Below are 115,343 nucleotides of genomic sequence, written 5' to 3'. Positions count from 1 at the left end.
CTTCATACGCCTGAATCACCGCATCGTAATCCTCCAATCCCGATAGTCTGCCCAACACATAAGGATTTCCAAAAACACAAATCACACTTCCTTTTTTCTTACTCACTTTTTCAATCATCGAGAGCATTTGAGGTGTCAAACCAAAATTTTTGGCAGCATTGATACTTGTATTGTGCACGCTGATGATGACTCTGTCGTATTCACTGAGCTGATTTAAAACACTCTCTATTCTCTCCTCTGATGCATCTTTAGAAAGCTGGAAAGGGTCCACCTTTGCATAACAGGCCAATTGCTTTTGAAATGGATTATTAATCGAATCGTTCAAAACAATTGAAGCAATGCAATCTCTGTAATAAGGATTCAAAGGAATTCTATCGTGCTTATTCTGTAACAAAGTTGGAGCGGATTTATATAGAGAAAAATTCAACCATTTCGCTGGTGAGGAATTAAGATCCTCTATCAACGCCACTTCATTCACCGGCGAATACTTATTGAGTCCCGCCCAATATTTTGCCATCAGGATTTTCTTCACTTTCCTGTCGATAACCTCCTGCTCAATTTCACAATTCTGAATGGCGAGATGAATCCTTTCAAAGGCTTTAGCAACATTTCCGGGATAGAGCAGTACATCATTTCCTGCGAGCAAAGCTTTCAATTCCAGCTCACCGGAGGGGTAATAATCCGCGACACCTTTCATATTGAGGGCATCTGTAAAAATCAACCCTTTAAAGCCAAGGCTATCAATTAATAAATCATTCACCACTTTCGGAGAAAGTGTTCCAGCCATTCCTTGAGTGGTATCGATTGATGGGATGGATAAATGAGCCACCATCACAGAAGCCACACCATTATCAATGAGTTTCCGGAAGGGAAATAATTCGAGAGAGTCAATTCTTGCGCGGCTTGCGGAGACGATAGGCAAGGCATGGTGAGAGTCGGTATTGGTATCTCCGTGTCCGGGAAAATGTTTCGCACAAGCCAGGACTTTCATTTCCTGCATCCCTTTCATATAGGCCAGGCTGAAATCGGCTACTTTATTTTTATCTTCTCCGAATGAGCGGCTATTGATGATCGGATTTTCAGGATTATTATTGATATCCACATCGGGAGCAAAATTGATATGGATTCCCATTCTTTGGCATTGCCGTCCAATTTCGCGACCCATCTCCAGCACTTGGCCTTCTTTCGCTCCTGCAGCAAGTGTCATTTGACGAGGGAAACGAATCGTACTATCCAGTCGCATATTCAACCCCCACTCCCCATCAATCCCGATCATCAAAGGGTAGCGGGAGCGTTGCTGATACGCATTGGTGAGTCTCGCCTGACGCAGAGGACCACCCTGGAAAAAAATCAAACCACCAATATGGAAAGAATCAATCAATTGATTAATAAATGCCACATGCAATGAGTCCTTATTTGAAAAAGCATCAATCATGAATAGCTGACCGATTCTATCTCTGTAATCCATCGTATTAAAAATACTATCTGCCCATGCTTCGGCAGACTTACTGTTGAAACAGGGAATTTGTTGCTGGGCATTGGCATTGGATATCCATAAGGACAAAACCATGCTCATCAATTGTATCTTCTTCATCATAGACTGGTGCAATAGTACGCAGCAGACCTATTAAAATTGTGAGCAATTAAAATCGTATTTCACATAATGATTGTGGATAATAAAAAAGACCGGGTAAGGTTTCCTTTAAAGGAGCTTACCCGGTCTGTCTAAATTTTTCAGATTAGTGACCAGCCACAGTGATCCTCACGGAAGGATTATTAGATCCATTCATCAACTGAACCATATAAATACCACTCTCCAGTTCTTCTACCGGAACAACAAAAACCTGTTCCATTTCGGAAGTAAATGAGATGTTTTGAGCGTTAACTATTCTACCACTGATATCAACGATTTTTAATACAGCATTACCGGGCAGAGCATTTTTGATAGTAATCATCGCTTTAGTCAACACCGGATTGGGTGCTACTGAAATGCTGATATTTGCCACTTGAGCCATATCTTTCAAACGACAGGGAGTCGTTACCGTAAACTTCGACGAAAAGCGGCTGCATCCCAATACGGTATCCGTTACCACAACATAATACTTTCCTGCTGTCTTTGCTGAATAGGTTCGACCTGTCGCACCTGCTATAATTACACCTCCCTTGTACCATTGATACGCATAGCGGTTAGAGGCTACTGCAGAAAACACTACAGAATCCCCAATACAGAATGAAAGCGGTCCGCTGGTGGTAAGATCAACATTTGGAGATCTTGAGACATTAGCAATTTTCGACATTTTAGAACAACCGGAAGCATCGGTTACCTTCACTTTATAGTTTCCATTTTTGTTTGCTGACAGAGAACTTAAAATGGCTCCATTTACAACAGATCCATTTCGATACCAGGTATAAGTCGGATTGGCCGCATTAGAATTTACATCCAAAGTCACTGAACTGTTGTTACAGAAATAGACAGCTGCATTTGGAGTTAATGAAGCAGTCGGAATACTGTAAACCGTTATATATCCCGGCAGGAGCAAGGTATCAGTGGTGACACCATTTGAAGAAATCAAAGTCACGTCATAAACACCGGGCAAAGCATATGTAACCAGCGGATCATCCGCGGTACTTGAAGCCGGAGAACCGCCCGGGAATGACCATAAGTAATCCACACTCTGATCAGAGAGATTAGTGAACTGTACCGATTGATTCTTACATATAGCAACATTATTCGCGCTGAAATTTGCTAATGCAGGACCACATGCAGGATAAACTAATTGTCGAACCGTAGTTGACAACCCTCGGGATCAGTGACAATCAGGATAATTTCAAAATAGAAGGTCTCCGTACATGTTTCGGGTGTAATATACGTTTGAGTGACGCGATTCGTGTCAATGGCTTCAAAATGCTCATGGAAGTTATGGTGCAAAATAGTTTGCCACTTATACTTTAAACTTGGTTCCGCATGTTCAGCATCGGTCACGGAAGCCTGTAAGGGAAGATTAAACGGCGATAGAATGGAATAAAAATCACCATCATTAAAGCTGGTTATTTGCACTTGTGGAGGAGTATTATTCAGAAATATTCGCACCGAGTCTTTATCTGTTTGACCGATATCATCAGTTACTGTCAACTTCACCCACATGGACTGAGGGTTAGCATTGAGAGATGTAAATACATGCGAAGGATTTGCCTGAGTAGAAGTTGTACCATCTCCGAAATCCCAGAAATAAGTGAGAGGCAGATTATCCGGATCAGAAGATAAATTACTATTCAGGTTCACGGTCAGAGGAGAACTGCCATATGCAGTGTCCGTTTGAATAACAGCTCTTGGCGGGTTATTTATTGACGCTGTATAACGAATTCTTCTGATCTGCGACGGGAAAACCACATACATCAAGGTACCATTGGAAGGGTGCATGTTCAAATAAATTACCGGACCCATATTGGTGCCAAAATTCCGGACACTCACCGGCTTATCGTTTCCATCGAAGGAGAAATTACGGATCCAGCTTCCACCGTAGTCGGCATGAAAATAGGTGTTCTGATAAGTAGTAGGGAAGCGATCAGAAGTATACCAAACTCCACCACAAGAAGCATTGCCACCAAATCGAGGTCCGGGAACAGGACTGGCAACATTATCCAGATCAATCGCGGTGGAATTAAATCCTGAAAAAGCCGGAGTTCGGGATTGATTTCCGTGTTTCCAATCAATATCCGGACGTTCATGAAAGAAAGTCGGAATAGAGGATGGAATTAAAACTGAACTGTTGCATGGATTGGTGAATTGCACGGCCGGATTCAAAGTAGCTTGCTTTAATAGTTCCTTAAAATAAAAATACTGTCGTGTGCATCCTCCTACACCAAAAAGTGGATTTGGAGCATCAAGATTTTGAGTATTGGGAGATTGGTAACCGGAATTTGCATCTATACCTTCATACAGTGGCCAGCCAAAATTTTGACCGGGTGCATCAGCAGTATGCAAATCCTCCCATAGGGTCCAACCCACATCACCTATATAGAGTGTTCCCGGATCAACTGCTGAAGGATCAGCATTGCCCGAGCCACGAAGAATAGTCATACGAAACGGATTCCTTAATCCAAGGCTCCAAACTCTTGATTTAGCTTCAAAAGGATCAGCAGGATTGTAGAATGGATTTCCGGGAATTCCGGCTCCGGTCATGGGATCAATACGAAGAATTTTTCCGGCCAGACAATTGACCAACTGTGAACGCAATGCCCCTACATTTTCTGCAGGACGAATAATAGTATCCGCTAAACCTTGCACCCAATACGTATCATTATTACTTCCTACATCCACTACATTATAGCTGGCTCCATCACCGGTTGAAATCAGCAAGGTACCATCGTCACCAAATGCAGAGTTGCCCTCCGCTGTGTGATTCATGCAAGAGTGGAATTCCGTTTTTCTTTGTCGAGCCAATTAAAACGAAACGGCTTCCCGGAACAATGGTATTAAAATTATTATTTGCAACATCAACCTGATAGCGTGTTACCCTTATTATTGTTGCATTAAAATATTCATCTGTATTGGCATTGTATTGAGGCGTACCAAATTTCATCAAATGATGACGATCAACAGTATAATGCAAATAGATATAACCATTCACCATAAAATTCGGATCAAGGGCAAAACCATTTAAACCATGATCCCGCCATCCTCCAACTTCAGCTCTGATATCTAAGAGTGGGGTTGCCGCCTTAGTACCATTAGAATCCACTTTCCATACATAGCCGTTCTTTTCCCATACGTACATGTTCTTATTCGCATCGAATACAAATCCTTCAATCTGATCCCAGGTATTACTTACCAGTTCAGATACAAACATAGGAGGCAAAGTTTGTGCGACGGCCGTGTTTTTTGAAGCCATCAAACCAACAAACATTAATGCTAAGCAGCATAAATTTCTTTTCATTTCTCAGAGGTTTTAAAATTTGAATCGTAAAATAAATCATAAGGCAATTCTATCCCTAAAACTTAGGTGTATTCAACAAAAAAATGGGTAAACTCTCCAGAATAAATGGTAAAAAAACTCTCGAAATGTTGAAATTTGAAAATTATGCAAGTTAAAAATCCGGTTTATACGCCCTCATTCTTACTTGTTTCAACACCTAAACAGAAACGAACACCATTCAATTACCACCGTCATTCTTAAAGGTTTGCATCACTTTAAATGAACGCAGTAATTCAATCATAAAAATACTCAAACGAAGAGGTTTCTAAACATAAAACATATTTCATAGTTTACATTCAATTCCCATTTCCTTTGACAAGTGTCATTTTAAAAAGTGACTTTACTCATACGAAAAAAATTAAAGAGCAGATAGCTTTGAAAAAATAAGTTAGGATAGAAAACTCCCGGCTAAATATACCTGCTCTTCATAACCCCACGCATTCATATCCACAATAGTGATGGAAAATACTCAACTAAACATACTCGTCCCAACAGACTTTTCAGAACCTGCAAATGCTGCTCTTGAATATGCATCGAAACTTGCCAGTGATTCAGGAGGATGTATTACCATTTTTCACGGTATCAGTATTCACGTAGCAAATTCAACAGAAGAAGCGGAGTTTATCACTACCAGCGAACTGGAACGCATCGAAAACGAACAACTCGTTCAATTGCGACATCAGATTAGCAAACGCTATCCAAAAGTACAATACGATATCGTATCGAAAATGGGTTTTCCTGTAGAGTTGATTTCTGAAATCGTCAGAGAACGAAAAACCGATTTAATTGTGATGGGTACTCGCGGTGCAAGCGGGATGAAGGAAATACTTGTTGGAAGCAATACTGCAAGTTTAATTCATCAGACAGAATGTCCGGTTTTAGCCGTACCTGAGCAAACCACTTTTACCGGGATCAAGAAAATAGTTTTCGCTACAAATATGCAGCAAGATGATGTGAATTGCCTGATAAAACTGATTCAACTATTTGGTCGCAATGAAGAGACATCCATCACTTTATTGCATATTGAAGACGGACATGCCAGAGATCCGGAGGCCGCTTTACAAAGTTGGTTTCATGGAGCAATTCTTCCCGTAATCACATACAAGAATATCAAAGCTGAAAGCATCAGTGAAACTGAAATCGTTAAAACGTTGCATGAATATCTCAGCGTCAATAAAATTGATTTGCTGGTCACCGCTACGAGAAAGCGGAATTTCATTGAAAGAATATTTGACCGTAGCATTACGAAGCGATTGATTTTCCACACACATATTCCATTACTAGCTTTTCATTCACATGGTTCCAAAGGAGAAATGGTGATCTGATTGATTTCTCAGACCGCCACCTGAAATTCACGCAATGCATTATTAAGGGAAGTTTTTGGTCTGTGCTTTCCTTTCGTTTTCCTATTATCAACGCACAGGGTACCTGATATTCTCCTGCATTGAATTGCTTTGGGATAGAACCCGGAATTACAACTGATCTCGCGGGAACAAATCCTTTAAATTCGACAGGTTTCTCCCCGGTAACATCAATAATTTTTGTTGATTGGGTTAACACCACATTAGCACCCAAAACCACTTCTTTTTCCAAATGAACACCTTCTACAACAATGCATCTTGATCCGATAAAGCAACCATCTTCCACAATTACGGGAGCAGCTTGAACCGGCTCGAGGACACCACCAATACCTACCCCACCACTCAGATGTACATGTTTACCAATTTGTGCACATGAGCCAACAGTGGCCCAAGTATCTACCATCGTGCCTTCGTCCACATAAGCACCTATATTGACATAAGATGGCATTAGAATCACACCTTTTGCCAAAAATGAGCCGTATCTTGCCAATCCATGAGGAACAACCCGAACACCTAAATCCTTAAAACCCTTTTTGAGCGGAATCTTATCATAAAATTCAAAAGGTCCTACTTCAATCGTATTCATTTGTTTTAAAGGAAAATATAAAATCACTGCTTTTTTAATCCATTCATGTACAATCCATTGATTATTGGCAAATGAAGCCACTCTTAAAACTCCTTTATCAAGGTCATTTATAACCTCTTCAATGGCATTTTGTACGTCCGATTCAGCAAGAAGAGCACGGTTCTCCCAGGCCTTATTTATTATTGATTCCATACCAGATAGTTAATATTCAAGTGGGCAAAACTACTAAACATTGGAGAAGCTGTGTATTTTTGCAAGAAATGGGAAGAATAATAGCTGTTGATTATGGCTCCAAGAGATGTGGTCTGGCGGTTACTGACCCTACGCAAACCATTGCTACAGCTCTTGAAAGTCTTCCAACTACGCAATTAGTCACCTTTCTTCTGAATTATTTAAAAAGCGAAGTGGTAGACACTATCGTGCTGGGTGAACCGAAGCGTTTAAACAACACCAACTCTTCAACAACCCTTCTTGTTCATGAATTTGCAGAGCGCTTACGAAAAGACATTCCCAATATCCCTATTGTATTATACGATGAACGTTTTACGTCTAAAATCGCATTCAACAGCCTAATTGAAAGTGGCCAATCCAGAAAAGTCCGTAAAGACAAAACGGTCTTAGACAGGATTAGTGCCACCCTCCTATTGCAAGATTTTCTCAACTCACTCCTATCAAAAAAATGATCTATCCAATTGTAGCCTATGGCGATCCTGTACTTAGAAAAAAGTCTGTTGCTATTTCACCAGACTATCCCAAGCTGACTGAATTAGTGGATAATATGTTTAAAACCATGTATCATAGTATGGGAGTGGGGTTAGCTGCTCCTCAGGTAGGCTTAGCCATACGTCTATTTATAGTAGATGCTACACCCTTCAGTGAGGATGACCCCGGTGCAGATGGTTTTAAGCGCATATTTATTAATCCTGTAATTCTAAATGAAACGGGAGATAAATGGAAGTTCAACGAAGGGTGTTTGAGTATTCCGGGAGTACGTGAAGATGTGGAACGACATCCCAATTTAGTGATCAAATATCAGGATTTGAATTTCGATACACATACGGAAGAATACGAAGGAATAAAAGCCAGGATTATTCAGCACGAATACGATCATATTGAAGGGATCTTATTCACCGACCATTTAAGTCCACTTAAGAAAACACTTTTAAAGGGAAGGTTGGGAGATATTTCCAAAGGAAAAGTAGATGCGGATTATAAAATGCGTTTTTACTCAAAGCGCTAGTAATTTATATGAACAATGCCCCTCTGTTTCTTGTCGGTTATATGGGTGCCGGGAAAAGCACCATCGGAAAGATACTTGCAACACGCCTGGGACGAACATGCCTTGATCTGGATGACCTCATTGAGCTTATCAACGACACCTCTATCACCAATTTATTTAGTCAATACGGTGAAGAATATTTCAGGGAAAAGGAAAAGGAAGCATTGCATCAATTAAAAGGAAAGGAAAACCTGGTGATCGCTACGGGAGGAGGTTGTGCTGCATCCGGTGATAATATGCAATGGATGAACAAACATGGCTCTACGATCTATTTACGTTGCCATCCGGGTGTACTTTTTCACCGGATAGCTCCTGCAAAAAGCAAGCGACCGCTCCTTTCCGGCATGGAGGATGTGGATATCATGGAATACATGGTGGAGAGCCTGAAAAAACGACTCCCTTTTTATATTCAGGCCAGGCATACTGTCAATGGGGATAATGATCCGGAACAAGTGGTTGAATCCATTTTAAAAACCATCACCGGAGTACCTACCAATTTTTCTCAGGATTAGATCCTGAAGCAGAGAATTTCTTTGCTTTCTCTTTCTGCAAATCCTTCTCATCATTTTTTAAAGCCCTTAACATTCTTTCCGCTTCCTCCTTCGTCAATTTAGGCCGCTGTTGTTGTTTCTGTTGCTGCTGTTCTTCTTTCTGCTGCTGATCTTTCTGCTCTTGCTGCTGGTCCTTCTGTTGTTGTTGCTGATCCTTCTTTTGCTGTTGGTCCTTGTTTTCATTTTTATTTTGCTGTTGCTGCTGCTGTTGCTTCAACTTCTGCAGAGCATAGGAAAGATTATAGCGGGCATCTTCATCATCAGGATTCAGCTTCAACGCCTTTTTATAGGCTTCTATACTTTCATTGTATTTTTCAGCTTTTAAAAATGAGTTGCCAAGATTATACAAAGATTTATTCTGAGCTTCAGGAGTTTGCTTATATACAGAAGCGTTCATATATTGCTGTGAAGCTTCTTCAAACTTATTCTGCTTATACAATGCATTTCCCAGATTATAATTTCCTTCGTACATACGCTGGTCCTTTTCAAGTGCTTTACGATAAGAAGATTCTGCATTAAAATACCTGCCCTTTTCATATTCACTGTTACCTTCAGCGATAGAAGTACTTTGTGCAAGAGCAGACATTGACCAAATACTGCACAGCACTATACAAAATACATTTTATATGTTTTCATATTTCTTCCTTTTTAGCCACGTGAAAAAGATTCAATTTTGCAAACCATTTACTTTTCATTTCACCGAGGAGGAACTCTATAAAAAAGAGAAACAATGCAAATCCAATGAAATACTGAAATTGATTTTCATATTCTGTATACATCTTCGCTTTAAACTCTTTTTTATCCAATGCATTCAATTCTTTCAAGACAACAGGAATTCCATCATCGGAAGTAGATGCACGTATAAACCGACCATTTCCTGCTTCAGCAATTTCCGTTAACATTTCAGGATTCAACTTCGTGACGACAGTTTGTCCGCTGTTGTCCTGTTTAAAACCAACAACAGCACCATTGCTGTATATAGGAATTGGAGCGCCTTCCGCAGAACCCATTCCAATGGTATACACTTTAATTCCTGCTTCTGCTGCGTTTCGTGCTGATTCAACGGCATCGTCTTCATGATTTTCTCCATCCGTAATGATGACGATGGCACTATGCTTCCGCGTAGTATCGGTAAAGGAATCTTTGGCGAGATCAATAGCAGCACCAATAGCGGTACCCTGCGTTGGAACGATATCCGGATTTATGGATGAGATAAACATTTTAGCAGCATTGTAATCTGTCGTTACCGGTAACTGCACATAGGCTTCTCCGGCAAAAACGATAATACCGATCCGATCGCCTTCCAGTCTGTCAATTAACCGGTTCAAGGATTGCTTTGCTCTTTCAAGGCGACTGGGTTTAATGTCAGTGGCCAACATACTATTTGATACATCCAGTGCTATAATTACATCTGCACCTTTACGCTTGACTTCCTCCAGTTTAGAACCTATCAGTGGCCCACAAAGACCGGCAATCAGAAACATAAAAGCAGTGATTAACAAGAAGAATTTTATTCCTGGTCTGGACAGGGACACATCAGCATAAAGCCTCCGTGTCAAATAAATATCCCCAAATTGCGCCAGCGCTGTCTTCTTCCATCGTTTCAACATATAATACAGTATAAACAACACCGGAATCAGTGCAAAGTAATATACCATATATGGATTCTCAAGTCTGAACATAATATCAATTTAAGGTATGCTTTTCAGCCAGGTGTAACGCAATACTATTTCAAGGGTTAACAGGAGGCAGGCCATTAAAGCAAGCGGTAAATACTCTTCCTTGTACTTTTTAAATTCAGTAATTTCAATCTTCGATTTTTCTAACTTGTCAATTTCAGCAAAGATGGCTTCCAGTCTTTTGTTATTGACGGCTCTGTAATATTTGCCATCGGTAGCATCTGCTACTTTCGTTAGAAGCTCTTCATCGATTTGCACTTCCACATTTTGATACTGAACACCGAACAATGTTTTAGTCGGATAAGGCGCCATTCCCTTTGTTCCTACTCCAATTGAATATACTCTAACACCGAAGGTACTTGCAATATCTCCGGCTGTCAATGGAGGAATAGAGCCGGCATTATTCACTCCATCTGTAATGAGCACAACCACCTTGCTTTTGGTTGGAGCATCTTTTAAACGATCCACTGCGGTAGCCAGTCCTTCTCCGATAGCCGTTCCGTCCACCAGCAATCCTGATTTAACATCTTTCATTAGATTACGGATCACGCTATGATCAGAAGTGATCGGACATTGTGTAAAACTCTGACCACTAAAAATCACCAGCCCGATCAGATCATTGGGTCTGCCATTTATAAACTCCAAAGCCACTTTCTTGGCCGCTTCAATTCTGTTCGGACGAAAATCCTCCGCGAGCATACTCGATGAAATATCGAGTGCCAGCACAATAGATATTCCTTCCGTTTTCACATTAGATGCGCTGGAAGAGGATTGAGGTCTGGCCAGCGCAAGGACTAAAAACACGACCGCCATCATCCTTAAAAAGAACGGCAAATTAATCATTCGCTGTTTCATCGTAGGTCTATAATATCTAAAAGCTTCTACACTACTGATTCTTATTCGAGGTCGTTTATTTCTCTTTATTTTCCAGAAATAGAATATCATAAACGGAACCAGCACCAAAAGCCAGAGTAATTCCGGATTTTTAAAGTGGAAGGCGGAGAGTTCAGGCCAGTTCATGATTCTTTCAGCATTTCAGTTTTCTCCGGTTTCCCTAAAGCGGTCTCAGCGACAAACTTTATCGAGAGTTGCATTGCATTTTCATTTTCGCCGGCACCCGGTAATAATTTAGCGAACTTCACTAAATCAGATAAGCGCAACACTCTTTCCAGTTCCTCTGCATGTTGCTTTTCCAAGGTCATAACAAAACTATTATTCACTATTTCATCTGTAGTCAATTCAAGTGCACCTACTCCCCATCTGTCCTCAATGTAAACACGCAAGATATCCGTCAATCGCGTATAATATGCTTTATGTTTCCCTTGTTGCCAGATACGTTCTTCTTCGAGTGCAGAGAGGGCTTCCAGCGCAAGAATATGGGCAGGTGCTTTCTCACTCTGCAGGATCTCCTGTGGGACTTCCTTCTTGTTTTTCTTTCTGATCCACCAGACAACAAGCGCCATCAGCAATAAAACACCATGATAAATCAAAAGTATCCAAAGGAAGATCATTGGATCAAAAGGAGGCTCTTCCACATTGCGGATATCTCTTATGTCCGCCGATGTATCTACAGGAACGGTAAAAACTTCAATCATCAATGGATCTGTTGTCGACGATAACAATTTATCACCTGAAGGAAGTCGATAGTTAAATATGATTTCCGGAATCACGAATGCACCTGAATCAAAAGAGGTAATAGTAATCGTTTGGGAACGTAATAAGATTCCGTCATCATCGAGCTCAAGGGTATCTACCGGCAACACCTGCAAAATTTCCATCTGACCCATCGAATCCGTAAACAATGGCCAGTTTATAGATACCGACTTCGGTTGACTCAGTTGCAACAATACAGCAACCGGTTTGCCGATTAAAATTTTGTTGGTATCCACTGCAATACGGGCAACCACCTCCTGAGCATTCACATGATGCCCAACAAAAAGAAATATAACGGCAAGGGCCAGCCTTCTCCCGAACTTCTTCATCTCCTCCGCTCCCTTTTCTTAAATAAATTAATTAATGCTTGCACATAAGGTTGATCGGTCCGGAAAGTGGCATGATCAATTCCACTCCGGCTCAACGTTTCAGTTGTTTGGGCCTGCGTTTGCTTCCACCAGAGATGATAATCTCTTCGAACAGACAGGTTGCCGGAATCGAGCAAACTGACCTGACCGGTTTCTGCATCTACAAAACGGACTAAACCCACATCGGGCATATCCGCTTCCCGCGCATCAAAGACCCGAATAGCAGCGAGGTCATGCTTTTTAGATGAAATCTTTATGGCATCCTCATATCCGGACGTCATAAAATCAGAAATAACAAAAGCTATACAGCGTTTCTTAATCATATTATTAAAATACCGCAGCGCCAAGTTGAGATCAGTCCCCTTTCCTTTGGGTTCCATATTTATCAATTCACGAATAATACGGAGGATATGCGTTTTTCCTTTTTTAGGAGGAATAAAAAGTTCAATTTTATCTGAAAACAAAATCATTCCAGCCTTATCATTATTCTCGATGGCTGAAAAAGCAAGTATCGCAGATAACTCGGTGATTAAATCTCGTTTAAACTGATTCTTTGTCCCGAAATTTCCCGAAGCGCTGATGTCTACCAAAAGCATCACTGTCAATTCTCTTTCCTCTTCAAAAATCTTTACATAAGGACTGTTAAAACGCGCGGTAACATTCCAGTCAATAGTGCGGATATCATCACCGGGAATATACTCTCTCACCTCACTAAAAGCCATCCCTCTGCCTTTAAAAGCAGAATGATATTCACCCGAGAAAACCTGAGAGGATAATCCTCTGGTTTTAATCTCGATTTTTCTGACTTTCTTTAATAGCTCGGAAGATTCCATTTACAAGCGATTTGCGTTTATGGTACCTCGACAATATTTAATACTTCCGTAATGACATCATCCGTCGTAATATTTTCCGCTTCTGCCTCGTAGGAGAGTCCAATTCTATGGCGTAAGACATCATGACTCACTGCACGAACATCTTCAGGAATAACATAGCCCCTGCGCTTTATAAATGCATAAGCTTTTGAAGCCAATGCCAGATTTATACTTGCCCGGGGAGATCCACCGTAACTGATCAGATTCTCCAGCTTACGCAAATTACTTTCCTTAGGATAACGTGTGGCAAAAACAATATCGAGGATATACTTTTCGATTTTCTCATCCATGTAGACCTGACGAACAGCATTTCTGGCCTTCACCACCGTTTCTTTATCGAGAATCGGATTAATTTTAGGAAAATCCTGAGCCAGATTCTGCCTTACGATCATTCGCTCTTCCTCCTTGGTGGGATAACCAATGACAACTTTTAACATAAAGCGGTCGAGCTGTGCTTCCGGAAGCGGGTATGTTCCCTCCTGTTCGATAGGATTTTGAGTAGCGAGTACAAGAAAAGGTTCATCCAGTTTAAACGTTTCGTCCCCAATCGTCACCTGACGTTCCTGCATGGCTTCTAGCAAGGCACTCTGTACTTTTGCCGGAGCCCTGTTGATTTCATCAGCAAGAATGAAATTTGCAAACAAAGGTCCTTTACGAACGGTGAACTGCTCCTGCTTTTGATTGTAAATCATGGTGCCCACCAAATCGGCAGGGAGCAAGTCGGGTGTAAATTGCAACCTGCTGAATTTAGCATGAATAGCCGAAGAAAGCGACTTGATAGCTAAGGTCTTCGCAAGACCGGGAACTCCTTCCAACAGCAAATGTCCGTTTGAAAGCAAGCCGATCAGTAACCTGTCGAGCATGTATTTTTGTCCAACTATTACCTTACCAAGTTCCAGATTCAGCAATTCAATAAAGGCTGATTCCTGCTGAATTTTCTCATTAATTTCACGAATGTCTATCATAATTTGAATGCTTGTTGAAACTGTGCAAGTATAAATGAATTAACGTGAAAAGAATCTGAATAGGGGTGTTACTTTTCGTTAAACTCTTGTTAATAATTATTGGGGGGAAAGGAATGTTGAAAGGGTTACGAAATACGAATTATTACGAATATACGAAATACGAAAACGCGAAAACGCGAAAAACCGAAAGTACGAATGGGCGAAAGTACGAAAGGGCGAAAGGGCGAAAGGGCGACAAAGGGCGAGTTAATTTCTATTGAATGCGGACGCGGGGATCGAGTTTGGCGTAGAGGATATCTACTAAAATATTGATGATGACAAAGAAAACAGAGACCATTAAAACGGCACCCATCACCACTGGAAAATCATAGTGTTCGAGTGCATCAACGGTGACTTTTCCTACTCCTTTCCATCCAAAAATGTACTCGATAAATACCGCACCTGCCAGTAAAGATCCCAACCAACCCGACAGGGCCGTCAATACCGGATTTAATGCATTCCGTAAAGCATGTTTCATGATTACGGCTAGCGATGAAAGTCCTTTTGCTTTTGCTGTTCGTACATAATCCAGAGAAAGTACTTCAAGCATGGAGGAACGGGTAAGTTGAACAATCACGGAAAGAGGTCGGATGCCTAATGTAAATGCAGGTAGTATAAGATTTTTCCATTGAATTTTTAAACCTTCAAAAGGATCTACAATGTATAAACTACCCGTCATTTCAAGCCCGGTATAATCATTCCAAACAAAGCCAAATAGCCAGGCGATGAGTATTCCGGCAAAAAACGAAGGCAAGGACATTCCCAACACACTAATAATCATTGAAATATGATCTGCCAGAGTTTGATAATGCAGCGCCGACCACACACCAATGAGAATACCTGTTACGGCTGCAAATAATAATGCGGCAAATGACAAGATCACTGTACCCGGAAGGGCATCTAATAAGATAGTCGTCACACGTTCCTGTGTCTGATAAGATCGCCGCAAAAAGGGCTGTTTTAGTACAAGAGCATATCGTCCAAAGGAACACAATGAATAAATAGTTCCGTATTTGTTTTCGTCAATAAAAATCCGGGAATCAGTGTTCTCTTTATTAAGCACAGAAATAAATGAAAGATCATTCACATATAATACAAACTGAGTAGTAATGGGGAGGTCACGGCCTAACTCCTTGTTAATAGCTTCCACGGAAGATATATCCGCTCTTTGACCAAGCATCATTCGGGCAGGATCACCGGGTAATACGGTAAAGAGAAAAAACACAACGCAGACCACTCCGGCTGTTACTAACAGTCCATAAAATATTTTATTGAGGAAAAGCTTTAGCACTCTTTAGAGGTTAAGTACCGTATGTTACTCAATTCCCTCATTTTATTTTTTAATGAACTGTTGATTTACCTCGTCAAAAGTCGGGAAGTCATTGTGATGCCACATCCCGAGGACCGTTCCACCTTTGATCAATACGAGTCCCGGGTTTGATCGTATGATCGTTTTCAAGGCTGTACCATCACAGAAATAATATGGGAACATATTCTGATGATCATGACGGAACTTATCCGTTTCTGATGGTATGGTCGCAGTCAACCCAAAAAACTCAATGTCTTTCTTTTGACAATTTGCTGCGAATTCATTGATCTTTGCCTGCACATCGGTATCCGATTTTGAAAGATCATAAGCAACCAGCATAAAAATATAATCCGGACGACTGAGAAAATCCGGAGCTAAATCATTATCCTCAGCATCACGAATCGCAAAATCATGGATAGGCGCTTTATCACCTTCCCGCACTACTTTATCTATTCTATCTACGAACTCATAAACCTCACTATTTCCGGAATATTTCGAAAGTGAATCCATCCCCACTTCATACTGGACACCTGACTTTTTATCCTTGTAGATAAAGACCATTACAACGCTATCGGTTACAGCTCCTTCAGGCAGCTTCATGCCCTCTGAAATATTATTTCCAATAGCATAGGGACGAAAATCTTTCACCGGAAGATGGGCATAACAATGCCAGGTGAACCAGGTAGTAAGTATTAAACCGGCAAAGGAAATTATACCTGCTGTGGCTGCGCTTCCAAGTGGTTTTATTGATTTTCTTTTCGCAAATATCAACAGAATAAACACCAGCAGGATAACATCTTTATAAAACGATTCCCAGGGTTTCAGCTTGAGGGCATCTCCAAAACAACCACAATCCTTCACCACATCAAAGTAGGCGGAATAAAAAGTCAAAAACGTAAAAAACAGGATCATTAACAACATTAGCCAACTGACCAGCACCATACGGTAGCCTACCAACAATGCCACACCCAAACCGACTTCAAAAATACAGATGATCATCGCCAAAAACAGCGAAGTACCTGAAAGGAAGGACATATTGAAGACCGTAAAATATTCGTCCAGTTTATAGGAGAAGCCTAAGGCATCATTGGCCTTAATTAAGCCGGAAATAATAAACAATACACCTACGAGGATTCTGGAAATGGTAACCAATGCTTTCATAATGAGGATAAATTATATGTTTTATTGATCTTTCAGTTTAATCAAAGCGAAGATAGCATAGTTGATAATGTCAGCATAGTTGGCATCTACCCCTTCGCTGATTAAGGTAGAGCCGCTGTTGTCTTCAATTTGTTTAATCCTTAATAATTTCATCAGGATAAGGTCGGTCATTGAACTTACCCGCATATCTCTCCAGGCCTCCCCATAATCATGATTTTTATCCATCATCAGGGATTTCACTTCATGGACCCTTTGCTCATAGTTTTTAAGTGCCTCATCGGGGTTAAGTTCCAGGGGAGCATCTGAATGCAATCCCAATTGAATCAACGCCATGACCGCATAATTCACGATTCCGATAAATTCATTGTCAATTCCATCAATTACTTTCTGCTTTCCTTTTTCCTCGATGCTCCTGATTCGCTGCGCTTTAATAAAGATCTGATCGGTGAGCGAACTGGGTCTTAGAATCCGCCATGCCGATCCATAGTCCTTCATCTTCTTTAGGTAGATATCTTTGCAGCGGGCGATGGCCTCGTCATATTGTGTAGAAGTCAGTGAAGACATGTGCAATGTTCGTATTAATTAGGTGAAAATAGTATGAGTTATAACCGGCATTCATTCCATCTCCATTCTCCGCGGACCTATTCTCTGAATTGCCGCGGGAAACTCCTGCAACTCCGGCAGCCGGTAGTCATGGGAATATTGAATGTGAGTCCGGAATCTTTCTATGATGGCGGCAAATTTATTGAAGAAAACAGCATCCTTGAAAAAGCAAGTGAATTAGTGTCTAATGGTGCGCAAATCATTGATATAGGGGGGGCTTCTTCCAGGCCGGGGGCTACAATCATACCCTTTGAGGAGGAAAGACAGCGACTTATTCCCGCCATTAAATTAGTTTCTGCCCATTTTCCTTCTGTTTTCATTTCTGCAGATACCTGGAGGGCCAGGCTGGCAGATGAAGCCATACATGCAGGAGCACATATTATAAATGACATATCAGGTGGTGAACTGGATAAGGAAATGTTTAATACAGTTGCCCGGCTGAAGGTTCCTTATATTCTGATGCATATGAAGGGCATTCCGGAAAACATGCAAAATGATCCGGTCTATCTGGACGTAATGGAGGAGCTGCTTTTCTATTTTCAAAAGAAAATCTATGCCTTACGACAAGCGGGTGTTCAAGATATTATTGCAGATCCCGGCTTTGGGTTTGGAAAAAGTGTGGCAGATAATTATCGCATCCTCGCCTATATCGAACTCTTACACCAATTGGATTGTCCTGTCCTGGCCGGATTCTCGCGTAAATCGATGATCAATAAAGTTCTTGGAACTTCACCGGAAACAGCATTAAACGGAACCAGCGTGTTAAATACTATAGCACTCATGAACGGTGTTCAAATCCTGAGAGTACATGATGCTAAGGAGGCACTGGAATGTATAAAAATAGTCGAAGCTTTCCAAGCTCAACAATCATGACCAAACCCTTATTTTCTAAAACAGGATATATAAAAGGAAGACAATGTCTGAAAGCATTATATCTTTCCAAGAAACACCCTTCTTTGAGGGATCCATTGCCCCCTGAAAGAAAAACCCGCTTTGACATTGGACATGAGATCGGAAAAAGAGCAAGGGCTTTGTTTCCCGGCGGAACCTTTGCCTCTTCAAAAAAAGTTAATGCGTATAAAGAAAGTCTGGAAATCACCCAACAGCTTCTACAACAAGGATGCCCGACACTTTATGAAGCAGCTTTTCTTCATGAACGGATAATCGTATACTGTGATATCCTAATAAAGGATGATCAGAAATGGAAAATTGCTGAAGTAAAAAGCAGCAATTATATTTCTGAAACCTATAAAGAAGATTTAGCGCTACAACATTTTGTAATTTCAGGCTCCGGAATTCCAGTTTCTTCAGCCGTCTTGATTACACTTAAATCTAAGGCAGCAGAAACTGATTTCTCAAGAGTCCCATCTGACATTTTTACAGAAACGAATCTCACCGACTATTGCAAGGAAGAAAAAAATCATATTCAGGAAGAATTTCAAAAAATGAAATGGATGCTCACCTCTTCCACTCCACCCACGATAGAAATGGGAGAACACTGTGACCAACCCTACCCCTGTGATTTCAAAAGTTTCTGTCGTTCAAAAAACGAGTATCCTGCAGGAGGACTCTTTCTAAACCTTTCCGGCAATGATTGAGAAAACAAACAGATCTACTCCATATCCATGAAGACATCATCGTACTACATATTCAGATTGCTTTTCATGTGGATGCTCTTTTTTCTGCTTGCACGTATTGGATTTATAGTGCTGCTTTTTTCTAAGGGGAATCATCCCGACCTTAGTGAATGGCCCTACACATTTGTTTATGGTCTGCGACTTGACCTTTCCACATGTGCCTATCTTCTAATATTGCCAACATTAATTTGGATGTCCTTTCTGCTCAGCGGTAAAGTATGGCTTCGACGATTTCTGCATATTCTTAACAACCTTCTACTCTTTATTGTCACTTTAATTATCATTGCCAACTATGCCGTTTATACTGCATGGGGAACACTCATCAACGCCAGAGCGCTCGATTTTCTCGAAGACACAGAAGGAATTGTTGCATCCTTAACTACATTGCAGCTTCTGACAAGAACAGGATTCACTCTGCTGTGGTTTTTCATATTTAATCGCATTTACTTGAAGTGGGTAGTTCGTAAAGAACCTGACAAGGCTCCAATAAAATCTGTAATTCCCACTTTATTGGCAGCATTAATTCTTCCCATCCTTTTACGGGGAGGAATTCAGGAAATCCCTATTAACGAAAGTTCTTCTTATTTCTCGGAAGTTTCATCTATCAATGATGCTGCTAATAATCCGGTGTGGAATCTGATGAATAATATCGCCAAGAGAGGCAAAAGCAACAAAAATCCATATACGTTTTACAGTGAAGAAGAGGCTGAAACTTTCTTCAGTTCTTTTTTCACTCCGGGAGATGATTCATTAATCATCATCGAAAGTACACGCCCGAATATAGTATTGATAGTACTGGAAAGCTGGACGGCTGATATTATTGAACCTTTGGGAGGAGAGAAAAATACTACTCCATTTTTCAGCAGTCTATGCGATTCAGGTATACTCTTTACCAACATCTACTCGAGTGGCAGAAGGACAGATCAGATGTTTCCTTCAGTGCTCAGTGGATTTCCTTCATTGCCCAACTATAGTATCTCCAGGTTCTCTGATAAAATCAGGAAATTACCAATGCTCAGCGAAGATCTCAGGAATGCCGGTTATCATACTTCTTTTTATTATGGTGGAGAACTGGGATTTGCAAATATGAAGAGTTATTTATTAGAGGGGAAGTTTCAGGAAATACATGGAAAGGAAGATTTTGAAAGTAACCAGATGAACAGCAAATGGGGTGCGCATGACCAATATGTATTCGAGAAAATGATAGGGGATTTTAAGAAAAGAAAAGAGCCCTTTTTCAGTATGGTACTAACATTAAGTACACATGAACCGTTTGAAGTCCCCGGAAAACAGTTGAATGATGGCAAAAGCGAGCCGGATAAATTTCGCAACTCCGCCTTTTATACTGACCAATGTCTGGAGAATTTCATTAATATGGCGAAAAAGGAATCATGGTACAACAATACGCTCTTCCTTTTTGTTGCAGATCACGGTCATATTCTGCCAAAACAACGCGACTATTATGATCCCGCTTGCTATCATATACCACTACTTTGGTATGGAAATGTCATAACGGACAGTTTAAGAGGGAGCAGAATTCCAATACAAGGAGGTCAGCATGAAATTGCCACCACTCTCTTGCAGCAACTGCAGTTACAGCATACCCATTATACCTTCAGCAGAGATTTATTGGGCCGGCATTCCACTTTAGCCAGTTATTTAAACTATGATAGGGGATTTGGCTGGCTGGAAGAAGATAACCGTTTTGTCTATTTATTCGGAGAAAAGCAATACATTAAGCAGTATTCGGTGCAGAAAGTTGAATCCGACAGTAGCCATTATCTGCATGGAAAAGTTTTTCTCCAAAAGCTCTATTCTACCTTTCTTAAGTTATAATCATTTGTAATTTTGAAGCGCATGGAAAACAGTAAAAATTTCAAGGAGTTATTGCCTCAAGTCAGATGCTTTGTTTTTGATGTGGATGGTGTTTTAACGGACGGAAGTCTGTTTATTCAAACAGATGGCAGCATGTTACGCAAAATGAATATTAAGGATGGCTATGCCTTACAACTAGCCGCAAGGAGTGGATATTTTATTTTTGTCATCAGCGGTAGTACTCCGGAGGGCGTTGCCAAGAGACTGGACGATTAGGTATAGATGAGGTTCATATAGGGATTGAGAACAAACTTTTACTGCTTGAAAACTTGCTTGTAAAACATAAAGTTAAATTCTCGGAAGTTCTTTATATGGGTGACGATATGCCGGATCTCCATGTGCTCCAACACTGCGAGGTTCGTACTTGTCCTGCTGATGCAGTGTACCAGATAAAATCTGCATGTCAATACACCTCTCCTTATAAGGGAGGAGAAGGTTGTGTCAGAGATGTCATCGAACAGGTACTTTCATTAAAAGGTGAGTGGAAATAATACCCTAAAATCAAATTTCACTTCCTATATGGCTGTACATATCTTCAAATTAATCCGGTGGCCCAACCTCATCATCATCGGGCTATTGCAATATCTACTTCGCTATTCTTTAATGGAGCCCATTCTGGAGACGGAAGGTCTTGGCTTGCTAATGACGGATTTTGAATTCGCGCTTCTATCGTTTTCGTGTATTTTAATTGCAGCGGGCGGATATGTAATCAATGATATTGAAGATGAAAAAATAGACAGGATCAATAAGCCGGATCAATTAATCGTTGGAAATCATATTACAAAGGACAGTGCCTTAAACTTATATTTGCTTTTAAGTTTCTTAGGGATTCTTTGCGGATTTTATCTCAGTTATATTAAGGGATATTCATATCTCGGCATCATCAACCTGATCATTTCAGGAATGCTATACTTCTACTCTACTTCATACAAGTGCATTCCTGTATTAGGAAACATCATCATTTCTTTACTTTCAGCGGCTGTAGTATTCATTGTAGTCATTCCGGAACCTTTTGTAAAAGAGCATCCCGGCATCATGTTAATCGTAGGCGCTTTTATGTTTTTCTCTTTTTTACTGACGTTGGTACGGGAAATCATTAAAGACATCGAGGATAGTGATGGTGACCGCAAGGCGGGCTGTGCTACTCTTGCAAATAAAATCGGGCAAACACCCGGTAAATGGATTGCCACATTAATCACTTTACTCGTTTTAATAGTTCTAATTAGTGCTCAAGTGCTTAGCCAACAGTGGGAAAGTTTCATTCCATTCATATACATTGTACTGTTTATTGATTTACCATTATTAAGAATAATTTATTTACTGATAAAAGCAGAGAATAAATCCGATTTTTCATTAGCCAGTTTTTGGCTTAAAATCACTATGTTTACAGGCACAATATCACTTGCTGTATTTAATTACAGTTTCAATTAGTTAAGACAATGAATCCACTTACAAAAAAGTTTGAAGGTACCCGAATAATCCTTGGGACAGCATCTCCAAGAAGAGAAGAATTATTTAGACAGCTCGGACTGACTTTCGAAATTATTAAGAAAGATTTTGATGAAACCTATCCCGAGCAATTCAGGAGAGAAGATATTTCTATGTTTTTAGCAAGAAAAAAAGCATTGGCTTATAAGGCCGATGTTGCAGATGGAGGTATTGTTATCACATCGGACACCATTGTAGCTGTTGACGAACTTATCTTAGGAAAACCAACTGACATCAAAGATGCTGAACGTATGTTGCGTTTACTATCAGGCAGGAAGCATTCTGTAGTTACAGGTGTTTGCATCATGTCATCCAAAAAATCAGAATCATTTTTTGTAAAAACCGATGTATCCTTTAAGACGTTAAAAGATAATGAAATTGAGTATTATCTGGAAAACTTCTCTCCGCTTGATAAGGCCGGTGCTTATGGCATTCAGGATTGGATTGGGATGATAGGTGTAGAATATATTCTCGGTTCTTTTTACAATGTAGTGGGTTTACCGACAAAGGAGCTATACGATAATCTGATGCGTTTCTAAAATGCAGAAAGCTTATCTCCAGATGCACATTGCTATTGTGCTTTGGGGATTTACAGCCATATTAGGAAAAGTCATTCTACTAGACGAGGGATTACTGGTTTGGTATAGAATGTTGCTGAGTACTATTGCCACGGGAATATTTTTATTTGCTACCTCAAAAATGCGGTTTCTCCCAAAAAAGCAAATTTTACAAATTGTCACAATCGGGTTATTAATAACGTTGCACTGGATCACCTTTTATGGAGCGATTAAAGCATCGAATGTATCCATTGCCATTTCCTGCTTTTCAAGTGTGGCATTGTTCACAGCCATCCTTGATCCACTGCTACATGGCAAAAGACCTAAGGTACCGGAAATACTCACCGGGTTAGCTGTCATCGTTGGCATCTATATTATATTTTCTGTGCAGCAATTTTATCTGAAAGGGATTCTACTATCCATTGCCAGTGCCTTCCTCGCCTCTTTGTTTACTATACTTAATAAAAGAATCAGTAATACTATACCTCCGGAAATCATTACATTTTATGAGCTGGGGACCGGATTTTTATTGCTCACCTTAATGCTTCCGGTTTGGTTTATCATCAACGAAAGTCAATTTGAATTACCCGGCTTTATGGACCTTATATATCTGCTATTATTGAGCGTGGTTTGTACCACTTTTGCCTTCACCATTTCGCTTTATGCGCTTCAGAAAATTGATGCTTTCACCATGAACCTGAGTGTGAACCTGGAACCACTGTACAGCATCATATTGGCCATACTTCTATTCAACGAACATCAATCGATGGGAATAGAATTTTATATCGGTAGCGGTATCATCTTGCTATCCGTCGCGACGCACGGATATTTTACCTTAAGAAGGACCCGACTTGCTCTTAAAAACACTACTCCTGCGAACTAATTCACTTTACGACCTTTTGCCACCTTTTCATTTACTCTTAACTTCTTTATACTCTTCATTTTAAAAAGAAGGATGGCCTGATCACTGCCGGGGCTTGCATACCAGGTTTGGCCGGCGTAACTCACTTTGCCCCTGCCATTCTCCCAATTCAAAGCCTGCAAAGAGTAAAATCCGTTCCTGCTTTTTATACTACTAAAGACCAGGTATTTTTCGGCTCCCTCTTCAAAAGAAACTGTCAGACTTTTTAAGTCCGGAACACTTTCCACGGCACCTTCAGTATTTGATTTTATTGTCACCTGATCAATGGTTTTACCACTTTCAATGATCAATTTCCCATCCTCGGTAGATTTTTGATTTTCATTTGCTTCTCCTTTTCGTAAAGCAACGGGATCGGATAGATAAAACTGGATTCCCTTTAATTCTTCAGGCGTTAATTTATACTGATCGCGAACCGCCTGAGTAAATGGTATTTTGGGTGAGCAAGCTGAAGCGAACAGGAGAATTCCTGCCGCACAGCACCATTTTAGCATTTGCATATGGATAGTGTTTTAAAAATGGCAGTCAAAGATTATTCCAAACTATAAAATGAAATTAATAATGACATAGAAAAGTGCCCCATTCTTATCAATCGATAAGAAAAACATAAAAAAGAGAGGTTGCATAAATCAATATGCAACCTCTCTTTAAAGGAATTATTACTAATGCTGGATAATCAAACGCTGCATTCCAAGATATTTACCATCCTGTTCAACCCGAACAATATAGGCTCCTTTTGCAAGATTAAGATTATTCACTTGAATTACATTTAATCCTGAAACGATTTGATCTTTTGTAAATCCTTGAGCCACTTTACCATCAATAGAGGTGATGTCTACTTTAACCGGTGAATTAGAAGTGGAATTAAATTGAATAGCAAAATTTCCGGTTGAAGGATTTGGAGACACGCTAATTGCCGAACTCAAAGCATTCTCTACGATGCCGGTAGTACCGAATCCTACTCTCAGCGAAATAGATATATCACTTTGGAATACGTAGTTGCTATAAATTTCTGAAATTCGAAGTCCCATTATGTAGGGTGCCGTTCTTTCCTGTGCTGCAGAAGGAGTCCAGGATAAAATGGCAGAGGCAGAACCAACACCATTCGTCACAGCTAATTGAGCCTGATTTGATGTTAATAAGAAAGGTTCCCCATTTCCAAGAATAGAAATCGCCTGAGCATCCATATCAAACACAGTTACGTTCAAACTAAAGGCAGTACCCGGAGTAATCGAATACACTTTGCCGTTGAATGGTGCTGTATTCGCAACAATCATTACTGTTGCAGGTGTATTTGGACTTGGTACAACAATAATCTGCATATCACGTGTAATCTCACCAATTTGCACTCCATTTCGATATTCCTTCACTCTAACTGAAACCTGGAAATTACCTAGTGTATTAGGAAGGAAGGTGATCTCACCTGTGATCGGATCCATATTAAAAGGAACCAGTGAATCTGACGGAGGCAAAGTATAACCTGCAACCGGAACACCATTACCGGAAAGAGGAACATCTAATGACCATGCGATTGAATCACCATCCGCATCAAATGGCAGGGGATTGTAATAGAAGGGAACACTATCCTGAGCTAAAACTATAGGGGGATTCAAAAACACAGGACTGGAATTGGAGGAATCGATTTGAATTATAGTGTAAAAATGATGGAACTCACCTCCAGGCTGTGTCATATTTAGAATTGCTGCATTTCTGCAACATTCTTCATAAGAAATATACCATTCACCCACAGAAGGAAAAGTAATAACGGTGTCATAAACATATTCTTCAACACCGGGAACAAGGACATTTATTATGGTATCATAAGAAACGGCCACTTGAAAATTTGCTCCTGATAATGAATCAACAAAATTAATACTTGATACCATTGCAATGGGAATACCTGTCATATCTCTGTAAGCCGTATACACAAGGTGATAATCCATTCCGCTTATGTGCTCGATGGTTATCTGTCCTCCCATCATATGAGAAGCCCTTGCGTTGGAAGATATTCCTATCCATAGCAAACAAATGAGTAATAATTTTTTCATGGTTTTAAGTTTAAGTGTATTCCAAAGTAACTCAAATAATTGAAACTAAGGCCAGAAAATATTCGATAAATCCAAGTAATTCATTAAAAACCACAGGAATTTCTTAATAAATGCTATTTACTCTTCTAAAATATACACTGTGTCTTACTAAACGTTATTTCAAATTCATGAATGGCAGGACTCCTAAAATGCTTTAAATATCTAACTTTACGAGTGAAATAATAATACAGGAACAATGCAGCAATGTATGAACTTAAGTATAATCCGATGGAGGGTCGCATTAGTTTTGGTGTTTTTCACATGTTATTCTCCGGCACAAATCAGCACTTTTCCCTACTTTCAAAACTTTGATTCAGGAATTGGTAACCGGACCGTTACCACCATTAACGGTACTGCATGGGAGTTAGGTGTACCAACTGTTGCCGGATCACCGGTTCCCTATAGTTTTCCAAATTGCTGGGGTACTGATCTTGATTCCGGGTATCGGGCGGGGTCAGTTTCCTATTTAACTTCTCCATGGTTCATTACCGGGTCAATGCAACATCCTTATTTTTCTTTTCTGCAATTCCGATACATGTCAGTTGGATTAGATGGGATGCATGTAGAATATACAGACAACGGGACACAATGGAATGTATTAGGAAGTACAGGTTCGCCCTGGAGTAGTAACTGGTATAACTCCACCTCCATTTTTGCAACAGGATTAGCCGGATTTACAGGTAATTCAAATGGATGGCTGAATTCCGGAATTCAACTTGATTTTTTAGGTGCAATAGACAGTATTCGATTTCGGTTTAAATTTAGTAGCAACACTTCTTTCGGGAGTGCGCAGCCCGGAATATTCCTAGACAATGTCACATTTAAAGATAGTTCCTCTATTTCTACCGATATAAGTTTAACAGGTATTTCTTCTCCCCTGACTACTGTAGCGGCCGGCATCTCTCAGCCAATTAAAATAATTCTGAGCAATGTTTCGTTCCAAAGCATCGACACCTTTTTCTGTGGATATATCCTCAACGGGATTCCATCCACCCCCACTCAGATAGTAAACACACTTGCACCGGGACAAACAGATACCATCACTGTAGGGAATATTACGTTGATTTCACCATTAAATACATTATGTACGTACATCAATGTTCCCGGCGATAACAATAATAGCAATGACACCAATTGTATAAATATAAATGCTCTTTCGTTGGTTCAATTGCCCTACTTTGAAAATTTTGATTCCGGTCCCGGAGCATGGACCCAGGTTTCAAATCCAAATACACTTTGGGAACACGGTACACCCAACTATCTCACCACTTCATCAGCGCACTCCGGTGTATATTGTTGGGATATCAATCTCAACACCGGTTACGGCCCAAGTGCTTTTTCTATTTTAAGTAGTCCGGTATTCGATCTTTCTACCGCGGGTTTGTGCAGATTAAGTTTCTGGAGAAATAATGATTCTGAAGCTTCCTGGGACGGGACAAGAATGGAATACACCATTAACAATGGAATCACATGGAATTTACTTGGCAGTGTGAGCGATCCCAATGCAACAAACTGGTATAATTTTGCAAGTATTAATTCGTCCGGACAACCTGCATGGGCAGGAACATCCAACGGTTGGGTAAAGAGCACTTACTTACTTCAACAGGTATTAGGGCAAAACAATGTTCAGTTTCGTTACATTTTTACGAGTGATGTTAGCGTGCAAACACAAGGTGTCAGCATTGATGATTTCAGCATCCAGGAGTTGCCGGATTTTGATGCAGAACTAATATATTCCTACACTAACAGTCCTTCTTTTCCAGCCGGCGGAATGAGCGACTCTATATTTTTTTTAATAAAAAACAACGGATCACAGATCATTAACACCTTCACCTATCAATACGCTGTCAACGGCATCATCAATACAAGCGCCTTGAATTTCGGTAATCTTTTACCCGGTGATTCTCTTCTTATTTCATTGCCCGGGTTCCTGGTCAATCCCCTTAATCAATCCATTTGCAGCAAAATCATTCTCCAAAATGATGCGGACACAAGTAATAATTTATTTTGTTTTCCTATATTGGGTTTACCCACCTACACACCCACCTTTGAAGATAATTTTGACAATGGAAATACGGGCTGGTATAGTGAAAACGCAGGAGTACCAGGAACTTCATGGGAATTTGGAGTTCCCGCATTTGGCGCAACATCGGGCACTTATTCTCCCCCCTATTGCTGGGATATTAATTTAACTTCAGGGTATGCTTCTTCAGCCAATTGCAGACTCAATTCTCCTATTTTCGATTTAAGTGCGGCGGTTCACCCCACGCTTAGCTTTTGGCAAAATCGAAATGCAGAAATGGGATGGGACGGATTAAAACTCGAGTATAGAAATATAGGTGATACACTTTGGCAGGTTATGGGAATTTTAAATGATACCAATGCCATCAATTGGTACAATGATGCACAATTAATTTCATCGCAAAGTCCGGGATGGACAGGCAGTTCTTCAGGCTGGACACCCTCCATTTATAATCTTGATGTTTTAAATCTCTCTAACCTCGTACAGTTTCGATTTGTCTTTAACTCAGATTTCTCGACCAATACAGATGGTGTGTCAATTGACAATTTTAAATTGACAACCATTTACAGCAATGATGCGGCATTGCTTACTATTATATCACCGGGATCTAATGCTATTCAAGGCACTTCTACACCTGTTGAAGTATTACTTAGAAACATGGGATCTTCAACTTTAACCAACTTAGACATTACTTATCGCCATAATAGTGGAATTCCGGTCACATTTAACTGGACCGGAAATCTTGCAACAGATTCCACTCAATTGGTTGCTCTTCCTCCAATTTTTCCTGTTGGTGGTCCGAATACTTTAGAAGTGTTTATTAATTGGTCCGGAGATTTATATCAAGGAAACGATACTGTACAAACGAGTTTCTTTGGAATTGTAACTGCGGGTCTCCCTTACAGTTATGACTTCGAAAGTGGATCGAACGGATGGGGTGCAAATACAGGACCGGGCAATACTAACTGGGAACTGGGAACACCCAATTTCGGACCTTTAAACACTACACACTCCGGAAATGCTTGCTGGGATATTAACCTCACTATGCCCTATTTTAATCTCGCGCAGGCAGTACTCACTTCTCCTATCTTTGATATCAACCCCTATAATATCATCACCATTCAGTTTTGGATAAATTATTCTGCCGAGAGCAATGCAGATGGAATGTTTGTAGAATATTCTACGAATGGGAATACCTGGCAGCGATTGGGATCAATAAACGATCCTTTGGGTACCAACTGGTACAATTCCAATTTATATCAAAGCAATGAGGGTTGGAGTGGGATTTCGAATGGTTGGCAATCGGTGAGTTATGAGTATACAAGTCCGTGGGGAAACAACTATTTGCAGTTGCGATTTAAATTTATCAGCGATTTTAACTTAGTTGATGCCGGGTTTTCATTGGATGATATTAACATTACAGGAGTAACCGGAGTTTCGGAAAACAGTAGTGAAGATCATATCACTATTTATCCAAACCCTGCCCATACATTTTCAAAAATCAATATTCAATCGAAGCAGCGCAGAAATTTTCAACTTCAATTATTAAATAGTGAAGGGCGAATTCTTAGCCACTTCAAAATTGGGGAAAACCCTTTTGAAATTGATACACGTTCTATACCGGAGGGGCTTTATTTGCTACGATTCACGGATGAAAATGCTAAACAAATTGTTAAACCATTGTTGATTATTCACCGGTGAATCAGGTTTTTCAAGGGGGAGGATGATTGAATTAATTCAGAATTCAGAATTCAGAATTCAGAATTCAGAATTTAGAATTTAGAATTTAGAATTTAGAATTTAGAGTTTAGAGTTTAGAGTTTAGAGTTTGGAATTTAGAGTTTGGAATTTGGAGTTTGGAGTTGGGAATTTAGAGTTTGGAGTTTGGAGTTTGGAATTTAGAGTTTGGGGTAAGAATTGTTAAGGACTGATTATTATTATGGGAAGAGGGGATTAAAGTTTGATTTTGGGTGGTATGGAAATGAAAAAAGCTTGTCAGGCGTTTTTCGATGAATGCATGTTAAATTTTTGAGAGTGTAATCGAGTGAATTACTTTATCAGGGTGCAGGAATGGACTTGATTTCGATAAAATTTTAGGTAAGGAGTACTTTTTGAAAGTAATTTCCCGTTACTTCAGTTCAAACCTTTTGAAAAACCACACATGATCCGCATCGACAAAAAAAGTGCATCGTTAATACTACTTTCAATTTTTAGCATAGGAATGCTGGTTACGCGAATACTCTTTACGGGGCAGATCACATTTCTCTTTCTTTTGTGGAATTTATTTCTTGCCTATATTCCTTTTGGCATAAGCACGTTAATGAAGTTAAAAGAAAGGGATATTGAACCTTTCCAATTTTGGTTGATTTTTCCATTTTGGATTCTATTTTTCCCAAATGCACCTTATATACTTACCGATCTTTTCCATTTAATGCCGAGAGGAAATACTCCGGAATGGTTCGATTTATTTCTATTGTTATCCTTTTCCATTACCGGATTATTGCTTGGACTTTTTTCTTTAAAACATATGCACCGGTTCGTCATCCGCTTTCATTCAAATGGCACAGGGTTACTTTTTGTTTTTTGTACATTGACACTAGGCAGTTTCGGGGTTTATTTAGGGAGATTCGAGCGTTTTAATAGTTGGGATATTATTCGATCGCCGCTGGAATTATTTCATGATATAGGTAGTCGTATTCTTTACCCAACCAATCATATTGGGACTTGGGGGATGACTATCGCTCTTAGTATATTATTAGGAATTTTATACTTATTGATAGGAGGATTAGAAAATAAAGGAGTTAAGAATTCAGAATTAAGAATTAAGAATTAAGAATTAAATTTTAGGAATTGGGAGTTTTGAGTTTGCAATTGGGAGTTTAGAATTGGGAGTTTGGAAGTGAGTTTTGACCTCCATTTATATGTCGGTCAATGAAGAATGAACTTTCCCGAGACATTTTTTAATACACATTAAAGAAGATGGTCAACTTAAAAGGGCATTAAAATGATAGAGAAAAATGTGCCCAGGGAGAGACTCGAACTCTCAAGGTAATTACACCAACGGCTTCTGAGACCGCAACGTTTACCAATTTCGCCACCTGGGCAGAAAAATTTTCAGTTTTCAACTCATAATCTGAAGTACCAAACAATAATTGATACTACTCAAAGTTGAAATTAATGTGCCCAGAACGAGATTCGAACTCGTACGCCTGTTGGCGCCACCCCCTCAAGATGGTGCGTCTACCAATTTCGCCACCTGGGCAGGGTTAATTAAATTCCTTAGAAGGGACCTTCTTTTAAGGGTTGCAAATATACTGCTTCAAAATAAATTATAAGGAGCAGATTTTAAATATATATATCTTAAAAAATCAGGGGCGGACAACCATTTTAACCGTCTTTGCTTCACCCTCTAATAGAAAGCGTACCATATACACTCCTGCATCTAACTGTAAATCAGATGATCTAATAGCAATATTCTGAACTCCGGCTGAAAGTTGTATAACCGAACTATTTACCAGATGTCCATCAACAGCGCAAATATCAATTTTAACGGCAGCAGGTTTTACCAGATTTATCATAGCAAAACATTCTCGCCGGAATTTGGATTGGGAAAAAGAACAGGATTTGTCTGAAGAGCAGATACAGGAGGTAAACCTACATTAACACGAAGACTATCCCTGTATCGGATGGAGGAAATGGCTTCCACTCCCAAAACTTCGGCCGTATTGATTTGCAGAACAGGAATTCGTTCGCCATTGGCGAGCCATTTATACTCACGAATCAATGGACGGGCAGTACTAAATCCTGTAGCTGTGCTATCCAGATAAACTGAATCCTGACCGGTCAAAGTGGACTTCACCCTAAGCGCATTAAAAGTTCCATAAGGTGTTGTCAGACTTCCCCATCCATCCACAAAATTTACACGTTTCTGATTTCCTTCCGCGTAAACTGTACCGGGGACACTTAATGAGTAATCACTATTACTTGAATCCTGGTCATTGAAATCTAATGGGAAATTATAAATAATATCCTTATTTCCGTATCCTAAAGGAACAGCGGTACCACCAATAGTTGCCCCAAAGCCCACTTGCTGAAACAACGAAGAATTTTCATAAAAAAAACTATAAACGTCAGATACCGGTAACTGAGCGGCGAGTGGATTATTAGAACCAAGAGCTGAGATGTTGGCTCTGTTAGTGTTTATACTAAGATTTACAAAGTAAATGGCAAGGAGGGTTGGCGTTGAACCCACTGTAACAAATGTATCGACATCCTGAGCTACAGGTAATAGACCCGAAAAATCCCATGTATAGTTGGCACCCGTTAAAGTGAGATCAACCGGAGTTAAAACAGAAGCTTCACTTACACGCAAAGTATCACCGGTATTCGGCATATCTGCATTAGTAATTGTAATTTGAGCAGTTGCTGTTCCGGAAAATGACGCAATAAGTAGAAGAGTAATGAGTTTTTTCATGGTTAGTTTTAGAGAAGACAAAGATATTTAAATCTAACAATGAAAATAAAAACGTTCCTACCCTACCTTCTTCCGGACCCACCGTTATTGACTATCAGGAATTTACACCCATTTTTTCTAACACCTCAGTTATGGCTTTGAAATTTGGAATATCTCCGGCACTTGCCAATACTTCAGCATAACAGATTGCTCCATTTTCGTCAATGATAAATGCGGATCGTTTTGCTGTTCCCTTCATGCCAAAAGCAAATACTTCATATTGCGAATCAAATGCAGCACACATCTCCTTGTTATAATCAGCGGCAAGCTTAAAATTCAATCCTTGTTCCTCTTTATATTTAGCAAGAACGTACAAGGAATCCGTTGAAAGTCCCACAACATCCACCTGGAGATCATTATATCGTGCTATATCATCACGCACCGCACAAAGTTCTTTTGTACAAACGCTGGTGAATGCGGCCGGAAAAAACAATAGCAATGTTCGTTTTCCGGCAATGGTTTCATTGGTAAAAGGTTGCTTCTCACTATCCATTATTGAGAATTCCGGTACTCGAGAGCCTATTTTCAACATAAAGATTTTGAATGTTTACGGGTATATATGTGTTTTAATAGCTTCTAAACATTCAAGATCAGAAATGGTTTTTACGTTATGGCTTTTTCATCCAGTTTTTCTCCTGGAAGCGGTACATAAGTTTACCCAATGCATAGCCCAATACAGCACCACCCAAAACATCACTGCTCCAATGTTCTCCTTTATAAACTCTGGATACTCAACTAGTGATGCCAGAGAATACAAGCCAATCACAAGGCCCTTTTTTTCTTTGTAGGCAGATGCGGTAACGGCAGCCCAGGAAAATGCGATAAATGTATGACCACTCGTAAATGAATAGTTTCCGGTAAAACCTTGAAGAGGCCCACTCCAGTTCCATGCATTTACGGGAATATTTTCATCAGGACGCTTGCGTTGAAAAAGGTATTTCGGCACTCTGCTGGCTGCAACAGAAATACCCAACGTTTTTATTTGAAGCAAGGCCATCCACTTCAAATCCTCTCTTTTCTTGCTTGCCCCTAAACCATAAAGAATTACTGCTGCAGCTCCGGGATATAAACCACTGCCAAAATTCGAGATGGAATAGTCTATCCATTCTTCATTGCTGCTACGAATTTGTTGTCGCCTGAAAAATCTTTCGACAGGTTCATCGAACATAAACCCGGCAGGAATGACAAGGAGTGATGCACCGATAAAGTTCCCATCTTCTCTGCCAGTTTTTCCGGGCGAAAGCAATAAATCGCGGGTGTCCGTGAAAAATGAATGGAGATACTTTTTATCAAGTAAACAGGAATCTGATTTTTGCGCAGATACGAAATTTGAAACGATTAAAAACATCATCAAACCACCTAAACGAAATTCCCGGAACCTACTTCGCATCAGAGACCATTTTTCTTTGCTTCATTCCAATAGACATCCATTTCTGCCAGATTCAGGTCCGCTAAAGACAATCCCTTCTCCCTCACTCTATCTTCCATAAAACGGAAACGATTAATGAATTTTTTATTGGTTCGTTCCAATGATTCTTCAGGGTTTATTCCCATTACCCGGGCATAATTGACAAGTGAAAACAATAAATCCCCGAATTCTGCCTGCATCCCTTGTACATTTCCAGATTCTGCTTCTGTATAAAATTCATTCATTTCTTCCTTCACTTTTTCCCATACCTGATGCTTTTCTTCCCAGTCGAACCCGGCAGCCCTTGCCTTTTCCTGAATTCTCATTGATTTTACAACAGCTGGAAGAGAAACAGGCACTCCTTCCAGTACAGAAGTTTTTCCTTCTTTCAACTTCAGTTTCTCCCAATTCCGGCTCACTTCTTCATCATCCCCCACCACTACATCACCATAAATATGTGGATGTCGGTGAATCAATTTTTCACATAAACTGTCAATAACATCCGCTATGTCATATTTTCCTGTTTCGGAAGCAATCTTTGCATAAAACACAATATGAAGTAAAATATCCCCTAGTTCCTTCTTGATTTCTGCATCATCCCCCTCTAAAATGGCATCACCCAATTCATAAACTTCTTCAATGGTAAGGTGCCTCAAACTTTGCATCGTTTGCTTTTTATCCCAGGGACATTTCTCACGCAATTCGTCCATTATTCCCAATAAACGCTCAAAGGCTTCCATTTTTCGCTTAACTTCTGTCATGTTCCAAAATTAAAAAAGAAAGCACCACTTCATTTTTTTACTTTTGCACTCCCAACCGAAATTAAAAATTGAAATATCTCCTGCCTGTCCTTTCTATACTCCTGCTATTTACGGCGGTATGCCCTGTAAATGGACAAACAGACAGTCTTTTTGTTTCCGGCAAAAGCAGTTTTAGTCTCAGCCTGCATACGGGATTCATTATTTCCCATCGTCCAGCTCTGGTTCATCTGCAAAAAAGACATCTTCGGATGGCTGAAGTTCAGTATTTAAAGAGTGCCAATGGGGACAAGACCTGGCACCGCATCTACAACTATCCTCTTTATGGACTGGGATACAGATACATAGACTTCGGAAACGACAAAGAGCTTGGTCGTGGGCATTCCCTCTACTCCCAACTACTTCTTCCATTAAGCAAACATCATCGGTATAGCGTCAACATGCGTTTTGGAATCGGTATTGGATATGTTGAGAAACCCTTCCATTACGAGACGAATTATAAAAACCTGGCAATTGGCACTAAACTCAACGGCACAGTATTGACCGGTTTTCAATTCAGGATGTTCACAAAGAAGAAAATTCATTTGTTCGGTGGAATAGACTTCTTCCATTTCTCCAATGGCGCCTTCAAATTACCCAATTTGGGTTTAAATCTCGCCACAATAAATTTGGGAGCCACTTATTTCACCGGTGATCCGATTGTGTCTAAAATTCCGGCGAAGGAAAAATTAAAAAGAAAACATGAATTCAATACTGCTATTGCCATTGGATTCAAAGAAAGATATCCCCCCGAAGGCCCCAACTTCATGGTAAACATTATCAATCTTCAATATCATCTTCCCTGGGGACAAAAGGGTCTCTTTGGAGCCGGTTCTGAAATGATCATTGACCAATCATTGAGAGGGCGATTGGAAGAAGATTCTATTCAGAGCAGTTATTTGGAAGGCTCTACCCGAATTGGGGTGTTTGGTTCTTGCGGACTTCAACTTGGAAAATGGGATGCGGTATTGCAGCCAGGAGTTTACTTATACAGCAAATTAAGTGAAGATGGATTTATTTATAACAGGTTATTGCTAAAGTATAGATTCCATCAGCATTTTTATGCTAGTCTGGGGTTGAAGAGTCACTTTGCGAAAGCAGATTATTTCGAGTGGGGAATTGGGGTTAGAATTTAATTCAGAATTCAGAATTCAGAATTCAGAATTAAGAATTAAGGGCGAAGCATTAAGAATTAAATGCGAGGAATTAAGAGTTAAGATTTTGGGAGTCAGAATTAGAGATTGGGAAACCGGGAGCAGGGAGCAGGGAGCAGGAAGCAGGAATTAAATTGAAGTTAGAAATTATTGTATCTTGAATAAATGATGAATACTAAAATGAAACTGCCAATACTATTATTCACTATTGTTCTGTTTTTTACGGGATGCAGTGATATATGTGAGTGTTTTCATGGTACGGGAGATGTGGTGAGTGAGGAGCGGAATTTACCATTGATTCAGGGAGTATATCTGACGAGCAATGTGGACCTCATTGTACATGTGGATTCAGTGCGAAGGATGAGAGTGACTGCCGGTGAAAATTTAGTAGAAGGTATTGAAACAAAAGTGGAATCCGGTATACTCCAAATCAGGAATACCAATAAATGCAACTGGGTACGTAAACTTGATCCGAAATTAGAGGTTGAGATATGGACCGATCAGCTGGAGAGTATTTTTATTGAAGATGGCAATGGCGATGTGACGTTTACTGACACTTTAAAAGGAAAAATATTTAGAATGGATATCTTCAACGGACTTGGAAATTATCATACAAAAACTAATTCTGAAATTATCACTCTGGCTATTCACAACGGTCCTGCTGATATTGTTTCTGAGGGGACGTCAGACAATTTATACATGTATCATGTTGGGTATGGAAAAATGAATTGTCTATTACTGGAATCTAAAAATGTATATATTAACAATCGTGGTACGAATGATATTTACACCAATGCGCTGAACATTCTGGATGCAAAAATTGAATATATCGGCAATATCTATTACAAGGGAAACCCTGGAACAATTACCCAACAGATCACGGGTACAGGAAAAATAATTAAATTATAAGACGTGTTTGTACTACAGCAAATATCATTTGAATTCGGATCGAGAACATTATTCAGCGAATTAAACTGGCATATCCGGCCACAGGAAAAAATAGGATTGATTGGAGCAAATGGAACAGGAAAATCCACTTTACTCCGAATCATCAGCGGAGAATATAGTCCCGGAAGCGGGAACATTTCAAAACGCAACGACCTTGTACTTGGTTTTTTAAATCAGGATTTATTGAGTTACTTATCGGATAAATCTATTCTAGATGTAGCCATGGAAGCATTTGAAAAGGCCAACAATCTGCATGAAGAAATAGAGATAATACTTCACAAACTGGAAACGGATCATAGCGATCAGATTTTGGATAAACTCCATCGGTTACAAAGTGAATACGAAGCCCTTGACGGATACCAATTGCAGTCAAAAGCGGAATCTATTCTGGAAGGACTTGGTTTCAATACAGCCGATTTATCCCGACCTTTAAAAGAATTTTCAGGAGGATGGAGAATGCGTGTGATGCTTGCAAAAACTTTATTGCAAAATCCCCATTTGCTCTTGCTGGATGAGCCGACCAATCACCTTGATCTTCCTTCCATACAATGGCTGGAAAGTTATTTACACGACTATGAAGGTGCAGTGGTCATTGTATCACATGACCGGTATTTTCTGGATAAAATTGTGACGAAGATTGGGGAACTTGAAAACGAGAAGCTCACTTTATACACTGGTAACTACTCGGACTATCTCATCGAAAAAGAAGAGCGACAAGTTTTGCAACAAAATGCTTTTAAAAATCAGGAAAAATATATCAAAGAACAGGAACGTTTTATCGAGCGATTCAGGGCCAAAGCTTCAAAAGCAAGTGCAGTACAATCCCGTGTGAAAGCTCTTGAAAAGTTAGATCGTGTGGATGCTGTTGAAGGTCCTTCCGCTGCCATAAAAATAAAATTTGCCGTAGACCGGCAACCGGGACGCATCATCAGTAAATTGCATATTGATCGAAAGGCTTATGGTGAAGTGGAGTTAATGAAAAATACCGAAGCTGAAATATCGAGAGGAGATAAAATTGCCTTTATTGGAGCTAATGGAAAAGGGAAATCTACTTTACTGAGAATGATTGATGGCACGGAAATTTTTGAAGGGAAAGCGGAACCCACGCATAACGTCATTCCGGCTTTCTACGCACAGCATCAGTTAGAAAGTCTGAACAAGGAAAATGATGCCCTCGACGAGTTGCGATCAACGGCACCCGACGAAACCGACACCTATCTGCGTTCATTACTTGGGGCCTTCTTGCTGAAAGGAGATGATGTTTTCAAGAAAATAAAAGTCCTCTCCGGTGGTGAAAGGGCGCGTGTTGCATTGGCAAAAACCATTCTGGCCAGAGCAAACTTTCTCCTCCTGGATGAACCGACCAACCACTTAGACATTCAAAGTGTAAATGTACTTGTTGAAGTACTAAACAAATATGAAGGCACCTACATTGTTGTATCTCATGACCGGTATTTTCTATCCCGGATCGCCAACAAAATCTGGTACATTGAAAACAAAGAGTTAAAAGAATATCCGGGAACATATAACGAATTTGAAACATGGCAGAAGGAACAGAAACAACAAAAATCGCAGCCGGTGAAAGTGGTAGCTGCTCCGGTAGTTGCAAAAAAAGAAACGAAAAACAATACGGCTGACAAAGACAAAAAGAAAGAAAAAACAAAACTTGAGCAACTGGTAAAAAAATGGGATGCCGAAGTTGCGGTATTTCGAACGGAACACGAAAAACTGAGTCTGGAATTAAGCAAGCCTGAAGTCTATCAAAATGGACAATTGTACAAGAAGTTTCAAGAGGAATATGAGAAATGCAGCAGAGCATTAAAGCATGCGGAAAATGAGTGGGAAGCACATTATTTAAAACTCATTGAGATGAATGATTAGAAAATTCTTTCTTCTGGTTTTAGGGCTGATACCCTTCCCGGGAATCTGTCAGGATGATGCCGATTATTTTAATCCGCGACGTATCCGTTATGAAGATTATATTTATCACCCTGATATCCGCACTGCATTTTTTGAAAGGAACGGACAGGAGTTAAGTGACCCCATCTTGCTGTTGGGCAGTAGTGATCAGCTGCGACTCCATTTTGATTTACTCAGTAATGACATTATAGATTACAGTTACAGGATTCAACATTGTGATCCGGATTGGCGGCCTTCCCTATTGAGCGAAAATGATTATCTCGAAGGCTTTTATACAGATCATATTGCGGACTATAAGCACTCTTTAAATACGCTAACCGATTACTGGCACTATCAGCTCGATTTTCCCAATGCACAAATGAAACCGACAATATCCGGTAATTTTTTGCTCATCGTTTACGACTCTACTGATCCGGACTCTATAATTATTTCAAAAAGATTTTATGTTGTTGAACAGCGCGTAGAGATTCAACCCAATATACATAGAGCCACCATAATTGAACAAAGAAACTCGCACCAGGAAGCAGATTTAAAAGTTTCCCTTAGAGGGTTAGCGGTGACCAGCCCCTACTCCGACATTAAACTGGTTCTCCTTCAAAATGGAAATCCAAATAGCAGGATAAGCAATCTCAAACCCAATTTCGCCACCAACGAACTACTCGAATACAATTATGAAGAAGGAAATGTATTTGAAGGAGGAAGTGAATTCAGAAATTTTGATATCAGAACCACACGATTTCTAACGCAGTTTATTGAAAAGTATACGGATGACAGCATTGGACGTGGTCTTACTGCTGTACTCAAGAAAGACATTTCTTTAGCCAGTCAACGTTACAGTTCAAATGATGACATCAATGGTAAATTCCTGAATAAAATTTATGAAAGCAGGGATGCGAAATTAGAAGGAGATTATATCCAAGTCTTATTCAGGTTAAAGGCGGATGAGGCTTATACTTCAGGGGCTGTGTATGTAGAGGGACAATTTACGGATTGGCGAAGAGATATGCCTTATCGGATGGACTATCAGCCGGACAGCGGATATTATTATAAAACACTCTCTGTAAAGCAAGGTTATTATAATTACCGCTACAGCATAGAAGGCAAAAACAAGGATAACAGTGTTTTAGAGACGGAAGGAAGTCATTATGAAACTCGTAATGAATACGATATCTTTGTTTATTGGAATGAAACCGGCGTCCGGTATTCCCGTCTGATCGGTTATTTAAAAGCCTTTTCGGGAGGATTTTAAATTACTCCATCTAAATTAGTTCCTTTACCATCTCTATCAGTTAGTTGGTCAAAATCTGTTGTTAAATTCAAGTGATGTCTATATTTTTGGAGGACACATAACAAACATGGCAATTTTTACCGAAGTAACAGCAGGAATCAGGGTAAGTGTGGAGACATTTTATCAGCCCACTCATAGTAACCCGGCGCAATCACATTATGTATTTGCTTATCGGATCACGATCAAAAACGATAGTGAGCAGGCCATTCGGTTAAAAAGAAGGCATTGGTATATCGTTGATTCCGATAACACCCGTCGGGAGGTTGAAGGAGAAGGAGTTGTGGGAGAACAACCGTATATTGCCCCGGGCGAAACCTATCGCTACGTTTCCGGATGCAATCTGAACACGGAATTAGGAAAAATGTTCGGCACCTATTTGATGGAGCGCCAATATGATAAAAAGCTTTTTTTTGTTAAAATACCTGAATTCAAGATGGTAGTTCCCTCTAAATTGAATTGATTTTTATATTCAGTTTGAAAAGTAAAATTTTGAAAATCACATCAGCCTTAACGTGTATTTGAACTGTAACTCCTAACAATAGCCGCTCTTCACATCACTAATTAATTAAAAGTCAGCTACTAAACCTTCTTAGCCATTCGGAACATACAATACCTGTGGCGACAGCGACATTCAGTGATTCCGCTTTTTCATTGAGACCACTTTTTGATGGGATTAGAATTGATTTTGTTATAAATGGATTGAGTGCGGGCTCAACACCACGACTTTCATTACCCATTACCACAAAAGCATCCTTCTTCAGATCGGCTGAAAACAAATTATCTCCTTGAAGATGAGAGGAGTATACTGCCAATTTAGCTGATTGCGCATTATCTGCAAGAAGTTTTTCAAGCGAAATATAAACAGGTACCACACGAAATAAGCTTCCCATGGAGGATTGAACTACTTTGGGGTTATAACAATCCACCGTATCGAACGAGCAGAATACTCCATCCACACCAAACCAATCCGCGATACGAATAATGGTACCTAAATTTCCAGGGTCACGTATCTGATCCAGGAGTAAGTAAAATCCTGAGGAAGGAATTGAATGTTCCTCATTGACTAATTTCATTTCAGCCACTGCCAAAACTTTATTCGGCTGCTGCTGACCGGAAATCTGATTCAATTCAGTGTCCGAAACTCTTACTACTTCTATGGCAGATAGTTCGAAAGGTGCCTCCCATTCGTCTGTAGCATAGAGTTCATTTACTTTCCAGGACTTATTTCGCAGCAGTTCCATCACCAACTTAGGGCCTTCTACCGGAAAGAGTCCAAGTTCATCTCTCCTCTTCTTCAACTGCAGTGAGCGCAGATGTTTAATAACTGCTTTTGAAATCATATCAGGTTATAAGGTTCTGATCCGTACATTTACACCCGCCGTGCTATGAGGAACGGGAAACTATCTTATATTTTATATTCAGCACTATTGCCGGCATTTTTAATGCTTGCCGGTGCCTGCAATGTTACCCGATCCATTCCGGAGGGGCAGCACTTGCTGGACAAAAATATTATTAAATCTGACCGAACAGAATTTAATGAGAACGTCAATTCGATTATTAAGCAAAAACCGAACAGAAAGATTCTGGGTATATTCAGGTTTCACCTTGGTGTGTACAATCTCTCGCAAATCGGTAAGGAGACAAAATTTAAAAAATGGCTGAAAACGGCGATTGGTGAGCAGCCCGTTTTATTGGATACCGGGCTCACTTTTAAATCCACACAGCAGATTTCCATTTTCTTTCAGAACAATGGTTACTTCAATGCTGATATAAATGACACCACTATTTACAAAAAGAAAAAGGCAAAAGTCATATACACATTAAAATCCGGCAAGCCCTATAAAATCAGAAACATCAGTTACAATATTTCAGATACTGAAATTCGCGACTTCATATTCAGAGACAGTACAGAATTTCAAATTAAATCCGGAGACATTTATTCGGTGTCCTTATTGCAAAGTGAAAGGGAAAGAATTTCGATTTCATTGCGGAACAACGGATACTACAACTTTAATCCCCAATACATCACTTATCAGATAGATTCGTCTCTGAAATCCCAACAGGTAGATGTCTGGTTGTATTTAACGAATCCGAAAGTCAGCAACAGAGATATTATTACGGCACCTGATTCATTTATCGTACACAAGAAAAATTACTTTAAAGAAGTTTATATTGAAGTAGACTATGATCCCATTTCTGCCAATGACACTATTGCGAAGGATACAACTGAATTCGAAAAATTAAAATTTATTTCAAGAGGAAAACTCGAACTTCGCCACAAGGCTAAACATTTAGCCGAACATATTTTCATTCGAAAGGATTCCATATTTGCTCAATCGGATATAGATTTAACTTACAAACGACTTTCTGATCTTGGGATTTTTAAATTTGTCAATATCAGGATAGAACCGGAATATCCCGGACCTGAGGATACCAATAATCCTTTGCGTTGCTATATCTTGCTTTCTCCCCAACCCCGACAAGAGTATAAAATCGAATTTGATGGAACCAATAACGGAGGTAACTTCGGAATTCTCGGAAACCTATCCTATCGAAACAAGAATATTTTCAAGGGAGCAGAGAGTTTCAATTTCAGAATAAAGGCAGGACTTGAGCTACAGCAAAATTTTGGAGACACTACCTATGAAAGCACCCGACAGCTCGCCTTATTCAATGCTTATGAAGTAGGACCTGAAATCTCGCTGAATTTCCCCAGAGGATTATGGCCATTTCATTTTGATAAATTGAAGATAGTCAGCAACCCTATCACTTCTATAAATGCCGGTTTTAATACTCAAAACCGTCCGGAATATTTCAGACAACTTTTCAATCTCTCCTACTCTTACAGTATTAAAACCACTAAATACAATCGTATTTTTTTCTATCCTGCAGATTTAAACTATCTTAAAGTAAAATTAGATCCTGCTTTCACTCAACAATTAAATGAACTAGGAGACCCTAATATCATATTAGGTTATGTGGATCATTTCATTTCTACGGGACGACTCAGTTATATTTTCAACAATCAGGATTTAAAAATAAAGCGAAAATATTTCTTCTTTCGTGCCAATCTTGAATTTGCCGGAAACAGTATTTATCTGGCAAAAAAAATAAACAATGAAAGTATTTCCAAATCATCCCCTGCCACCTTTTTAAATGTCCGGTTTGCTCAATACATAAGACCTGATTTTGATATTCGATTATATAGTCCAATCAGTATTTCCAATGCACTGGCTGTATTTAGAATTGCTGTTGGATTGGGTGTCTCGTACGGAAACTCCTTACAATTACCCTTTGAAAAAAGTTTTTTTGCCGGAGGCCCGAACGATATTCGCGCATGGCGCACCCGACAACTTGGACCCGGAACCAACGACAAAGAAGACTTTTTTGAGCGATTTGGAGATTTGAAATTAACCGGCAACTTTGAATATCGTTTTGATATTTACAGAAAGCTCAAAGGGGCAGCATTTCTTGATGCCGGAAACATATGGATCATCAATAAAATCTCCACGAGTGAAGATGGGAAATTTAAATTCGACACCTTCGCTGATCAAATTGCATTAGGCTCAGGTTTAGGTATCCGTTTTGACTTTACTTTTTTTATACTAAGGATGGATGGAGCAATTAAAATAAAAGACCCTGCATTAGCACAATGTGAACGATGGGTCTTGGATGCAAATGAATTGAGTGATATAACTTTTAACTTTGGCATTGGTTATCCATTCTAAGCTATGTTGCCATTTTTTTTCGGTAACACATCTGTTCTAAACATCAATTTCCAACGAAAATCAAGGAATTTAAGCCGAACGCAGGTGTCACTAGAATTTTTCATTCCTTACTTTGATTAAATACGGAGACTTTTATTCTTTTCTTACAAATCACATTTGGTTTCAACTGTTCATCAGCTCATCTCTACAAAAACCAGTATGGGAACAAAAGAAATAAAAAGTTGTTAATATTATTGTTTTTCAATACATTACATAAATTAATACACCTGTCAATCGTAGCTGATCAGGCAAATAAAATATGCAAGAAATGCAATTCCTATTTTGTCAATATTTCAAAGTCTGAAAACTGTTAAAAAAACATAAAAACTTACATGTCGCCATTAACTATTAACAAACCAGTACCGGAGGGCAAACGTATAGAATAGTCAACCTGTTCAAAATACGAAAATATGCACCCTTTGCTTCGAAAAATAATATATCCAAAATTCAGTGAACCCATTCAGGAAATTGAAAACAGGAGGCTATCCACGTTGCACCGGGTCATTCTGGCCTCTATCCTTATTTCGATTGTATTTATAGTTCTGCAAGCTATCAATGGGCTGAATGAAATAGTGTACAATAATTTACCAATAACAGCTACATACATATTCTGTTTGTATTTATTCAACACCGGACAATACAATACTTCACGAAATGTTTTTTTGATCTCTATCAACGCATTTGTTTATCTATCAAATCTTAGAGCCGGAAATGATTCAGGTATATTTTTGTTTTTCTTTCCTATTGCTGCCGGAACATTTTTTCTATTCACTGAAAAAGAAAAGCACTTATTAATTGCGGTGGCAGCTCTACCTGTTGTACTTTTCCTTTCTTCCTTGACCTTTCATACTACTATCATCTCTTCACTACCAATACCTGAACATTTAATTAAGCGTAACTACATTTTTTGTGCTGCAATTAGTATCACTATCACCTTATACTGTATTTACTATTACCTGAAACTATATCACAACTCCACGCTACTTATAAAAAGTCAGAAAGCAAGTCTAAAGTCACTTATTGAAAACATAGGTGATCCCATTTGTCAATTTGACCTCGATTTCAATGTAAGACAGTATAATGAATCATTTTCAGCATTCATGTTAACTATATTTAATGTTGACATAAAACTACACCCTTCTTTAACCAACATATCCAGGGAGAATACTTCGACAAACCAAAAATCAAGAGGTGTGGAAAAATCATTTCAAAGATGCTTTTAACGGATCAATCATGTCTACTGAAACCCAATTTACCGATAATGGAAGAACACTTTATTTTGAACTAAAGATAAATCCGGTCAAAGTAAACTCAATTATTTGCGGAGCTGTAATGACCTTAAAAGACATTACTTCAAGGGTTAATAATGAACTCTTATTAAAAAGAAATCTTGAAGAAAAGCAAAAATTATCTACTGTAGCAAACACAATTAAACATAGTATATTAATTACAGACAATGAATTCAAAGTAACCTGGACAAACCCCTTTTTCAAAGAAATAACCAAATTCACGGCAGGTGAAATAATGAAACAACCCGTTTTAAACTCACTTTGCGGTCCACTAACAGATACAACAGGCGTTAATGACTTATTAAAAGATCTCGCATCGGGGCGATCCTCAACCATTGAAACCATTTTATACAAAAAGAACAAGGAACCGTTCTGGAGTTATATCAGTTCATCGCCGGTTTATGACGATAACAATTGCATTACCGGACATATATTTATTGCCCTTGATATTACAGACAGGAAAAGGTCTGAAGAGTAACTTCAACTTCTCCTTACCCATGCTCAGAAACTTAATAAAGAACTAACTGACCGGGACACAGAACTTCAAGCATCCATTCGCAAACTAAATAAGCAAAGCTGGGAAATCCAAATATCAAAGCAGCATCTCCAAAAAAAGAAATCAGAACTTGAAGAAAGCAATAAGGAATTAAACATAAAAGCAAGAAAGCTGGAGCAAAACAATTCAGCCATCGTGTTACAAAACAAAGAACTGGAAGAAGCGAGAAAAGCCATAAGTCAAAAGGCGGAATTATTGGAGCAGGTTAGTAAATACAAGTCTGAGTTTCTTGCCAACATGAGCCATGAATTACGAACGCCATTAAATAGCATCATCATACTTTCACGATTATTGGCAGAAAACAAAGATTCTAATTTGAATCGTAAGCAGATTGAATTTGCTCATGTTGTTCATAAATCAGGAACTGATCTCTTAAATCTCATCAATGACATTCTTGATTTATCAAAAATTGAAGCCGGGAAAATTGAAATCGAAAAGGCCGAGTTTGAAATAAGTCCGTTCTGTAAAGATATCTGGAATAGCATACAGCCCACTGCTAAAAGTAAGAATATTCATTTCAGTTTGCAAAACAACATCACATCCACACCCACCATTTTTACGGATGAAATGCGTTTATCACAAATATTAAAAAACCTTTTATCTAATGCCATTAAATTTACCTCATCGGAGGGAAATGTAAGTTTAACAATCTCAGAACAAGAGTCTGGCCTCATCAGATTTGAAGTAAAAGACGATGGCATTGGTATCCCTGAAGATAAACAAAAACTAATTTTTGAATCATTCAAGCAAGTGGATGGCAGTATCAGCCGGAGGTTTGGAGGAACCGGATTGGGTCTGAGTATCTCCAAAGAACTTACACATCTGCTTTCCGGAAAAATTGCCGTTATCAGTAAGGAAGGAGAAGGTAGTACATTTATTGTAGAAATTCCTATAGGACAAACTAATACAAAACAGGGTCCTACCAATGAACGTCGACTGTTAATTATAGAAGATGACGAAACCTTTGCCAAAATCCTTGAAAAAATGGCACTAAGAGAAGGATTCAAGACTGAAATTTGCCATAGAGGTGACACCGGATACCTTCGTATAAAAGAGAGTAAGCCGGATGCAGTATTGCTGGACATGAACCTTCCCGGAATAAATGGCTGGAACCTTATAAAAAGAATCAGGTCGGAAAAGAGATATAGCTCAAATCCCTATACATGTAGTCAGCAGTGCAAAAGCATCTGATAGTCCAACCGTCCTTCCATTTGTATCCTGGTTTGAAAAGCCGGCATCTACTTCTCAACTTACGAGTATATTTAGAAATCTGAAAAACACTATAGGCAATAACCATAAGGTTTTGGTCATTGAAGACTCTCCTGAGCAAAGTATGGTCGTAAAACAAATGCTTAAAAGACAAGGCATAACCTGCGAGATAGCGGAAACGGGCATGGATGGCATATCCAAACTTATTCATGAATCCTTTGATTGCATAATACTCGACTTAAACCTTCCCGATTCAGATGGCATGGCACTCTTAAAGCAGTTTAAAGAAGCACCTGAATTTTCAGCTATTCCTGTTATTGTATACAGCTCCAGAGAACTAAATGACAAGGAAAAATTATTCCTAAAAGATTACGCCAGTTCATATATCAATAAGAACACCGATCATATTGAATCCTTGCTGGAAGAAACCACCCTCTTCCTTCAATCTGTACAGGAACAAAAAAACAGAAGTCAATTTTTCGGAAAACTCCCTGACAAAAAGAAAATTCTTAACGGAAAAAAAGTATTGGTAGTCGATGATGATGCGAGAAACATCTATGCATTATCCTCTATGCTTGAATTATATGGCATGGAAATACATACCGAAAATGATGGTGCATCTGCAGTGAAATACCTCAAAAACAACCCTAACACGGACCTGGTTCTCATGGACATCATGATGCCGGGAATGAATGGTTATGAAGCAACGAAAAGCATCCGTAGAATAGAGCACTTATCCGGCATTCCGATAATAGCTGTAACAGCCAAGGCAATGAAAGGAGATCGTGAGCATAGTTTATCCTGTGGCATGGATGAACATATCACGAAACCTATCGAAGGAAATTCACTCATCACTATCATCAGCAATTTTTTCCAATGAACCACTCCTTCGAAACACGCAGTCCGAACAATGAAATTCAAGAGTTTACCAGTAAATTCTACGGATTTCAACTAGAAGCCTATCATTCGCTTTACTTTGAACGAAGGCTTGATCGCTTCAAAGCAAGAAATGGAATTACTAAAACTCAAGAACTGATTGACCTGATTTTAAATAATCCCAGCATCGCATCCATTTTCAAGAACGAATTTCACATTAGCTATACAAAGCTTTTCCGTGAACCGACTTTCTTTATTCCCCTTCTCCAATTTATAAAGCAAAAATTGAAAACGAGGGAACGATAAGAATATGGCATGCAGGCTGTGCGCAAGGACATGAAGCGTATTCATTAGCGATACTTTTGGAAGAACACAATCTCCTGGAAAAATGTAAAATCTACGCCACTGATGTAAACACTTCTGCATTAAGATCCGCTGCGAAAGGAATAATCGATATCGGGGAAGTAAAATGTGGCGTAAAAGACTATATGCTTGCAGGTGGACAAGGACATATAATTCATCATTTTCACCTCAATGATAATAATGCCATCTTAAAAGAACGTATCCTTTCTAAAATCAAATTCGCACAACATGAACTGGGTCGAAATCCCCCTTTTCAAAAATTCGACTTAATTATTTGTCGAAATGTCCTGATATATTACAAGCAATCTTACCAAATTTTTTTGCTTAAAACATTACTTGACTCCCTTCATCCAACCGGTTATCTGGGACTATCAAATTGTGAATCACCGGGGCAATTCGAAAAGGAATATGGGTTAAAAAAGACAGATATCTCACACAATATTTATCAGTTCTGATGTGCCATTCCTAGCGAAATAACTAACAAAACAAACGTTATTACGTAAAAACAATTCCAAAGCAAATTATTAAATGAAGCATAAAATACTTTTAGTGGATGATCGACCGGAGAATTTATATTCCCTGGAAAGTATGCTCATGGAAGACGACCGGATAATTTTCAAGGCGAATTCAGGTGATGAAGCGCTAAAAATTGCATTCCAGGAAGATCTATCATTAATACTATTGGATGTACAGATGCCGGAAATGGACGGCTTTGAGGTGGCCAATATGCTGAAGTCAACCAAACGTACTAAAAAGATTCCTATCGTATTTGTTACGGCTATCAGCAAGGAGAAGAAATACATGCTACAGGGATTAGATGAAGGCGCCATGGACTACTTGTTTAAACCATTGGATACAGACATTACGCGATCAAAAGTAAATACCTTGCTTCAGTTCTTCGCACAACAAAAAGAGATTGAGCAGAAGAATAATGAACTACTAAAGTTAAACGAAGAAAAGAATTTCTTCCTTGGTATGGCTTCACACGATCTTAGAAATCCGTTGGGAAATATCATCACATTAAGTAGTTTAATTTCACAAGACATCGGCCATAACTTTCCGGATGAGTATAAAAACTATCTGGAAGTTATAATGAGTACATCACGACGAATGCTGGAGATGCTCAACAATATTCTTGATGTTTCAAAAATAGAATCCGGAGTCACCACACTTGATTTAGCTCCCATTTCAGTACATGATCTTTTCCAGGAATGTATTAGTTGCAACAAACTACCTGCAGATAAAAAGAAAATTCATCTCTCTTATAGTATTGCTGATTCGACCGGCAAGCCCTATGCTGACAAAGGACAGATTCTACAGGTGCTAAACAACTTAGTTTCAAATGCGATTAAATACTCTCATCCATCTACTGCAATAGAACTTACTGCAGAAGGATCCTCTGAGGAAATCACCATTCACATCATTGATCAGGGACAAGGAATTCCGGAATCAGAACATAAAGTATTATTTTCAGCATTCAGTAAAACCAGTGTACGAAGCACTGCGGGAGAAGGAAGTACCGGTTTAGGATTGAATATTGTAAAGAAAATAGTGGAAGCTCATCATGGAAGAATTTGGGTGAAGAGTAAACCCGGAGAAGGATCGGTTTTTTCCTTTTCTCTTCCGATAGTTTCTGTTAAAAAAGAAATAGAAAATTAATATTTTTTAGCAGGACTCAATGATTACGGCATAGCCCTGTCCTACTCCAACACACATGGAAACCATCGCGAATTTTTTTCCTTTTAATTTCAATTCAATTGCTGCAGAATTTAAAATACGGGCACCACTCATTCCTAAGGGGTGACCAATAGCAATGGCGCCACCATTCGGATTTATTCTTTCATCATCATCACCAAATCCCCATGCTCTGATGCAAGCCAGACTTTGTGCAGCAAACGCTTCGTTCAATTCAATAATATCGATCTGATTCCAGCTCATACCGGCTAACTTCAAGGCTTTATTAGCCGCTTCAACAGGACCAATACCCATGATCCCGGGAGTAACACCGATGGCTGCTGCGGAAACCACTCTTGCGAGCGGAGTAAGTCCATGGGATTTTAAGCCCTTTTCAGATGCAAGTAAAATCGCTGCTGCTCCATCATTCAATCCGGATGCATTTCCGGCTGTAACGGTACCGTCTTTACGAAAAGCAGGTTTAAGTTTTGACAAGCCCTCTAATGTAGTGGCCGGTTTAATAAATTCGTCAGAAGAAAACAGTATTGCATCTCCTTTCTTAGCAGGTATTAAAAGGGGTACAATTTCCTGAGCGAGACGACCGGAAGATTGCGCATTATTCGCCTTCTCTTGTGAACGAAGTGCGAACTTATCCTGATCTTCCCGACTAACATGATCTCTGACTGCGACATTCTCTGCCGTATCACCCATTGATTCCACACCATACATCTCCTTCATCAGCGGGTTCACAAAACGCCAGCCAAAACTCGAATCGAACAACTGCGCATCACGACCATAAGGCGTACTTGTTTTTGACATGACCCATGGACCACGGGTCATATTCTCTACACCTCCTGCAATGACAATATCAGCTTCTGCAGATTTTATCATACGGGCAGCAGAGGCAACAGCAGATAAGCCGGAAGCACAAAGTCTGTTGACCGTTTCACCGGGAACACTTACCGGATAACCTGCGAGCAACAGAGACATTCTAGCCACATTTCTATTGTCTTCTCCAGCTTGATTTGCACAGCCCATAATAACATCATCGATGCATTTGGGATCGAGACTGTTATTTTTCTCCAATAAAGATTTTAACACATGTGCTGCTAAATCATCCGCACGCACAGCAGCTAATGTTCCTGCAAAATTTCCTATGGCTGTTCTTACCCCCGATACAATATATGCATTCATTTTTATTCGATGTTATCTGATTAATTGAAATAGTCTGACTTTATAATGATCTCTTTTATTCCCCTGAAGGAAACCAATCTTTTGAAGTTCTGTACACTGTTCCTTTAAACAAAGCAACAGTACGGCCATGTTGATTCGATACAGTCACCTGATAGATACCAATTTTATTTGATCTGTTCATTTCAATGGCTGTTGCAATAATCTCATCATTTTCCATCAAAGGTTCCGTGTGAGAGATGGAAGTTTCAACAGAAACACTTCGTTGTCCATGAGAATTAGCAGCAAATGCCAATGCACTATCGGCCAATGAAAAAGTAATTCCACCATGAGCGATTGAAAAACCATTGAGCATTTCTTTCCTGATGGTCATCTTGAGCACACATTTTCCCGGTGCAACTAATACTCTTTCGATACCCAACCACTGACTGAACCAATCATGGTCGAACATACGGTTTACAACTTTGGATGCTAAATCTATTTCATCTGCCATCTTTAACAATTTCGAGCAAAAATAAACAATAGCGAGCAATCGCTTTCACGAGAGCAGAATTAAACATCATTCGATTATACATGGAAATCAGAATAAACTATACTGTGTTTGATGTTGTTCGAGGTGAAGCAACCATTCCTTGCGATCGAGGCCCCAGGCATAGCCTGTCAGTTGCCCACTGTTCCCTACAATGCGGTGACAGGGGATGATGATGGCCATTGGATTTGCGGCATTGGCCGCAGCAACCGCACGCGTCTTCTTCTCATCTCCGCAACGGATGGCGAGCCTTGCATAATTCATAGTCTGGCCAAAAGGCACCTTCATCACTTCTTCCCAAACTAATCTTTGAAAAACGGTGCCGGGAGGATCAATTGGTAAATTAAAAGAAGTTGTCTTACGCTCAAAATATGCCTTCAGTTGAGCACGCGCTTCATTCAATAAGGGATGATCCGTATTTTCCTCATAAGGCTGATTTGAAAAATATACAGCAATGACCGACCAGTTCGTGGTTTCTATATTCAACCCGCCTATCGGAGTTTGTAATGTGGTCCTGTACATATTTGCAGATTAAAGATAGAAAAATTCAGCAAATAGAAATCAAAGAATAAAGAATTACCTAGCTATCACAACAATGGCTACTCCATTTACTATAGGATTCCCAAGTAGTATTACTGCAGCAATCCCTCTAGAAAAACTTCTCCTTTTTATCCGCCATCTTTCTCAAAAGAACAGAAGGCCGGTAACGATCTTCTCCATACTCCTGATTCAAATGATTCAAGTGATCCAATACAGTATTTAATCCGATTTCATCCGCCCATTTTAACAAACCCTTCGGATAATTTACACCTTTAGTCATGGCGAGGTCCAATTCTTCCTTGGTAGCCACACCCAAATACAATGCATCTATTGCTTCATTGATTAACATACTGAGCACTCTCATAAAAATTACATTGCCCAATACTTCATCTTTCACCGGCTCAACGCCTATTGCCTCTTCCCTATAATCATAATATCCTCTACCGGATTTACGACCAAGCCTCTTTGCTTCGGTCATTTTCTTTTGCACCAAGGATGGCTTATAACGAGGGTCAAAATACATTTGAGACCAAACAGTTTCCGTTACCGCATAATTCACATCATTGCCGATGAGGTCCATCAATTCAAAAGGCCCCATTCGAAAGTTGCCGAAAGTTTTCAAAGCCCAATCGATAGTGGCGATATCTGCAATACCCTCTTCCAAAATTCGCAGGGATTCCCCATAAAATGGTCGGGCTACGCGGTTTACAATAAAGCCGGGAGTATCCTTCGCTAAGACAGGAACTTTTCCCCACGCACGCATCAGGTCCAAACATGTTGTCGGGAGTAATAGAATTCGTCTGTAGTGCCGGAATCACTTCCACCAAAGGCATTAAAACAGCGGGATTAAAAAAATGAAGACCAATTACACGTTCCGGAATTTTGCAGGAGGAAGCAATGGCGGTAATGGATAAAGAGGATGTATTCGAAGCCAGAATGGCATCTTCATTCAACACCTCCTCTACCGCCGCAAACAATTCACTTTTCACCCCTAATTTTTCAACGATTGCCTCAATAAATAATGATGCACCCCGCAGATCAGAAAGTGAAAATGCGGGAATTACGCGTTGTCTGATTTCAAGAGCAGCTATCTCCTCTAACTTGCCTTTTGCGACTAATTTTTCAAGGAAGAAGCGATTCCAACCAACGCTTTTTCAATGGCTTCCTTATTGGTATCATAAAGAAATACGGTATGTCCTGCCATTGAGGCGACTTGAGCTATTCCTGCTCCCATTGCTCCTGATCCGGCGATGGCTACTTTTGAATTTAGATTTGACATTTAACTTATTTCGAAATTATGATATTAATTTCCCTTAAAGACGGGCTTTCTCTTTTCAAGAAATGCATCTACTCCTTCTTTATAGTCGGCGGTTTCTCCTGCGAGTTGCTGGTATTTCTCTTCCCGATTCAACTGCGTAAAAAAATCATTCGACAACGACTCGTTCAGGAGTAGTTTCGTATAGCCGATACCTTTAGTAGGCATTTTACTCAAAGTTGCTGCAATCTTCAGGGACTCCTCTTTCAACAATTCATCCGCCACCACTTTATACAGCATCCCCATTTGCAAAGCATCCTGTGCTGAAACTTTATCTCCCAACATCATTAATGCAGATGCACGTTGAAAACCAATCAAGCGTGGAAGAAAAAAAGACCCGCCTGAATCAGGAACTAATCCGATCTTACTAAATGCCTGAATAAAAGAAGCAGATGAGGCTGCTATTACGATATCGCAGGCCAGCGCAATATTTGCACCTGCCCCGGCTGCTACGCCATTCACTGCACATACTATAGGCTTCTCCAAAGCCCTTATTTTTTGCAAAATAGGGTTATAATGTTCGCGAACTATCGTCGGAATTCCCGGACCATCGGGATCAATCGCCTCGGAAAGATCTTGTCCGGCAGAAAATGCTTTACCCTCACCGGTAATGAGAACAGCTCTAATCTCAGGATCAGCCGCCACCAGGTCCAATTCATTTTGAAGTTGAACAGCCATTTCCTTATTAAAACTATTAAACTTGTCGGGGCGGTTGAGAGAAAGCATACGAACGCCATCAATTGTTGAAGCAAGAATACTGTTCATGTTTTGAAATATTTTAACGCGAAAATAGCGAATAGCAAGAGGCTAAAAGCTCCGGGATAAGGAAAGAAGTGATTCCTGCCCGGCAATTCTATCGCTAAAGCTATCAAAAATAAGTCATTAAGTCTCTATTAACCAAGACAATGCATTGTAGAAAAATAAGCGAGAATATGCGATTTCATCCTTTTTTATGAGCAATCCCCTTCTTACTTTCGCAGTAGTAAAGGATTAAAAAACATTATAAATTAATAAGCAACAATGACAGGTTCCAAAATAACCATAAAAAATGGCAAATTAAAAGTTCCCAACGACCCCATCATCCCATTTATTGAGGGCGATGGTACAGGTGCCGACATCTGGGCATCCTCCGTCAGGGTACTCGACGCTGCAGTAGAAAGAGCATTTAAGGGAAAGAAAAAAATTATCTGGAAGGAAGTTTTAGCAGGAGAAAAGGCCTTTAATAAAACGGGCAATTGGTTGCCACAAGAAACCCTTGATGTAATCACTGAATATAAAGTTGCGATCAAAGGACCTCTCACTACTCCTGTAGGCGGCGGAATTCGTTCTTTAAATGTCGCGCTACGACAGCAACTGGATCTTTACGCCTGCATTCGTCCTGGTACGTTGGTTCAAGGGAGTTCCTAGTCCTGTCAAGGAGCCGGGGTTAGTCAATATGACCATCTTCCGTGAGAATACGGAAGATATTTATGCGGGTATTGAATTCATGTCGGGTTCACCGGAGGCCGATAAGATGATTAACTTTCTGGAGAATGAAATGGGTGTAAAGAAAATACGTTTTCCAAAAACATCCTCTATTGGTGTGAAGCCGGTTTCTCTAGAGGGAACTGAGCGACTTGTGAGAGCGGCACTGGAACATGCTTTTCAATACAATCATAAATCGCTCACGTTGGTTCACAAGGGGAACATCATGAAATTTACTGAAGGTAAATTTAAAGACTGGGGATATGCTTTAGCAGAGCGTGAATATGGCGATCGTGTTTTCACCTGGGTGCAATACGATAAGATTAAGGCGGATAGCGGTGAAGAAGCGGCCAACAAAGCGCAGAGTGATGCCATGGCAAACGGGAAATTAATTGTAAAGGATGTTATAGCGGATGCATTCCTGCAACAGATATTGTTACGACCTTCAGAATACGATCTCATTGCCACGCTTAATCTTAACGGCGATTATATATCAGATGCACTTGCCGCACAGGTAGGTGGAATTGGGATTGCTCCGGGAGCCAATATTAATTATTTAACCGGCCATGCTATATTTGAAGCCACACATGGAACAGCTCCTAAATATGCGGGAAAAGACATGGTAAATCCATCATCTGTTATTCTTTCCGGAGTAATGATGCTGGAATATATGGGATGGGGACGCGCCGGCAAATTAATCATTAAAGGAATAGAGCGCAGCATTAAAAAGAAGAGAGTCACTTATGACTTCGAACGTTTGATGAAGGGTGCAACTAAGTTGAAGTGCTCTGAATTTGGAAGTGAAATAATTGCCAACATGTAATCAGCGGAATTCGTTTTATACGAAGAAAGGGCTTTCTGAAAAGAAGGCCTTTTCTTTTATCCTTAAATTATGGCTCAAACGTTCTATGATGAGCTATTTAAAAATAAAGCCTGGACCATTTCCGTTATGACATAATAGAATTCCTTTTATAGGGATTAAATTCTTATATTTACATTCATTCACCAACGCTTCAATTTCTTGAAAGCCTGCCTCCTCACTTTATTCTTCTTCCTGTCACTCCAGAGTTTCGGGCAGGGAGATAGTATTTTCAGTTTTTTTTCTGTTCAACAACAGGAAAATGAAGTTGCGCTTTTCTTTACAGTGAAGGGAGGGATACAATGCAGCGGTGTGAGCGTTCAGCGTTCTGTAGACGGAATTAACTACGCAACGCTTTATGAGTTTCCGGGCGTATGCGGAAGTCCTTCCGGGGATGAATCGTACCTGTATATTGATAAAACGCCCGAAAAAAACCGCATCAATTATTATCGTCTTGAAGTGGGTTCTCTTCAGTGGTTTTCTGAAGAAAAGCAGGTGCTGTTCTATTATTATGAAAAAGGCAAACTCCAAATAGCTCCTAATCCCTGCAGAGATTGCACCATTCGTTTCCCCAATGAAAAAAGGGAATCCTGTGAAATTTATGTTTATAATTATGAAGGGAGATTAATTTACAGAAACAGCACGAAAGAAAATTTTTTATTATTAGAAAATGCCTTTCCTGCCAATGGCCTGCTTCACATTTCTGTTGTTTACAAAGACGGGAAGAAAATCAGCGGTAATTTGATTTCCGAATAGCGGACAATGTTTAAACAATTATAGGAAGACATTCCATTTCAGGAATTCAATGGCACTTAAATAACTCAAAAGGTTGATGACAACCCTCACAGAAATAAAGGGCTTTACAGGCGGTTGATCCAAACTGACTGGTGAGTTTAGTATTTTTACTATCACAAAACGGACATTTTATATCCACATTTTTTGGAGCTGACAATGGATGCAAATGTTCGAAAGTCAATTTTGGAGGAGGAGCGATCCCATAGGCTTTCAATTTCTCCTTTGTCTCCTCCGACATCCATTCGGTGGTCCAGGCGGGTCTATAAACGACTACAATTTCTACCTGATATCCCATTTCCGTCATTAACTCCTGCACAGCCATTTCCATGGTCTTCATTGCCGGACAACCGCTATACGTTGGAGTCATAGTGACCTTCACGTTTTTACCCTTTACTGCTACCTCTCGCACCACACCCAGTTCCACGATAGTAATGGCGGGCACTTCAGGATCAGGAATACTGTTCAATGCGGACCAAATATCCTTTTCCTCAACCGACAATTGGTTATTCATGATTCAGCAGCATTAAGCTTACCATTTCGCATCCGGATATGCCCGTGGCAGGAACTGCATTTCAGAGAGGAGATGTCCTAAATGTTCTGTATGCATTCCCTTCATCCCACCTGTTGATTGATAGCCTGAATCAGCAGGCTTCTTCAGCGTAGCCTTTAGAAAAACTTCATCGGTCATTGCATCCCATTCCTTCCGCATCGCTGCAAGGTCACATGCAATTCCGGTTTTGATTAACACTTCATCGGCTTCATCCATTTCAAAAAGTTCATTGGTAAAATGCCATAATTCATCCAGCGCGGATTGTGCTTTTTGATGACTTTCTTCCGTACCATCACCCAAACGAATCACCCAATCGCTGGAATGACGCACGTGGTAAGTAACTTCTTTCAGTGATTTTTCAGCCAATCCGGCAATGGTATTGTCGGTGCTCTTCGTTAGTGCTCTGAACTGAAGGTAGGATAAACAACCAAAGAGAAAAGAACGCATCATTGTAGCCGCGAAATCATAATTGGGTTGCTCGACGATACATCTGTTAAAAAACTCCCGCTCATTTCGAAGAAAGGCTAAATCATCTTCTGATCTCTCCTTCCCTTCTACCGTTGCGGCATAGGAATAAAATCCTCTGGACTGACCAATGAGATCCAGTCCCATATTACTCATCGCAATATCCTCTTCAAGAACCGGTCCATGCCCACACCATTCACATAAGCGTTGAGCAAGAACAAGGGCGTTATCGCCGAGACGAAGAGTATAATTAAACAATGCTTCCTGCTGTGTCATCAGATTTGTTTTATGCCATCAGGCGTTTTAAAATAATTGGGCCATCGGTACATTTTATCATTTGCAGGATCGAAAAACGAACCTACATCCTCAGGTGTTGAAGCGGTAATTGCCGAAGACGGTACCACCCAAATATTCACTGCTTCCTGACGGCGGCCGTATACATCTCTTGCATTCATCAGTGCAATTTCAGCATCAGGAGCATGCACATTTCCGGCATGTTCATGTGCTTCACCATTTTTATTCTGGGTAAACACTTCCCAGGAGGGCCATTCTTGTGATTTTGACATTGGAGAACTGAATAAACTATTTTATTGACTTTTTATTAATTATTTCGAATACCATGTAATGCGATAAATAAAAAGTGACAGCATGATAATCTTTTTTGCTATTTACCATGTTTCTCTGCATACGCTAATGCCGCACTTCGCACCCATGCACCATTTTCGTGAGCATCGCGTCGTTGCTTTATTCGCAAGCGATTACATGGACCATTACCTTTAATTACATTATTAAACTCCTCCCAATTGATCTCGCCGAAATCATAGTGACGGGTTTGCGGATTCCATTTCAGCTTAGGATCAGGAATTTTAAGACCAATAGCTTCTGCCTGAGGAACAGTACGATCAATAAAACGTTGACGCAAATCATCATTGGTTTGAAGTTTCACTTTCCATTTCATCAAGTCGCCAGAGTTGGGAGAGTTGGTATCATGAGGACCAAACATCATCAAAGCCGGCCACCAAAAACGGTTCATTGCATCCTGAGCCATTTCCTGCTGTTCCTTCGTACCTTTCATCATATACGCCATGATCTGATACCCTTGTTTATTGTGGAAATTCTCTTCTTTACAAATGCGAACCATCGCTCTTGCATAGGGGCCATAAGAACATTTAGCCAACACCGTTTGATTTACAATTGCTGCACCATCAACCAGCCATCCGATTGCCCCCATATCGGCCCAATTCAAAGTCGGATAATTAAAGATGCTGGAATATTTTGCATGACCTGACAACAACTGATCAATCATTTCTGCACGATCTGTCCCCAATGTTTCGGCCGCACTATAAATATACAGCCCATGACCTGCTTCATCCTGAATCTTAGCAAGCAAAACTGCTTTCCGCATTAAACTGGGAGCACGGGTCAACCAATTCCCTTCCGGAAGCATTCCTACCACTTCTGAATGAGCATGCTGTGACATCATCCGCAACAACTGCTTACGATAACGATCTGGCATCCAATCCTTTGGCTCCACAACAACCCCACTTGCAATTTTTGCATCGAACTCTGCCTCCCGTTTAGTAAACTCTTCAGCGGTCAATTGATTTTCCATATTTATGATGAATTAACAAGATGTAAAATTATGACAATCAGCTATGCAAGACAAATGAGATTTATCAATATTTACACCTTTAAAACAAACTTAAAAACGATTTGTTCAGGTGATCCTCTAAAGGCTTATGCAACAAGAATCCCGAATGACCGTATACTGAGAAATTATGCCAATCCCCTAAACCTAAGCAATAAGTAGATTAGCTATCTTTGTAAATATGAGAATCTTAACAAGAATATTAATTTTATTTATCTTGATTTGGGGGAGTTCCTGCCGCCAAGTAAGTGATGTAGCATATTTTCAACCTACTGATTCTACCCGGGCTGACCGTAAAGTAATTTACCCGAATTTCAATACAGACAAATCGAATCTGACCCCGCCTATTTATGAAAATCTAATTCAACCCAGCGATATACTTTCCATCTATGTTTCGAGTTTAAGTCCGGAAGCCAGTAGTTTCTTCAATGCCATTGCTCCGGTGGAACGCAATGAACAAACGAACAATAGTTCATTCTCCACAAGAACAGATATTGGTTATCTGGTAGATACACAAGGCTATATAGAACTACCACTCATAGGTAAAATTAAGTTATCCGGAATGAGTACGTCAGTGGCAAAGGACACTTTAACCCTGAGACTGGAAAAATACTTGCAATTTCCCTCGGTGAGAATTTACATTGAAAATTTCAGAGTTACATTATTGGGTGAGGTATCCCGGCCTGGAGTTTACAGTGTCACAAATGAGCGAATCACGATTCCTGAAGCATTGGGACTTGCAGGAGATCTTACAATTTATGCAAACAGAAAAAACATCACTTTGATACGCGAAGAAAAAGGAGGAGAAAAAAAGTACATCAATATAGATATCACAAAAAGAGAACTTTTTAACTCTTCATTTTACAATTTGCGTTCCGGCGACATATTATACGTTTCTCCTGTCAAAGGAAAAGTTGCACAGAGTGATAATTTTTACAGAGTGTTGCCGATAGTAATCAGTAGCCTAACTTTAGTAGCAGTACTAGTAGCACGAATAATCCAATAAAACAATTTATTTTCAAATACAAATGAGCAACGAAGCTAAAGCACAACCGCCTCAATACAACTATCCCAACCAGCAACAAGCAATTGGAGCCGGTGAAACTCACAATCAAATCAACCTCAAATTTTTATTCCATAAATATTTCCTCCGTCATTGGTATTTATATATCTATACGCTTACTCTGGGAATCATTACGGCTTATTTTTACAATTGGTATGCTACACCCATTTATTTCACGAGTTGCACAGTACTTATTAAAGACGACAATAAAAAGTACAATGGTGATGATCTGCTTTCACAATTAAATCAGTTCAATTCAGAAGGGGGCATTGAGACTGAAATTGGAATAATACGATCCAGAGAGCTCATTTATAAAACACTGAACGATTTAGGCTACGACAAAAGTTACTTTCTTAAAGGAGAAATAAAAACTTCGGAAATTTACAAAGAAACACCGATTCATCTCGTTGAAGACACATTATATACAATTGCCAACAGCACTTTACTGAATATTGAAATTCTGGATAGCAGGAAATATAAATTAAGTTATAGTCATCCGAGTGGTTATCAGATCGGATACTACCTCTTTGACAAAAAGGTAAATACTAAAATCGGAATTTTCAAAATTGTCAAGACCGATAAATTCAAGGATGAAAGCTATAATACAACGTCCTACGACAAGCGAAATTTTTTCATTCGGTTCAATTCGATCGAGAACATCACTGTTGTTTACCAAACCGCCTTAAAGGTTGATAAAATCAGTAAAATGTCTAATATATTACAGGCTTCTATACAAGGACCAGTACCTAGTAAAAACGAAGATTTTCTAAACCGGCTTTTTGACTTTTACATAGCAAAAGGCATTGAACTAAAGAATGAATACGCAGTTAATACATTAAAATTTATTGATGAACAGGTTGCCTTACTGACAGATGAAATTGATCTCAGCGAAGCCAATGTAGAGCGATTCAGGGTAACAAAAGGAATCACCGATTTAAGTGTTGAAGCGAGTTCATTCCTGGAAAGCGTTAAAAATTTTGACGCGAAAATTTCAGAATTACAGGTTCAAATTTCATTTCTCGATTATTTAGAGCGGTATGTCGCACAAGGCAAGGAACTATCCGGCAATATTTCCCCGGGAAGTATATTAGTAAATGACCCCTTACTTACTAATCTTATTTTAAAGATGAATGAGTTGGAAAACAAGAGAAAATCTCAATTGAACCTTGCCAAACAGGAAAACCCTTTGTTAATTGGATTAAATATTGAAATCCTGAATACTAAATCAGCGTTACTGGAGAACGTAAAAAGTTTACGTAATGGACTGAAATCCTCATTGAATGAGGCCATGTTGCAAAAAGGACAAGTGCAGGGAAAACTACGGTTACTTCCGGGAGCACAACGCGAATTGCAAACACTCATGAGAGGCTCTAATATCAAAGAAACATTATACTCCTACTTATTACAAAAGAGAGCCGAAACAGCCATAATACTTGCATCTACAACAGCTGATAACCGTGTTGTTGACAGTTCCCGTACATTTTTCAAACCATTGAAACCTGTTAAAAGTTTAAGCTATTCCATCGCAATCATATTAGGGCTTTTAATTCCTGGCATTCTCATCTACAGCAGAGATCTGTTGAATGATAAAATTCTTGACCGTTACGATTTGGAAAGATTGACTAATATTCCAATGCTTGGGATGATTGGCTTAAGTGCATCGAAATCGAACTTAGTGGTTACTGAAAAACCAAACTCACATATATCAGAAGCTTTTCGATCCATTCGAACTAATTTGCAATATTTCAATCCTAATAAGGATCAGAATATCATAATGGTTACTTCGTCCATAAGTTCGGAAGGTAAAAGTTTTTGTTCATTGAATTTAGCAGTAATGCTTGCAATGTCTGGACGAAAAACTATTTTAGTGGGCTGTGACCTGCGCAAGCCAAAAATTACCGTTGGCTTTGATTTTACGAGTGAAATTGGATTGAGCAATTACTTGATTGGAATAGCCTCTGAAAATGATGTCATCCAAAATTCCGGCACTATTCCTAATCTTGATATTATCTTATCTGGTCCAAAACCACCCAATCCATCTGAACTTATCATTTCTCCCAAGATGGATATTTTGTTCAATTATTTAAAAGCCAATTACGCAAATATCATTCTTGACACTCCACCCGTTGGTTTAATTACCGACGCAATGGTGCTTTCAAAATATACTGACATCAACATATATGTTGTTCGACAGGGCGTAACTCGACGGCATCATCTGAGTTTCGTAAATAAACTTTACAATGAGGGAAAGCTAAAAAATTTATGTGTCATTTTAAATGCGATGAAGGCCAATAACAGAAGTTACGGTTATGGGTATGAATACTCTTATGGGTACGGATATGGATATGGTTATGGCTATGGTTATTATGAAGAAGACAGTAAAGAAAGTGGTATCAAAGCTACATTTAAATCAATATTCGGTAAAAAAAGAAAAAAAGCTTGACACTTCTGACAGGCGAATTGAAATTAACCTGTGAAGGCAAAAGTACGCGAAAAGTATAAAAGTCTGAAAAGAAGATTCGATCCTGAATCGAAAAATCTTTTTAAAAACAGTTCATGGGTCTTTCTCTCTAATGGACTGGGTACTGCTTTTGCATTTATAAAAATGATCCTTATTACCCGGATACTGGGAGCCGAATTATTAGGAACTTATACGCTTGCAATTGCCTTTATCCTCACCACACAAGAGTTCTTACGTCTAAATATTTCAATGGGATTGATCCGATTTGGAGCTCAATACAATTCTGAAGGAAGCAAGGACAAAGTGGTTTCAGTAATAAAATTCAGTTTACTGCTGAGTATGGGCTCAGCACTCCTATCCGTTCTATTACTCGGTGGTATGGTAAGTATCTCCTATGAAACTTTCATTAAGGGCCCAGATTTAACATTTTACGTTATCGCCTTTGCCTTTTCAAACGGATTGACTTTTATTGATGCCATATCTAAAGCAAGTCTTAAGTTATTTTATAAATTCAAAATCAATTCCGTAATTCAAATGATTATGGATACAATTGAAGTTATTATAATTATCATCACATTGTATGTTTACGGACCTGACTTAAAAGCCTTCTTTACGGCAACCATTCTGAGCAAAGTAATCAATAGCTTTACATGCAATATTGCAGCTTACCGGGAACTTTTACCTGAATTACGACCCTACCTATCCTCCGGTATGCACCTAATAAAAAGCCAGAGAAAAGAATATTTACAATATATTTTCGGAAACTCATTTAGCAGTACACTTAAAGTTTTCATGAATCAGGGCGATGTACTCTTGCTTGGGTACATGGGAAGTTTAAGTGATGTTGCCTATTATTCAACTGCAAAAAAGTTAGCTTATTCAGTACTTACACTCAGCGACCCCCTTGCCTCTTCAGTATTTCCTCAACTATCACATTTAATTGCGGACAAGGTTTATGGCAAAGTGCGCATCATGCTCAATAGCATCACCCGTGTCGTAATTCTTCCAGCTTTATTATTTTTGACCTTAGCCTACTTCATTAAATCAGAACTTATCACATTACTTTACGGACCAGCTTTCGAACCGGCTTCGGAACCGTTCTTCATTTTACTCATTTGCGCAGTACAGGGCTCTGTTTTTTTCTGGGCTTTGCCGTTAATTCAAAGTTTGGGGTTAATAAAAAAAAGATTCCTTGTATATTTATCCGCTATCCTTATCGGTGGCATTACTGCAATGTTATTAGTTCATGAATTTAAATCTACCGGTGTTGCACTCGGATTACTTGCTGCAAATCTGTATATTAACTTTCGATTTATTCAAACTGGTATCCTATATCTAAATAAAAATAATAGTTTGCAACCTATCACCTAATCAAAAATACCAATTAATCTCCTTAAAATTTATACAACAATTCGCCCAAATCCATGAGCATCTTACACGCTAGTCAAAAAGCAATAGCCCTTAAATATCCTTTAGCCGCAATTTCTTTTTATTTAGGAAACAAAAAATTTTTACATAGGGCCATCATTCTTGAATCTGCGAAACACCTTCTTGGCAAAAAATTTCATAAATCATTATGGATAAATGCATTGAATGACCTGGAAAAGGGGATTCTTCTTCCTCCAAATAAAAATACTCATAACTTAATCGTTGGTAATAGTTTGAACACTACATTCGGAAAATGGATATGGTGTTGTGTCCGTGTTTTGCAGCCAGACATTATGGTAGAGACCGGTGTAGCACATGGTTCTTCTACATGGATTATCTTAAATGCAATGCACCTAAATAAAAAAGGCAAACTCCATTCCATTGACCTACCTAATAATGACACCAACAGCGCCTATAATTTCCAACAAACACAACCTTCCACAGGATGGATGGTACCTGACACATTAAAATCAAAATGGGAACTTCATTTAGGATATGCACAGGAGATTTTACCGGCGCTTCTGAAAAGACTTGGGAAAATCGATATTTTCTTTCATGATAGTGATCATAGCTATGAACACATGAAATTTGAATATGAAACTTCCACTCCATTTATTAGACCAGGAGGATTACTGATAAGTGATGATGTACATAAAAACAAAGCTTTTGTTGAATTTGTTCAAAACACCTCATGGAAAGCATTAATGTTCAACAAAGGCGGTTGTGCCATTTCTCCTGAATAAAATGGAATTGCCTGTAGTTATATACCTGTCTCCATATGACATACTGAGACCAAGGACTAACCAGGTCAGTGATGTACGTTTTTCGGAAGGCTTTGCACAAAATGGCTGCGAAACTCATCTTATTGTCCCCTATGTTGAACGAAAAGATAACATTCTAATAGAAGATGTACATGAAACATATGGTCTACTTGCCGCACTTCATATTCACTACCTCCCTACCCGATTCAAAGATGATGTACACGGGAGTAAGCATTTACTTTGGCTGATATGGTACTCCACATTGAAAGTACTATCCATTCTTAAAAAAAACAAAAACAATTCAAGTGTTTATATCATAAGCAGAAGTACCCATTTGCTACGCCCACTCTTTCTTCTTCGTAAACTCTTCCCAAGAAAATTCAAGTCAGCACTTCTCATTCATTGGGCACATGACTTTCAAACCCGAATGGTTCATCAGTCGATTTATAAGAAGTCAGATTTTCTTCTCGCAACTAATAGTTCCATTCTGAATGAGCTATTAAAAGTGAGTGGACGAAGTAGCGCTGAAGGCGCATATACTTTAAATCCAATAACTGAATTCCAAGCCAGTGAAAAAATCTCAAGAGAAGAAGCCAGACGAGAAATTCAGTTTCCCGAAACTTCTTCAACGCTCATCGCTTATACCGGTAAATTAGGATTAAGCTACGATAAAGAAACAAAGTACATCCTTGGGGCAGCCGCATTACTACCATATTATACTTTCCTTTTTACAGGAGGTAAGCCGGAAACTGTCGCTTTCTGGGAAGACTATTGTAAAAGCAAAGGAATATCTAATGTTGTTTTCACCGGTTATATTTACGATTATCAAAAAATAAAACTTTATCAGTATGCAGCAGATGTATTGCTTTCCTACTACACTCATCAGGGACATGATGTTCGGTATAACTTGCCGAATAAACTTTGCGAATATATGCTAACCGGGAATGTTATAATCACTCCTGATTATCCGGCAACCGCTGATTTACTAAATGAGAGCAATTGTATTTTCACCACCCCTGAAAACAGTGAAGCGCTGGCAGAAAGTATCCGTTTTGCAATTGAGTGCCCTGAAATAGCGAAAAGAAAAGCTGAACAGGCTGCAAGAGATGTCAAAGAAATCACTTTTAAAAAAGTGGCTGCGCGCTTATTACAACAATTCGCCTCATGACTGTCGGAAAAGACTTAAAACTTTACCTTGAAAAAGGATCTGTTCGCAAGGTCGACAGGTTGTTAAGCTTAGTGAAAAAGAACTATTCGAATAGAGGAATTGAGAATAATTTATTACAAGCAGTACCATCAATAATTCGGAGTAATCACCCCTTTACAACCCTAATTCAGCCTGAAATTTATAATGGAAAAAATCCGGTGGCAAATAAAATTGCAGCACAAATTTCAGAGGCCAAATTAGCAACTGTATGCATGGCAATATTACATGGAAGCATATCCTCATCAGAGGAAATCAGTTATAGTGACTTTGATTGCATATTATTGATTGACGAAACCAAACTAAAAAATATCGTTGACCTTAGACAATTGCGAAAACTTATTGCCGAAACTGAACGAATGATGTTTAATCAAGACGCTTTGCAACATCATGGATGGAAAGTATTTCTTCAAAATGATTTTTCAGATTATCCGGATGCACAATTTCCTCTTGAATTGTTGAGTACAGGAAAAGTAATTTATCCATCCTTTTCTCAACCTTTAAAGGTTAATATTATAAATAGTAATCAAAATTATAAAAAAGGGTTTGACAGTGTTATAAAATCCATTGAAAAGAAATGCAATAAACAACCGAATGACCTCTTCAAGTTTAAAATATTTTGCAGTGAAATGTTACTTTTACCTTCTTTATTTCTTCAGGCAAAACACCATCGTACCTTTATGAAGAAAGAGAGTTTTAAATTTCTTGAGATGCATTTCGAAACTATCGACCAGAAAATATTAAATGAAATAAGTACATTTAGGCTTCAGTGGAAACAACCTTCTATGAACTTTAGTCTTTCTCTCTTTCATAGGTTTAGAAAATCCGGTATTTATATTTCGGCATTAGCCCCTTCTATACCACATGAAATTAAAATAAAATTGACTAATGAATGGTACTTGAGAGCCTTTCAGCTTTGCCAAAATTTAAACAGGGCCCTTTAAGTAATGTAAAGTATAGTATAGTATAAGCAGTTATCAGGACATATATGGACGATTGCACCAAAACTTCCTTAAATGGGATTAAATACTTCGATCGTTCATTTAGTCACTAAATTTCTTTTGAAGGAGCTTTAGGATTCCGACATGAAATTTATGAATGCGCCAGACGTATCCTCCTCTCTCAGTCTAATGGATGGAAACTCCTCACAAGAAGTTATCTTATTCCATTTCAGATCGTATCCATGGTTCATTTTTTTAATTATACCTCATTTTATACAGTTAATAAAATAAGAAAAAACTCATTATCTTTCGAAAGATCTGTATAAAAGTTATTTTTGTTCAATAAAAGTGAAAATGATGATTTATAAAAACGGCATATTCGTTGAATTTCAAGAGAGACAATCATTATATTACGCTTTATTACCAGACTTCGCAAACACGCGCAATTTGATACCAACGCATCTCTTTAATACTCGTCTATAATACATACAGGCGAAATGCAGATTCTGATTAAAGTAAAACATTTCCAAGAAAAATAAAAAAAATCAGTATAATTGAAGTGCCCGTGAAAGCCAGCAAAGTTCAACTTCCATTCGAAATATAATTTAATCCAAAGGAACAAGAAAGAATCAATTCTTGTAACCTTTTGAAAACACCTCGTAAAAAACACATGCTAACCTATAAGTTCATTGATCGTCCCAGTCCCATTACACGACAGTTATATGACGAAACAATTGCATGTATAGTAAACAAGAACAAGCAACTGGATGGACTAAAGGCTATTTACAAATTCGGAAACATTACTACCCCTGGAATTTCAGATCTCGACTTAATTTTTGTTTTCGAAAATGGGGTAACGTGCTTAAAAAACGGTTTTGAATCATTGCCTAAACATCAAAAGGTGTTGTTCACACACGGGATCATGGCAATTTCGGAAAAACATTTTACTGAAAACACTCATTTTAATCTTTGGAGTGACCAGCAATTATTGTTCGGCAGTGCCCCATCTTCCTACCACCGTCTCCGAACTCAAGAAGAAGAAAGGAGCTTATCAGTTCAAACGGCAATAGAATATATAATCATCAACTACATTGATTTAAAAATTCAAAACAGCTATAAAGTTATAAAAATCAGATCTTTACTTCAGCACATGAAAGGACTTTTATATGACCTCCAAATGCTCAATGATTCAAAAAACCCAATTAGTTCTCCCTTACTTCAACTCAAACAATGGATCCAATTCTGGTTCCAGACCCCTCCATCAGATAATGATATTCGCGAATGGGTTTCCAATTTCGGACCACAATTCGATGCATTTATTCAAGAAACACTCATCAAAAGTCCACTTTTTCTTCCAGAGATGGAAAGATATGTCATTTCCAAGAACATGAAACTGTGGAAGGCCGAAAAATTAGATTATAGCAGGACCGGAATTTTATTACCCTCAATGCTTTCGCTTTTTGGAAGAAATTATTTTAAATTACAGCATAAACTAAACAGGTTTGATTTTTATTGCCCTATCACACATAATACCTCAGAGATTGTTAAGGAAAGATTCGAATTCTTAAAGCGGATGAAAGTTTATAATCGGGAACATTTACCCAATTTTATGACAATGATATCAAGTTTAACTGCAAAAGTCATTTAACAATGCTCTTGACGAAATCAAGTTTCAATATTTGAAATACAATCCTCTGGTGAAAGTTGCCTGTGAAAGCGTGAACTGGAAAAATTGATCAAATTGCACCTTTAGGCCCATAGGTCCAATCTTTAGATATCCGATTTTAGGATTGATATAAAATAATTGCTATTTTCTTATTGTTCAAAGAAGTATTTTAATTATCACTATCCTATTGTAAATCAACTCAATATTAAGGTTCCTATACAAACGATAGAAAAAGCCTCTTCTCAATAAAATGTTCCCTTTCCAAATTGTAATATTGCAATATGTAACTAGAGCTAAAATTAACCAATTTTCAATTATTTCACAATTGAATGATGTGAATTGACCATTCTACTCCTAGCCACGTATCTATTACACATAAAATTACGTAAAAACACAGATGATTCCGCTTAGCGTACTACATGTGATTTGGTCGGCCGGGATGGGTGGAATTGGAAAGATTGTGTATCATCTTCTGGAAGAGCAGAAAAAAGACAGTACGATGAAGGTCGGTTTATTGATAGCCAAAGAAGAAGGGGAACTCATGCATGATTTTTTACAATTGAAAATAAATATGTTCATAGCCGGTTTTAAAGGCGGATTGCAAGTGAACCGTGAGGTAATCAGCAAAAGCAAAAAGGCTATATCGGAATATGATATCATTCATTTTCACACTTTCAATCCTGTTCTGGCATGGGCGGCACATAAGAGTCATAAAAAAATAATATACACAGAACATGGTAATTTCGGTATTGGGAGGACAGCAACTTTGAATGATAAAGTTGTACGTAAAATGCAACAGTACTTTCTGAATAATTTCACCGATGCCATTACATACAATTCCAAATTCAGCGAAGATGTTTCCAAAAATTTTTTTGGCGTTCGCCCCAAAATTTCAAAAGTAATTTACAATGGAGTACCGGACTATACGACCAAAGTAAATGCAGATCCTTCATTCACAAAAGAACCAGGCACCTTTCTTATTGTCGCCATCGGAAGACTTGCTCAGGTAAAACGATTTGACCGTTTGATTGATGCTTTTTGCAAACTCCAGTTACCGGAAGCCCGATTAATCATTCTTGGTGAAGGCCCGGAAGAGCAGGCATTAAAGGAACAAGTACAGCAGTTAAAATCAGAAAACCGTATTTCCTTTCCCGGATATGGTGACTCCCGTGCATTACTTTCCGTTTGCGATATTTGCGTAGCTCCATCACAGGGAGAAGCATTCGGACTTGTTGCCATAGAAGCATATCAGCAAGGAAAAAAAGTAATTGCTTTTGAAGACGGAGGAGGCTTAACAGAGATCATCCGACCTAACGATCCACAAGCAATAGTTTCATCGGTAGAGGAGCTCACTTCACTTCTTTACGCAACGTGTGAATGTAAAAACAGAAAATTCGCCTGATCGTATAGTGCAACGAAAAATATATGCTAAAGCATATTCTATTGAATCAATGGCCCTCACCTTAAAGCAACTTTATACATCACTCTAACATGTGTGGGATCAACGGAATATTTAATCTAAACGGAGCAGCTCTGCCTGATGCAGAACATTTGCTGCAACGAATGAATGACCGGATTGCACATAGGGGTCCTGATGATCAGGGGAAATGGGTTTCCAGAGGAAAAGAACTGGCTTTCGGTCACCGACGTCTCAGCATCATTGACCTTTCTCCATCCGGACATCAACCCATGACAGATGAGTCCGGAAATGCTATTGTTTTCAATGGTGAAATATACAATTACAAAGAAATTAAAACTCAAACAGGAAATTCGAATCGATATATTTCGGATAGTGATACAGAGGTTTTACTACAGCTCTATAAGAAAAAAAAAGCATGGCGCTTTAAAAGAACTTAATGGCATGTTTGCATTTGCCTATTGGGAGGAAGCTTCAGCAACCTTGTACCTGGCACGCGACAGAGCCGGAAAAAAACCACTTTACTATTGTGAATTCAATGGCATTTTCAGCTTTTCATCAGAAATAAAAGCATTGCTGACCTTGCCCTGGGTAAGTGCTGTGCCTGATGAAGAATCCATCTATCACTTCCTTACTTTTAATCAACTCCCCTCTTCTATGACAATGTTCAAGGGAATTCACAAACTCTCGCCCGGACATTGCATGACCATTACTAAAGGGAAAACACAAATTGAACAATACTGGGAAATTTCACCGGAAGACTGGACATCCAGCAGTGAACAAGAGATCAGTGATACGATCTATCGGTCGTTGGAAAAATCGGTGGATTACCGAATGGTGGCTGATGTTCCTGTCGGTGCATTTTTAAGTGGTGGTGTTGATTCGAGTGCTATCGTAGCATTGATGAGCAAGACCAATTCCAATCCTGTTAAAACTTATTCTGTAGGTTTTAAAGATGCACCGGATTATGACGAAAAATCCTTTGCCCATCGGATTGCAGATATGTACAAGACGGAACATCATGAAGTCAATATTGATGCCGGAGATATAGCAAACAGTCTTCCACATATTATTGACAGCTTTGACGAACCAATGGCAGATGCTACCTGCATCCCCATCTATTTCCTTTCGAAATTAGCACGGGAGAAGGGCACCATCGTAGTACAAACGGGTGATGGAGCTGATGAACTCTTTGCCGGATACAGGTCCTGGTTGCAGTATAATCGCTATTATCCACTTTATCATATCTACAGCAAGACACCATCATTTTTGCGGAAAGGTATAGCAGGACTCATCAATGAAACTAAGGATGAAGCCTCTGCTATCAGGGAAATATTTTCAAGAGCGGCAAAGAACGAAGAACTCTTCTGGGGCGGAGCCCGGGCTTTTAAGGAAAGCACAAAACGCACCTTCCTCTCGGAACAATTCAATACATCCTCATCCGCTTTTGATTCTTTTAGTGTCATCCATCAGTACAGGAAGGAATTTGATCTATTAAAACGAAAGCATAGCTGGCTGAAAGACCTGGATTGGATGTGCTATCTGGGCTTTAAATTTCAAATTCCCGCAAAGTACTTGTACCGTATGGATAGGCTCGGAATGGCCAACAGTATAGAAATAAGATGTCCATTCTTAGATTTTCATCTCATCAATGCCGCCTTTTCAGTTCCTGCCGGATTAAAAATTAAAAACAACGAGCCCAAATATATCCTTAAGAAAAGTCTGGAGCGATTATTACCAAACGACATTCTCTACCGCAGGAAGATGGGATTCTGTGTACCGCTGCGCGAATGGGCAGGTGATGTCATGCTCGACTATATGGACGAGCATTTGAAAAGCTTCGCACGCAACACAGGCATCTTTGATGAAAAGGGATTACAGCATCAAATTGAACAGATCAGAAGGGGAAACACAGCATTTACCAACCAACTATGGACCATCTATTTTATGATGGCCTGGTTTAAAAAATGGATGTCGGCCTGATGAAAAAAGTGGTGCTCATAACGAACATTCCAACTCCTTACAGGATTCCGCTCTTTAATTTGCTCGGCGAAGAGATGAGACAAGCCGGAATGGAGTTACATGTTATTTTTTCCAGTCTAGGCTACAAAAGACGAAAATTTGAAATCAATCCAAACGATTTCCAATTTAGCTACACCCTGCTTGATGGCGGGAAATATTCGGTAGGAGAAGATGCGGAGAAGACCTATTTCTTTTACAGAGGATTATGGAAGCAGTTACGCCTCCTTAAACCCTGGCGTATCATTACCTCGGGATTCTCACCGGCAACACTCATTTGCACCTTGTATACGTTTTTCTACAGCACCCCCTTTCTGATCTGGAGCGGAACAATAGAATTGGGAGGGCGAAGAATTTCATGGTGGAGAAAGTTATTCAGAAAACTCCTCTTAAAAAGAGCGCAGTCTTATATAGCATATGGGTCACTGGCCTCGGATTATTTGGAAAAACTGGGGGCTGCAAAGGAAAAAAATTCACATAGCGATTAATACCGTTGACACCGACTATTTTAGAGAAGAAACAAATTCTGCCCGCCGCAAGGTTATAAAGAAAGATGTATTCACCTTTGCTTATTTGGGATATTTAGTACCAAGAAAAAACGTCTATAAAGTAATAGAAGCCTCTTCTGAATTATTAAAGAAAAGACATGATTTTCGGATTCTTATCATCGGTGATGGTATTAGTAAAGCTGCTCTGGAAAACGAAGTTGAAAAACGTAAGCTTAAAGAAGTAGTACAATTTAAAGGATATTTGCAAAAAAATGAATTACCGGCAGTACTTGCAGAAACTGACATCCTTCTTTTTCAAACAAATTTCGATATATGGGGTCTTGTTTTGAATGAAGCCATGGCTGCCGGGGTAGCCTGCCTCGCTTCCCATAATGCCGGAGCAGTTTATGATCTGATTGAGGAGGGAGAAAACGGTTTCATCAACGACTTCAGCGATTTAAAAAAGACAGTCGATAAAATGGAATGGATGGTCCAAAACAAAGAATTAATGGAGCAATTCGGAAAAAAAGCTGCTCGTACTATTACAGAAAAAGCTAGTCTAAAGAATTCGGTATCAGGGTTCATGAAAGCCATAAAAAACAGTTAATTTAGCAGTAAGAATGAGTTATAAAAATTGGTGGAAATGGTTAAAAGGATTGCCGCTCAGTAAAAAGTGGTTTGTCTGGCTAATTCTATTACGACCGATTATTGACAATTTCTATGAGTTGAAAGAAACATCGGCGCTTGCTTCACCCTTATATATTGTAGGTGTTCTTACTCCTGTATTGATTTTGCTAAGTATGATATCCGGAGGACTTCAACGGTCGCCTGACAGTTTACAGGAAATACTCTTCAGAGTATTTTGCTTTTTTCTATTATTCAACGCACTAACGTTTTGGTTTATACAACTCAATGTAGTTGCATTTGGCGATTTGATAAAATATATTACACCGGTTTTTCTGTTTTACTATGCCCGAAGATTTGTTCAAACAAAAGAGGATTTGCACGGAATACTTACAAGCTTTCTGATATCCTGTTTATTCCCTTTCACGATTTTTTTATATGAGTCTATAGTCAACCCTATAGCTATTGAATACATCAGCCAAGGAAGAGGTGGAGGTTCCAGGATAAGAGGTGCATATGCAGATATCATGAACTATGCTATTTTTTTCATTTTATTTCTGACTATAATTTGCTATTATTTCCTGACGCATATGTACAACAAGACCTCCGGAATTAAAGTAAAAGCGTGGCATCTTATTGTTGGTATTGCATTTGTATTGTATGGCTTAACACGAATCAGACACGTTTCCACATGGGGTGTTTTCCTGTTTCTTATTGTTATTTTCCTTTTTCACAATCTTCGAAATTCGAAAGGACTCCTATTTACCTTTCTATTTATCTTTATTGTTTCCACCTTTTTTGCTCAGACCATTTACATAAATCATATTGAACCCTTAATTTTTAAAGAATTGTTAGTAGTGGAAGGAGAATCAGAAGCCGATCAAGCTTTTAATGGGAGGATGACACGGTGGGAACGATATTTTGAAATTTGGGAACAAATGCCCACATTTAATCATTTTACCGGAATTGTTTCAGCCAATTTCAATGAAACCATTGTGATGATTAGCGGAGGTATGCATAGTGATTACATACGACTTATGTTTTTAACAGGATTTATTGGCATTTTTTTCTATGTAGCATTTCTTCTAAGCACTTTGTCAAATTGGATTTCCATGGCTATTCCGGAAAAATTCCTTTTAGCAGCATGTATTTCCTCTATACTTCTTTGGTCTATTACTACTGTTCCAACCTTATACGCCCCACTCTTATACATCTTATATCCTATCATAGCATTCGCATTACTCCCTAAAGAACGGCAACTCTAAACTTAAGTATGACCTCAAAACCAGTAGTATTTATCTTCGGTAAACTTCCGCCTCCCTTTATGGGTCCCGCAGTTGCAACGGAGATTTTACTGCTATCCCCTTTGAAGAAAGATTTTGAGCTGATACATATCGACACTAAAACGAACACAGACCTGCGTGAAATCGGGAAATGGAGTTTCAATAAAGTTTTGAAGAATACTAAAATTTATAAACAGATTCTTCAAAATGGTTTTGCATTAAAACCACAACTTGTTCTTATTCCTATTAGTCAAAGCACTGTCGGATTTTTCAAGGACTCCCTGTTTATATTGTTTAGTCGCATGATCTGTCGCAAAGTACTCTTACACCTACGGGGAAGTGAGTTCAGAATATGGATGGATCGCTCCGGTATTTTAACGCGGTTTTATGTGAAAAGCATTTTCAAATTATGTGCAGGGGTAATAGTACTCGGTAATAATCTACGTTACTTATTCAAAGGATATTTTCCTGAAAATGAAATATTCGTTGCAGCCAATGGCGGTGATTATAAAATTCCTGATAGACAAAGGGTAGAAAGCGGAAAAGTGAACATACTTTACCTCGGCAATCTTCAATCTTCAAAAGGCATAGAAGACCTTATTGACGCGATAAACCTGTTCCCAAAAGATATTTCCTCCCAGATCGAAGTTGATGTTATTGGCGGCTGGAGAAACGAAATGACGAAAAGTAAATGCCTGGAGATCTGTAAAGCCGGGCAACTTCCGGTTAATTTTCACTCTCCTGAAAAGAGCCCGCAAAAGTTGCAATTCATGGCGAATGCCGATATTTTTGTATTTCCACCTCGTGAACCGGAAGGACATCCCTGGGTTATTGTAGAAGCGATGGCTGCAGGCTTACCCATCATCAGTACCGACCTGGGAGCAATCGTGGAGTCAGTGGAAAGTGGAATTAACGGATACATCGTACCTTTGGCTGATCCGAAAGCATTGTCGGAAAAGCTGATAGAATTGTGTACATCACCCGATAAAAGGAAACGAATGGGCCTCGCCTCTCGTAAAAAGTATGAATCCGGCTTTACTTTGGCCCACATGACTACTCATCTGAAAAATATTTTTAATCAGGTGATATCAACATAACTATGGAACAACTCACTCAAAACCTTAAGGATGGCCACATGCAACTGCTTGAGGTGCCCTTTCCTGCTTTAGGTCGAGGGCAAGTTCTGGTAAGAAATCACTTCTCTTTGATCAGTGCCGGAACTGAAGGTAAAACGGTAAAAGATGCCCGGTTGGGTTATATTGGAAAAGCCAGAGCACGCAAAGAAGAAGTGAAGAAAGTCATACAAACCGCCAAAGTCATTGGTTTAAGAGAGACTTTTCGTTTAGTGATGAACAAACTGGATGCACCAAGCGCATTGGGATACAGTTGCACCGGTGAAGTCATTGCCATAGCCGATGATGTGCGTGAATTTTCTATCGGCGATCGTGTTGCCTGCGGTGGAAGTACTGCAGTGCATGCAGAGGTGGTTGCAGTTCCTGTGAACCTTTGTGTTAAAATTGGAGATGCTCTGCCGGGCAAAGAAGCCGCATTCACCACGGTAGGTGCTATTGCATTGCAAGGTGTCCGACAGGCTGATTTAAAGTTAGGAGAGACGTGTGCTGTCATCGGTTTAGGATTGGTGGGGCAAATTACACTTCAACTTTTGAGCGCCTCGGGTGTAAAGGTTTTCGGAATTGATATTGACAAAAAACAGGTTGCACTCGCCACTGAAAATGGAGCCGATTTTTCTTTTCACAGGGATGAGCCGCAACTCGAGTCTGTTCTACTTCAGCATACCGGGGGTTATGGTGTTGATGCTGTCATTATAACTGCATCTACATCTTCCACAGATCCTGTTGATCTGGCTGGAATTTTATGCAGAAGAAAAGCGAAGGTGATTATCGTTGGAGCAGTCCCGACAGGATTCTCTCGTAAAAATTACTATATCAAGGAACTTGAATTGAAAATGTCTTGTTCGTATGGCCCCGGCCGTTATGATACGGATTACGAGGAACGAGGTATTGACTATCCCTATGAATATGTCCGCTGGACAGAAAACAGGAATATGGAGGCCTTTGTTTCACTTCTTCAAAATAAAAAAATAAACCTTTCCAAACTTATCACGCATACCTTTCCATTTCGTGAAGCGGCAAAAGCGTACGATATGATTTTAAGCAAATCAACGGCTTTTTCAGGAATTGTATTGGAATACGATACGAATAAAAAGATCTCAGATCGAATCCTATTGAAAGACAAACCCTCTGCCACCAACACGATTACGGTGGGAATGATTGGTGCCGGCTCTTTCGGACAAAACTTTCTTCTTCCTGCCTTGCAAGGAAAAGCGACATTAACAGGTATCGCGACCGCCCGCGCCAACAATGCAAGAAATGTTGCGGATAAATTCGGATTTACTTATTGCACCGGTAATGCCAATGATATCATTCATGATCCCGCCATCAATACAATTTTTATTGCTACCCGTCATGATAGTCATGGAGCGTATGTGTTAGAGGCTTTAAAAGAAGGCAAGAATGTTTTCACAGAAAAGCCGCTCTGTATTCATACCAGTGAACTCGATGCCATTCGCGATCAATATCCGAAATCGTCGGCACATCTGATGGTCGGATTCAACAGGAGATTTGCACCGCTTGCAATAGAGATGAAAAAGCAATTGAATGCAAATCTTCCTTCTGCAATAAACTATCGGATCAATGCCGGAATCGTTCCGAAAGAACATTGGACACATGATCCGGCCTCAGGTGGTGGACGCATCATTGGTGAAGTTTGTCATTTTATTGATTTCTGTTCATTTATCACCGGCAGCCTGGTAGTTGAAGTAAGTGCACATGCCATGAATGATGCATCAGCGTTGCAGGATACCGTCAGCATCAGTTTGAAATTGGCGAATGGCAGTATTGCATCTATCTCTTATTTTTCAAATGGAAATAAAGATCTTAGTAAAGAATATATTGAGGTTTTCAATGGTGGTTTTGTCTGCGGTCTTGGATGACTTTAAGGAATTAACGAGTTTTGGACCTCGGGGCACCAAGGTACAAAAAGGGGCACTCTGGATAAAGGCCATAAACAGGAAATTGCTGAATTCATTGCCTGTATAAAAGAAGGAAAGCCGACGCCTGTTTCATTTGAAAATATTTACAACAGCACATTGAGCACTTTTAAAGTAATTGAATCCATAAAACTAAAAGGCATCAACCTGACTGTTGCTCCACTATGAAAGAGGAAGAGTTGATCGCACATGCTTTACATCGCCTGCTGAAATATGTAGAAAAAGAGCAGTTCAAGGGCTTCGATCCTTATGATGGACTCACCTCTCCCCTCTTCCAACTCCCTGTATTGAAAAGCAACCATCGGCTTCGATTTCTTGCCCAGCAGTTTATTAAAAGATCACCGGTAAACCTACGTCCTCTATTGGGCATTCATCCCCGCCTTAATCCTGTTTCTCTGGGTCTGGGGATACAGTCGTACTCCTATTTATTTGCAACTCACCCCCTACCTGAATACAAAGAAAAGGTCGAAGCAATGATTGATCAACTGGTCAAACTCATTCCGCCGAATTATAGCGGTGCCTGCTGGGGTTATGATTTCCCCTGGGAGGCACGCTATGCATCTATCCCGGCTTATCAACCTACCGTTGTTGCTACCGGCATCATAACAAATAGTCTTTACGTAGCCCATACTACTTTCAACAATAGTCTTGCCCGTGAATTGGTGGTAAAAGGATGTGAATTTGTCACCAATCACCTGAACCGATCTGTGGATGAAGATGGTACTTTCTGTTTTTCCTATTCACCTTTCGATAAGGAAAAAGTTTTTAATGCCAGCATGAAAGGATCACGACTGCTGGCACAGGGGTATCAACTTACAAAGAATCCGGAATGGAAGAATCTTGCTGAACAATCACTGGCATGGGTGATGAAACACCAGTCGGAGGAAGGTGCATGGATCTATTCACAGCGTAACACCGGATATCGAATCGACAATTATCATACTGCCTATGTCCTGGATTGTTTAGATGAGTATATTAAATGCACAGGGGACATGAAATTTTCCGTAGCTTTAAATAAGGGAGTTCAATTTTATGTGAACAATTTCATTACGTCAGAGGGACAACCCAAATTTTACAATAATGATTCCTGGCCGGTAGATTGTACCGCTGCCGGGCAAACGTTATTGAGTCTTACTCGATTTGGACATATTGACAGCGCAAAGAAATGTGCATTGTGGATGATCCACCATATGCAATCACCCTCCGGCAATTTTTATTTCCGAAAATTCAGAACACATACTGAAAAAACTGCATTCATGCGTTGGTCGGATAGTTGGATGCTCGCCGGGCTCTCCTCTTTATCAGAACACTTAAAAACAGGAGACCACACATTATGAAATACCTGTTTTACCTGGCACATCCGGCCCACTTTCATCTCTTTAAGAATACCATGCGTATGCTCAAGGAGAAAGGGCATACGGTGATCGTTACGATTAAGACGAAGGATGTACTCCGGAAATTATTGGAAGAAAGCGGACTCCCATACATCAATATCGCCGAGAAAGAACGTAAGGATTCGAGAACAGGAATTGCACTCTCCTTTCTTCAGCGAACATTTCAACATTGGAAGATCGTGCGTAAAGAAAAGCCCGATCTTTTCATTTCTACTTCCGCTGAATTTGCACCGTTCGCACGACTGCTAGAAGTAAAGAGCATTAGCGTCTTTGAAGATGATCTTGGAAATATTTCCTGTCTACAGCAAAATCTTTGTGCCCTTCCTTCATCATCAGCTTTGTCCGGTTTCCTGCTCGGCAGCGCAATGGAACAACCATCCCAAAACAGTAAAGTACAATGCCAACCAAGAGCTTGCTTATTTAAGGCCGGCCTATTTCACACCGGACAAAGAAAAAGTCAACGCGTTATTCGGAAAGCAAAAATTGAATATATTCATTCGTTTCGCTAAACTAACGGCATGGCATGACGAAAACAAAACAGGAATCACGAACCAATTGGCCAATGATCTTATTCAGATACTGGAGCCTTATGGACAAATACATCTCTCTTCCGAACGACCATTGCCTCCTGAGTTAGAAAAATACCGTGTGAATGTTAAAGCCTCCGACATACTGGATGTTTTGTATTATTCAGATCTTTACATTGGTGACAGTCAAACCATGACAGCGGAGGCTGCGGTGCTCGGCACACCTTCTATTCGCTTCAATGATTTCGTGGGCAAACTCGGTTATCTGGAAGAGCTCGAGCATAAGTATCAACTCACCTTTGGTATCCCGACCCATCAGTCCGAAAAACTCCTGGCGAAAACAAGGGAACTCATCTCTACACCCGATCTTAAAAAGTTATGGCAGCAACGAAGAGAACGTTTATTGCGCGAAACGATTGACCCGACACAATTCTTTGTCTGGTTTTTTGAAAATTACCCGTCAAGTGCAGAACAATTATTAAAAGATCCAACCCTTCAACAGAAATTCCGTGACAATGTCTCTTGATTTTACACTTCATAAATACAAACAATTGCTGACAACCTGTAAGGGCAACGGCTATACCTTCATCGCCTTCGAGGATGTCTATAAAAGCACACTTCCGGCAAAGTACATTATCCTCCGTCACGATGTGGATGACTTGCCAATACAAAGTCTTTTAAAAGCTGAAATAGAGCATGAACTCTCGATCAGAAGCACGTATTACTTCCGCATCGTCCCCGAAAGCAATCAACCGGAAATCATTAAAAAGATCGCTGATCTGGGGCATGAAATCGGTTATCATTACGAAGATTTATCATTGGCGAATGGAGATTTTAAAAAAGCCATTCAACTTTTTGAAAACAATTTAAAGTATTTCAGAACTTTTTATCCTGTAAAAACTATTTGCATGCATGGAAGTCCGGCTTCCGTATGGGACAATAAAATGCTTTGGAGAGATTACGACTATAAGAAATACAATATTCTTGGTGAGCCCTATTTCGATATTGACTTCTCCTCTACGCTCTATCTCACGGACACCGGCCGGCGCTGGGACGGCAACCGTGTAAGTGTACGGGACAAGGTAAAAAACCCATTCCAGCTTTCCTTTCGTTTCAACAAAACGGAAGAAATTATCAACGCTGTAAAGCAAAACCAGTTACCTCCCCGAATTATGATCACAACTCATCCGCAACGATGGCATGATTCGGCGGGCCCGTGGCTGAAGGAATTGATATTTCAGAATTTAAAGAATGTCATCAAAAAATATTTTTACGTTTCAAACCCAATGACGGATTAAAATGAGTGCTGCACCATATACTGTTGTTACAGATAGCGGGCAACTTGTTCAGGCAGGGTGGCGGGAATATGTACATGCACATCCGCAGGGAAATTTCTTTCAACTTCCGGAAGCTTTTCATCTTTTTGAAAATACACCCGGTTATACACCAATGGTATTTGGCTTAATTCAAAACTCTACCGGAAAAGTAGCCGGTATTTTAGTCAGTGTCATACAAAGAGAGAATACATTTTATGGGAGATTCACTGCCAGAAGCATTGTATGGGGAGGCCCCTTGGTGGAAGAAGCAACACAGGCCGGACTGTTATTGAAGAGTTATAATGATGCTACTGCAGGAAAAGCGATTTACTCGCAATTCAGAAATACATTTGATTGTACACCTCTTAAATCTGCTTTTGAAAATGCGGGCTTCAGTTATCTTGAACATCTCAACTTTCTTGTGAATACCACGAGTGAAAACTCCGACCAACTGCTGTCAGCGATGAGCAAGAGCAAGGCCCGGCAGATCAAGAAGGGGTTATCTTCAGCTCATATTGTGGAAGCCACTACCCCGGAAGAAGCCAATTCCTTTTATGCATTACTCAAAGACCTTTACCATGAAAAAGTCAACAAACCCTTACCTCCAAAAAGCTTTTTTGATTACTTTTATAATGAGATAGTCAGGAAAGGACTTGGAAAATATTTGTTGATTAAACATGAAGGTAAAATCATAGGAGGAATTCTTTGTCCGTTGATGCCCGGAAAAGCCATTTATGAGTGGTATATTGCAGGATTAGATAAAGAATTCAAAGAACAATATCCCAGTATTCTGGCCACCTGGGCGGCTATCGACTATGGATGTCGGAATGGAATGCAACATTTCGACTTCCTGGGAGCGGGTAAACCGGATGCAGATTATGGAGTGCGGGATTTTAAAAGTAAATTTGGAGGGATGCTGGTAAATTTCGGAAGGTTTGAAAAAGTCTATCAACCTCTCTTGATGAAAACCGGAACGATGGGCTTGAAGTTGTATAAATACATTCGAAGATAATCCTTGAAAGCAATAAAGAAATATGGAATTGTAAGGCAGGCATGGATAAAATGCATGCGGTTTTTTGTTGCTCAATTTCCGGCCAATGCTGTACGAATATGGGCATTGCGTCAATGTGGCTTTCATGTTGGGGAAGAAGTCTATATTGCAGGGGGCCTATCCCTTTCAATGATGAACTCAGAAAACTCCTGCGATCTTGTTATTGAGGACCGTGTTTCTATTGGTCCGCGGGTTACATTGATCCTCGCATCGGATCCCAATCATTCCCGGCTAATAAAGATTTTCCCTCCGATCAGAGGGAAGCATTACTATTGGAAAAGATGCCTGGCTGGGTGCGGGAGTAATTATTCTGCCCAATGTGGTGATTGGGGAATGCTCGGCCATTGCTGCAGGAGCTGTGGTGACAGGAAATATTGAAGCGAATACGCTAGCCGGAGGAGTACCTGCAAAACTGATAAAACATCTTCCGAAAATTGATTAATTTTTGATCCTGTCTTATTCATTATAATTACATTCAGAAGTTTTTTATTCCGGCCGGTCTTTCGTCAAAAACTATCAAATTTTAGTTGCATAGAGATCGCCGTCTTCAAAGGGATTTTCTTTTTTACCACAGAGGCACTGAGGGCACTAAGTTGCACTGAGAATTTTTTCTTTTCTTAGTGACCTAAGTGTGCTAAGTGACTTAGTGGTGAGAAATTTTAATAGACGAATTCTAATCTTTGAAGATAGATTCCCGTGGTAAAAAAGGATTTCCGATGACGGGAACAAAGGAGTCCGTCAGATTAAATTGCTGCACGCCGGTGGGCAGATGAAAAGGTGTTTTGCTCCAGGTCTCGAGGCTGTTTCTATGTTTTATGACGAGATAAAATGACTGTTGCCATAAGGAAGCCGGGAAAACGAATGTTCCCCAACCGGAAGAATCAATAGCAGTTTGAACAGATTGTACGACGCCATAGGGTGCAACGGTTTCATGCAGTTCGAGGGGAACGGTATCCGTAATTCCCGCGGAAGCATTGGCGACCGGAGTCATCGTTTGATTGCCCTCATAAAACCCTTCAATAAACAACCGAAGAGAAATACTAATGCTGCAGGGATTGGGTGGATCCACTAATACATAATTATTCGTAGTGACGCAACCGTTATTATCTGTAATTACTAACTGATAATTTCCGGCCGGAATACCATCTATTCCGGTACTGTCGCCGGTCAATAATAAATTCCCTGAAATGGTATTACCTGCGCTACTTCCTGAAGTTCGAAGTGTAGATTGTGCTCCGGGAGATTGCACAGCAGCCGGGCTGGCATTCCATTGATAGGTATACGGAGCCACTCCTCCATTTACCTGCACCGATAACGCCCCATCCTGGGCTAAACTACAGGAAACAGCTTCCACCGTTGCAACAGCACTCACTGCCGGTGGTTCAATTACCGTAAATGATTGAGATATACTGCATCCCAACCCATCAGAGACTGTTACTGTAAAATTACCCGCCGAAATAGTATTCAAATCCTGAGTGGTTCCTCCGTTCGACCAGGCATACGTAATAGGAGCAGTTCCACTTCCTATGGATAAATCTATAGCCCCACTGTTCGATCCATTGCAATTCACAGGAGTTACAACAGCTCCCGCATAGGTCACGGCATTCACAGGCCTCAAGGAGACATCTAAACTTGTAAGTACGCCGGATTGCAAACTTACACCGTTAAATACTTTAGTGGTATAACCCGTCTTGCTGAAGGTTACCGTATACGATCCACTATTCGCCGTACCGGTTTTATATGTCCCGGTTAACTTTGATAATTCCGCATGATGTGTTCCACCGGTGATCACTACAGATACATTCGACAATACCATATTCGAGCAGGAGTCTCTGACAATACCTTCCAGATAGCAAGCCCTTTGATAGGTTGGTGTGAGCACAAAAAGTCCGTTATCAATATCTGGAAACGATGATATTTCCTGATGGCAGGTAAGGATAGACTCCCCAGGCCCCATTGAATCCATTGCCGGCGCCTTGTGTATAGGTATCATATCGTCCAACCGTAATCATATTTTCGGGACGGGATACGTCGACAATCGTGATGCCATCTTTATAGTAGGAGTTGATCGCATAACTGTTACGTATATACGTATTGTGAATAATTGATCCGCTTCCCGGCATCCCCTGCAAACGATCCAAGAGTTGAACATTTCCGGTATTGGAAACATCATAGGAAGCCAGATATGAATTGCTCACCTCATCCGTCGTATATAAAACACTTGAACCATTGTCGGCCATCCATGCATTATGGGTAAAATTATTGGGGGTATTTTGCGTAGCGATTAGTACGGGATTCGATTTGTTGGAAATATTTATTGCAGAAAAGAATCCACCATAAATATGGGCACCCCATAGGGTATCATTTTTCACATAACAATCGTGCACATAACGAAAGTTACCGGCGAAACTCATGGCAGTATTGCTCACGTACACCGGATTCCATGGATCAGCCAGGGAAACGATTAAAGCAGCACCACCGAAGAGTTGTGATCCATTGAGATAGACATAACCATCCCGAACATGCAAGGAGTGAATTCTTCCCACCTGCCCTGCAACTGCTCCGGTACCTGTCCAGAATTTTGAATTTATGGAAGCAGGCAAATTTGAAAGATCAACAATCTGCAAGCCATTGCAACAACCTTCTGTCGTCACATACGCATATTTACCCCAGGTTTGCACTTCTCTCCAAAAGGAATTGGTACCCGGCACCTGAAATTTAAGAACCGGGGCAACAGGATTGGTCACATCAACAATCGATAAACCTGTCTGAGTTCCTACCAATGCATATTCATTACCGAGTGAATCTACATATCCCCAGATATTGGAAAGATCAACGGTAGAACCATAGGGCAACTGAGATCTGAACTGAATATTCATAGGAGACTGCGCCCACCCATTAAAGAAGGAACATAGCAATAAGCTGACAATTAGTAAACCGGCTCTTACCTTATCCATAATCACTTCCATATATTTTACTAAGTTATAAAAAACAAACGAAGCCGACAATGAAAAGTCCTGAAAAAATTGTGCAACCAGCGCTCCGGATTATGCTTTTACGAGGAAAAACTCCTTTAGTTTCTCCACACAATAATCTATTTCCTCCACGGTATTGTAACGGCTGAAAGAAAAACGAACAGCAGGTCGGGCACCATCATAAGAAAGTGCACGCAATACATGGGAACCTATTTCACTACCCGATGAACACGCACTTCCTGCAGAACAGGCAATTCCGGCTATGTCCAGATTGAACAACAACATCTCTGCATTTTCATTGGGAGGAAAAGAGACATTCAAGACTGTATACAGGCTATTTTCAGGGGAGGTATCTCCATTAAACAAAACTCCGGGAATTTCCTCCGAGAGCTTCTCCATCATATACTTCTTCAATGCGGTAACACTCTTTAAATCATTCTCCATATGCGCGTACGAGAGTTCAAGTGCCTTCGCCAGTCCAACGATACCGTAGACATTTTCAGTGCCACCCCGCATATTTCGTTCCTGTGCTCCACCGGTAATAAAGGGTTTGATTTTCACATTGCGATTGATGTAGAGAAAACCAACACCTTTCGGACCATGGAATTTATGAGCAGCACCGGTAATAAAATCAACAGGTAATTTAGAAAGATCGTGAGGGAAGTGTCCCATCGTTTGAACGGTATCCGAATGAAACAAGGCATGGTATTTATGACAAATCTCCCCAACTTTCTCTATCGAAATCAATGTGCCAATCTCATTATTGGCATGCATCAGCGAAACAAAGGAACGATCATTCTCTGAAAGCAATTTCTCCAAATGCACTAAATCAATATGACCTTGCTTGTCGATCCCGACTAAACTCAATTTAATTTCTCCACGTCCGGCTAAGTCCTCCAATGTATGTAATACGGCATGGTGCTCGAGCGGAGAGGTGATAGCGTGTTTAATCCCGAGATCATGAATACAACATCGAATGGCCATGTTATCCGCTTCGGTACCACCGGAAGTAAAAAATATCTCGGAAGGAGATGTATTCAGTAGCGTGGCCACTTTTTTTCTCGCCGCTTCGATAGCAGCCCTTACTTCACGACCGACAGCATGAATGGAAGAGGGATTGCCATACTGATTTTGCAACATGGGAATCATTGCTGCTACTACTTCCGGATCCATGGGTGTGGTCGCGGCATTATCAAGATATACTTTCATTATTTGGAGGAAGGGTTTCAGGCTTTAGTTAACATGGAAGAGAGAATATCCTTGATATCCGCAATGATCTTCCCTGCCAGGTTATTTGCTGTTGTCAGCGATTGACTTTCACTATAAATTCTGATGATGGGTTCGGTATTGGAACGACGCAAATGCACCCATTCCTTATCGAATTCAATTTTTACCCCATCGATGGTGTTGACGGGATGCTTGCTGTATTTTTCCCGGATACGCTCAAGGATTTCCGTCACATCTGTCTCGGGGGTTAATTCAATTTTATTTTTTGAAATAAAATAATCAGGATAAGAAGAGCGAAGCATCGAACAGCTTTTTCCAGATTTAGCAAGATGAGAGAGGAATAATGCAATTCCTGCGAGGGCATCACGGCCATAATGCAGGTCCGGCAAAATCACACCGCCATTCCCTTCACCGCCGATCACGGCATTCGTCTTTTTCATCATCTCCACTACATTCACTTCACCCACTGCAGCAGCCGCGTAAGTTCCGCCATTTTTCTCTGTGATATCGCGCAATGCTCTTGTAGAAGAAAGATTCGACACGGTATTTCCTTTCTTTTGCTGCAGGACATAATCTGCCACAGCCACCAATGTATATTCTTCCCCGAACATTTCCCCATCTTCACAAACGATAGCAAGGCGATCAACATCCGGATCTACCACGAGACCGAGATGGGCTTTTTTCTTCACCACTTCCTTGGAAATCTCTGTCAGGTTTTCGGGCAAGGGTTCAGGGTTATGCGGGAAGTTTCCATCTGGCATGCAATACAATTCAACGATCTCTTCTACACCCAATGCCCGTAACAAAGCAGGAACGGCAATACCTCCGGTTGAATTCACACAATCGATGGCTACTTTAAATTTCTTCGCCGCGATGGCCTTTCTATCTACCATCGGCAAGGCCAGGATGGCTTCAATATGACGAGCAATAGATTGCTGATCGGTGGTAACTTTTCCAAGGTGATTCACTTCTGCATAACGAAACGACTCCTGTTCCGCGATTTGAAGCAATGCTTCACCATCAGCAGCGGAGATAAATTCACCCTTCTCATTTAACAACTTCAATGCATTCCATTGTTTAGGGTTATGGCTAGCCGTTAGTATGATTCCACCCTGAGCAGAATGAAAAGGTACGGCCATCTCTACTGTTGGAGTCGTTGATAAACCGGTATCGATCACATCTATACCCAGTCCGCAGAGGGTAGAGGAAACCAAACCGGAAACCATCGCTCCCGAAATACGTGCGTCTCGACCAATGACTACTTTACAGGCAGCATTATTATTCCTTTCCAGCAACCAAAGGCCATAAGCGGAAGTAAACTTTACAATATCAAAAGGAGTCAATCCGTCGCCGGGCTTCCCTCCGATGGTACCTCTGATACCGGAAATTGATTTAATTAATGTCATAATATAACGGGACTGCTGATCATTCAACAGTATGCAAATATACGTTCATTACCTGAAATATAACAGCGAAATCAACAGGGGAAATGAACATCCAACGATACAACTCAACCCACTGATCCAACGGAAAATGTTGCTGCAAATCACCTGTTTTCACCGGCAAAATCAAAGGACCCTTTCTTATAACTTATCCTAAAATCTATGCGCCGGTCAACATGAATAAAATTTTACTGTAGCCCGGTTCAACTACGCTTTTATAGTATGACCCATTTTATCTCTCTTGGTCTCCAGATAACGTTGATTGTGCGGATTGGGAGTAATTTCGATGGGAATACGATCCACAATTTCCAAACCATAGCCAATCAATCCGGCACGTTTCGTTGGATTATTTGTAAGGAGTTTCATCTTGGTGATGCCGAGATCTCTCAATATCTGCGCGCCTACTCCATAATCCCGTTCATCCATCTTAAAGCCCAGTTTCAAATTCGCTTCTACGGTATCAAAACCCTGTTCCTGTAAATTATAGGCTCTCAATTTATTCAACAAGCCGATACCTCTTCCCTCTTGATTCATATATAAAATAACTCCTTTCCCTTCCTTCTCTATCATCTCCATCGCTTTATGCAACTGAGGTCCGCAGTCGCAGCGGCAAGAGCCAAAAATATCGCCGGTAATACAGGAAGAATGCACTCTGACCAAGATAGGTTCATCCTTCGTCCACTCCCCTTTCCGCAAAGCAAGATGTTCCTGACCGGTTTCAATATGCCGATAGGCGATCAAATCAAAATCACCAAAAGTGGTGGGCATATGCACACTCACCATTCTTTCAATCAGCGACTCTTTCTCTAATCTGTATTTGATCAAATCTTCAATAGAGACTATTTTCATTCCATACTTCTCGGCAAGAATCAACAGTTCCGGAAGTCTGGCCATAGAACCATCTTCATTCATAATTTCCACGATGGTAGCAGAAGGTTGGAGACCGGCAATGCTTGCAATATCTACAGCAGCTTCCGTATGTCCCGCGCGGCGCAACACACCACCTGACTTCGCTCTCAATGGAAAAATATGCCCGGGGCGGGCTAAATCATCCGGTTTTGTATCCCCATTAATAAGAGCCTGAATGGTTTTAGATCGATCGGATGCCGAAATGCCGGTTGTGCAGCCATGACCTAAAAGATCCACTGACACTGTAAAAGCCGTTTCATGCGAAGCGGTATTCTTATTCACCATCATTGGCAATTGCAATTCCTCACAACGTTCTTCGGTAAGACCCACGCAGATCAATCCGCGACCGTAGGTGGCCATAAAATTCACCACCTCCGGAGTCACAAATTGCGAGGCGATTAAAAAATCACCCTCATTCTCCCTGTCGGCATCATCCACCACGATAATAATCTTGCCCTCTTTAATTGCTGTTATCGCTTCCTCAATACTATTCAAACGAATTTCCATCTTCTATGATTTCGAGTTGCAAAGGTACGGATTCCAACCGCTCGCTCTCCATTTCTTTCCTTCATGAGTAGAAATGAGCGCCTGCCAATAACGATCTCAAACCTCTGAATCAAACAGATAGAAGAAATGTAATATTCCCTGTAAGATTTTTGAAGAAATCGCGAACCTTAACTACCTCTCCCCGTTTAAATTTCATAACAGCACAGAAGGTTATTGTGTTTCGTTCTTAAAAAGAATTAATGGTTTTGTTTGGTTTTAGGTTGATGTCAGAAGCGGGTAGCCCCCGTAAGGCTATCCGCGACTGGCCCTACTATCAAACCCACTTAGAAATAATGCCCCGTAAGGCATACCCATTTGCCCCGTAAGGCAGAAAAAATGGTTTTGGTGTTTTTAGGTTGATTGTCAGTAGATGGGGCAGCCCCGTAAGGCTGCCCCAGGCTGACATCCGGAGACGAGAAGTGCTCCGACGAAATACCAACTGCTAACAAAAAGCTACTCTGAAAGAGTGGCTTTTTTGCGTTAATAGAAATTTTAATTCTGCCTATTTGAAAAGTAAATCAAACTCAGATCAATGCTGCTTTCTTCAGATTCAGAATTGAAAAATCGGTATCTGTTTTTCGAATCGTATTGGAGAGGCAACCCAGGCCATCTATCGTCATTTCTACAACATCCCCGCTTGCAGCCACTGCGCTTTATACTCCGGATCATTCAATTTACCGGTACCGTTGAGTTCCAGAAAACAACCGGTGCCAACTGTGCCCGAGCCAATCACATCTCCCGGGAGGATATCCACACCATAAGCACAACGCTCAATGATTTCGGCAAATGTCCAGTCCATCTGCGCCATATTCCCTTCACTTACCTGAATACCATTCACAAAACACTTCATGGTGAGGTTATACTGATTTCCTACATGACCTTCCTTCGCCGGTACCTTCAAGCTTTCCAGTTCATCAGGAGTCACGAGGTAGGGACCAATTACAGTCGAGAAATCTTTTCCTTTTGCAGGACCGAGATTCAATTTCATCTCTTCCATCTGTAAGAGCCGTGCACTCATATCATTCATGATCATATAACCGGCCACATACTTATCTGCCTCCGCCGCTCTCACATTTCTACCTTTCTTACCGATAACTATAGCTGCTTCGAGTTCAAAATCCAATTGTTTAAAATGATCGGGCATACACCATATCTCCCCGGGACCCTGGATTGCATTATGGTTTGTAAAATAAAAGATAGGATACTCATCAAACTCCGGGATCATGTCCACTTTACGGTTGCGGCGTGCTGCTGCCACGTGCTGACGGAAGGCATATCCATCTCTGCAGGAAGTGGGCTGTGTCACAGGAGCCTGAATGACTACCTCTGACCATAAAAAGCTCTTCTCAGACACCTTTCCCTCGATGATGGCACGTTCCACATTCCGCACCCTGTCCATCGCCTTCTCTTCTCCATCCAGCAACTCTTTCATTGTTCCCGCTACATTCATATTCAAAGCTTTACCTGCGGAAAAAACATCAAAAATCTTTTCATTCACATATAGACCAAGACGCGATTTACCGTCTTTTAAATAAGATACCAGTTTCATAATTGATTTATTTAGCTGCAAAAGTAACCAATGGTTAACTTTGCCTGACGGTTAAGATAAAAATCACTGTTTTAACTGAACAGTTCTCCATAAACCTAAATACCATATGCCTCAGTATCACTCTCTTGGAAAATTCCCGCATAAGCGACATACCCAGTTCAGAAAACCTGATGGAAGCCTTTATGCAGAGGAACTCGTTTCCACGCATGGTTTTTCGAATGTTTATTCATTGATATACCATGCGCATGCGCCTACTTTGGTCAAAGCGGTAGGTGAGCCTTTTAGCCGGGAACCCAAAATTGCTTTTCAGCGTTTCCTAAGGCATCAGAGTTTTGAGGGATTCCATGTCCAGCCGGAAGATGATTATATAGAGAGCAAGAAGGCAGTACTTGTTAACAATGATTTACATATTGCCCTGGCTGCTCCCCGGAAATCCATCACTGAATATTTCCTGAAAAATGCAGATGCCGATGAAATGATCTTTGTTCATGAAGGAAGCGGAGTCCTTAAAACCATTTATGGAAACATCAGCTTTGGTTATGGAGACTATCTGGTTATTCCCAGAGGCACCATCTTCCAGCTCCACTTCAACGACAGCAACAATCGCTTGCTCATTGTAGAGTCCTTCTCCCCCATTGAAACACCTCGCCGGTACCGGAATGCTTACGGTCAATTAGAAGAGCATTCCCCTTTTTGTGAGCGGGATATCCGCAAGCCGGTGGATTTAGAAACGCATGATGAGCAGGGAGAATTTCGGGTGATGATCAAGAAGCAAGGCATCGTTTATCCTTATGTTTATGCCACTCATCCTTTTGATGCTATTGGCTGGGACGGCAACCATTATCCCTGGGCGTTGAGCATTCACGATTTCGAACCTATTACCGGAAGGGTACATCAGCCGCCTCCCGTTCATCAGACCTTTGAGGCAGAAAATTATGTCATTTGTTCCTTTGTTCCCCGCTTATACGACTATCATCCTGATGCCATTCCCGCACCATACAACCATAGTAATGTAGATTCCGACGAGGTACTCTATTATGTAGACGGAGATTTTATGAGCCGGAAAAGTGTAACCAAGGGAATGATCACCCTTCATCCTGCCGGTATTCCACATGGACCACATCCCGGTACGGTAGAGAAGAGCATCGGCAAGAAAGAAACGAGGGAACTCGCGGTCATGATTGACACCTTTAAACCATTATGGCTCACGGAAGAAGGACTTAAAATCATGAGCGATAACTATTATAAATCATGGATAGAAGAATAACCTTCCTTGGACCTTTCAACTTTACTCATAAAGGGTGAAGAAAGCAACAAGAATCTGTATGAATTGACATCCATATTCCTGATGCAGAACAACTTTTGTAAAATTTCACACCATTTATAGCGACAATGCAACCATTCGGAACAAAAAGGAGTCCTTGCTAATGCACAGGAAAAGTAATTTCTGTTAATAATTCAATAAAAAAAGAGAGGTTATCTACCAATCTCATTGGTATAATTTCTATTTTTGAACACTATACCTATAAAAACACGCGTTATTAAATATAAAAACAATTCCCTATGAAAAGATTAATACTAACTTTTTTCGCACTGTTGACCTATGCAGGCGCCTATTCTCAGGCTACCCAGGTTTGGTGTGAAAACTTCGATGGTGGTACTGTAACAGGTACATCATCAGGCGTTCCAGGTTTCAGTGTTGACAACAACTATTCGGTCAGCAATCCCAATTCCTGGAGAGGGCAATATCAGGCAGGTGGTGGTCCGGTGACTTACACTTCGCCTGTGTTCAGCACTGTCGGTCAAAACTTTGTACTGCTGGATTTCAAGCAGATCTGTAAGATTGAATTTACGGATGCTGCCACGATTGAGTACTCTTTTGATGGAACTACCTGGACTAAGTTCGATGCGACTTTTGGAACGGGTAATGTCACATATACCACACTCAATCCCGGAGTATTTGTAGCTAACAACAATTCGTTCACAGAAGGATCTTACCTCGATTGGGCTCCGGGAACAACAACGGCACCAACAAATGCCTGGTGGAAACCGGAATCTTTTGACATTTCCTTAGCGGTAGGAAATCAACCTACAGTTCAGTTACGTTTCGTGTTGACTGACGTGGTAGGCGGTTTGGCCGGACGCTATGGTTGGTTATTGGATGATATTTGTGTTACTGCAGCTCCCTGTGAATTGGTTGACCCAACAGTTTCTGTTCCTGTTCCCGGTAATCCGGTTTGGCAGGGTACAGTTTTCAACACAGGACCATTTGATTTATTCGCCTTTATTTATGACCCAAGCGGTATCGTCCATCCATTTGTAGGACCCGGTTTTGCCGATTTATATTATACTGTGAACGGCGGCCCTGCACAAAACACATTAATGATTAATCTGAGTGATTCGACTTTTGCGGGTACCATTCCTGCTGCTGTAGCCGGAGATACTATTTGCTGGTGGATTGAAGCTACGGATGGATCAGGTTGTAACAATACAGTTCGTTATCCTGCGATAGGAGAAATTTGTTTTTATCCAGTAGATGGTATTTCCTTCCCTTTCTGTGATAATTTCGATGTTCAGAATCAATTGTGGACACCTGATCCTAATAGTGTAGGTTCGCCTTGGGTATGGGGTCCTCCATCAGGTCCGACTTTGACTACACCACATTCTCCACCCAATGTTTGGGGTGTTGGAGAGGTTGCAGGTAACCTGCTTATTCACCAAGCTGTAACTCCGCATTAATATCTCCTGTATTTGACTTCTCTACTACTCAGTTGCCAATTTAAGTTTCTGGCAAAACCGTTTATGTGAATCAAGTTGGGATGGAGTGCGCATTGAATACACCATTGATGGCGGAGTAACCTGGACCGTTTTAGGAGTTCAGAATGACCCTAATGGTGTCAACTGGTATTCCAGTAATTCTTTAATTTCAAGTGGATTACCGGGCTGGGAAGGACCTTTCGCTGTCTCAGGATGGTTAGAATCCAGGTATAAATTAGGTACAGCAGTTGGTATTCCCGGTGCAGTGGCTGTTCAATTTAAATTCATATTTACTTCTGATGCTTCTGTTCAGGATGCCGGTTTCCATTTGGATGATTTCTGTATTACTGTTCCATGTAATGATGACTTAGGGGTTACTAGTATTGTTTCACCACTTCCCGGCAGCGGACAACCTGCAGGAGGAACTACCAACATCACCGTAAATATTGAAAACTTCGGTCAATTGGATCAGAGCAACTTCAATATAGGTTGGTCAATAAATAATACACCGCAAACTCCGGTTCCATTTACCGGAGTGATTACAGCAGGATCTGTTACACAGTTTACAATTCCTAACACTCCTGTATTACCAAACACCTACACCATCTGTATCTGGACGGAACTCACAGGGGACTGTCTTGGATTTAACGATACTATATGTGCCAGTTTCGTAGGTATTCCAACGCTGGTTCCGTCACCTTCTTATTGTGATGATTTCGAATCAGGAAATATTGGCTGGTCGAATCAGATTGCCGCCGGAGGAAATGCCGGATCGATCTGGGAGCTTGGAACACCTGCTTTCGGATTAACAAGCAGTGCTAATTCCGGTGCGAATGCATGGGATGTTAACCTGAACTCAGCGTATACCAATACAGCAAATTGTGAATTGTACACTCCTTACTTTGACTTCGCAGGTATATCTGCCGGAAGAATAGAGTTCTTCCTCAATTACAACTGTGAGAATGCATGGGATGGTACTCGCCTGGATTTTTCAAATGACAATGGTGTGACCTGGACAATTGTAGGAACCGGTAGTAATGCAGCACCTGATCCATGTGGTACAAATTGGTACAATGATGATCAATTGAACTCCAGTCAGGTAAATGCCTGGACAGGGAATTCAAACGGTTGGATAAAATCTACTTATAAACTCTGTTGTACAACAGGTATATTTAATAGTCCTGTACCGGTACAATTCAGATTTGTATTTACCTCTGACGGTTCCGTAATTACAGATGGATTCACCCTTGATGACTTCTGTATATATGCTGCTCAGGGTGATGATGTGGGTATTACAGTGATCAATCAACCTACGGGAGGTGCTCCTGTTGGAGCTAGTACTCCGGTGGTAGTTACTCTGGAAAACTTCGGTGCAACTACAATCACGAGTACTCCAATTACTTATACTGTAAATGGAGCTAATCCTCAAACCATCACCTGGACAGGATCATTGCCTCCTTGCGGTGTTACTACAGTTGTATTGCCAAACTTTAGCTTCCTGCAAGGGATAAATACAATATGTGCATGGACCAGCTTATCTACAGATGTTGAGCCATCCAACGATACTACATGCTCAGATGTAATCGGACAACCTATCCTGGTTCCAACTTATAGCACCAATTATTTTGACAATTTCGATGCGGGTAATATCGGTTGGGCACCTTCTATTAATCCAGGTGGCGATCCCGGAACTATCTGGGAATTTGGAACGCCTAACTTCGGTGGTACTTCCGGTGCTTACACCCCTCCTACTTGTTGGGACGTTAACCTGAACAGTGGTGTTACCGGAAATGCCTTCACTTATGTAACTACTCCATTCTTTGACTTCACCAACGCACAAGCAGCCGTATTACGTTTCTATCAGAACCGTGTAATGAATGCTTTTGGTGATAAGATGTATATCGAATACAGTGTCAACAATGGTCCATGGGTATTGTTGCAACCTACAACACAGCAGGTAACCAACTGGTACAATAACAACGATAGCTGGGATGATAACAGTGGTTTATGGGTACAGTCTATCTTTAAAGATGTATATTCCGCTGTAGGTGGTAATGTCACTCTGGTTCAGTTCCGATTTGTATTTACTTCCGTTGCATTCACCAATTCCGATGGAGTGTCTGTAGATAACTTCGAAATATTCGTTCCGATTCCATTATCTGTTGCTACTATCTCTGTAAACACTTCTGTACCGAATCAGTTGATCTTCCCCGGCCAGCCTATTACGTTTGCTGCTCCGATCAATAACAACGGTATCAATACGGTGTTTAATCATAACGTAACCTTGAATATTGACGGAACCATCATCTCCAGTGATCCGGTTTCTTATACACCGAACGGCTTACTTCCTGACAGTACCAGCACGCATAACTTCCTGAATACATGGATCGCAGTTCCAGGCTTCCACGAGGTGTGTGTGTATACAGATAGTCCGAATGGAGCTACAGATTTGAACCTGTTTGATGATACGGCTTGTGTGACTGTGCTGGTATTTGACTCGGTTACCACAAATCAATTGCCTTATTGCACCAGTTTTGAAAGCGGTAATCAGTGGGTAACTGCTAATTCTATCACCTACAGAAATGAAAGTGAATGGGAATTTGGCACTCCCTCTAAACCTAATTTAAGTGGTGCACGTACCGGAGTAAAAGCATGGTCTACGCAATTGTCCAACAACTATGCTGACAAAGATTCTTCCGGATTATTCTCTTCTCTGTTCCGTGTGGAAACAGGACATTGCTATAAAATCAGCTTCCATCATGAGTTCCGTATGGAATATGGATCTGATGGCGGTGCGCTTGATTACTCTATCGACTACGGTCAAAGCTGGAACCGCTTAGATATGACCGGCACACCAAATACATTATTATATGGTGCAAGTCCTAACTATACGTATGTGTCAGAGTTGGATCCAACAAATCCTGCATTGAAAGGGTACACCGGTATACGCAATGACTGGATTTATGCGGAGAAAACATTCCGTCCTGATGCCAATACGCAGTTGATTATTCGCTGGAGATTTGCTTCCGATTATAGCGCTAACGATGAAGGTTGGTCTATCGATGACGTATGCTTCGAAGATCTTGGTCCATGTTCAGTAATTGGTGTAGACGAGTTCGCCGTAAACGATTTCGGTATCAGCCAAAACTATCCTAACCCAAGTGATCAAAATACTACGTTTGAATACATGATTCCAACACAAGGTCAGGTACGCATCGTATTGCACGATATGATTGGTCAGGTTATCGAAGTATTAACAGATGAGAACATGGCTGCCGGTAAACATACAGTGCAGTATAACACCGCTACCCTTGCCCCCGGACTCTATACTTACACGCTCACTTACGAAGGTCAGCAGATTACCAAACGCATGATCGTTTCGCATTAATATTTAATTCACCTATTACCACAAAAGCCGGGCAATCCCCGGCTTTTGTGTTTTTGGCTACCGGCTACCTGCTTCCGGCTATCGGCTACCAACTACCAGCTACTGACTTCCAACTAAAATAAAATAGATAACTGATAGCATTTTACTACCAGCTTCCAGCTCAGTCTGATGCAGGTGACTGTTGGCTGATGAATATGGCTCTTGGACTGATGGATGCTCCAGATGAAAGTTGAGAGAATATTCCGAACAATTATTAACTCATTAACCCTTTTGAAAAATACGAAGTCTGAAGCCGGAATCCCCAGGCCGGAAGCCGGTAGCCGGTAGCCCAAGGCCGGAAGCCGGAAGCTCAAGTATTTATCAATACCAATTCTTACTTTTGTTTACACACTCCAAATCAATGAAAAAATTACAAATTCTTATTATTGCAATTACGCTTATACTTGTTAACGAATTAACTCTGAACGCGCAGGCCTTTCTCATTCCACAAACCGGAGAACATGTTTCCTTCCGGCAAATGCAACGGGACTTTAATGAATGGAAGCAAGGACAGAATCTTTCTGAAAAAAAATATTGGAAGTACTTCAAACGCTTTGAAGCCGAAATGCAATTACATACCAATGCGCAGGGAGAGTTAGAAGGGACAGCGGATTATGTTAGAACATTAATTGAACATGCCGGTGAAAAGATGCAGTCTCAAAACGCACGGTTCAACACAGGCGCATGGTTTCCGGTCGGACCCAATATCGTTCCTGATAATTTAACCGGATACATGGAGAATGGAATCGGAAGAATCAATTGTATCACCTTCCACCCTACCGATGCCAATACCTATTTTGTAGGAGTAGCGCAAGGAGGTCTCTGGAAAACGACCAACAATGGCAATAGCTATACACCACTCACTGACAATCTTCCTATCACCCGCATCTCCGACATAGCCATCAACCCGAATAATCCGGATGAAATGTATATTTCTGTCTGTGATTTTGAATACATCGGCATTGGCTTGTTTTTGAATGGCAGAAAGCGCCATACACATTATGGTATCGGCGTCTACAAAACTTTGGATGGAGGTCTTACCTGGACTCCGACCGGACTCTCCTTTCAGTTGACAGACGGGGATGCTTCATTGATAAGGAAAATTGTCATTGATCCGGCGAATCCCAACGCGGTAGTGGCTTGTGGTGTGGGCGGCATGTACAAATCCGGAAATGCGGGAACGACCTGGACTCAGGTAATGGACTCTCTCTTTTGGGATATGATTCAAGACCCGGTTACTCCCACCACACTTTATGCCGCGACCGGATGGGTCAGAAACGCCAACACCGGATCAGCAGGAATCTACAAGTCGACTGATTTCGGTACCACATGGGCGTTATTAACTACCGGTATCCCACCCCGCGGTACGGTACAACGTATCAAACTCGCACAATCCCGCTCTAACACTTCTCGTATATATGCCCTCGCTGTAGATACCATCAGCGGACTCCATGCCATCTACCGTACGAACAATGCCGGGACAACCTGGAATTTACAATTCGACGCATTGAATCTTCTGGGATATGATGAGGGATCTTCCACAGGCGGACAAGGAAATTATGATTTAGGATTTTTAGTACACCCTACCAATCCCAACAAAATCTATGTAGGAGGAGTCAACTTATGGGCTTCGGAAGATGGGGCGACTAGTTTCGATCCTGCGGGACATTGGACCACCAACTATGGTCCATCGATTCACGCCGATGTACACGACATCCAATGGCAACCTTTAACCGGACAATATTATCTGGCCTGCGATGGAGGATTGTACCGTACGGGAAATATTATTCCAATCTCCTGGAACGATGTCAACAATGGTACTCCCTGGCCCACCGTCTGGACCAATGTCAGCGACGGAATGAACGTTACTTCCTTTTACCGGCTTTCGAGCTCAAAGAGTACTACCGGTGAACTACTGGCCGGAGCGCAGGATAACGCCACTTTTTACTTCGATGGTATAGACTGGTACACGACCATTGGTGGAGACGGTATGGACAATTGCCTGGACACTGCGCAACCCGGAACTTTTATCGGCAGCTCCCAATATGGATCTTTCTCCAAGAGTGTTGACGGAGGCTTTAGTTCTTTTGGAATATCATCCAATATTCAGGGTGAAAATGCGGAATGGACCACACCCTTAATTGCAGATTATTCCAATTCTCAAACCTATTACATCGGATTTCAGAATGTAGTAAGGAGCATAGATGGTGGAGATAGCTGGACTTCCATTTCCTCCTTCCCTCCACCACCAAATTTTTATGGCAACGAACTCTCAGCAATTGCTGTGAGTCAAAGTAATCCGGATGTTTTATATGCGTGCAGGCGTGTCCGTTACGAATACGCCAATCCGGGAGCGGTATTTGTAACTTCCGATGGAGGTGCAAGCTGGAACGATGTCACAGCGGGATTACCGGATTCCTTGTATTATACCTCGATTGAAATCCATCCGAATAGTTCCAGCATCGCCTACATCAGCATGGCCGGATTCAGTGCCGGCAATAAAATATTCAAGACTATCAATAACGGTAACAACTGGACTAATATCAGCTTCAATTTACCTAACATACCCGTTAATTGCATCAAGCAAATACCCAACACCAACGACCTTATGATCGGAACTGATCTTGGCGTATATGTTCTACGGAACGGCAGTACCACATGGGTCAATCAAAGCATGGGATTACCCAATGTCATTGTGAGTGATATTGAGTTCAATCCGTCGATGAATAAAATCTACATCAGCACCTTTGGCAGAGGCATATGGGCTACTGATTTGGATGTTTTTACGGCGATTGATGAATACAAGGCAAGTCTTCCCACTTTTCAACTTCACCCCAGTATCAACCACGGAATTTTTACGATCAGCAACAGCCTTACAGAACAAGCTGATGTGGAAATTTACAATGTTAATGGTAAAACTGTCTACCGTCGATCACTTTATAAGACTAATGAAGAATTTCAGCTCCCTCTTGAATCCGGAATGTACTTTGCAAAAATCAGAGGGAAAAATATTTTAGAAGTGAAGAAATTCATTGTGAAATAAAAATCAACTATCCGGAAAATAATAAACATTAGCCAATCTATATTTCTCCCTATGAAATTCATCAAAATAGTTTTGATCATTCTTACAAATACAGTGCTTTGGGCGCATGGGCAGACACAGGCATTTCAATACATACAAGCGATAAAACAAGAAAAAACTACCTTCTATGACACGGAAGGTTATGGAATATTTCTACAGGATTACGAGTATAATTTTGACGAAAAAGGAATAAATAAAATAAAGAAGAAATTTTCAATTCCTAAAGAAACGCAAGTGTCGGAAGATTCTGATTTTCCGGGCGCAAAAATTCTTACGTATGATCATATAAAAGGTGAAATAAAAACTCATGCCATTTATTATATTTATCAGTCAGTAAATGAGAAAATAACGGTCATCGGTTTTTCCACACTTTGTGAAAGAGTAATGAGTATTGAAAAAGAGTTATACCGGGCAATTGCATTCAACCTTCTACCGGCAGAAATCTACGCGCCTTCACTAGTAGACACGATACAATTTGCCGGTCGTTCCATTGACCTGGGACCCGCATGTCATTGGCGCGGAGTCAGAAATTTACAATGTCCGGACATGGGTCAGATTAATTGGTCGGAGTTTAGTAGTCCTGAAAGAGCCCAACAAATGATTGACGGACAAAAGTTTCTAAATTCCGAAATGAAATTGGGTGATGTATTGGAGGATCGTGAAATTGATATTATTTTTGAAGAAACACCTGTTAAAGCAATAAAGCGTAAACTAAAAATCAAGTTGCCTCAACTGATTATGGGCGGCAGCAATATTTTAATCATCTACTATGTAACCGCTGAGGTAAGGGGAAGACATATTGCCTGCGTATTGAGTCATTATACAGATGATATTGGCGCACAAACTTTACCTCCGCTTTTGAGTGAGGTCATGAAACTTAAGGAGTAATTTCTCCTTCAAAATGGGTTTTTGAAAAGGTTGTAGCTGCATATGTAAATTTATTGAGAGAATTTATAATATCGTCAGCCCAAAAACTTCTGCTTTGAAAAAATGGGGCCTGCTAATAACCAACGTAAAGTAAACTAATTGTTAAATCTATCTCCTTATGATATTTATCTGCTTTTAAACTTATAGATTAAATTAAGTTTGGCCATTATATTACATATCATGGAAAGTTTAAAATTATTACAACACGAATTGCAGGGACTCGAAAAGAAAATAACCCAAGCGAGTTCAAATCGTAAAAAACTTATTTCCTCATTACATACGTCACAACAAAAGAGTGGGATAAATCTTATCCAATATCTTGCTTTAAGGAATGAGGATATCCGTCCATTGCAAGACAATTTGCATCAGGCCGGATTGTCAAGTTTAGCCAGTTCAGAAAGTCATATTTTAAAACAAGTGCAATCGATCAGACAAAGGTTAGGTGCCACATTGAAAGCAAAGGATATATCTCATTTTGATTATTATAGTGCTCAAAATGCTTTAAATAGATATACTACAGATCTTTTTGGGTTCAAAAAAGACCCTTCCATTCCACACATCATGGTGACTCTTGATGTTTCCTTTGAAAACAATATTTCTTTGATAAGGAAATTGATTGAAGCAGGTATGAATGTAGCCCGCATCAATTGTGCACATGGCGATGAAGAAAACTGGCTGGCGTTGATTGATGCCGTACAGAATGCTGCAGAAAAAAGCGGAAGTGCCTGCAAAATATATATGGATATTGCGGGTCCTAAAATGCGTGTTGATTTACCGGGAAAGGGGAAAGGAGAAGGTAAACTAAAGGTAAAACTAGGGATGGAAATTTTATTGGTTGAACCGGGAGAAGAAGTAAAACACACTCAAAATGCAATAGCCTGTTATGAGCTTGGTGTTTTTACCTGCTTAAAAGAAGGGGAAAGAATTATTATCGATGATGGAAAGTTTGAAGGGATAGTAATAAAGAAAAATGGAAGACATTATTTAAAAATCACTAAAATTTCCTCTAAAAAGCCCTTTATAAAAACGGAAAAAGGGTTAAATCTCCCCGACACCCAAATCAACCTTCCAGCACTTACCAAAGCTGATCTAAAATCCATTCCCTTTATTGCCAAACATGCTGATCTTGTTGGATGCAGTTTTTTGCGAAACACAAATGATCTTAAATTAATCAAAACAATATTTAAGAAATACAAAAAGAAGCCAAAATTAATTTTAAAAATAGAAACACCCGATGCGGTCATCAATCTACCATCATTGTTGCTTGAAGCCATGAAAGATGCTTCATACGGAGTAATGATTGCGAGAGGCGACCTGGCCGTTGAAATCGGGTTTGAACGATTGAGTGAAATTCAAGATGAAATATTATGGATTTGCGAAGCTGCGCATGCTCCTGTAATTTGGGCTACACAAGTTCTGGAAACCTACAGCAAATCAGGAATTGCCACCCGAAGTGAAGTTACCGATGCTGCCCATGCTGCTAAAGCTGAATGTGTAATGCTCAATAAAGGGGATTACATTGTTGATACCATCAAGCTTTTAAAGAGGATTCTTCACAAAAGCGGTAGTCATCGTCATAAAAAACGGTATAGCATGCGTCCTTTGAATATTGCTGCTCATTTTTTTAATCAATCTTCATTCGCTAAAAATATGGTGCAAGTTGACAATTTCTTCGACTCCGCTGTTAAAGTATAGTAACTTTGCGTTTTAGCAGAAATCTTACTCCATTAATAAACAAATGAAATGAAACAATCAACACTACTTGGACACAGTAAATTAAAAGTAAATAGAATTGGGCTAGGTTGCATGGGCATGTCAGAGTTTTATGGATCTTTCAATGAAAAAGAATCTATCGCCACTTTGCATAAAGCCATCGAGATAGGCGTTAATTTTTTCGACACTGCTGACATGTATGGTTGGGGAGCCAATGAACGACTATTAGGGAAAGCCTTTAAAGGCAAATGGGATCAGGTGACATTAGCGACAAAATTTGCTGTGATGAGAGGGCCAAATGGTGAATTTCTTGGACTGAATGGTAAGCCTGAATACATTAGACAAGCATGCGACAAGAGTCTACAAAATTTAGGTGTGGAGTCCATTGATTTATACTATATGCATAGGCAGGATCCCAAAGTAGAAATCGAAGAAATTGTGGGTGCAATGAGTGAACTGGTCAAACAAGGAAAAGTTAAGCATTTAGGTCTTTCAGAAGTTAATGCAGATACTCTACGCAGAGCCCACGCGGTTCATCCCATAACTGCCCTTCAAACTGAATATTCCTTATGGAGTCGGGAACCTGAGAATGAAATATTTGCTACTTGTAAGGAACTTGGGATCACATTTGTGGCATATAGTCCTTTGGGAAGAGGTTTTTTAACAGGTGCCATAAAAAGCAGGGAAGATTTAGAACAAGGGGATTTTCGTCTAAGTAATCCACGCTTTACAGATGAGGCGATAAAGGAGAATTTAAAATTTGTGGAAGTTATAGATCAAATTGCACAGAGCAAAGGAGTCACAAAAGCGCAAGTAGCCCTCGCATGGGTATTGAGTCAAAACGATGAAATTGTAACCATTCCGGGAACCATAAAAGTACATCGTCTCGAAGAGAATTTGGGCGCATATCAAGTGGAATTAACCATTGCTGATCTTGATATTATTCACAAGTCAATGCCAACCGTAACAATGGGAGCACGATATTAAAATTCTTTAATTTTCTGAACATAAAACCCAAACAATGGAAAGACCAGGCGTTATGAATTCCATGTCTTTAATTGTTAAATTCTATACTATTACCTGAACCATAAAAGTTGGTTTGTTGCATACCCTGAAACTATTTTTAAAAAATGTCGGATATATGCATTTTAATATTATATTTATAGCATATTAAAATATCAAATTGTTCTTTTCATATTGGCTTTGAAAACTACTAAAATGGCGACTTAATTCAGCGGAAATTTTCTTTCGGCTTATTCAGTCAATTTATCTTCATTGGATCTTGAATAAATAAAATAGTGCTTTCACCCATTTATTAAAACAGTTAAAATATTCTAAAAAATGAAAAAAACTCTCCTCCTTTCAATTTTCTGTGCCATCTTCACTCAGGCACAGAGCCAATGGTCATTAACAGGCAATGCAGGCACTTCACCGGGAACCAATTTTCTGGGAACGACTGACAAAAAATCGCTCCACATCAAAACTAAAAACGTAACCAGACTTTTCATTTCCTCTGCAGGGAATGTAGGTATCGGCACCACATCACCTGCTGCGCGATTGAATGTTGAAAGTATTAGTTTAGGCGGACTTTCAACCGCCGGCTCTTTCCAGATCGGTCCCTCTAACAATTACAACCTGGCTATGGATAACAATGAGGTGCAGGCACGAAATAATGGTGTTGCCAGTAAATTGTATCTCCAATACTGGGGTGGAGATCTTGATGTTTGTACTTCAGGTGGTTCGGCTAACTTTTATGGCCCTGTAACTTTACCCTACTCTAATTTAACAGTTGCCAACAGAATTGGCATTGGCACCACAACTCCGGCCTATGATTTAGATGTTACCTCTACGGATTATTCTGCCGGATACATACTAAGTCCTTATAATGGAGGAACTGTACTTAATATAATAGCCGCAGGGACAACAGCAGGCACATGGGGACTCTATTCGTATGCCACCACATTAGGATATGCGGCCTATTTTTCGGGTAATGTGTATTGTACCGGTAGTTACCTGCCTTCGGATGAGCAATTAAAAGAAAACATTCAGCCCTTACAGAACGCTTTAGAAAAGGTAATGCAGCTGGATGTAAAAACCTATAATTTTAAATCAGGACTTGATAAAATGAATTTGCCGGCAGAAAAACAGTATGGTTTTTTAGCACAAAACATTGAAAGTCTATTTCCTGAATTAGTAAAACTCAATCCTGCAAAAAAAGAACAACCAATAGAATTTAAAGCCGTAAATTATCTTGGCTTCATCCCTGTACTTACTGAAGCTATGCAGGAACAACAAAAACAAATTGAAGCAAAAGACCGGGCCATTGTTGATTTGCAAAAGCAGGTAAATGAATTGAAAGAGTGTGTACAATCTATATGTGACATTTCATCTGCCAAAAGCAGTTCTTCCACTTTAGCTGAAGCAGGTACAAAATTATTTCAAAACCAACCCAATCCCTTCAATCAAACTACTATTATCCGGTACACTTTATCAGAAAAGCACAACAAAGGTTTGATTAGTATTAGGGATCTCAATGGCAATCTTATCAGATCAATTGTCATACCTAACAACGGAAGCGGGCAGGTTACCTTAAATGCCCATGAATTAAGTTCAGGAACCTATACTTATACTCTTGAAATTGAAAATGAAACTGTAGACACCAAATTGATGGTGATTACAAAGTAAGAACAGACTCCAGCCATTTTTTCCATGTACTTGCTAAAGTAGCTTTAAAATAAACCTGCTAGACGTATTTGAATTTATTGTAATCAGGATTGCACTTTTTTAAATTGTCAACCCGAACACGCTTAGAGTGTGTTCGGGTGATGATCACCGGGAGAAGGAAGCTGCCTAAAGAATTGGGTAGATAGGCTATGCCGATTTAGTATGTGAAAATTCTATAAGTCCTGATCCAATTGTACTATTCGCCATTTAATTTACTACATCCATTTTTACTCATAAACTTTGCAGTTAATTAAATATCAATACCTTACTTGCCATTTTTTAATTAATTTTCAGGATATCATATTCTAAATATGAATGAAACCAAGAAATACTACATGCGAAAGCCATTTGGTTTGTTGCTACCCCTCTTCTATCTTTATAATCCCGTAGAGCGGTTTCAACAACAATTATAAATTCATTAACCATAAGTCTATGGAACTAATCCTTATGTAATAATGAAAAAAATAAAATTATCAATCAACTAATTTTCATCCTCGCAATACATTAAAATAAAAATACATTATGAAAGCATCCGGAAAAACAGTAAAAGAAATTTTAACTAATCTCCCTGAAGACAGGGCTGAACCTTTTAATAAATTACATGATGTTATTGTTAAAAACTTACCAAAAGGTTTTGAAGCCGCCATTAGTTATGGTGGACTAGGGTACGTTATTCCTCATTCACTTTATCCGGCAGGTTACCATTGCAAGCCAAGCGAGCCTCTCCCATTTGCCGGAATTGCTTCTCAAAAGAATTCAATTAATTTTTATCATATGGGCATTTACTCCGATCCGAAATTACTAGATTGGTTCTTAAGTGAATTTCCAAAACACAGTGAACAAAAACTTGACATGGGAAAAAGTTGTATCCGATTTAAGAAATTCGATGCCATCCCCTATAAACTCATTGGTGAACTGATGAAAAAAATGAGTGCTAAAGAGTGGATTGAAAAATACGAATCCATGCTAAAACCGAAACCTGCACCCGTTAAATCCAAAAAATAAATAGATTGTCTAAAACATATTATTCAGCGCTACTGGTGATTGAAAGTTTGAAATACTCAGTTTTGAAACAAGATTAACCAATAAAGCATGAACATACTCCACTTTAAACTCAACAAATAATGAAAGGAAAATATCTCATATAATAGTCCTTCTGCTTTTAAGCAGATTCTCATTGGAAGCACAGTCCCCAAAAGAAACATTAACAATTGAACCTAAAATATATATTGTACTCGATATTACGGTAACCGATTCGGCTATGTATGAACAATACAGATCAGGTGTTGAACCTATAATTCATAAATATGGGGAAGGTATTTAGTCCGTTCTGGTGGCATGTCATTTGACATCGATCCTGATACGAAAGTGATCCCAATAGAAGGAAACTGGAATCCGAACAGATTTATTTTTACAGAGTGGGATTCGATGGAGGAGTTTCAAAAATTCACAAACTCAACTGAATATAAAAATATTGTAGTGTTAAGAGCAAAATCTACAACGACAAAATCGATTATTGTGAAAGAATACATGAAAAACTGAAAGAGCTCATTACAGTAAATTAGAAACAAACTTCTAATGGATATTTGTAGTAAACAATTATAAAAGTCAGAAATATTTCATTCAACGATAACAGAAAGAAGGGATGCAATTATTTTCACTGCTTTAAACCGGTTAGAATGAACATTAATCCTATCCTGCTAATTTCGAACAATGACACCAAGAATAGAAACATCTTCTGAAAAGAAGTTAATCGGAATTCGATTATCAATGAGTTTAAGCAATTTAAAAGTTGCTGAACTTTGGAAAACTTTTATGCCAAAACGAAAGGAGATTATAAATAATATCAATAGCGACTTAATTTCGGTGGCCGTATATACCACTAATCATTTTACAAATTTTAAACCTACAAATGAATTTGAAAGGTGGGCAACAATAGAAGTTGCCAACTTTAATAGCATACCTCCCGGAATGGAAAAATTTATTTTACCCGGAGGACTTTATGCAGTTTTTGACTACAAAGGATCAAGTGAAGTTTCCTATATTTATCAATATATATACGGAATATGGATACCTAATTCAGAGTACGTCTTAGACGCCAGGCCACATTTTGAAGTGTTAGGCGAAAAATACAAAAACAACGACCCCACATCAGAAGAAGAAATTTGGATACCTGTAAAATTAAAATGAGATGCATTTCCATTTAATGTCAGAAATGAGTAGCACAACCGGACTTAAAATCAATAAATAATAATCTTCTGACTTCTATTAGTAAATTCCAGAAAGTCAACCTGCGGAAAAAGCCTTCACCCACTTCATGATCACCAGAAATTTAATAAACATATTTTGAATGGAGATCATCAATTCCTTAAAAAGAAAAAGACCCATGAAAATAAAAACGACAGTAATAAATATTCTAATGATCGTCCTGCTTTCCTTTATAAAGTCAGATGCACAGACGATTAAAAAAATCATTATAGACGAAAAAGATATCTTCAGTGGCTACTATTTAGTTGTAGAACCGCAAAACATGGACTCTATTTCCGGCGCACTGGTACTCTTAGCCGGCTTCGGACAGATTCCAGAGGATTCGCCTCCTGAAACCAAAATACACACTACTGCATACTCGAATAATATTTTAACCCTATTTATTGCAGGCGGCAATAAATTATACGCCGATTCCATAACCACAACCAAAATAACCAAAATCATTGAAGATGTTTTAGCCAGATACAAAGTAAATAAAAATACATTTGTTTTTGGAGGATTTTCTGCAGGTGGAATGATTGCCATGCGCTATGTAGAACTTTGCTATGAATTTCCTGATCGCTTCCCCATTCAACCGAAAGGTATATTTACTGTTGATTCTCCCATTGACATATTTACAATTTATGAGCAATTAGAAGACAGTAAAGAAAACAAATACTCTGAACTTGCTGTTGAAGAGGCCGTCAGAGCAATTAAACACATAAATGATGATTATGGTATACCACGAGAAAATATTTCCACCTATGGCAAATTAACGGCTTTCAGCATGAACAAGGAATATGGTCAAAACGAAAAGTATTTAAAGAACATCGCTGTGAGAACTTATCACGATGTGGACATTGCCTGGAGAATAAAAAATCGTAATCAAACAGTGCACCGTTCAAATTATGAAGTAACTGCAGAACTAATTAATCGATTAGTTTTAATGGGAAATACCAAAGCTGAATTTATACAAACATTTCAGACAGGCTATCGATCAAATGGACAACGGCATCCACATTCATGGTCCATTGTTGACCCGGTTGATTTAATTCAATGGGCGAAAGGTCTTTTTGAATAATAACCTATCAGAAACAACGCGTTGAACATTGTTTCCCAATTCTAAAATCTGCAGAAATCCAGACAAAATATGATTACGCCCACTTGAAAAACAGACATTTGCTTTTAGCCACAAGGTAAAATTTGGAGAATTGAAAATTAATTTTAAATTTTGTATACTTGAATACTCTTTCATCTAATACGGATTATCTTCCTGCATTACCTGCAACCCAGACAAATCAACCAAAGGTAAATGAACCTAGAAATACAAAATTATATCGCTCAACAATCAAATGACGATATAGCTATTTGCAGCATTCTGGCGAAAGTTATCGATGATGTGCTGATAAAAGCAGAAAGCAAAATCTGGCATGCTCATCCCGTTTGGTTTTTAGATGGAAATCCTATTGTCGGATTCAGTAAACAAAAGGCGGGACTACGATTAATGTTTTGGAGTGGGGTAGATTTTGATGAAGAAGAATTAAATATAATTGGGAAAAAATTTAAGGATGCCTCTATAATTTATACTTCAGTTGAGCAAATAGACGCGAAAATACTCAAACGCTGGTTGAAAAAGTCAAAGGAAATTCAATGGGATTATAAAAACATTGTGAAAAGAAAAGGACAACTCTTGAAGTTGAAATAATTCTAATGCAAAAATCCGACATATGAACACCGATTCCAAACATCATGAGCGAATTGCAAAAATGACCTTTGCCTCTGTCTATCCTCTTTATCTGGCCAAAGTGGAAAAGAAGGGGCGTTCAATTAAAGAATTGCATGAAGTAATTGAATGGCTTACCGGCTTCAATGACCAGAAAATTCAGGAGTTAATACAAGAAAAAGTGACTTTAGAATCCTTCTTTCAACGCGCTAAAATTAACCCTGATGCACATTTAATTACCGGGATGATTTGCGGCTATCGCATAGAGGAAATAGACAATGCATTGACAAAGAAAGTTCGCTATCTGGATAAGTTAGTGGATGAATTAGCCAAGGGCAGGAAAATGGAGAAAATACTGCGCTGCTAAAGGAGCTTCATATCATTATCAGCCATCAACCATCCATTGAAAATCCAGCTCAAATTCTAAATTCACAACTATTTTTCAAACTCATCCTAAACATAATTCCATATAACGAGTATGACAAATTCCCAACAAACTGCTAAGCGATTTAAAGAAGTTTTCCTGAATGGAACCTGGATAGCCAATACCAATTACAAGAGCCAGTTGTCCGACCTTAGCCTGAAAAAAGCAGTGTCCACAATAGGCCCATTAAACTCTATTGCAGTACTTGCACAACATATACATTATTACATTGCCGGAGTTAAGAACGTTTTAAAAGGAGGACAGTTAGAAATTAATGATAGGTTCAGTTTTGAATTCCCTTCGATATGCACACAAACAGAATGGGAGCTGTTTTTAAATAAATTCTGGAGAGATGCTGAAGAATTCGCTTCACTTATCGAAGTAATGTCAGAAAAACAAATGCAACAGGTATTTATAGATGTTAAATATGGAAACTATCAGCGAAACATTGATGGACTTATTGAGCATAGTTATTATCATCTGGGCCAAATTGTTCTTTTAAAAAAAATGCTTTCCTCTATGACCAATCAACAAATTATAAGCTATTAAACAATCTTTGACGTAACATCAACTCAGTGATCCGGTTTTAAACTCTCCTCATTTTTTTATTCCATTAACCGAGAATTTTAAATACCATATCCTCCAAAAACAATTTTATAAAATCAGGTTTCTTAACGGTATTCACATCGGTAAGTCGAGGTAAATTTTTACTGAAAAATTGTTGCTGGTGTGAGGCTTCGATTATGGTCGTGCTTAGGGAATGAGGAAACTCGTAGTTAGGATTATAATCAGAAATTATTGAGGCTATCGTTGCACATAAATCCTTGTAAGGCTTAAACACTTCATTACTATTTAATTCCGAAACATCTTTTATCATGTACCCTTTACCACTTTCTGCAATAACAATTTGATTTAAATAATGGGTATTGTATTCAATGTTACCGAACTCTACGGATAAGTCTTGTGTAAGTAATTGAATAACAACCTTTAACTTCTCTTTACTATCATTAATGTTCATTATTTTGAAATTGACAAGAAACTCCATGTAGTTCCAATACCAACTGAGAATGTATAATAACAGCCGGTGTTTATTTTCAAAATAACGATAGATAGATGCTTCTGTGCAATTCGATTCGACCGCCAATTTCTTAAAGGTAAACTGTTCAAAACCAATGTCAAATATCAAGTTGATTGCTTTTTGAACAATGAGTTTCCCCAATTCGCTCCCTTCAGGGTTACGCAAATACAATTTGTCGCTGATATCAAATCTAACATGGAAATCCATCTATATGAACTCTGTTTTTGGCAAAAATAGTAAAAAACCCTTAAAATATAGTAAAACAATAAAATAATGATATTAATCTAATTTTCATGATAGTAATACTAACTATTGTAAAAGTATATGTAACTTTGCAGCTTTAAATGGTTCCGTTCAGAAATATGAAAGAAGAGGTAACAAGTACCAGAGGATTAATTAAGCATTTAAAATTAGAACGCAGCGACATTACTGCGATCTATTTTTATGCAATTCTAAGTGGTTTAATTCAATTAAGCCTTCCCCTGGGCATACAGGCTATTCTTGGGTTTGTTTTAGGTGCTACCATGGTAACATCTGTATATGTACTAATTTTTATAATCATTTTGGCGGTATTGATTGTGGGTTATCTTCAAATCCGACAAATGAAAATCATTGAAAAGATTCAGCAGAAAATTTTTGTGAATTTCGCATTTGAATTTGCTGAGAAAATTCCAAATATGGATCTAAAAAAAGCAGATCAGTATTATTTACCGGAAAAAATAAACCATTTTTTTGAAACAATTAATATTCAAAAAGGTGTATCCAAGCTATTGATAGAAATACCGGCCGCTACCATCCAAATTATATTTGGGTTAGTACTTCTTTCCCTCTATCATTCTTTATTTTTAATATCATCACTGCTGCTCATTGCCATTTTATGGACAATATTCAAAATAACCGGCAGAAAAGGAATAGAAACGAGCATTAATGAGAGCAATAATAAATACGATGTAATAGCCTGGCTCGAAGAGTTAGGACGAGTAATTAAATCATTTAAATATAGTCAGGGAAGTCATCTGAATTTAATAAAAACTGACAGAAAACTATTAGAATATATCACATCGCGAAAATCCCACTTTTCGGTCTTACTATTCCAATTCAAATCACTTGTATTCCTGAAAGTAGCGATAACCGCAATCATGCTTATCCTGGGCACTAGCCTCTTATTTAATCAAAAGATAAACATAGGTCAGTTTGTCGCCGCAGAAATCGTTATTTTAACCATTATAGGAGCGATGGAAAAATTAATTACCAGCCTCGAATATGTTTATGATGTAATAACCGGGATGTTAAAAATAAATCGGGTATTAGAATTTCCAAATGAAAAGGAAGGCAAACTTATTCTTACATCAAAAGAATTAAATATTACAATGAGTAATATGACATTCTCCTACTCAGAAAAAAAAGAAATATTCCAGGATGTTTCCTTAAAAATACCGGCAAAAGCAGTGACGTGCATATCCGGTGAAGAAAATAGTGGCAAATCCACTTTTCTTAAATTACTTACCGGAAGTTACATGGATTTCAAAGGATCGATTCAATTCAACGATCTTCCACTTAAAAACTATTCATTCGAAAGCCTAAGGTCTCAAATGGGTATATTTTTATATGACCAGGATATATTTGAAGGCACACTTTACGAAAATATAACTTTGGGACGAAACGAAACTTCGATTGAACACATCATGGAAATAGCAAAGAAATCCGGGCTGGAGAATTTCATTTCCTTTTTTCCGGATTCATTTGAATCTATGATTGACCCTATGGGCAGGAAACTCCCTTCTACGACTATAAGAAAAATATTACTTTTAAGGGCGTTAATAAACAACCCGGTTTTACTTGTATTAGAAGAACCCTGGCTGCAGTTTGATGAAGAAACGAAACAAAATCTTCAGCACTATTTACTCAGCCTTGGCAAGGAAAAAACAGTTGTGATCTCAACCAATGACAAAGAGTTTATTAAAAAGTGTGATATCCATTATACTATCTCCAATGGGAGTATTAATAAAATAGAAAAATGAATAAGTACAAAATACCTTTGAAGTCATTCGATGAAATTTTTGAAATTCATCACCAAAGTAGAATAAAATACTACTTCTGGTTTAGTATGACCGCACTTGCGCTTATTTTGTTTCTACCATGGACACAAAACATAAAATCCAATGGAAGCATAACGACTTTAAAGCAGGAAAACCGACCTCAAAAGATCAACTCTCCCATACCGGGTAAAATTGACAAATGGTTCATTAAAGAAGGGGATATAATTAAAAAAGGGGATACCATATTAATTTTAACTGAAATCAAAGAAGAATATCTTGATCCCAATTTATTGAGCCGGACACAAACTCAGGTTGAGGCCAAAAAAGTCAGTATTGGATTTTATGAAGGTAAGGTAAAGGCCACCGAAATGCAAATTGGAAATTTAATCCAGGCAAAAAAACTAAAAATAGAACAGTTAAAAAACAAATTAATTCAACTAAATAATAAACTCGAGGGTGAAAAAGCGGAATTAATAGCTAACGAAAACGAAAAACAACTTCTCGAAAACCAATACGAACGACAGTTAAAAATGTTTGATGAAGGACTGGTTTCCCAAACGCAATTGCAACAAAGAAACATTCAATTTCAAAATGCCATTGCTAAAAAATTAACTACTGAAAATAAAATAGCTCAAACAAAGCAAGAACTTATAAATATTCGATTAGAACAAAATAGCGCAGAACAAGAATATACAGAAAAAATAAACAAAGCCGAAGGTGAAAAATTTCAGAATTTAAGTCAAATTGCCTCAACTCAAGGCGAAGTTGCCAAGTTGGAAAATCAATTGAGTAATTATACGATTCGAAATGGTATGTATATCGTTACCGCTCCTCAGGATGGTCAGATTGTTCAAGCCAATAAGTCCGGAATCGGGGAAATACTTAAAGATGGTGAAACCATTGCGATGATTGTACCAAAAAGAGTAGACTATGCAGTAGAAATGTATATACAACCTATGGATCTCCCGCTCGTCAATATCGGGCAATCGGTGCGATTTACTTTTGATGGATTCCCTGCCATTATATTCAGTGGTTGGCCGAGAAATAGTTATGGTACCTTTTCCGGTAAAGTGATCTTCGTAGAAAATAATATTGGAGAAAATGGGCTGTACAGGGTTTTGGTCGCAGAAGACAATTCAGAAAAAAAATGGCCCGATCAGTTAAGAATCGGCAACGGTACTCATGGGATTTTACTTTTGAAAGATGTCCCTGTTTGGTATGAGTTGTGGCGAAACATTAATGGATTTCCTCCTGATTTTTATGTACCAGACGTCAAAACAAAAAGTGAATTAAAATGAGGAAATTTTTAATTTATTTTATCATTTCTATTTGTTCGCAAGCACTCTACGCACAAGATGATAGTGCCACACTTAACGTCGAGCAAGTTTTACAAATTGTAAGGCAATATCATCCCACAGTAAAACAGGCCAACCTTCAAATCAAAAAATCCGATGCTGAAATTACCATTGCAAGAGGAGCTTTTAATCCTATCATCGGAGCTATTGTTTCGAATAAAAAATTAGAAAATGTAACCTATTACGACTATACAAATCCAAGCCTTACCCTACCGACATGGTTTGGCATTGAAGTTTTCGCCGGTATCGAAAACCTTACCGGGAACAGGATTGACCCATCTGAAACGACAGGTGAATCGAGTTATATAGGATTAAGTGTTCCCTTACTGAAGAATCTGATAATAGATAAACGCAGAGCATATCTTAAACAAGCTAAACTATACAAAGATATGGCTGTGGTAGAACAGCAAGCCATTGTAAACAATATTTTGATGGAAGCTGCTTCCAAATATTGGGAATGGGTGAACGCCTATCAATCATATAAAATAGTTGAGAATAATTATGAAATAAGTAAGCAGCGATTTGAAATGGTAAAAAAAACATTTCAAAATGGAGAACGTCCGGCCATTGATACGATAGAAGCAATGACACAGTATCAAACTTTTGAATTTCAAAAAAACGAAAGTTGGTTACGATTCCTCCAACAGGGATTAGAGTTAAGTGTATACCTATGGCAAGCCAATGATATACCCTATCAGTTACCGGAAAGAATTATTCCTCAACAAGGCTGGGATAACGAAAGTAACATTCAAAATTTTAATCCGGATTTAGATCAACTATTGGCTACAGCACGCGAATTTCATCCGGAATTGCAATTGTATGATCAAAAACTGGCAATCCTGGACACAGATAAAAAATTGAAATTTCAGGAACTTCTCCCTCGACTTGATTTTAAATATAACCGACTGAGCAAAGATTACTATGCCTACAATTCTGAAGGTTTATGGTTTCAAAACAACTATCAATATGGTTTTAAACTTGAAATACCTGCCCTTTTCTCACTAGGAAGAGGAGAATATAAAAAGGCAAAATTGAATATTGAAGCTACACAAATTGCTCAAAGTCAGAAATCTTTAACTATTGATTTAAAAGTTAAAAATTATTTCAACGAATTTACAACTCTAAAAGAACAGGTCAAACTTCAACGTAGCATGCTTTCCAACTATGAAAAGCTACTTAAAGCTGAAGAGACCTTATTTCAAAATGGAGAAAGTTCATTATTCTTAATCAACGCGCGGGAAACTAAGGTACTTGAATCCCAACGCAAAATGATCGAGCTCAAAACATACTACTACAAGACCATCTATTTACTTCAATGGAGTGCGGGTATGCTAAAGTAAATATATGAACATGCGAAAGACAATAGCATTAACAAGTCTC

Annotated in this window: 100 protein-coding genes, 2 tRNA genes and 6 pseudogenes (2 of these 108 only partly in view); 68 read left to right on the top strand and 40 right to left on the bottom strand. The window is 39.5% G+C overall.

From position 1 onward, the window contains the following. From IPJ86_11845 to IPJ86_11830, 4 genes are all read right to left on the bottom strand, one after another. Window positions 1-1,597, bottom strand: the 5' portion of a protein-coding gene (locus tag IPJ86_11845) for a hypothetical protein (protein ID MBK7887948.1). Its footprint begins 386 nt before the window's first position; the window shows 1,597 of its 1,983 coding nt (coding positions 1-1,597); it begins with the start codon at window positions 1,595-1,597; its stop codon lies off the left edge, out of view. 142 nt (window positions 1,598-1,739) lie between these two features. Further along, window positions 1,740-2,798 carry a PKD domain-containing protein gene (locus tag IPJ86_11840; protein MBK7887947.1) on the bottom strand — a complete coding sequence of 353 codons (1,059 nt, stop codon included), beginning with the start codon at window positions 2,796-2,798 and terminating at the stop codon, window positions 1,740-1,742. Beyond that, window positions 2,774-4,408, bottom strand: a complete 1,635-nt coding sequence (locus tag IPJ86_11835; protein MBK7887946.1) for a PQQ-dependent sugar dehydrogenase — start codon at window positions 4,406-4,408, stop codon at window positions 2,774-2,776. Before IPJ86_11835 ends, IPJ86_11840 begins: the two co-directional genes overlap by 25 nt. Then, window positions 4,371-4,937, bottom strand: coding sequence for a PQQ-dependent sugar dehydrogenase (locus IPJ86_11830; protein MBK7887945.1), 567 nt, complete (start codon window positions 4,935-4,937; stop codon window positions 4,371-4,373). Before IPJ86_11830 ends, IPJ86_11835 begins: the two co-directional genes overlap by 38 nt. A gap of 497 nt (window positions 4,938-5,434) precedes the next feature. On the opposite strand from IPJ86_11830, the gene IPJ86_11825 reads away from it, so the two are divergent. Further along, window positions 5,435-6,301, top strand: coding sequence for a universal stress protein (locus IPJ86_11825; protein ID MBK7887944.1), 867 nt, complete (start codon window positions 5,435-5,437; stop codon window positions 6,299-6,301). A gap of 8 nt (window positions 6,302-6,309) precedes the next feature. On the opposite strand, the pseudogene IPJ86_11820 reads toward IPJ86_11825, so the two are convergent. Then, a pseudogene (locus IPJ86_11820) lies at window positions 6,310-7,115 on the bottom strand (2,3,4,5-tetrahydropyridine-2,6-dicarboxylate N-succinyltransferase). 68 nt (window positions 7,116-7,183) lie between these two features. On the opposite strand from IPJ86_11820, the gene ruvX reads away from it, so the two are divergent. From ruvX to IPJ86_11805, 3 genes are read left to right on the top strand one after another with little or no spacing between them, the layout of a single operon-like run. Then, the gene (ruvX, locus tag IPJ86_11815; protein MBK7887943.1) at window positions 7,184-7,606 is read left to right on the top strand and encodes a Holliday junction resolvase RuvX; all 423 of its coding nucleotides are present in this window, start codon (window positions 7,184-7,186) and stop codon (window positions 7,604-7,606) included. After that, window positions 7,603-8,163 (top strand): peptide deformylase, encoded by a 561-nt coding sequence (locus tag IPJ86_11810; protein ID MBK7887942.1) that lies wholly within the window; start codon window positions 7,603-7,605, stop codon window positions 8,161-8,163. Before ruvX ends, IPJ86_11810 begins: the two co-directional genes overlap by 4 nt. An 8-nt stretch (window positions 8,164-8,171) precedes the next feature. Beyond that, a complete protein-coding gene (locus tag IPJ86_11805) occupies window positions 8,172-8,714 on the top strand; it encodes an AAA family ATPase (GenBank protein MBK7887941.1) in 543 nt (180 codons plus the stop codon). On the opposite strand, the gene IPJ86_11800 is transcribed toward IPJ86_11805, so the two are convergent. From IPJ86_11800 to IPJ86_11760, 9 genes are all read right to left on the bottom strand, one after another. Next, a complete protein-coding gene (locus tag IPJ86_11800; protein ID MBK7887940.1) occupies window positions 8,692-9,339 on the bottom strand; it encodes a tetratricopeptide repeat protein in 648 nt (215 codons plus the stop codon). The genes IPJ86_11805 and IPJ86_11800 overlap by 23 nt on opposite strands. 46 nt (window positions 9,340-9,385) lie before the next feature. After that, entirely contained in the window at window positions 9,386-10,435 is a 1,050-nt protein-coding gene (locus IPJ86_11795; GenBank protein ID MBK7887939.1) for a VWA domain-containing protein, read from the bottom strand. 9 nt (window positions 10,436-10,444) lie between these two features. Continuing rightward, window positions 10,445-11,452, bottom strand: coding sequence for a VWA domain-containing protein (locus tag IPJ86_11790; protein ID MBK7887938.1), 1,008 nt, complete (start codon window positions 11,450-11,452; stop codon window positions 10,445-10,447). Continuing rightward, a complete protein-coding gene (locus IPJ86_11785) occupies window positions 11,449-12,414 on the bottom strand; it encodes a hypothetical protein (protein ID MBK7887937.1) in 966 nt (321 codons plus the stop codon). The genes IPJ86_11790 and IPJ86_11785 overlap by 4 nt, the downstream gene beginning before the upstream one ends. Beyond that, window positions 12,411-13,286 carry a DUF58 domain-containing protein gene (locus IPJ86_11780; protein ID MBK7887936.1) on the bottom strand — a complete coding sequence of 292 codons (876 nt, stop codon included), beginning with the start codon at window positions 13,284-13,286 and terminating at the stop codon, window positions 12,411-12,413. Before IPJ86_11780 ends, IPJ86_11785 begins: the two co-directional genes overlap by 4 nt. A gap of 17 nt (window positions 13,287-13,303) precedes the next feature. After that, entirely contained in the window at window positions 13,304-14,290 is a 987-nt protein-coding gene (locus IPJ86_11775) for an AAA family ATPase (GenBank protein MBK7887935.1), read from the bottom strand. 253 nt (window positions 14,291-14,543) lie between these two features. Next, window positions 14,544-15,620, bottom strand: coding sequence for an ABC transporter permease (locus IPJ86_11770; GenBank protein ID MBK7887934.1), 1,077 nt, complete (start codon window positions 15,618-15,620; stop codon window positions 14,544-14,546). Window positions 15,621-15,662: 42 nt separating this feature from the next. Beyond that, window positions 15,663-16,799 carry a DoxX family protein gene (locus tag IPJ86_11765; GenBank protein ID MBK7887933.1) on the bottom strand — a complete coding sequence of 379 codons (1,137 nt, stop codon included), beginning with the start codon at window positions 16,797-16,799 and terminating at the stop codon, window positions 15,663-15,665. Between the two features lie 21 nt (window positions 16,800-16,820). Further along, complete coding sequence (locus IPJ86_11760; GenBank protein MBK7887932.1) at window positions 16,821-17,363, bottom strand: DUF1599 domain-containing protein; 543 nt, start codon at window positions 17,361-17,363, stop codon at window positions 16,821-16,823. 33 nt (window positions 17,364-17,396) lie between these two features. Here IPJ86_11760 and folP point away from each other — a divergent pair, with 33 nt between their 5' ends. The 7 genes and pseudogenes from folP to IPJ86_11725 all read left to right on the top strand — a co-directional run bounded on the left by folP (window position 17,397) and on the right by IPJ86_11725 (window position 23,842). Beyond that, window positions 17,397-18,275, top strand: coding sequence for a dihydropteroate synthase (folP, locus tag IPJ86_11755; protein MBK7887931.1), 879 nt, complete (start codon window positions 17,397-17,399; stop codon window positions 18,273-18,275). After that, window positions 18,272-19,000 carry a Dna2/Cas4 domain-containing protein gene (locus tag IPJ86_11750; protein MBK7887930.1) on the top strand — a complete coding sequence of 243 codons (729 nt, stop codon included), beginning with the start codon at window positions 18,272-18,274 and terminating at the stop codon, window positions 18,998-19,000. The genes folP and IPJ86_11750 overlap by 4 nt, the downstream gene beginning before the upstream one ends. 27 nt (window positions 19,001-19,027) lie before the next feature. Next, a complete protein-coding gene (locus IPJ86_11745; protein MBK7887929.1) occupies window positions 19,028-20,875 on the top strand; it encodes a sulfatase-like hydrolase/transferase in 1,848 nt (615 codons plus the stop codon). 21 nt (window positions 20,876-20,896) lie between these two features. Then, window positions 20,897-21,405, top strand: a pseudogene (locus IPJ86_11740) (3-deoxy-D-manno-octulosonate 8-phosphate phosphatase). A gap of 28 nt (window positions 21,406-21,433) precedes the next feature. Continuing rightward, window positions 21,434-22,345, top strand: coding sequence for a geranylgeranylglycerol-phosphate geranylgeranyltransferase (locus IPJ86_11735; GenBank protein MBK7887928.1), 912 nt, complete (start codon window positions 21,434-21,436; stop codon window positions 22,343-22,345). Window positions 22,346-22,353: 8 nt separating this feature from the next. Continuing rightward, the gene (gene maf / locus IPJ86_11730; GenBank protein MBK7887927.1) at window positions 22,354-22,941 is read left to right on the top strand and encodes a septum formation protein Maf; all 588 of its coding nucleotides are present in this window, start codon (window positions 22,354-22,356) and stop codon (window positions 22,939-22,941) included. A gap of 1 nt (window position 22,942) precedes the next feature. Next, a complete protein-coding gene (locus tag IPJ86_11725; protein MBK7887926.1) occupies window positions 22,943-23,842 on the top strand; it encodes an EamA family transporter in 900 nt (299 codons plus the stop codon). Here IPJ86_11725 and IPJ86_11720 read toward each other — a convergent pair. Continuing rightward, on the bottom strand, window positions 23,839-24,378 hold the full coding sequence (locus IPJ86_11720; protein ID MBK7887925.1) for a hypothetical protein: 540 nt from the start codon (window positions 24,376-24,378) through the stop codon (window positions 23,839-23,841). The two genes, IPJ86_11725 and IPJ86_11720, sit on opposite strands and share 4 nt — an antisense overlap. 162 nt (window positions 24,379-24,540) lie before the next feature. Further along, window positions 24,541-25,926 (bottom strand): T9SS type A sorting domain-containing protein, encoded by a 1,386-nt coding sequence (locus tag IPJ86_11715; protein MBK7887924.1) that lies wholly within the window; start codon window positions 25,924-25,926, stop codon window positions 24,541-24,543. A 247-nt stretch (window positions 25,927-26,173) separates the two neighbouring features. On the opposite strand from IPJ86_11715, the gene IPJ86_11710 reads away from it, so the two are divergent. Together IPJ86_11710 and IPJ86_11705 are read left to right on the top strand one after the other, a co-directional pair. Then, complete coding sequence (locus tag IPJ86_11710) at window positions 26,174-29,689, top strand: T9SS type A sorting domain-containing protein (GenBank protein ID MBK7887923.1); 3,516 nt, start codon at window positions 26,174-26,176, stop codon at window positions 29,687-29,689. Between the two features lie 571 nt (window positions 29,690-30,260). After that, a complete protein-coding gene (locus IPJ86_11705) occupies window positions 30,261-30,821 on the top strand; it encodes a DUF1361 domain-containing protein (protein ID MBK7887922.1) in 561 nt (186 codons plus the stop codon). 187 nt (window positions 30,822-31,008) lie between these two features. Here IPJ86_11705 and IPJ86_11700 read toward each other — a convergent pair. The 7 genes from IPJ86_11700 to mazG form a co-directional block, all read right to left on the bottom strand. Further along, window positions 31,009-31,092: transfer RNA gene (locus tag IPJ86_11700), tRNA-Leu, on the bottom strand. A 76-nt stretch (window positions 31,093-31,168) separates the two neighbouring features. Further along, window positions 31,169-31,250 (bottom strand) — tRNA-Leu (locus tag IPJ86_11695). Window positions 31,251-31,356: 106 nt separating this feature from the next. After that, window positions 31,357-31,566 carry a T9SS type A sorting domain-containing protein gene (locus tag IPJ86_11690; GenBank protein ID MBK7887921.1) on the bottom strand — a complete coding sequence of 70 codons (210 nt, stop codon included), beginning with the start codon at window positions 31,564-31,566 and terminating at the stop codon, window positions 31,357-31,359. Beyond that, window positions 31,563-32,462, bottom strand: a complete 900-nt coding sequence (locus IPJ86_11685) for a hypothetical protein (GenBank protein MBK7887920.1) — start codon at window positions 32,460-32,462, stop codon at window positions 31,563-31,565. The genes IPJ86_11690 and IPJ86_11685 overlap by 4 nt, the downstream gene beginning before the upstream one ends. A gap of 94 nt (window positions 32,463-32,556) precedes the next feature. Beyond that, a complete protein-coding gene (locus tag IPJ86_11680; GenBank protein MBK7887919.1) occupies window positions 32,557-33,033 on the bottom strand; it encodes a redoxin domain-containing protein in 477 nt (158 codons plus the stop codon). An 87-nt stretch (window positions 33,034-33,120) separates the two neighbouring features. Beyond that, window positions 33,121-33,891, bottom strand: coding sequence for a phosphatase PAP2 family protein (locus IPJ86_11675; protein MBK7887918.1), 771 nt, complete (start codon window positions 33,889-33,891; stop codon window positions 33,121-33,123). Further along, complete coding sequence (gene mazG, locus IPJ86_11670) at window positions 33,891-34,670, bottom strand: nucleoside triphosphate pyrophosphohydrolase (GenBank protein MBK7887917.1); 780 nt, start codon at window positions 34,668-34,670, stop codon at window positions 33,891-33,893. Before mazG ends, IPJ86_11675 begins: the two co-directional genes overlap by 1 nt. Window positions 34,671-34,738: 68 nt before the next feature. Here mazG and IPJ86_11665 point away from each other — a divergent pair, with 68 nt between their 5' ends. The 5 genes from IPJ86_11665 to apaG all read left to right on the top strand — a co-directional run bounded on the left by IPJ86_11665 (window position 34,739) and on the right by apaG (window position 40,476). Next, window positions 34,739-35,842 (top strand): acyloxyacyl hydrolase, encoded by a 1,104-nt coding sequence (locus IPJ86_11665; GenBank protein ID MBK7887916.1) that lies wholly within the window; start codon window positions 34,739-34,741, stop codon window positions 35,840-35,842. A gap of 198 nt (window positions 35,843-36,040) precedes the next feature. Beyond that, window positions 36,041-36,769 carry a DUF2807 domain-containing protein gene (locus tag IPJ86_11660; protein MBK7887915.1) on the top strand — a complete coding sequence of 243 codons (729 nt, stop codon included), beginning with the start codon at window positions 36,041-36,043 and terminating at the stop codon, window positions 36,767-36,769. Between the two features lie 3 nt (window positions 36,770-36,772). After that, a complete protein-coding gene (locus IPJ86_11655; GenBank protein ID MBK7887914.1) occupies window positions 36,773-38,689 on the top strand; it encodes an ABC-F family ATP-binding cassette domain-containing protein in 1,917 nt (638 codons plus the stop codon). Then, a complete protein-coding gene (locus tag IPJ86_11650) occupies window positions 38,682-39,977 on the top strand; it encodes a DUF5103 domain-containing protein (protein ID MBK7887913.1) in 1,296 nt (431 codons plus the stop codon). Before IPJ86_11655 ends, IPJ86_11650 begins: the two co-directional genes overlap by 8 nt. 112 nt (window positions 39,978-40,089) lie before the next feature. Further along, the gene (gene apaG / locus IPJ86_11645; GenBank protein MBK7887912.1) at window positions 40,090-40,476 is read left to right on the top strand and encodes a Co2+/Mg2+ efflux protein ApaG; all 387 of its coding nucleotides are present in this window, start codon (window positions 40,090-40,092) and stop codon (window positions 40,474-40,476) included. A gap of 112 nt (window positions 40,477-40,588) precedes the next feature. Here the strand turns inward: apaG and IPJ86_11640 are convergent, their stop codons facing one another. Then, window positions 40,589-41,356 (bottom strand): RNA methyltransferase, encoded by a 768-nt coding sequence (locus IPJ86_11640; GenBank protein ID MBK7887911.1) that lies wholly within the window; start codon window positions 41,354-41,356, stop codon window positions 40,589-40,591. A gap of 45 nt (window positions 41,357-41,401) precedes the next feature. On the opposite strand from IPJ86_11640, the gene IPJ86_11635 reads away from it, so the two are divergent. From IPJ86_11635 to IPJ86_11605, 7 genes are all read left to right on the top strand, one after another. After that, a complete protein-coding gene (locus tag IPJ86_11635; GenBank protein MBK7887910.1) occupies window positions 41,402-43,744 on the top strand; it encodes a BamA/TamA family outer membrane protein in 2,343 nt (780 codons plus the stop codon). A gap of 458 nt (window positions 43,745-44,202) precedes the next feature. Beyond that, window positions 44,203-45,006 carry a hypothetical protein gene (locus IPJ86_11630; protein ID MBK7887909.1) on the top strand — a complete coding sequence of 268 codons (804 nt, stop codon included), beginning with the start codon at window positions 44,203-44,205 and terminating at the stop codon, window positions 45,004-45,006. A gap of 10 nt (window positions 45,007-45,016) precedes the next feature. After that, a complete protein-coding gene (locus IPJ86_11625; GenBank protein ID MBK7887908.1) occupies window positions 45,017-45,550 on the top strand; it encodes a PAS domain-containing protein in 534 nt (177 codons plus the stop codon). A gap of 213 nt (window positions 45,551-45,763) precedes the next feature. Then, the gene (locus tag IPJ86_11620; GenBank protein ID MBK7887907.1) at window positions 45,764-46,819 is read left to right on the top strand and encodes a response regulator; all 1,056 of its coding nucleotides are present in this window, start codon (window positions 45,764-45,766) and stop codon (window positions 46,817-46,819) included. Window positions 46,820-46,931: 112 nt separating this feature from the next. Continuing rightward, window positions 46,932-47,717 carry a response regulator gene (locus tag IPJ86_11615; GenBank protein MBK7887906.1) on the top strand — a complete coding sequence of 262 codons (786 nt, stop codon included), beginning with the start codon at window positions 46,932-46,934 and terminating at the stop codon, window positions 47,715-47,717. A gap of 265 nt (window positions 47,718-47,982) precedes the next feature. Then, complete coding sequence (locus tag IPJ86_11610; GenBank protein MBK7887905.1) at window positions 47,983-48,531, top strand: hypothetical protein; 549 nt, start codon at window positions 47,983-47,985, stop codon at window positions 48,529-48,531. A gap of 73 nt (window positions 48,532-48,604) precedes the next feature. Next, window positions 48,605-49,735, top strand: a complete 1,131-nt coding sequence (locus tag IPJ86_11605) for a hybrid sensor histidine kinase/response regulator (GenBank protein ID MBK7887904.1) — start codon at window positions 48,605-48,607, stop codon at window positions 49,733-49,735. Between the two features lie 6 nt (window positions 49,736-49,741). Here IPJ86_11605 and pcaF read toward each other — a convergent pair whose 3' ends face one another. From pcaF to IPJ86_11580, 5 genes and pseudogenes are all read right to left on the bottom strand, one after another. After that, the gene (gene pcaF / locus IPJ86_11600) at window positions 49,742-50,944 is read right to left on the bottom strand and encodes a 3-oxoadipyl-CoA thiolase (protein ID MBK7887903.1); all 1,203 of its coding nucleotides are present in this window, start codon (window positions 50,942-50,944) and stop codon (window positions 49,742-49,744) included. Window positions 50,945-50,999: 55 nt separating this feature from the next. Continuing rightward, window positions 51,000-51,434 carry a hotdog fold thioesterase gene (locus IPJ86_11595; protein ID MBK7887902.1) on the bottom strand — a complete coding sequence of 145 codons (435 nt, stop codon included), beginning with the start codon at window positions 51,432-51,434 and terminating at the stop codon, window positions 51,000-51,002. An 87-nt stretch (window positions 51,435-51,521) separates the two neighbouring features. Beyond that, complete coding sequence (locus IPJ86_11590; GenBank protein MBK7887901.1) at window positions 51,522-51,992, bottom strand: methylated-DNA--[protein]-cysteine S-methyltransferase; 471 nt, start codon at window positions 51,990-51,992, stop codon at window positions 51,522-51,524. Between the two features lie 127 nt (window positions 51,993-52,119). After that, window positions 52,120-53,289 (bottom strand): annotated as a pseudogene (locus IPJ86_11585) (3-hydroxybutyryl-CoA dehydrogenase). Between the two features lie 24 nt (window positions 53,290-53,313). After that, window positions 53,314-54,090 carry an enoyl-CoA hydratase/isomerase family protein gene (locus IPJ86_11580; GenBank protein ID MBK7887900.1) on the bottom strand — a complete coding sequence of 259 codons (777 nt, stop codon included), beginning with the start codon at window positions 54,088-54,090 and terminating at the stop codon, window positions 53,314-53,316. 255 nt (window positions 54,091-54,345) lie between these two features. Between IPJ86_11580 and icd the strand changes: the two are divergent. Both icd and IPJ86_11570 read left to right on the top strand, forming a co-directional pair. Then, window positions 54,346-55,612 (top strand): annotated as a pseudogene (gene icd / locus IPJ86_11575) (NADP-dependent isocitrate dehydrogenase). 198 nt (window positions 55,613-55,810) lie between these two features. Beyond that, complete coding sequence (locus IPJ86_11570; GenBank protein MBK7887899.1) at window positions 55,811-56,404, top strand: hypothetical protein; 594 nt, start codon at window positions 55,811-55,813, stop codon at window positions 56,402-56,404. Between the two features lie 46 nt (window positions 56,405-56,450). Here the strand turns inward: IPJ86_11570 and paaJ are convergent, their stop codons facing one another. The 4 genes from paaJ to paaA all read right to left on the bottom strand — a co-directional run bounded on the left by paaJ (window position 56,451) and on the right by paaA (window position 59,070). Beyond that, window positions 56,451-56,954, bottom strand: coding sequence for a phenylacetate-CoA oxygenase subunit PaaJ (gene paaJ / locus IPJ86_11565; protein MBK7887898.1), 504 nt, complete (start codon window positions 56,952-56,954; stop codon window positions 56,451-56,453). Between the two features lie 18 nt (window positions 56,955-56,972). Continuing rightward, the gene (gene paaC / locus IPJ86_11560; GenBank protein ID MBK7887897.1) at window positions 56,973-57,734 is read right to left on the bottom strand and encodes a phenylacetate-CoA oxygenase subunit PaaC; all 762 of its coding nucleotides are present in this window, start codon (window positions 57,732-57,734) and stop codon (window positions 56,973-56,975) included. Beyond that, complete coding sequence (gene paaB / locus IPJ86_11555; protein MBK7887896.1) at window positions 57,734-58,024, bottom strand: 1,2-phenylacetyl-CoA epoxidase subunit B; 291 nt, start codon at window positions 58,022-58,024, stop codon at window positions 57,734-57,736. Before paaB ends, paaC begins: the two co-directional genes overlap by 1 nt. Window positions 58,025-58,122: 98 nt before the next feature. Continuing rightward, entirely contained in the window at window positions 58,123-59,070 is a 948-nt protein-coding gene (paaA, locus tag IPJ86_11550) for a 1,2-phenylacetyl-CoA epoxidase subunit A (GenBank protein ID MBK7887895.1), read from the bottom strand. A gap of 217 nt (window positions 59,071-59,287) precedes the next feature. Between paaA and IPJ86_11545 the strand changes: the two genes are divergently transcribed. From IPJ86_11545 to IPJ86_11445, 21 genes and pseudogenes are all read left to right on the top strand, one after another. Further along, window positions 59,288-60,112 (top strand): polysaccharide biosynthesis/export family protein, encoded by an 825-nt coding sequence (locus IPJ86_11545; protein MBK7887894.1) that lies wholly within the window; start codon window positions 59,288-59,290, stop codon window positions 60,110-60,112. Between the two features lie 22 nt (window positions 60,113-60,134). Further along, entirely contained in the window at window positions 60,135-62,612 is a 2,478-nt protein-coding gene (locus tag IPJ86_11540) for a polysaccharide biosynthesis tyrosine autokinase (protein MBK7887893.1), read from the top strand. Window positions 62,613-62,642: 30 nt separating this feature from the next. Next, window positions 62,643-64,001, top strand: coding sequence for an oligosaccharide flippase family protein (locus IPJ86_11535; GenBank protein MBK7887892.1), 1,359 nt, complete (start codon window positions 62,643-62,645; stop codon window positions 63,999-64,001). 53 nt (window positions 64,002-64,054) lie between these two features. Continuing rightward, the gene (locus tag IPJ86_11530) at window positions 64,055-64,801 is read left to right on the top strand and encodes a class I SAM-dependent methyltransferase (GenBank protein ID MBK7887891.1); all 747 of its coding nucleotides are present in this window, start codon (window positions 64,055-64,057) and stop codon (window positions 64,799-64,801) included. Next, a complete protein-coding gene (locus tag IPJ86_11525; protein ID MBK7887890.1) occupies window positions 64,782-65,987 on the top strand; it encodes a glycosyltransferase in 1,206 nt (401 codons plus the stop codon). Before IPJ86_11530 ends, IPJ86_11525 begins: the two co-directional genes overlap by 20 nt. After that, window positions 65,984-66,967: a hypothetical protein gene (locus tag IPJ86_11520; protein ID MBK7887889.1), complete on the top strand. Its 984-nt coding sequence runs from the start codon at window positions 65,984-65,986 to the stop codon at window positions 66,965-66,967. Before IPJ86_11525 ends, IPJ86_11520 begins: the two co-directional genes overlap by 4 nt. A gap of 643 nt (window positions 66,968-67,610) precedes the next feature. Then, the gene (locus IPJ86_11515) at window positions 67,611-68,612 is read left to right on the top strand and encodes a hypothetical protein (GenBank protein ID MBK7887888.1); all 1,002 of its coding nucleotides are present in this window, start codon (window positions 67,611-67,613) and stop codon (window positions 68,610-68,612) included. Between the two features lie 415 nt (window positions 68,613-69,027). Then, window positions 69,028-70,032: a glycosyltransferase family 4 protein gene (locus IPJ86_11510; protein ID MBK7887887.1), complete on the top strand. Its 1,005-nt coding sequence runs from the start codon at window positions 69,028-69,030 to the stop codon at window positions 70,030-70,032. Window positions 70,033-70,121: 89 nt separating this feature from the next. After that, on the top strand, window positions 70,122-70,487 hold the full coding sequence (locus tag IPJ86_11505) for a hypothetical protein (protein ID MBK7887886.1): 366 nt from the start codon (window positions 70,122-70,124) through the stop codon (window positions 70,485-70,487). After that, window positions 70,423-72,030, top strand: coding sequence for an asparagine synthase (glutamine-hydrolyzing) (gene asnB / locus IPJ86_11500; protein ID MBK7887885.1), 1,608 nt, complete (start codon window positions 70,423-70,425; stop codon window positions 72,028-72,030). Before IPJ86_11505 ends, asnB begins: the two co-directional genes overlap by 65 nt. After that, window positions 72,030-72,554 (top strand): hypothetical protein, encoded by a 525-nt coding sequence (locus IPJ86_11495; GenBank protein MBK7887884.1) that lies wholly within the window; start codon window positions 72,030-72,032, stop codon window positions 72,552-72,554. The genes asnB and IPJ86_11495 overlap by 1 nt, the downstream gene beginning before the upstream one ends. Further along, window positions 72,484-73,161: a glycosyltransferase family 4 protein gene (locus IPJ86_11490; protein MBK7887883.1), complete on the top strand. Its 678-nt coding sequence runs from the start codon at window positions 72,484-72,486 to the stop codon at window positions 73,159-73,161. Before IPJ86_11495 ends, IPJ86_11490 begins: the two co-directional genes overlap by 71 nt. A 13-nt stretch (window positions 73,162-73,174) precedes the next feature. After that, window positions 73,175-74,443, top strand: a complete 1,269-nt coding sequence (locus tag IPJ86_11485) for a hypothetical protein (GenBank protein MBK7887882.1) — start codon at window positions 73,175-73,177, stop codon at window positions 74,441-74,443. A gap of 8 nt (window positions 74,444-74,451) precedes the next feature. After that, on the top strand, window positions 74,452-75,558 hold the full coding sequence (locus IPJ86_11480; protein MBK7887881.1) for a glycosyltransferase family 4 protein: 1,107 nt from the start codon (window positions 74,452-74,454) through the stop codon (window positions 75,556-75,558). Window positions 75,559-75,560: 2 nt separating this feature from the next. Further along, window positions 75,561-77,699 (top strand): annotated as a pseudogene (locus IPJ86_11475) (bi-domain-containing oxidoreductase). Then, the gene (locus IPJ86_11470) at window positions 77,696-78,868 is read left to right on the top strand and encodes a hypothetical protein (GenBank protein ID MBK7887880.1); all 1,173 of its coding nucleotides are present in this window, start codon (window positions 77,696-77,698) and stop codon (window positions 78,866-78,868) included. The pseudogene IPJ86_11475 and the gene IPJ86_11470 overlap by 4 nt, the downstream one beginning before the upstream one ends. Then, window positions 78,865-79,434, top strand: coding sequence for a hypothetical protein (locus tag IPJ86_11465; protein MBK7887879.1), 570 nt, complete (start codon window positions 78,865-78,867; stop codon window positions 79,432-79,434). The genes IPJ86_11470 and IPJ86_11465 overlap by 4 nt, the downstream gene beginning before the upstream one ends. Further along, window positions 79,409-79,978, top strand: coding sequence for a hypothetical protein (locus IPJ86_11460; GenBank protein MBK7887878.1), 570 nt, complete (start codon window positions 79,409-79,411; stop codon window positions 79,976-79,978). The genes IPJ86_11465 and IPJ86_11460 overlap by 26 nt, the downstream gene beginning before the upstream one ends. Next, window positions 79,968-80,750 (top strand): hypothetical protein, encoded by a 783-nt coding sequence (locus IPJ86_11455; protein MBK7887877.1) that lies wholly within the window; start codon window positions 79,968-79,970, stop codon window positions 80,748-80,750. Before IPJ86_11460 ends, IPJ86_11455 begins: the two co-directional genes overlap by 11 nt. A 1-nt stretch (window position 80,751) precedes the next feature. Beyond that, complete coding sequence (locus IPJ86_11450; GenBank protein ID MBK7887876.1) at window positions 80,752-81,780, top strand: peptidoglycan bridge formation glycyltransferase FemA/FemB family protein; 1,029 nt, start codon at window positions 80,752-80,754, stop codon at window positions 81,778-81,780. A 304-nt stretch (window positions 81,781-82,084) separates the two neighbouring features. Further along, window positions 82,085-82,261, top strand: a complete 177-nt coding sequence (locus IPJ86_11445) for a hypothetical protein (protein MBK7887875.1) — start codon at window positions 82,085-82,087, stop codon at window positions 82,259-82,261. A gap of 231 nt (window positions 82,262-82,492) precedes the next feature. Here the strand turns inward: IPJ86_11445 and IPJ86_11440 are convergent, their stop codons facing one another. The 6 genes and pseudogenes from IPJ86_11440 to IPJ86_11415 form a co-directional block, all read right to left on the bottom strand. After that, complete coding sequence (locus tag IPJ86_11440) at window positions 82,493-83,701, bottom strand: carboxypeptidase regulatory-like domain-containing protein (GenBank protein MBK7887874.1); 1,209 nt, start codon at window positions 83,699-83,701, stop codon at window positions 82,493-82,495. 13 nt (window positions 83,702-83,714) lie between these two features. Continuing rightward, complete coding sequence (locus IPJ86_11435) at window positions 83,715-84,776, bottom strand: choice-of-anchor B family protein (GenBank protein MBK7887873.1); 1,062 nt, start codon at window positions 84,774-84,776, stop codon at window positions 83,715-83,717. 90 nt (window positions 84,777-84,866) lie between these two features. Further along, the gene (locus IPJ86_11430; protein MBK7887872.1) at window positions 84,867-86,003 is read right to left on the bottom strand and encodes a cysteine desulfurase; all 1,137 of its coding nucleotides are present in this window, start codon (window positions 86,001-86,003) and stop codon (window positions 84,867-84,869) included. A 17-nt stretch (window positions 86,004-86,020) separates the two neighbouring features. Next, window positions 86,021-87,427: a phosphoglucosamine mutase gene (glmM, locus tag IPJ86_11425; protein ID MBK7887871.1), complete on the bottom strand. Its 1,407-nt coding sequence runs from the start codon at window positions 87,425-87,427 to the stop codon at window positions 86,021-86,023. Window positions 87,428-87,670: 243 nt separating this feature from the next. Continuing rightward, on the bottom strand, window positions 87,671-88,879 hold the full coding sequence (locus IPJ86_11420) for a bifunctional 3,4-dihydroxy-2-butanone-4-phosphate synthase/GTP cyclohydrolase II (protein MBK7887870.1): 1,209 nt from the start codon (window positions 88,877-88,879) through the stop codon (window positions 87,671-87,673). Window positions 88,880-89,442: 563 nt separating this feature from the next. Next, window positions 89,443-90,467: pseudogene (locus IPJ86_11415) on the bottom strand (fumarylacetoacetate hydrolase family protein). A 106-nt stretch (window positions 90,468-90,573) separates the two neighbouring features. Here IPJ86_11415 and IPJ86_11410 point away from each other — a divergent pair. From IPJ86_11410 to IPJ86_11335, 16 genes are all read left to right on the top strand, one after another. Continuing rightward, window positions 90,574-91,734 carry a homogentisate 1,2-dioxygenase gene (locus IPJ86_11410; protein MBK7887869.1) on the top strand — a complete coding sequence of 387 codons (1,161 nt, stop codon included), beginning with the start codon at window positions 90,574-90,576 and terminating at the stop codon, window positions 91,732-91,734. A 296-nt stretch (window positions 91,735-92,030) separates the two neighbouring features. After that, the gene (locus IPJ86_11405) at window positions 92,031-93,206 is read left to right on the top strand and encodes a hypothetical protein (GenBank protein ID MBK7887868.1); all 1,176 of its coding nucleotides are present in this window, start codon (window positions 92,031-92,033) and stop codon (window positions 93,204-93,206) included. Between the two features lie 85 nt (window positions 93,207-93,291). Beyond that, window positions 93,292-96,612 (top strand): T9SS type A sorting domain-containing protein, encoded by a 3,321-nt coding sequence (locus IPJ86_11400; GenBank protein MBK7887867.1) that lies wholly within the window; start codon window positions 93,292-93,294, stop codon window positions 96,610-96,612. Window positions 96,613-97,012: 400 nt separating this feature from the next. Continuing rightward, window positions 97,013-99,694, top strand: coding sequence for a T9SS type A sorting domain-containing protein (locus IPJ86_11395; GenBank protein ID MBK7887866.1), 2,682 nt, complete (start codon window positions 97,013-97,015; stop codon window positions 99,692-99,694). 51 nt (window positions 99,695-99,745) lie between these two features. Next, window positions 99,746-100,621 (top strand): hypothetical protein, encoded by an 876-nt coding sequence (locus tag IPJ86_11390; protein ID MBK7887865.1) that lies wholly within the window; start codon window positions 99,746-99,748, stop codon window positions 100,619-100,621. 216 nt (window positions 100,622-100,837) lie between these two features. Continuing rightward, entirely contained in the window at window positions 100,838-102,355 is a 1,518-nt protein-coding gene (locus IPJ86_11385; protein MBK7887864.1) for a pyruvate kinase, read from the top strand. Window positions 102,356-102,403: 48 nt separating this feature from the next. Beyond that, the gene (locus IPJ86_11380; protein MBK7887863.1) at window positions 102,404-103,360 is read left to right on the top strand and encodes an aldo/keto reductase; all 957 of its coding nucleotides are present in this window, start codon (window positions 102,404-102,406) and stop codon (window positions 103,358-103,360) included. 354 nt (window positions 103,361-103,714) lie between these two features. Then, a complete protein-coding gene (locus IPJ86_11375; protein MBK7887862.1) occupies window positions 103,715-105,058 on the top strand; it encodes a tail fiber domain-containing protein in 1,344 nt (447 codons plus the stop codon). 561 nt (window positions 105,059-105,619) lie between these two features. After that, complete coding sequence (locus tag IPJ86_11370; protein ID MBK7887861.1) at window positions 105,620-106,102, top strand: DUF1801 domain-containing protein; 483 nt, start codon at window positions 105,620-105,622, stop codon at window positions 106,100-106,102. A gap of 172 nt (window positions 106,103-106,274) precedes the next feature. Beyond that, window positions 106,275-106,421: a DUF1330 domain-containing protein gene (locus tag IPJ86_11365; protein ID MBK7887860.1), complete on the top strand. Its 147-nt coding sequence runs from the start codon at window positions 106,275-106,277 to the stop codon at window positions 106,419-106,421. Window positions 106,422-106,435: 14 nt separating this feature from the next. Further along, a complete protein-coding gene (locus IPJ86_11360) occupies window positions 106,436-106,639 on the top strand; it encodes a DUF1330 domain-containing protein (protein MBK7887859.1) in 204 nt (67 codons plus the stop codon). 171 nt (window positions 106,640-106,810) lie between these two features. Further along, window positions 106,811-107,287, top strand: a complete 477-nt coding sequence (locus tag IPJ86_11355) for a GyrI-like domain-containing protein (protein MBK7887858.1) — start codon at window positions 106,811-106,813, stop codon at window positions 107,285-107,287. 196 nt (window positions 107,288-107,483) lie between these two features. Then, the gene (locus tag IPJ86_11350) at window positions 107,484-108,425 is read left to right on the top strand and encodes a hypothetical protein (protein ID MBK7887857.1); all 942 of its coding nucleotides are present in this window, start codon (window positions 107,484-107,486) and stop codon (window positions 108,423-108,425) included. Between the two features lie 231 nt (window positions 108,426-108,656). Further along, on the top strand, window positions 108,657-109,049 hold the full coding sequence (locus tag IPJ86_11345) for a DUF1801 domain-containing protein (protein ID MBK7887856.1): 393 nt from the start codon (window positions 108,657-108,659) through the stop codon (window positions 109,047-109,049). A gap of 22 nt (window positions 109,050-109,071) precedes the next feature. Then, window positions 109,072-109,434, top strand: coding sequence for a DUF2200 domain-containing protein (locus IPJ86_11340; GenBank protein MBK7887855.1), 363 nt, complete (start codon window positions 109,072-109,074; stop codon window positions 109,432-109,434). A gap of 111 nt (window positions 109,435-109,545) precedes the next feature. Beyond that, complete coding sequence (locus IPJ86_11335; protein ID MBK7887854.1) at window positions 109,546-110,040, top strand: DUF1572 family protein; 495 nt, start codon at window positions 109,546-109,548, stop codon at window positions 110,038-110,040. 64 nt (window positions 110,041-110,104) lie between these two features. On the opposite strand, the gene IPJ86_11330 is transcribed toward IPJ86_11335, so the two are convergent. Further along, window positions 110,105-110,776, bottom strand: a complete 672-nt coding sequence (locus IPJ86_11330; GenBank protein ID MBK7887853.1) for a TetR/AcrR family transcriptional regulator — start codon at window positions 110,774-110,776, stop codon at window positions 110,105-110,107. Between the two features lie 155 nt (window positions 110,777-110,931). On the opposite strand from IPJ86_11330, the gene IPJ86_11325 reads away from it, so the two are divergent. The 4 genes in view from IPJ86_11325 to IPJ86_11310 are tightly spaced (at most 11 nt apart) and all read left to right on the top strand, a layout consistent with a single transcriptional unit that may run on beyond the window. Beyond that, window positions 110,932-112,590, top strand: a complete 1,659-nt coding sequence (locus IPJ86_11325) for an ATP-binding cassette domain-containing protein (GenBank protein ID MBK7887852.1) — start codon at window positions 110,932-110,934, stop codon at window positions 112,588-112,590. An 11-nt stretch (window positions 112,591-112,601) separates the two neighbouring features. Continuing rightward, complete coding sequence (locus IPJ86_11320; protein ID MBK7887851.1) at window positions 112,602-113,906, top strand: HlyD family efflux transporter periplasmic adaptor subunit; 1,305 nt, start codon at window positions 112,602-112,604, stop codon at window positions 113,904-113,906. Continuing rightward, complete coding sequence (locus IPJ86_11315; GenBank protein MBK7887850.1) at window positions 113,903-115,303, top strand: TolC family protein; 1,401 nt, start codon at window positions 113,903-113,905, stop codon at window positions 115,301-115,303. The genes IPJ86_11320 and IPJ86_11315 overlap by 4 nt, the downstream gene beginning before the upstream one ends. Window positions 115,304-115,313: 10 nt before the next feature. Next, window positions 115,314-115,343 carry the 5' end (the start) of a DUF2490 domain-containing protein gene (locus IPJ86_11310; protein MBK7887849.1) on the top strand. Its footprint extends 690 nt past the window's final position, so 30 of the gene's 720 nt are visible here — the first part of the coding sequence; its start codon is at window positions 115,314-115,316; its stop codon lies beyond the right edge, outside the window.

It is taken from the genome of Bacteroidota bacterium, from assembly GCA_016713925.1.
In the GTDB taxonomy this organism is placed as follows: Bacteria; Bacteroidota; Bacteroidia; order AKYH767-A; family OLB10; genus JAJTFW01.
This window is presented reverse-complemented; position numbering and strand designations above follow the sequence as displayed.

What these genes read in the sequence shown, in the direction of transcription:
- IPJ86_11835 (MBK7887946.1), bottom strand. Translation starts at nt 4,408, where the DNA reads ATGAATCACACAGCGGAGGGCAACTCTGCATTTGGTGACGATGGTACC.
- IPJ86_11830 (MBK7887945.1), bottom strand. Translation starts at nt 4,937, where the DNA reads ATGAAAAGAAATTTATGCTGCTTAGCATTAATGTTTGTTGGTTTGATG.
- IPJ86_11825 (MBK7887944.1), top strand. Translation starts at nt 5,435, where the DNA reads ATGGAAAATACTCAACTAAACATACTCGTCCCAACAGACTTTTCAGAA.
- ruvX (MBK7887943.1), top strand. Translation starts at nt 7,184, where the DNA reads ATGGGAAGAATAATAGCTGTTGATTATGGCTCCAAGAGATGTGGTCTG.
- IPJ86_11810 (MBK7887942.1), top strand. Translation starts at nt 7,603, where the DNA reads ATGATCTATCCAATTGTAGCCTATGGCGATCCTGTACTTAGAAAAAAG.
- IPJ86_11805 (MBK7887941.1), top strand. Translation starts at nt 8,172, where the DNA reads ATGAACAATGCCCCTCTGTTTCTTGTCGGTTATATGGGTGCCGGGAAA.
- IPJ86_11800 (MBK7887940.1), bottom strand. Translation starts at nt 9,339, where the DNA reads ATGTCTGCTCTTGCACAAAGTACTTCTATCGCTGAAGGTAACAGTGAA.
- IPJ86_11795 (MBK7887939.1), bottom strand. Translation starts at nt 10,435, where the DNA reads ATGTTCAGACTTGAGAATCCATATATGGTATATTACTTTGCACTGATT.
- IPJ86_11790 (MBK7887938.1), bottom strand. Translation starts at nt 11,452, where the DNA reads ATGAACTGGCCTGAACTCTCCGCCTTCCACTTTAAAAATCCGGAATTA.
- IPJ86_11785 (MBK7887937.1), bottom strand. Translation starts at nt 12,414, where the DNA reads ATGAAGAAGTTCGGGAGAAGGCTGGCCCTTGCCGTTATATTTCTTTTT.
- IPJ86_11780 (MBK7887936.1), bottom strand. Translation starts at nt 13,286, where the DNA reads ATGGAATCTTCCGAGCTATTAAAGAAAGTCAGAAAAATCGAGATTAAA.
- IPJ86_11775 (MBK7887935.1), bottom strand. Translation starts at nt 14,290, where the DNA reads ATGATAGACATTCGTGAAATTAATGAGAAAATTCAGCAGGAATCAGCC.
- IPJ86_11765 (MBK7887933.1), bottom strand. Translation starts at nt 16,799, where the DNA reads ATGAAAGCATTGGTTACCATTTCCAGAATCCTCGTAGGTGTATTGTTT.
- IPJ86_11760 (MBK7887932.1), bottom strand. Translation starts at nt 17,363, where the DNA reads ATGTCTTCACTGACTTCTACACAATATGACGAGGCCATCGCCCGCTGC.
- folP (MBK7887931.1), top strand. Translation starts at nt 17,397, where the DNA reads ATGAGTTATAACCGGCATTCATTCCATCTCCATTCTCCGCGGACCTAT.
- IPJ86_11750 (MBK7887930.1), top strand. Translation starts at nt 18,272, where the DNA reads ATGACCAAACCCTTATTTTCTAAAACAGGATATATAAAAGGAAGACAA.
- IPJ86_11745 (MBK7887929.1), top strand. Translation starts at nt 19,028, where the DNA reads ATGAAGACATCATCGTACTACATATTCAGATTGCTTTTCATGTGGATG.
- IPJ86_11735 (MBK7887928.1), top strand. Translation starts at nt 21,434, where the DNA reads ATGGCTGTACATATCTTCAAATTAATCCGGTGGCCCAACCTCATCATC.
- maf (MBK7887927.1), top strand. Translation starts at nt 22,354, where the DNA reads ATGAATCCACTTACAAAAAAGTTTGAAGGTACCCGAATAATCCTTGGG.
- IPJ86_11725 (MBK7887926.1), top strand. Translation starts at nt 22,943, where the DNA reads ATGCAGAAAGCTTATCTCCAGATGCACATTGCTATTGTGCTTTGGGGA.
- IPJ86_11720 (MBK7887925.1), bottom strand. Translation starts at nt 24,378, where the DNA reads ATGCAAATGCTAAAATGGTGCTGTGCGGCAGGAATTCTCCTGTTCGCT.
- IPJ86_11715 (MBK7887924.1), bottom strand. Translation starts at nt 25,926, where the DNA reads ATGAAAAAATTATTACTCATTTGTTTGCTATGGATAGGAATATCTTCC.
- IPJ86_11710 (MBK7887923.1), top strand. Translation starts at nt 26,174, where the DNA reads ATGAACTTAAGTATAATCCGATGGAGGGTCGCATTAGTTTTGGTGTTT.
- IPJ86_11690 (MBK7887921.1), bottom strand. Translation starts at nt 31,566, where the DNA reads ATGATAAATCTGGTAAAACCTGCTGCCGTTAAAATTGATATTTGCGCT.
- IPJ86_11685 (MBK7887920.1), bottom strand. Translation starts at nt 32,462, where the DNA reads ATGAAAAAACTCATTACTCTTCTACTTATTGCGTCATTTTCCGGAACA.
- IPJ86_11680 (MBK7887919.1), bottom strand. Translation starts at nt 33,033, where the DNA reads ATGTTGAAAATAGGCTCTCGAGTACCGGAATTCTCAATAATGGATAGT.
- IPJ86_11675 (MBK7887918.1), bottom strand. Translation starts at nt 33,891, where the DNA reads ATGCGAAGTAGGTTCCGGGAATTTCGTTTAGGTGGTTTGATGATGTTT.
- mazG (MBK7887917.1), bottom strand. Translation starts at nt 34,670, where the DNA reads ATGACAGAAGTTAAGCGAAAAATGGAAGCCTTTGAGCGTTTATTGGGA.
- IPJ86_11660 (MBK7887915.1), top strand. Translation starts at nt 36,041, where the DNA reads ATGAAACTGCCAATACTATTATTCACTATTGTTCTGTTTTTTACGGGA.
- IPJ86_11650 (MBK7887913.1), top strand. Translation starts at nt 38,682, where the DNA reads ATGATTAGAAAATTCTTTCTTCTGGTTTTAGGGCTGATACCCTTCCCG.
- IPJ86_11640 (MBK7887911.1), bottom strand. Translation starts at nt 41,356, where the DNA reads ATGATTTCAAAAGCAGTTATTAAACATCTGCGCTCACTGCAGTTGAAG.
- IPJ86_11635 (MBK7887910.1), top strand. Translation starts at nt 41,402, where the DNA reads ATGAGGAACGGGAAACTATCTTATATTTTATATTCAGCACTATTGCCG.
- IPJ86_11625 (MBK7887908.1), top strand. Translation starts at nt 45,017, where the DNA reads ATGTCTACTGAAACCCAATTTACCGATAATGGAAGAACACTTTATTTT.
- IPJ86_11605 (MBK7887904.1), top strand. Translation starts at nt 48,605, where the DNA reads ATGAAGCATAAAATACTTTTAGTGGATGATCGACCGGAGAATTTATAT.
- pcaF (MBK7887903.1), bottom strand. Translation starts at nt 50,944, where the DNA reads ATGAATGCATATATTGTATCGGGGGTAAGAACAGCCATAGGAAATTTT.
- IPJ86_11595 (MBK7887902.1), bottom strand. Translation starts at nt 51,434, where the DNA reads ATGGCAGATGAAATAGATTTAGCATCCAAAGTTGTAAACCGTATGTTC.
- IPJ86_11590 (MBK7887901.1), bottom strand. Translation starts at nt 51,992, where the DNA reads ATGTACAGGACCACATTACAAACTCCGATAGGCGGGTTGAATATAGAA.
- IPJ86_11580 (MBK7887900.1), bottom strand. Translation starts at nt 54,090, where the DNA reads ATGAACAGTATTCTTGCTTCAACAATTGATGGCGTTCGTATGCTTTCT.
- paaJ (MBK7887898.1), bottom strand. Translation starts at nt 56,954, where the DNA reads ATGAATAACCAATTGTCGGTTGAGGAAAAGGATATTTGGTCCGCATTG.
- paaC (MBK7887897.1), bottom strand. Translation starts at nt 57,734, where the DNA reads ATGACACAGCAGGAAGCATTGTTTAATTATACTCTTCGTCTCGGCGAT.
- paaB (MBK7887896.1), bottom strand. Translation starts at nt 58,024, where the DNA reads ATGTCAAAATCACAAGAATGGCCCTCCTGGGAAGTGTTTACCCAGAAT.
- paaA (MBK7887895.1), bottom strand. Translation starts at nt 59,070, where the DNA reads ATGGAAAATCAATTGACCGCTGAAGAGTTTACTAAACGGGAGGCAGAG.
- IPJ86_11545 (MBK7887894.1), top strand. Translation starts at nt 59,288, where the DNA reads ATGAGAATCTTAACAAGAATATTAATTTTATTTATCTTGATTTGGGGG.
- IPJ86_11540 (MBK7887893.1), top strand. Translation starts at nt 60,135, where the DNA reads ATGAGCAACGAAGCTAAAGCACAACCGCCTCAATACAACTATCCCAAC.
- IPJ86_11530 (MBK7887891.1), top strand. Translation starts at nt 64,055, where the DNA reads ATGAGCATCTTACACGCTAGTCAAAAAGCAATAGCCCTTAAATATCCT.
- IPJ86_11520 (MBK7887889.1), top strand. Translation starts at nt 65,984, where the DNA reads ATGACTGTCGGAAAAGACTTAAAACTTTACCTTGAAAAAGGATCTGTT.
- IPJ86_11510 (MBK7887887.1), top strand. Translation starts at nt 69,028, where the DNA reads ATGATTCCGCTTAGCGTACTACATGTGATTTGGTCGGCCGGGATGGGT.
- IPJ86_11505 (MBK7887886.1), top strand. Translation starts at nt 70,122, where the DNA reads ATGTGTGGGATCAACGGAATATTTAATCTAAACGGAGCAGCTCTGCCT.
- IPJ86_11495 (MBK7887884.1), top strand. Translation starts at nt 72,030, where the DNA reads ATGAAAAAAGTGGTGCTCATAACGAACATTCCAACTCCTTACAGGATT.
- IPJ86_11490 (MBK7887883.1), top strand. Translation starts at nt 72,484, where the DNA reads ATGGGTCACTGGCCTCGGATTATTTGGAAAAACTGGGGGCTGCAAAGG.
- IPJ86_11485 (MBK7887882.1), top strand. Translation starts at nt 73,175, where the DNA reads ATGAGTTATAAAAATTGGTGGAAATGGTTAAAAGGATTGCCGCTCAGT.
- IPJ86_11480 (MBK7887881.1), top strand. Translation starts at nt 74,452, where the DNA reads ATGACCTCAAAACCAGTAGTATTTATCTTCGGTAAACTTCCGCCTCCC.
- IPJ86_11470 (MBK7887880.1), top strand. Translation starts at nt 77,696, where the DNA reads ATGAAAGAGGAAGAGTTGATCGCACATGCTTTACATCGCCTGCTGAAA.
- IPJ86_11465 (MBK7887879.1), top strand. Translation starts at nt 78,865, where the DNA reads ATGAAATACCTGTTTTACCTGGCACATCCGGCCCACTTTCATCTCTTT.
- IPJ86_11455 (MBK7887877.1), top strand. Translation starts at nt 79,968, where the DNA reads ATGTCTCTTGATTTTACACTTCATAAATACAAACAATTGCTGACAACC.
- IPJ86_11450 (MBK7887876.1), top strand. Translation starts at nt 80,752, where the DNA reads ATGAGTGCTGCACCATATACTGTTGTTACAGATAGCGGGCAACTTGTT.
- IPJ86_11435 (MBK7887873.1), bottom strand. Translation starts at nt 84,776, where the DNA reads ATGGATAAGGTAAGAGCCGGTTTACTAATTGTCAGCTTATTGCTATGT.
- IPJ86_11430 (MBK7887872.1), bottom strand. Translation starts at nt 86,003, where the DNA reads ATGAAAGTATATCTTGATAATGCCGCGACCACACCCATGGATCCGGAA.
- glmM (MBK7887871.1), bottom strand. Translation starts at nt 87,427, where the DNA reads ATGACATTAATTAAATCAATTTCCGGTATCAGAGGTACCATCGGAGGG.
- IPJ86_11420 (MBK7887870.1), bottom strand. Translation starts at nt 88,879, where the DNA reads ATGGAAATTCGTTTGAATAGTATTGAGGAAGCGATAACAGCAATTAAA.
- IPJ86_11410 (MBK7887869.1), top strand. Translation starts at nt 90,574, where the DNA reads ATGCCTCAGTATCACTCTCTTGGAAAATTCCCGCATAAGCGACATACC.
- IPJ86_11405 (MBK7887868.1), top strand. Translation starts at nt 92,031, where the DNA reads ATGAAAAGATTAATACTAACTTTTTTCGCACTGTTGACCTATGCAGGC.
- IPJ86_11395 (MBK7887866.1), top strand. Translation starts at nt 97,013, where the DNA reads ATGAAAAAATTACAAATTCTTATTATTGCAATTACGCTTATACTTGTT.
- IPJ86_11390 (MBK7887865.1), top strand. Translation starts at nt 99,746, where the DNA reads ATGAAATTCATCAAAATAGTTTTGATCATTCTTACAAATACAGTGCTT.
- IPJ86_11380 (MBK7887863.1), top strand. Translation starts at nt 102,404, where the DNA reads ATGAAACAATCAACACTACTTGGACACAGTAAATTAAAAGTAAATAGA.
- IPJ86_11375 (MBK7887862.1), top strand. Translation starts at nt 103,715, where the DNA reads ATGAAAAAAACTCTCCTCCTTTCAATTTTCTGTGCCATCTTCACTCAG.
- IPJ86_11370 (MBK7887861.1), top strand. Translation starts at nt 105,620, where the DNA reads ATGAAAGCATCCGGAAAAACAGTAAAAGAAATTTTAACTAATCTCCCT.
- IPJ86_11360 (MBK7887859.1), top strand. Translation starts at nt 106,436, where the DNA reads ATGTCATTTGACATCGATCCTGATACGAAAGTGATCCCAATAGAAGGA.
- IPJ86_11355 (MBK7887858.1), top strand. Translation starts at nt 106,811, where the DNA reads ATGACACCAAGAATAGAAACATCTTCTGAAAAGAAGTTAATCGGAATT.
- IPJ86_11350 (MBK7887857.1), top strand. Translation starts at nt 107,484, where the DNA reads ATGAAAATAAAAACGACAGTAATAAATATTCTAATGATCGTCCTGCTT.
- IPJ86_11345 (MBK7887856.1), top strand. Translation starts at nt 108,657, where the DNA reads ATGAACCTAGAAATACAAAATTATATCGCTCAACAATCAAATGACGAT.
- IPJ86_11340 (MBK7887855.1), top strand. Translation starts at nt 109,072, where the DNA reads ATGAACACCGATTCCAAACATCATGAGCGAATTGCAAAAATGACCTTT.
- IPJ86_11335 (MBK7887854.1), top strand. Translation starts at nt 109,546, where the DNA reads ATGACAAATTCCCAACAAACTGCTAAGCGATTTAAAGAAGTTTTCCTG.
- IPJ86_11330 (MBK7887853.1), bottom strand. Translation starts at nt 110,776, where the DNA reads ATGGATTTCCATGTTAGATTTGATATCAGCGACAAATTGTATTTGCGT.
- IPJ86_11325 (MBK7887852.1), top strand. Translation starts at nt 110,932, where the DNA reads ATGAAAGAAGAGGTAACAAGTACCAGAGGATTAATTAAGCATTTAAAA.
- IPJ86_11315 (MBK7887850.1), top strand. Translation starts at nt 113,903, where the DNA reads ATGAGGAAATTTTTAATTTATTTTATCATTTCTATTTGTTCGCAAGCA.